Raw genomic sequence first — 115,343 nt, 5'->3', positions numbered from 1 at the left:
GGAACGTTTCTTCTCATGAGTGGACTGGCATATGGTGCCTTGTGGATGGATCCTATCGGCAGCTTGGCGGTACAGCAGCACAGCGACCGAACGGTGCTGCTGGCATACGCGGTCGTCGGGGTATTACTGGTAGCGGCCGGGCAGCAACTGGCGAAGGTGGCCAGACGCGCAGGAAGGGCCGAAGCAGCGACTCAGGAAGCCTCGCAGCGCCTCTTGAAAGTTGAGCGCGACGCGCGCAACCGCTTCGACATCGCGTTGAACAGCGCTGGCGTGCCGTTCTTTATCTTGACGCCAGTGGTGCACAATGGCCGCGTCGCGGAACTCCGTTGGGACTACCTTAACGAAGCGGCCGCTCAGTTATTCAACCAAGCCGCGGCGGTCGTGATTGGCAGCTCCACGTCTTATGTACGTCCGACGGGGTGGGATGCGGACGTCCTGCTTGGGCGCTTGGCGCCACTTGCCGAGCGTGCCGGGCATGACGCCTTCGACCTGCGCGTTGACGGTGACAACGGCGAGCAGTGGTTCCATGTCGTCGCTGCGTCGTTAGAAGACTCTGTCGTCGCGTGGTTTGGCGATGTAACGCCGCGGGTACGAGCCGAGAGGGCTCTTTCCGAAGCCGACCGCCGCAAGGACGAATTCCTTGCAACGCTCGCGCACGAGTTGCGCAATCCCCTTGCACCGATTCGACAAGTCGCCGAGATACTGGAGCAGCCACAACTGACTGATGAACGCAGGAAGTGGTGCATCACGGTACTGCGTCGGCAGTCGGCTGCCATGGCGCTGCTTTTGGACGACTTGCTCGATGTGTCGCGCATCACGCGCGGGGCGCTGACGCTTCGCAAAGAAGCCGTGGCGCTCAGAGACATAGTCGACGACGCGGTTGAGATCGCCCGGCCGATGCTTGAAAGCAAGGGCCATGAGCTTGTTGTTAAGCTGCCCACGCGGCCGGTGCACATCGAGGCGGACCATTTGCGACTCGCACAGGTTTTGGCCAACCTCCTGACGAACGCCGGGAAGTACACCCCGCCGGGCGGGTGCGTTAGGGTGACGGCGACGGCAGACGACGAAATCGTGCTGTCAGTCGCCGATAATGGGATCGGCATCGAGTCCGAAAAGCTATCGGCCATCTTCACCATGTTCTCGCAGGTGAACCCCGACCATCACCGCCAAGGCGGGCTGGGTATCGGACTTGCGCTATCCGAATCGCTGATCGAGATGCACGCAGGCCGAATCACGGCGTCCAGCGCGGGGAAAAACCAAGGAAGCTGCTTTTCCATCCACCTTCCGGCGCAATGCAGGGTGTTGCCGACGCCGGCCCAGTCGCGCGACGCGCTTCCCACTCATGTGACGGCGCAGAGGCATCGCATCCTTGTCGTCGACGACAACGTGGACGCGGCCGACGCACTGGCGACGCTTCTGGAGATGGAGGGACACGAGGTGAGAACGGTGTATTCGGGCGAGGAAGCTGTAGACATCCTGAGCCATTATAGCCCAGAGGTAATCCTCCTCGACCTCGGCTTACCGGGAATAAGCGGAATAGACGTCGCTCGGCGCCTTCGAGACACGCCGTCCACACGGGACATCACGCTCATCGCGATAACGGGATGGGGTCAGCCTCAAGACCGAGCGCGCACGGCAGACGCCGGATTTGACTTCCATTTCACGAAGCCCGTTGATGTTGTGCAACTTAGCCAAGCAATCGAGAGCGCGGTCACGGCTCCGTAGCGACACGGCAAACACCGCGCGGTTCCGGTGGGCTGTTTTCTAACGTTGACCACCATGCAGCTCAAAGCGTTGGAGACCACCGAAGTGCTTGTCTATCGTCAACACGTCGGCCCATGTGTTTCGTTACACCGGTTCGGCACACTCGCCGTTGCGTGCGACACGCTGGCCGATGGGCGATGATTTCGGCGGCGCCGGTGTCGGCGTTACCGACTCATTGCGCTTCTGTGATGCCCGCGCGAAAGCAAGGCCCGCGTTTGCGTAACGACTGGATGAGCGAGTAGCCACCTCTCGAGGCATGCCGATGTCCGAAAGATTGACGTCGACGACTCGGGGCTTCCGCGAATCGACGCGATCAATGGCTCGCGGCATCGTTCACTCCGCGGTGAACCCGCGCGGCGGCGGCCGAATGGCACTGACGACGCTTGCTCTAGCGGACTCCAGCACCGCTGTCATCGCGTCGCGTGCATCGCGCTCGTCAACCACCAGTAAAATTTCGAGGCCGTGAAGCGCGCCATCACGGGATCTTAAGAGGAAACTCAGCGGGTCGTTCTCGACTGTGGGCACCGCGCCGTGCAGCGGAACCTGCACAACGAAGGCACTGTCGCGTCCCTCATCAGATGAAGTAGCGGCCTCACGAAGAGCGATGGTCAGCTGCAGCCACTCGGGCGATCGGGTCGTAGTCGAGCCGCTCGACGGCAGCGCAGGCGAGAGTTTTGCGCATCCGTTCACTATGCAGAGGGAGGACGACGTGAGGCTGACCGAGATCGAGCCATTTCTGAACCAACTGGGCGACGAAGCGCGCGCTCTCGCGATGCAACACTTCCGTACAGAAATCGACGTCGAAACGAAGTCCGACGCGACGCCCGTCACGAAGGCGGATCGCGCCATCGAGCGACGGTTGCGGGAGATGATCGCATCGCGCTACCCGACCCATGTCCTCGTCGGCGAGGAGAAGGGCGGGCGCATTGCGGACGGCATATGCTGGGTGATCGATCCGATCGACGGTACCAAGAGCTTTGTGACAGGCTTGCCGTTGTTCGGAACGCTCGTCGCAATGCTTGAGGATCGACGGCCCGTCTGCGGAATGGTTGAGGCACCAGCCATGCGCGAGCGATGGATCGGGGTAGGCGATCGAACGTCGCGCAACGGCGCACCGTGCATGGTCAGTGCGTGCGCGCATCTACGCGACGCCCGGCTGTGCTCGACGGACCCGAGGATGTTTTCAGGCGAGGCTGCGCGGGCATTCGCGACGCTTGCGCGCGAAGTGCGCGTCACGCGGTTCGGCACGGATTGCTATGGCTATGCGATGCTCGCTTCAGGTCACGTCGATCTTGTCGTCGAAGACGGCCTGCAGGCTCACGACGTCATGGCGATCGTTCCGGTGATCGAGGGGGCGGGTGGCATCGTCACGACATGGGCTGGCAATGCTATCGACGAGGCCTTCCAAGGCGACATCATTGCGGCTGCGACCCAATCGCTGCACGATGAGGCGTGTCGGTGGCTTGGTCAGCCGCGAGGGTGAAGCAACAGCGCCGACCTTACTTGGGTTTTCGTCCGTTTGCGCAGCGTTCATTGACCTATTATGGAAACAGGTCTTATGCAGACGAGCGTACGGGTTGCATTGTAAATCTGAAAAAGGACGTTAAGCGGTGGACAGCTCCTTGGACCTCCGTGACCAGCAAATGAAAGACGCGAACGTCATCGTCGCGCTATTTTCGTCATATAGTGAAGCCGACGAAGCCCTGCGCGAGCTCCAGGCACGAGGCCTTCCATGCGACGATGGGCAACTGTATGCGCGGGCAACTCACCGCCGCACGGAAGCCAGGCGCCTTGGACCGCATCCCGAGATGCGCGCCCGCGATCGGGCAGAGTACGCGGGGCACGGTGAACACCTTGGAGTGGTGAGCGGGGCGCGACGTTTTAGCGGACCGAACTGGCAACTCGCCACTCCCGATTTTGCCGGGGGAGAACGACACGCCAAGCCTCGTGAGCGGACGTTGTTGGTCGCCAGGTTGACAGACACGATGCCGCACGATGTCGCGACCGCTGTGATGTGCGATCACGGTGCGCTCGCGGTACGAGACACCGCGGGTCGCTGGCGTGCTTCGCTCCACAAAGGCGACAGGGACGGCGAGGATTGCAGTTAAAATTCAACGTCTGGGACGCGCCCACGCCGGATAAGCTCGGCGCGATAGCGCTTCTTGATTTGCCGGACCATCGAGTCCACAAGCTCGTTCCCCTCGAAACACTTCGCCTTTTGATCGATCATCGCTTCGACCTGCTGGATCGCCGCCTGCACGCTTGCCCGATCGCCAGGCACAACCGTGACAGCGGCGAGTTCTCCGCCTAGTGATTGAAAGGCGCGCGACGCTTCCTCGAGTTGGCGCGTTAGCTTGTCCAGTCCTTCAAACTCGGTCATTCGTGCATCTTCTTTATATCGGGGTAGTGGGAAGTCGTAGCTTTTGAAGGCCTCGGTTCTGGCCAGTCCTGCCGCCGGTGCGCGCACGACGTTCCGTGGACCATCGCAGAGGCACGTCAGTTAGCCCGCGAGGGAATGAAGCTGGCGTGCGACCTCGTCATCGTCACCATCCCCTCGCATCGGTCTAACGCGAAACGAGCATGCCAACAATCAAGCCACCTAATCCGGCCAGAACGATGGCCTTCCATGGATTGTCGTGCACGAAATCATCTGTCGTGTCGCTCGCAGCCCGGTAATTCTTCACCATGGCATCCTTCATGTAAGCGAGCCTTTCTTTTGCGCTGGCGCGTGCGTCACCACCAGAAGATTTAGCGTCCCACGATTGGGATGCTTCCCGGAAGTCGCTTTCCCCGCCGGTTGCGGATGGCTTCGTCTCTGCTTGCGGGGCGTCCGAATTCGCGCTGGTGAGGGATTTGTTGGCCGTATCGGCCTTCTCCGTGACGAGGGAATTGACCGGTTCGGGACCGTCGGCGTTCGCCATGACATCCTCCAAAAGGGTGTTCGAGAATGGAGCCCACATCGTGCTGTGGCATCGATCCGCGAAGAGGGCTCAATTAAGCGCGGTCAGGCGCCGTAAGTACTGTGCGGGTGAAACCGCAAAGAAGGGGACGGCAGAGCATCCGTTTGTCCCCCACTTCGCTAATCTCAACGAGGCGGCTTATCGACGGGCCGAACAGCAGGGTTGTCGTCTGCTCCAGCCGTTCTTTCGACGTCAACTTCGGTGCTGCGTACCGTATCATTGACGATCTCGGATCGGGAAGATGCTTCCTTACCGACTACCACCTCTTCGACGACACGCGCAGTCTTGGTAATCACAGGTTCTTCAGCCGTCTCGCGAATCTCGACAGAGCCTTCCTTCAGGTCGGCTGCCGTCGCCGGGCGGTCCACGGCTCTGCGCTCAATGGTGGCGTGCTCTTCTCGCAAGCTGACGGATTCGCTGACCGGCGTTTCCGTCACACGCGAATAAACCCGAACGCCGCCCGTCTGCACCTCACGTTTGCCAACGTCGAGCGACTCTCGAACGACCGGAAATGCCTGGCGTTCCGCCGCGATCTCATCGGCCGTGTAGGCCGGCGCGTTGCGGTCATAGCCGGTATAGCCCGTGCTGCGCCACTGTGCGACACGTGAGTCGATGTCAACGGCGCCTTCGGCATACAGTGCATTCCGGACGCGTTCTACGGAGGTCTCATCGACGACTTCCACTGAGAGCAAAGCACCCCCACGTCGAACCGCCTCGTGATAGTGCCCAATCTCCTCGGGCTCATCGCTACTGCCAAACAATCTTTTGAAGAAGCGTTCAATGCCGCTGACCGGTCCGTCGTGAACGCGGCCTTCACCCGCGTCATTGGTTACGGACCGCGTCGTCGGATCCCCATTCACTGTGTTGGCGTCGCCAATCGTTGAGCTGTGAACCTCCATGTCCGCACGGGCGATGCCCTCTGACTCCAAGCGACTTTGAGCGCGCTCGGCATCCGCGAACGAGTCAAACACACCGATTATTGTCTGTGCCATTTCAGCTTCTCCCAATTTGAGTTGGACGGTTCAAAAGACTTCGTGAAACATCAGCCGGCGCTTGGATCCTTCTTCCACTCGCCGTGGGGTCCCTCGCGTCGCTCGACGACGAGTTCTTCCGAGTTCGTCAGCACGCGCCGGATCACGTCTTCTTCAATCTCGGTCGTCTTGACGTGCACTTCTTCCTTCAAGGTCAACTGCATGCGTACAACCGGGACGTATTCGTAGACTGGAATGATGAGCGTGTCGCCCTCTCGTCGCGGTTCGTCGCGCTCCTCGACAGGCCGATTGACCGGTATGCGCTGAACATCGACCTCCTGAGTCCGCAGGCGCACCGAGATAGGCTGCATTTCTTCATGGACGGCTTTGCGTACCCGCACGGCGCCGGTTTCTACCGTTGCGACTCCAACCGCGATCTCTTCCTTGACGGCCGACACACGCACTGCGTCATACGAATCGGGCGCTGGTGTCGCACCGGAAGTCTCTTCCTCACGCATTAGCTGCTCCTTGTCACTGCCGGAATTACAACCGCTGTCAGAAAGCCGCGCCCTCAGGGACGACCGCCCCCCGGCACCGCGCGGCCGCGCACCGGCGGCGTACCGACGCCAGTTGCCGTACCACCGCTTTCTTCGAATGGCGGCTGATGCCGAAACCCGGCGCCCCCCGAGACGATCGCGATGATGGCGCCCACGATGAGCGCGGCAAACGAGAACCAGCTCGCCCTGGCCACGCCTCGTGCGGCGGCATCCGCCGTTTCGCGCGCCGTCTGTTCGGCCTGAGGGCTCGAAGCGGCCGACGCCGCCGAGGCCACTGCCGCCTGGACCTGCTGCTTCGCCGTGTCAACGATCGACGGTGTCGTGCCGGATTGATTTGCGGCGGTCGCGCTGACCTGTGCGGTCGTCGCTGCGACGCTACCGGCTGTGCTGACCGCGCCGGTGATCATTGAGGTCATGCCGTACACGACGAGCAGCGTCATGACAGCCCAGGACAACAGACCGTGAAGCCAGCCGAGCACTGGTGCGCAGCGGCCTGCATAGTACGAACCGACGAAGACCGCTAGTACGGTGGTAACGATGACCCATACTCCGGACCCGAAACCGAACCCATGCAACGGATCGGGTTTCGACATCGGGGACAATAACGAGGCGCCAATCGCCATACCGAGCACGCTCATGATCAGGTAGACGATCATCGAAAGAATGACGCCGGCGATAATTGAGCCCCATGACAGACGGGGCAGACCATCTCGAGTCGTTAGAAGTCTCATGGAAGTCTCGGTAGGTAAATGACCGCATAAGGAGCACCAAGGCCGAACGCATTGGCAACCAACTATCGCAAGCGTTGTGCCTATCGCAATGCCACAGGCACTTGTTCCCTGATGGGTTCGCACTGCGAAGTAACGCCCGCTCCGATCGGGAGTTGATTCTCGTTTACAAATCACCGATCTTTTCAATCGCTTGGAGAAGCGGTGGCTCACTATAGGCGGCGCTTATCTCAGGGCATCCTTTTCGCGGGGCTATATGCGCTTGCGATCCCCAGGCGCATCAGGAGCATGGCCATGAACGAAGATCAGGTGAAGGGCGTCGGAGAGAAGGTGAAGGGAAAGATCAATGAGGGCGTTGGCAAGATGACGGACGATCCGGCCCAGGAGGCGAAGGGCGACGCACAGCAGATTGCCGGTAAAGCAAGGAAACAAGTCGGCAACGCCGAATAGGATGCGAAGGACGCAGCCGATGAGGCGGTGGAACGCGACCGTGATTCGGGTTCCGTCGCACCCTAATCGGTTTGGTTTAACACGAGGGAAGCCGTGCAGTCTTTGGAGATAGTCATGACTCGCATCTCAGCTCTATTAAGCGTCCTCCTAGTAGCGGCAAGCACGAGCGCGTTCGCGCAGACCATGCAGACGGCTCCGTCACCAACCACCCAGAACGGCGCCACGGCGAATCAAGCGGCCGATAGCGCTTCCAGCGGAGCAAACACCTCGGGCGGCCCGACACTGATGCAGCAACGCGAAAAGGGCATGTCGCCGGATGGCGCGTCGGGGGCGGACGCAAATGGAAAGACGACCGGAAAAATAAAACAGTAATGCTCCAATTTGCCCCTCGAGATGGGCTGATCCGAGGAGCCATTGCGTGTGTACACGTGTCCTGACTCGGCACTTCGCGCGGCGGAGGGCAGAAGAGCGAACCGTTCCTGTTATAACGGCGCGGCGCCGTCAACAATGATGCTGGCGGACTTACGTTGGCCGGCGCCCCTTAGATGGCCAGCGCCGGTCCGCCGCCATCGCGGACTAAACGTCGCTGAACGCTGGCCGTCGCATCAGTCGGATGTGGCTACCGCGGTGGCCTTCCAAGGGTTGTCATGCACGACATCGTATGGCTTCGAGCCGACCGGATCGCTGAACGTGTTCGCCCTGGCTTCCTCCAAGCGCACAAGTTACCGGAACCACCGGGAATATTCGCAGACGGGAAAGACGAGGGTATCGCCTTCGCGCAGTGGCTCCCCCTCGCTCTTCGACCAGCCGATTGATTGGTATGCGCTGGGCCTCGACTTTCTGCTGCGAAGGTCCAGCGGGACAGGATGCTCCTTTCCATGGACGACCTGCGCAAGCGAGTGGCGCCCGTTTCCAACGCCTCGATCTCGACCGCATGTCTTCTTGGACTGCCGCGATGCGCGCTGCCTGGATGAACAGGCGGTTGCATCGCGCCGGTATTGTCGTCCTCTCGCATCGATCTTCCTTAAGGCGCACGAGCGCCGAATTGCTCCGACAGTTGAAAAGCCGGTTCGTCAAAGACGACTAGCACATCGGGGCTGCGGACCGGTGTGCCGTCGTCGAGGTGACGTTTCCCGACGACGGCCGGAACGGGCCGGCGGCGTCCAGTTCAATGCTTCGCCCTTCACCGCAGAATGAGGCAATACGCCGTTGTACTTTCTACAGCGATGACTCGTTTTCGAAGTTGCCCAATCGTCTGCGGGCGACAGGGCCTGTCGAACGTCCACTTGGTGGCCGGCCCTAGTTGGCCAAGGCGGGGCCTAAGGAAATTGTGATTTTTCTGCTGCCATCAGCAAACCCACCGTCGCTCTGCGCGTCGCTTTGCATATTACGCGTCGTATGTTGAGCACTTCGAGATGAACGGCGAGCCGTTGCGGATGGACGTTTATCCGCTTCAAGGATGCTGGGATCGTGCGTCTTGCCGCCTGCACCGTGCTTGTTGGCCACGCAGCCGCCAGGTTCTCGACGTGAAGTTAAGTATCTTGCGAAAAGTTGATAGAAACACTTATGTCAACTTGGCTGTGCCGTTGCGGAGTGCTCTGCCGGTCAACGCGGTTGGCCCTGAGCGCTTCTCGCGATGTGCTCACGCCGGCGCGCGAGCCGAGTCTTCTCCTGACTGGTCCCATACTCGGCTTCGGCCGCGGTAACGACGCCAGCATTCGCACCGTTAAGGTCTACGCGAACCGTGCCTTCGATGAGACAGGTCCAGTAGCGTTGGCCGCGGCACCATAGCTTGACGCCATTGCGAGCGTCTCGCTCGCTCAGTCCGAGCGACGCCGCTCGGACAAGCACGTCCTTAAGAATCCCCACCTTGAGCGGCACCTTCGGGGCGATTCCGCGGAAAGGCGCGCGGGAAATGTCGTTGCAGCGTGGTCACCGCGCGCGCCGCTGCGTTAGCGGACGTTCGCGGAGGCTTCGGTGGCTGCTTGATTTCTCGTTTGACATTCACTTGCGATGACGTCGAGCGTGAAGCAACCGTTTTGCTGCTTTCGCCTCGGTTCAGTTGCGCTTGGAGCGCAGCGAGCTGTTCGAATCCCATCGTGCGTGCCTGTAATCAATCGGCCCATTTTACCAGTCGCCTTCATCACCGTCGTCAAGCCCAATCTGCATCGTTCGCCGCGGGAAGACCAAGCAAAGGCGACAAAATTGACAAACGCGACACAAGCGGTCAGTATGTTGGTATTGTGTCTCGCCTGAGGCCGAACCATGTCCAAGCCAATGCCCGCCATGGACTTCCCTGAAATCACGGCTGAAGACGCCCATCGTTTCGAACGCGCCGTACGGATCGATGACGAGGAAGCCTTCATCGCCGAACTGAACGCGTTGATCCGAGAGAAATTTGCGGAGGCCGCGCCCTCGCCGCTCCAGCTCACCACGGACCTGCGAGCGAAAGCACGCGCCCTTCGGGCAGATTCACCGTGGCAGCCGTCGGCGACTGATGTGCAACGCGGACGTGCAGCGTTGTTGCGCGAATATGATGCACCCGGGAACATTCCGCTGCCGGAGTTTGCTCGGTTCGCACACAAGTCGCGCCAACAGATCTATAAAGATCTGTCAGCACAGCCTCGGCGCCTTCTGTCATTAGACGTGGGTCGTCGGGGTCAGCGACTGCCCGACTGGCAGCTTGATCCACTGAAGCTGAAATTCACGCGCGAAGCGCTCACCCGAGCGGCGTCGGTCGACTCATGGACGCTCTATCGTGCGCTGTCGTCTCGAAATGATGCGCTCGGTGGTCACTCACCTATCGAAGCCGTGACGCTAGGCAACTTCGATCAACTTGTCGAGGTTGTGCTGAACGCGGTCGGTATTCACGGTGAGGAAGCGGTTTGACTTTGTCGATTCCAAGCTGCGTCATTCCGGCCGGAGAACTACTCCAACACATCAGCCGAGTCGAATACGCCGCTACGCCGCTCTATTTTGGTACGAGCTCCGCAAATCGATACGATGATCCGACAGGTGACTATGGAGTTCTGTACCTGGGCTTCGACCTTCCGACCGTATTGATGGAGTCGGTCTTTCATCAGCACCAATGGCACCGAAGCCGTTCGCGTACTATCCTTCGCGGAATAATTTCCCCGCGGCATGCATCGCTCTCTTCTACCGGGCACGAGCGAAAGTCGTGGTGGTCGACGATCTCCCGCTGGCGCAACACGTCGACTGGCCCGCTTTTGTAAATCAGTATCGCATTGGGGTGGCCAAAGTTTGAGGCGAGGGTCCGAGGTGCTTCCCCCTTTCCGCTCGAGACAATCCTTAATGTGAGGATAGCCGAAAGATTAACTTGCCTCACTTTTATCGTCGAATACATTTCGTATTGCGAACGATCATTCCTTTTATGTCAAATATGGTATGCAATTAAAGCGTGTTTTCGCCGGTCAACGCAGTCGACCATGGTTCGCAATCTGTTCTAGCCTGCGCGCGAGCCGACCCTTCTGCCGACTTGCGCCGTACTCCGATGAGTCAAATCAAAGGTAGGATCGGGCAAGTCGCCAGGACCACTCAAGAGTTCGCGGGCCGCACGGTGGACATTGTTCGAGATCAGACCGGCGAAAATCCGCTGGCCGTGCTGGGCATCGTTGCGGTCTCGAGCTTTTTGTTAGGTCTGTTGATCGGCAGTGCAGGCGCTTCGAAACAATTATTTCGGTGAGGGCTCTCGCTCACCCATTGATTGAGTCAAAGGGGTCGCGCGGCGCTCGCCGCGCGAGTACAGTCCGCATGCTCGCTGATTGAACTATCCATGCAACCGACCTACACCAGATCGCCCGCCGTGAGAAGATCGACGGCGACTTAACCGGCCTTGCTGTTCATCACGCAGTTACTGGAGCCCGAGGATCTCGCAAAGGTTCCGCTGCATCAGATCGAATTTCATCGGCGAGGGCTTAGGAAAGTCGCTCCAGTGCCGATATGATGGCATGGAACAACACCATCTGCCGCCCTCAGCCGCTTATGAACTGTTGCTGATCGACGCGGATCTTGAGCATCTGCACCGCGCCGTCGCATTGGAAGTCGCGGCCGCAAGACCGGTTCTGCCGCTTACTTACTGGCGGCGTCGTGTCATGCGAATTCTCGAAGCGCGGCACCTCTTACCGGCACAGTTGGCCGTCGCGTGCGCATTGATGGACTTGATCGAGTCAACCGACACGCGTAATCAGACAATCGCCAAGGCCTGCTGATTGACGGCCTCAGTACGGCTGGAAAGGCGATACTCGCGCTTTCATGCTTCATGAATGCAGCTGTGCACCGATGAATACGACTGCCTGTGCGGGTCCGTCCGCCGCCGCGACGGTGACGCCCTCCTCTTTCCGCGGTCCACGAACTACGGGAATCGCGGGTCCGTCGGCGTCGAAGCGCCGACCAAGACAAGCGATTGCGCCGCTGATCACCAAGACGAACAACGTCTGACCCGTTGCGGCAGTCAAAAGCGGAATGCGGATCTCGGCCCCTGCCGCCAGCGAAAGGTCGAGGATCGTCACCGGCGTTGGCGGAGTTACCGGCGAACGCACTCCGTCGAAATTGCCGACGGGAATCCTGATGGTCGCTCCCCCTCGCTGGACGACTGGAACGTCTTCAGGCTCGACGATCAACGCAAATGGATCGAGGCTCTTGTTCTCGTCCGACAGGTCGACGAAAATCTGCAGTGAGTGAACGGTCTTTCCCGACTCGGCCGGCACTTCCTCATGAACGATCCCTGAACCGGCAGTCATCCAGTGCATCCCGCCGGGCCTGATTAGGTTGCGTGTGCCGATTGAATCGCGGTTAAGAACACCGGTTTCCGAATCGGCAAAGAGATAGGAGACCGCGCACATTCCGGCGTGACGATGAGGCGGGAACGTCGGGCCACCCATCCACGCATGATCAACACCGAGAAACGGATTCAGAATGCGTTCCGAATCGCGCACGGAGAGCGCTCGGAAGTCATCGCCGTGCGTGAACGCTTCTAGTGGTGTAAGCGAGAACATAATTTTCCTTACGCAACCAACGTTTCGTTATGCGAAGGGTAGTCCGTGTACCCTACATCCGTTCCGCCGTAGTACGTGGCCGGGTCCGGCTTGTTCATCGGCACATTGAGCTTCAGCCGCTCGGGAAAGTCGGGGTTCGCCAGCACGAGTTGCCCGAAGGACTCGAGATCGGCCAGGCCCGATGCCACATCGCTTCCTGCCTCGGCCGGTGTGCGACCGGGCCGGTTCAGCATCAGTGGGTTCGACCACCGCTGTCGAAGCTCCGCCAGCAAGGCGTCGTTGTCCTTGATCGTAATGTGCAAATACGCTAGCCCGAGTTTATCGAGTTCGGAGACGAGATAGCGATACAAATCCGGTCCCTCGTCACCCTCGTCGATACCCCAGATCGACAGGCCCGGCGACAATCGAATAGCCGTTCTGTCAGCTCCAATCTCTTGCGCAACCGCGCGAGCGACTTCCAGTGCGAACCTGCTGCGGTTCTGGATCGACCCGCCATACTGATCCGTGCGTGTATTGGCGCTGTGCGCCAGAAATTGGTGGACAAGATACGCATTCGCACCGTGGATTTCGACGCCGTCCGCACCGGCCTCGATGGCGCGACGGGCCGCGATACGAAATTCCTCTACTACTCCGGCGATCTCTTCCGTCTGCAACGCTCGCGGCACCGGAATATCCTGCATACCGGTGGCGGTGAACATTCCGGTCCCCGGAGCAATGGCGGACGGGGCTACGCCTTGACGATGGTGGGGCGTATTATCAGGATGCGACATGCGACCGACGTGCATCAGTTGAATGAACATGCGGCTGCCTTTTGCATGTACAGCTTCGATGACAGTTCGCCAGCCTGCTACATGCCCATCGGTATAGATGCCGGGGGTCGCCAGATAGCCCTGACCGTCGTCGGACGGCTGAGTGCCCTCCGCCACGATCAGACCGACGCCCGCGCGCTGTGCGTAGTATTGCGCTGCAAGCGGGCCGGGCGTTCCATCGCCAAGCGCTCGCGAGCGCGTCATCGGTGCCATGACCATTCGATTCGACAGTTGATTCCGGCCGATGCGCACCGGGCAAAACAATTGATTCATGATGGGTACTCCAAGATTGCTTTAAGCGTCCGCGGACGATGCAGTGAGGCGTGCCGGTAAGACGGTTGTTTAGTGGTAGTTCAGAATGGCGACAAGCTGCTGGCCGACAGGAGTAGTCCAATCGACAGCAAGTTCAGCGATGATCTGGTCGACCGTCGTAATGACAGCGCCGGCCCTCTCCATGCGGCGCAGCGCGATCTCATTACCGAATTTGGTGTTCGATGCTGACGCGTCCGCCGACACCTGGACTTCATAGCCTTCATCGAGCATTTGAAGGACCGGAAAGTTGACACAGATGTCCGTCGTGACACCTGCGACAATTAGGTTCGTACGTCCAGTAGCCGCAACTGCTTCATTGAACCCGTCGTGGTGCATAGCGTTCACAATGCCCGGCCGCTTAATACGGGCAGCGAAGGCTTCCGGAAGTATCTCCTGTAGCTCAGGGAGCAAAGGCCCCTGAGCACGGTCTTCCATGCTTGATGTGAGCACCACAGGAATCTTGGCCGCTTTTGCGATCCGCGCCAGCTTGAAGGTATTTTCCCGCACCAGATTTAAGTCGTGCGAATGCGTCCAGGCAAGAGTTCCAACTTGGTGATCGATCAACAGAATTGCGGCGTTTTCCGGGGTAAAGGCTTTCTTATGCATGGCTAACTCCTATCCTTTGAGATTTTTGCCAAGGCGCTTCTCGCCTGGGCACGCTTCAAATTTAATCTTGATCGCGTTTTCGAAATAGCCGTAAAATGCCGTTCTTGTTGTTCAAAACTTTTGAATACGATGATCGTAGGCACGCCCACGTTCGACCAGCTTCGCGTCTTCATAACCGTGGTGGACGAGGGTAGTTTCGCTGCCGCGGGGCGGCGACTGAGCCGCGCTACCTCGGCAATTAGCTACTCGGTAGCGGCACTTGAAGAGCAACTTGGGATCGAACTGTTTGATCGAAGCAATTCAAGACGACTGACTCTGAGCCATAATGGGAAAATCGTGCTTGCACAGGCGCGCAATCTTGCAGGGGGACTCAACGACTTAAAAGCACGCGTCGCCGGCATTCTTGAAGGCTTAGAGCCCGAATTAACGCTGGTCGTTGATGTCATGCTCCCGGTTGAAAGGCTGATTGACGCCATCCGGGCCTTTGAAGAAGAATTCCCCACCGTCACGATAAGGCTCAATGTCGAGGCCTTAAGCGCGGTGTCGCGGCTAGTTCAGCAAGGGGTGGCGCGGTTAGGTATTGGAGGACTGCTGCATAGCGACGAAACTGATCTTGAGCGCGTGGCGATTGGCGCCGTCGAGATGATGCCGGTCGCCGTTCCATCTCATCCTTTAGCGGGGCCCGAACGAGGTGTTGTGGGCGCATCGAAGCATCATCGGCAAATACTACTTACCGTGCGGAGCGCCTTTGAAGACAAGACGACAATGGCTGTGTTCGCTCCGGAGACGTGGTCGCTTTCCGATCTCGGAGCGAAGCGAGCATTGTTGAACGCCGGCCTGGGGTGGGGTTATATGCCCGAACATTCGGTGCGCGACGACCTTGCATCAGGTCGTTTGGTTCGCCTCGACATTCCCGAGCTTCCCGGCGGCATGTATCCATTACAAATCATGTACCGGACGGATGCGCCGCCGGGACCGGCCGGTTCGTGGCTGATTAAGCGGCTCGCCGCGCAACAGTGATTTGCTCAGATCGATCGAGCCTACTAAGAAGTGACGCTTTGGCTGTCGACTGAGTGCGACATCTCTTTAAAGCGAGCGCTGCTGCTATCATCCTTACGACTGGCACGTCGGCATTGCGGGGGGAAATGTATATTCCGGCTACGCTTCAATAACCTTACTCCGCTGTTCGGAAACGCATGCGGCGCATTTGAGCGCCGTTGCTTATCGGGGAGTCACCAAGGCAGGGCGAGCCGGGGCGCAGCTCGTCGCTGTCTCGAAGAGATGCGTCTTGAGTAATGCCCGAGCGTCGCTAGGAAAGCCACGAAATTCAACGGCGATTGTACTAGTTGAGAACGACTCCTCATTCGCCGGTTACTTCTAAAACTGATATGTGGCGTCGTGTTTTTCGGGGTGGCGCGCGCCGGTTCCACACGAAGATGCCCGCGTGCGTTGCGTCTGCGAGTAGACGCTCATTGCTTTGACGTCCGTGCTGGCTGGTGTGTCTGAAGCCACGTACGCATGAAATTGAGCTGCGCCTGCTGCGAATACACCATGCTCTGAGCCAGCTTGCGTAGCTCCGGATCCTTTCCATACTGGAGCTCCACTTTTGCTACATCTACGGCTCCTTGGTAAAGCGGCGTCATTTGAGCCACGAAATCGTAGTCGGCATCTCCGGTGTATGGCAAATTCGTCTTGCCTTGAATCATGGCTTGGTTGGCAGTTCTGTAAGCGTCGGTCGATGGAACGTCCGATGCTCGCGCAGCAGGTCCTGGGTTGATCGGAGGCTGCTGCGCCCAACCATTTCCGGTTACTGCAGAGGCGAGAACTACTGCTGACAAGAGAAGCGCTCTGAAATTGGGCATTATGTCCTCAAAAAGTCTGCGCTGAGTGCCGGCGTGGGCTCGTGAACGAGGAAACCGACATTTCGCGGTGCATAGATCTTGGGTAAGAGCAAGAGATGCCTGCTCGCCTGGACCCACTTAGCGCAGACCAGGAGGTGCGTTCAACGCAGCTTCAACGTCCCTATGCGATTAGCAGCTGAACCGGTCACCGAATCGGCTCCCTTGTCACATTGAATTGCTCGTTATGGGTCTGCGCCCCTTTTCCGGTTGCTTCAATCTTCGCGCGGGCACTCTGAAGGTTCTCTGAAAAATGCATCCAGTCGGCTGGGTTATACCCAGCTTTTTCGTACTGAGCGAGCTCTGCGCGCACTTCAGCGCGGGTCCGTTCCCCCGCAGCTTGAGCCGAAGCACCGAGCGCGAAAGAGAAAAAAGAAACAGCTATAACGATTCGGGCGAGCGCCTTCATGAAACCTCCGTGATTCGAGTGGCAGCAATTCATCTTCTAAGTGCTGCCCCCGAATTCTATGAGCTAGTCTCATGAGGGTAAATACCGATTTGCGAGACAGTTTGTCGCTGGAAATGGGAGAATCGCTCGCCATGCCACGAGCGCTTCGGCACGGCGGGAGGGTGTAACCCGACGCTCGCGCCGCCTTACTCAAGCTTCGCTACGTATGCGCGACGGCCTCCCCATCCAACTCGGCCGTCACCGGCGCGCCGGTCAGTGCTGCGCAATCGCGAGGCTAGCGCACCCTGCACGCAACTCCTGATTGCGCTGCAACCTGAGCCTGCGGTGCGCGAACCGGTAGCCAAGGTAAAGATCGCCCAAACAATCGAGTAAGCAATCAGCGTCGTTCGGTTCCATCGTTCGAGCGATGCGATTCGAGCGGCACTTCGTGATGGTCCATCCAGTCCGACTGAAACGTGTCGGGGGACCAAGACCAGCGAAAGCGGTTCGAGCGCTCCGCACGTTCGTTCAACGTCGAGGCCAGTGAAGCCGCAGTATGAGAGCTGACATTCATTATGTATCTCCAAGTTTGGGTGGATTTCAACGATGGCGCTTGTCCGGGCTGGCAGCTCCGTCCTCGGAAGTCCGGACTCTCCCTTGCCCTCAGACTCGTGAGCGCCGGACGCCTGATCTTCAAAAGAGCTGTCGAAGCCCCATCATGACGCCGGTCTGATTCGCCCCGGGCGGCGGCGTCGTTCCCGGGCCACCGGCGCTCAGCGTATATCTCGCCCTCGCGCTATTGCCAAGAAAGCCAACCTGCGCGTAGACGGCCGTTCGTTTCGATAGTGAATAGATGCCGCGAATCGTACTGAGCGTCGCTCTCGTGTCGTGATCGTGATTAAGAATCCGGTAGACCGCTCCATCGACATAGAGAGAAGGCGTGATGACGTAGCTGGCGCCCAGATAGAAAATGTTCGACTTGACGCTCGCTGCTGCTTGCGCCGCCGGATCGACCCACCGTCCAAGCCATCCGCCCGAGATCGTCGCGCCGAAGAATTTGACGTACGCATTGGCCTGAGCCCGTGTGTCCTTGTCGCCGCTGCTGGGAATCGGTGTCGTCGCCACGCCATCAAAGAAGTTGGCGGCTGCGTTCGTTCCACCCCGTTGCTGGTCGTAGCTGACCACCGCGCCAAAATTGCGCGTGTCGTACTTGGCCATCACGGACCACTGGTGACATTGCTGGAAGTCGCCTGGCACCGATCCGGCGCACGTGCCCTGTCCGGGCGAATTGCCGGATCCTGCTGCGTCGCGCCCGAATGAATAGGTTGCGCCGAGCGTGAGGCCCGCGAATGTTCCCTTGTAGGCGATGGTGTTGTCGCTTCGGGCATTCGGAATGTAGCTGTCCAGCGATCCGAGACTGTAGATGGCCGGACCCATCACGTCGTTCTCGAGCAGCGCGTAGAACGTCATCGTGTACTGACGGCCGAACGTCAGCGTGCCGTATTCCGAACCGAGGCCTACCCAGGCTTGCCGTCCGAAAAGACGGCCGCCTTGACCCGCATCGCCCGCGCGCACGTTGAAGCCGTTCTCAAGAACAAATAGTGCGCGATATCCTCCGCCAAGATCCTCGCTGCCGCGAAGGCCCCATCGCGAAGGCAGTGAGCCGGTGATGGCGGGCATGCGAATAACGCGGTCGCCCGACGCATTCGCATGGGACACATATTCGAGCCCTGTGTCGATGATGCCGTAAAGCGTGACGGAGCTTTGCGCGTGTGCCGCTCCCGCAAGCAAGCAGACGGCTCCCGCCGCAACCAGGCAAGTCCTTTTCATGTGATTTCCAAACAAAGTGGTGAATCGATAAGCGAATTGCGCCGTTCTCGTATGGGAATTAGACGGCTTCGACTGCATCGGAATGACGCCAGTGCTTCTGTCGCTTCATGAAGAAGAAGATGGCCGCTACAGGGATAACTGCCAGCAGAAATGGCGCTGCGAACAGGTAGTAAAGGTGATGGACCTGCCAGCCGTGGTCGATCAGCATGCCGACGAGGAGCGGTGCCGCGATCGCGCCGAGTCTGCCCATGCCGACTGCCCAACCCACGCCGGTGGCGCGAGTTTTCGGCGGATAGAGAAGCGGCGTCAGCGAATAAAGGCCGCCGACGCATGCGGTAATCGCGGCGCCCAATGCGATCGCTGCCGGCATGGCGAACTGGAGTTGCGAAGCGTTCGCACCAAACATTAAGAGCAGCACGCCGCTGACCACCAGAGCCGAGGTCAGCAGCGTTCTAAGTTTCCCGCGGCCCGAGACCAGGCTGAACAACGTGCACCCGATAATGCCGCCCGCATTCAGCAGGACGCCGCCTGTCACGCCTTGCGAAGCGGACATGCCCGCCTGGACCAGAAGCCTCGGCGTCCAGCTCATGACGAAATAGAATCCGGCCATCACAAGCGAGAACGCAAGCCAGATCAGGAGCGTCCGCAACCCGATCAGCGACGGCGCCGTGGTCAGTTCGTCCGACCCGGCGCTTGCTTCCCGAGAGTCCTCGATGCGCGGCAGTTCATCGATCGTGTCCTGCTTCATGCGCCGCAAGATGGCGTTCACCTTGTCCAGCGCACGTTGTGGTCGCCGTGCAATCAGGAAATCCAGGGACTCGGGCAGGCCGTACCATGCAAGCGGAATCACCAGCGCCGTGCTGATGCCGCCAAACAGGAAGGCGCTTCGCCAGCCATAGCGTGCCAACAGCAGTGCGCTCACAGCGCCGCCCAGCGTCGCGCCGAGCGTATAGCCGGCCGACTGCATGCTGATCGCTGCGCTTCTCCACTTGTCGGACGCGTACTCCGAGGCGATGACCGCGACGCTCACCATCATGCCGCCGATGCCGAGTCCCGTCATGACGCGCAATGCCACAAGTTGTTCCAGCGTCTGAGCACATGCGGAAGCCAGCATGCCCGCGACGATCGCAAGCAGGCACAGCAGCACGAGCGGCCGGCGCCCGATGCGATCGGCGCACGGTGCAACGATGAAGCCTCCGGCCGCCATGCCGAACAGGCCGGCGCTGAGCAACGCGCCGAGCTGGCTACCATTGAGATGCCAGTCCGATGCCAAGTGCGATGCCGAAAACGCGACGGCCAGCACATCGAAGCCATCCAGCATGCTCAGCGCGACGCATACGACGAGCACCATCTTCTGGAACGAGCTCATTCGGCCCTCGTTCGTGGCCTTCGTCAGCTTGTGTTTCATTTGTCTTCCTCCAGTATTGCTGCCCCGACGGACTTCGTGGAGCAGTCGTCCTCTTGTGGGATGCCTGTTTTTGAGTCGGGTCGGTCTCTTCAATGGTGTTGTTCGTTACACGCTAGTTGCTGTCGAAGATGCAGGGCTCGAGCGCCCGCCACCACGGTTTGCCGGGCAGCGTCGCGCCCTGCTCCGGACCGGTCACATGAACGGCGCCTTGCCGCGCATCAGCAACGCCGGAGCCGTAATCCGGTCCGCGCACGACGTGACGACGCCGGAGCGTCTCGACCAGGATCGTTCCGCCGCCGGCACCCACCTGTGAGATGTCTCCGGGCTCATGACCGCGCCATCCGGATCGTCAAGTCGCCAAGGCCTTCGACGCGCGCCTTGACGACGTCGCCGGGCGTCACGGGGCCGACGCCCGCCGGCGTGCCTGTCATGATGACGTCGCCCGGATGCAGCGTGTACATCGCCGATGCGTATTCGATGAGCCGCTGAACGTTGTAGATCAGGTACTGCGTATTGGACTTCTGGCGCGGCGCGTCATTGACCGTAAGTTCCAGGTCGAGCGTGTTGGGATCCTCGATCTCGTCGACGGTCGTGATCCACGGACCGATCACCGCGAACGTATCCGCCGACTTGCGGAAGCCCGCGAACTCGGGACCGCGTACCGTCATGTCCAGCGCCACGCAATAACCGAACACGTAATCGAGCGCCTTCTCTCTCGAGACTTTCTTGGCCCGCCTGCCGATGACCACGCCGAGTTCCACCTCGTGATCGGTGCGGCGGTCCGGAAACGGAAACTCGACGATACCTTCGGGTCCGTTCAGCGACGTCGGTGCCTTGATGAACAAACCAAACTGTTCGAGCGTGGTGAAGGTCTTACCGTGTGCGATCTGCTGATCCGCATTGGCCTCGTCGATATGATCGCGGTAATTGATCGGCGCCCCGATGATCTTGCCCGGATTGGCGACCGGCGCGAGCAGCTTGGCCGCCGACAGCCGCACCGTATCCGCGTGGCGAAGAAACGTTTCGATCTGGTCCTCGATACGAGGAAAGTTTCCGATGATCCAGTCGTAAGGCGGATATGGCCAGCCCGGCTCACCCAGAGCGTGGAACAGCGGCGTGATGTCGTGAATCCTGTCCCCACGGACAACGCCAATACGGTTATCGTTAAAGCGGCAAATCTTCATGGCTTATCCTGCGTCAGGGTGAGTCAACCGCGCGTTTCGCGGTAAAGGCCGAGCTTCTCGTACACGGGACGATCAGAGTAGGTGAACATCACGGCGTCGCTGATGTCGCCGGCACTCATGCGCCAGCGGCTCCATCCCGGCACGATGAAGACGTCGTTCTCGGCGATATCGAAGCGCCCGGCACCTTCTATCTCGACGGCAGGCGAACCCTCGACGCCGACGATGACCGTACCCTCCACCGATCGGAAGAACTCCGTGGTAAGGCCACGCGGAATCAGGCGCATCGACGCGGCAATGGTCGGGATGGCCCAGCCGCCGGTGAGCGGGTTGGCGTAGCGAACGTTGACGCCGTGACAGGCATCGACGTCCGAGTAGCGCGCGAGCCGGTCGAGCACTTCGCGCGTGCGCGCATAGGGATAGTTGAAGATCGGCGATGTCGGCCCAGCGTGGCTGCTACCGATCGGCAGCAAAGCGTCGGAGTAACGTGTCAGCACCTGATCGGATTCGCCGGTGCGGGGAAACTGATTCGATTCCTCGTATTCCTCGCGAAATCCGGCCCGCAGGAAACTGACGAGCGGAACGTCGAGTCCGTCCAGCCAGACGACCGGTCCATCGCCGTCGTTGCCGTGGTCGTGCCAGGTCCACGCGGGCGTCACGATGAAATCGCCGCGCAGCATTTCAGTGCGAACGCCGTCAACCGACGTATAGCCGCCCGTGCCTTCGAGCACGAAGCGCAACGCAGACTGGCTATGACGATGTGCCCGCGCTATCTCACCCGGAAGAATCAGTTGGAGGCCGGCATAGATCGTATCGGTCGCATTAGGCAAACCTTCCAACCCGGGATTCATCAGCATCAGAACGCGCCGCTCCGCTTCTTCCGCGCTCACCACAGCGCCGGATTCGATTAGCCGGTCACGCATCACGGCCCACTTCCACGCATGCGGCCTGGCCTTCGGCCGCGGCTCATTAGGGACAAGCCCTTTCAAGACGTCCCACAGCGGCGCGACGTTGAGTGCTGCGAGTCGTTCCCGATATGAAACCGAACGGTCTGATTCCTGCGCTCTTACGGCGCTGTCTGCGTGCGCGCTCATGGCGAACTCCTTCTGTAACGTGGGGCGGCGATAGGTGAAAGGGCTTTCACTGTGACGATGGATGAAGCGCCGTGCCCCTTCCTATCGCGATATATTGGATAGGCATCCGAAAAAATAAATGGAATGTCCTGACACACTGCTCTTCCATTTTTCCCAAGCAAGGATCAGGCGTCTTCCAGTTCGATATAGACCTGGCCCTCCTCTATCCGCACGGGGTAGGTCCGGATATCCACGGAGAGCGGCGCGCACATGGCCTTGCCGTTGCGCACATCGAACCTTCCCTGATGCAGCGGACATTCGATCTCGTGGCCATCGAGAAAGCCGTCGCATAACCTTGCGTGGCCGTGCGTGCAGATATTGTCGGTCGCGTAGACCAAGCCGTCGACGCTATAAAGTGCAATCTCCCGGCCCTTTGAGATAACCGCGGTCACGTCATCGGCGGGCACTGCAGCAAGCTCGATCACTTTCGCCCAGGTCTTTGTCATCGAGCACCTCAAATCGGATAAATGAGCGAGTTCGCGACCATTTCGCTGTCGAACACGCAGGTTCGGCTTTTCAACCTGAGGCCTTGCGGCGTGCGCTGAATGACATCGATATAGCGGCCGACGTTGAATACGGTGGTCAACTCGTCCTGCTTCGTACGAAACACGGCGTAGTTCGCTTCCGACCGGATATGACGGCTGTCGACTTCCCGGACGATGGGTGCGCCGACGACATGCCTCTGGTAGTACGGGTCATGGAAGATCGTTTCTGTCATGCCATACACCCGGTCTTTCAACATGCCCTTGCTTTCGAAGGACATCGTTGCGAGCGGAAGGCCTCGATCGAAGTTCTCGCGAGGCTGAACGCGGTACAGGCACTCGTCGGTGAAGAATTCAGGCCAGCGATCCCAGTCGGCGCTGTCCAGCACGGCCGCATACTCGGCGTAAAGCCCGATAAGTTCCTGATAGGTCTCGAAATCGAGCATGTCAAATCTCCATCACCTTGCGCCAGTACTCGAACATGCCCCGAATCAGGGTCTCGCTGACGTTGTGATCGGCATCGGCGATATCCCGTCCGCCGAGTTGTGCGAGCGCCTGATAGAACGGCTTTTGTTCGACGCCTTCCTGCGAGAACTCGATGACCTCACCGTCGTCGGCCGACACGAATCCCGCCGGGCCGAAGAGATTCGCCTGGCGCAAACGCCGGCGCGTCATCTCCTCGCTGTCGTCCTCGAAGCCGAAGTGCGTCCAGACGAAATCGAACGATCCGACGCCGTTCGGCACGATCTGGCGCGTCGACACCGAATTGATCTGCTGCTGGATGATGAGGCTCGGGAAGATCGTCAGCATGGCGACGGTCAGATCGCCCCACCACGGTTCGTGAACGATGTCGAGAAAGCGGTCGTCGTTCAGTTTCATTTCTTCCTTGAAGCTCGACACGCCCTTGGTCACTTCGCTCTTTCCCTGTGCACCGCGCACGCCGATCATTGCAGCGTGGCGAAACTTCTCGTCCATCTTTAGCGCTGCCTTGCTGTCAGCGCGCCACAGTCCGAACGTGAGGAACCAGGTATGCAGCAAGCCCGCGTGATACGGATCCTTGATGTTCTCCTGCATGAACTTCCAATTTGCCGGAATTCGCTGCCGGTTGTAGCCTAGAATCTTCAGCTTCCGTCCGTCGAATACACGGTCAAATAGCGCAAGGATCGACGGTCCGAGGAATGCTTCGAGCGGCTCGACATCGTGGTCGAAGGAAGCGAAGATCACACCGTTGCGGGTCGCCACTTTCAGTTGCGTCAGACCATGCTGTTTCGGATCAAAGTCCGCAGGCATGCCGCCGTTGACCCTGCCGTCCGCCTTCACGCCTCGCCGGAACGGCACACCGATCAGATTGCCCTTAAGGTCATAGTTCCACTGGTGATATGGACACGTCAGGTCTTTTCGATTGCCGAACTTGTCCCGGCAGAAGCGCACGCCGCGATGCGCGCACACGTTTTCCACCACAGCTACTTCGCCATCCTGAGAGCGCGTCACGATCACCGAGCGCTCGCCGATGGACGTGCGCTTGAAGTCACCGGCGTTGGGAATCTCCGCTTCCAGACCCACGTAGCACCAGTGACCGGAATAGAAGAAACGATCGAGCTCCTTCCGGTAGACCGCTTCCTGGCTGTACGCCCAGAACGGAATCTGGCTGGTATCGTCCCCCTTCCAGACAGGCCGGATAAAGTCGATCGGGCTCTCATTCATGATGACGTCTCCTCTGGTGCGGCAACTGGGAACTGCTTGATCGAGACTCGCTTGCATGAAAAGCATCGGCGTAAATCCGGCCGGGGTCGACGCCCTTCCTGCGCAGCAGCGCGGACGAAGCGTCGACCATCGCCGGCGCGCCCGCCACATACGCGCGCCATCCGTCGAGCGTGTTCCAGTCCCCGTCGACAGCATCGGTCACCATGCCCGTGCGATACGGAACGCGCTGTTCGCCGGAAGCCAGCACGACATGGACACGCAGGCCGGGCAGGCTTTCGCGCAACGCGTCGAGCCAGTGGGTGCCATAGACGTCCGCTTTGGAACGCACGCCGAAGTACAGATGGATCGGCCGGCTTGTCTGCGACTCGGCCATGCCGCGAAGAATTGACAGGATCGGCGCCAGCCCGGTGCCACCGGCAATGCACAGAACCGGGTCATCCGACTTTCTGCGAAGGTAGGCGGTACCCAGAGGTCCGCTAATGCGAACTGCATCGCCCGGCTTGAGATCGGCCGCGACGAAGGACGTCACGTGCCCATTGGGCACCAGCCGTATATGAAACTCCACTTCCTGGCCGTTCGCCGTGCCCGCCATCGAGTAAGGACGAATGTGTTCCGGCGTGAACTGCACGTTCGCGTACTGACCGGGAGAGAAGTTGAATGGTTTGGACAACGCCAGCCGCACCCGTTTGATATCGTGCGTCAGGTCTTCTATGTCGATGACCGTCGCCTTGAGTATCTTCGGCGGATGAACCACGATCTCGTCGACCTCAGGAATCTCGATCACGCAATCCTCGATGAGCGTCGTGCAGCATGCGAGCACGGACTGGCCGCCCGTGACGCGCGAACCGCCTGCTTCGGTGCCGAGCGTCACGGCTGAGCCGGCGACCACGGTGCAACGACACGTGCCGCAACGGCCTGCCATGCAGCTGTACGAAATCGGGATCGCATGAGCGCGCAGTGCGTCAAGCAGATTGGCGCCGCTCGTCGCCTCGATATCGCGCTCTAGCGGCAGGACAGAAACCTTCATCACTTCCGTGTCTCCATGCTGTTCTGCGTTTGATGCATGATGCACGGAGCCGCGAAATCGATAAATAGAATCTCCTTGATACGCAAAATCACTCAGATTGATAATGCTTTTGCCAAAAGGGGCAGCCGATGGAACTTCACGATATCGATCTCAACCTGCTTGTCGTCTTTCAGGAGCTATTGCAGCAGCGACGTGTTTCGGCCGTCGCCACCGCGCTCGGCACGTCTCAGCCGGCCATCAGCAATGCGCTGGCGAGGCTGAGAAAGGTGCTTGGCGACGAACTGTTTCTGCGAACCTCGAAAGGCATGGTTCCGACGCCGTTCGCTGAGGCGCTGGCCGAGCCGATCGCCAATGCACTGGGCGCGATTCACCATACGTTGAACCAGATGTCGGTTTTCGATCCGGCATCGAGCACGCGAGCATTCACAGTCGCGATGACAGACATCGGCGAGATCTCGTTCCTGCCGGTCCTGATGCGCAAGCTCGCGTTGATCGCACCGGGTGTGACGATCAGCACGGTGCGCAACCAGTCCGACACACTTCGCGCGGACATGGAGCACGGCCAGGTAGACCTTGCCATCGGCTTTCTACCTGATCTGAAGGGGGGATTTTTCCAGCGCCGCTTGTTCCGTCAGCGTTACGTCTGTCTGTTTCGCGCCGATCATCCGCTGGCAGGCGCGGGCATGACGAGCAAGACGTTCTCGGACGCCGAGCATGTGTCGATCGTGGCCGAGGGGACCGGACACGGCATGGTCGATACCGTCATTCAGCGGGCCGGCATACGCCGTAACGTCCGCTTGCGCGTGCCGCATTTCGTTGCAGTTGGGCATATTCTGCAAACGACCGATCTGATCGCCGTGGTGCCGCACGCCTATGCGATGAGTACGCTCGCGCCTTTCGGACTCGTCAGCGCCCCGTGCCCGATCAAGATTCCCGACATCACCATCACCGTGCTATGGCACGGGCGAAACCATCGTGATCCGGGCAATCAATGGCTCAGGCAGACGATGTTTGAAACCTTCGCGCCCTGACGTCGTCGCCACGCGTACTGCACGTGCTCCGCGAGTTCAGCGCGAACCTGAACACGCGTCTCTCATGAGACAGATTCGAGGGCCGAGCTTCAAGAAGTTGAACTGCGGCCGTGCGCTCCTGTATCGGCCCGGAGCGTCTGCCTGACGCGCGCAGCGGCCTACCTGAGCCTCGCTACGTATTGGGCGACGGCCTGAACATCCGACTCGGTCAGAACTTCCGGGAAAAGCTTTGGCATGGCACCTGACGGATTGCGCACGAATGACTCGATGCCCGACACACCACGACGTTTCGCGACATCGACGAGCGACGGCCCGACCGCACCGCCTCCCGATGCGCCATGACAGGACGCGCATCGTGCGACATATACCTGCTGTCCGCGTTCGGAGTCGTCTTTAGACGACGATGCCGTAGAGGCTCCGCCGAGCAGTGCAATACTGTCCGCGTCCGGTGACGCCGGAACCGCCGCGAGATACGCTTGAATCTGCGCCAGATCGCGATCAGACAGGATTTTGCTGCTGTAGAGAGGCATTTGCCCCTTCGGCGAGCGGACGTAGGCCGTCATCGCCTCTACCGGCAACGGGGACGGTGCGAGGGCGGGCCCGGACATGATGCTGCCCTGCCCCACGGGACCATGGCATTCGTAACAGCCCTTTTTCATGTACAGCCCCTGTCCGGCATGAACGTCCGCCTGTACAGCCATCGCAGGCGGCGAGGTCATATCGATCAAGCAGGCAAGCGCACTTACGGCCAGCGCGATCATGCGTATCGGCTTCATGTGCGCTCCTAGCGAGGTTGCGTGAGGACGTCGAGAAAGGCCGGTTCGCCCGCCTTCACTCGCTGCATCGCGCGCGCGAGAGCCGGTCCGAGATCGGCCGGGTTCGAGATCGGTCCCTCGGCCCACATGCCCATGCTTCTGGCGAGCCCGGCATAGTCGATCGGCGGATCGTTGATGAGCGTGCCCGCCGTGCCGTTTTCAGGTTTTCGGTCGCGCCAGTTAGCCATGCGCTGAATGTGCATCGATTCCTGGTGGTAGGCGCGGTTGTTATGCATCACGGTGAGCAGGGGAATCTTGTGATGCGCAGCGGTCCACAACACACCGGGCAGCACCATTAGATCGCCGTCGGTCTGAATATTGACCGGAATGCGTCCCGCATCCCGATGCGCGATCGCCGCGCCAACTGCGGCCGGCGCGCCGTAACCGACGCCATAGCCGCCTTCGCCGCCGATGTACTGCCAGGTCTTGTCGAAATCCCACAACCGCTGCGGCCACTGGCTGATGAACAACGACGACGACACCAGCGCCCAATTTTCATGTCGGATCACGTTCCAGACTTCTTGCGAGAGTCTTGCCGTGCTGATCGGACTCGCATCCCAGGCGCGCGTCGCGTCGTGTCGCGCGGTCTCGCGCATCAGCGTATGAGCCTGACGCAGTGCGGGTGCACGCTTTCTCATCGTCTCACGCTGGGGAGCCGTGCACACCGCGTTCACCGCTTCGAGCAACGGCCCGAGCGAGGCCTGCGCATCTCCGCCGATTGCAAGCGTGGGCGCGATGAACCGCTCCGCGTCCTGCATGTTCGACTTCGAATAGAGATAGGACGTCGACACACTCACGAGATTGACATCGGGTTTCGTAAACTTTTTGGTCGGTCGCCCGATGACGTCCGCTACCGTTCCCGTCAACCCCCAAAGATCCGATACTTCGAGGGCAAGGATGACATCGGCGCGCGATATCAATTGGGTCTTGAGATAGGTTTGATTTAGGAAATGCCCGGTCGGGAAATTCAGCCGTCCGAGCAGGTCGACGACCGGCGCGTTCACCGCTTCCGCAAGCGCCACCAACGCATCCATGCCAGCCTGCGAACGGATCGCGCGGTCCGCGACGATGACCGGATTCGTCGCGCCGCAAAGCATGCGTGCGGTCTCTTCCAGCGCAGCTCGGCCCGCAACGGGCGGCGAGACCGGACGAAACGGCGGCACCGAAATCTCCCTCGGGTTCTCGATCGGGCGCTCCTGCAGCTCGCCGTCCGCGACAAGAAGCACCGGCTCCATCGGCGGCGTCATCGAAAGCGTGTAAGCGCGGACGAACGACTCCGCATAGTGCTGAAGCGACACAGGCGCGTCGTCGTACTTGGTGAAGTCGCGCACCAGCGCGCCAAGATCCAGCGCGGTGTGATACCACTCGACGCCGGGACGGCGCTTCGTCGCATCCGCGATGTTTCCCGCGATGACGATCATCGGCACGCGGTCGCACCAGGCGTTGAAGATCGCCATCGAGGCGTGCTGAAGCCCCACGGTGCTGTGGACGAGACAGGCCATCGGCTTGCCTGCGACCTTCGCATAGCCATGCGCGATCGCCGCCGACGCCTCTTCGTGCGTGCAGACGACGAGCGCCGGGTGCTGGTCTCCCGCATAACTCACGATCGACTCATGGATGCCGCGAAACGTGGAGCCCGGCATGGCGGCGACATAGTCGATGCCCGCCATGCGCAGCAGATCCACCATGAAGTCGGAGCCCGGATTGCCGATGTGTGCCGCGTCTGCTGAAGGCGCTTCCTGAAGCGACGGCACCTGCGTCTCGGCGGCAATCAGACGCGCGCCGGGCTTAGCGACCGACGGCGCCTTGTTGACAGGCTGCGCTACGCCTGCATTCGGCTTTAAGAGCGCGGTAGATGCTCCGGCGGCGATCGCTTCCTTGAGGAAGGTTCTTCGAGCCGTCATGGTGTCTCCTCCTGATCAGTCTCTGTTGTTGTGGCCGACGCCAAGGATGGATCGCGGGCCCCATGCGGAGCCAACGGTAAGGTTTTCAGTTCCGTTGATCAAGATTGATTGTTAGATCAACGCGCGATGCGCGATCCCACCGAACTGATGGACACGACGACGGCTTCGCCGTAGAGTTCTATTGATCAATATCGACAGCCAATCAACATGTCCGACGTCATCACGAACGGTCCCGCACGGCGGGCAACTAAAGACGAACACGCGGCGGCGAACTCCGACCACACGGACTACGTGACCGCTGCCGAAGCAATGAAGATCCTGAACGTCCGGCAACAGACGCTGTATGCCTACGTGAGCCGCGGTTTGATCCGCAGCATCGGACAAGCGGGACACAAGGGCCGCCTCTACTGGCGCGATGACCTCAGGCGTCTCGAATCGCGTTCGCTCGCGCGGCATGGGCACGGCGCGGTCGCGGCATCCGCTATGAATTTTGGCGAGCCGATCATCCCAACCTCGGTGACCGAGATCACGCCTGACGGACCACGCTATCGAGGCAGGCTCGCGACCGACCTTGCGCGTGCACGCCTTCCATTCGAGGCCGTCGCGCAGTTGCTATGGACCGGAATGCTCAACGACACTAACGTCGAACTCGAATGGCCGAAGCGCAAACCATGGCATGAACTGAACGCGCTCATTGAAGCATCGTGGCGCATGCAGCCCGGCAATTTGCTCGACGTTTTCTCCATCGTTACGCTGCACCTCGGCATGCAGCCGTCACAGCGCCGTGGAAGGACGGCGACGGCCGAGCCGGCCGACCTCGACATGGCGTCCGCCGGGATCGATATCATCCAGATGCTGGTCGGATGTTGCGGACTGATGTCGCCACGCAGCCACTTCAAGTCGATGGAGACCGGTCAGTCGGTGGCACAGGGCATCCTGTCCTCGCTTGCCGTCGAATCGACCGAAATTAATCGCGAGTCGATGGAAGCTTTGCTGATCCTGCTCGCCGATCACGAACTCTCGCCCGCGACGGTCGCCGCCCGCGTGTCGGCATCGACGGGCTGCACGCTGCATCGTTGTGTCGTATCCGGCATCGCTGCGAGCACTGGTTCGCTGACCGGCCAGTTGTACGACCGCGTCGAGGAATTCTTTGACAGCGCTAGCACGATGCAGGCATTGATGCGCCGCGCCAATACACTGCTTGAACGCGGCGTCGCGGTTCCCGGTTTCGGGCATCCAATCTATCCCAGGGGCGATCCGCGAGCCCGCTACATGCTCGATCTCGCACGCCGACGGAGCGACAACAGCCGCCAAATGAACGCGATCTATCAGTTCGTCGATCAAATAGCGAAGGAGCACGGCTTACTTCCGCGTCAGGAGCTTGGAACCGTGGTGCTCACGCGCGCCATAGGTCTGCCGCGACGCACGAGCGGCGCGATTTCCGCGCTCGCGCGCGTGGCCGGATGGCTCGCCCATGTGCAGGAACAACGCATGTATGGAAGCGTTCTCCGTCCGCGTGCGCAGTTCATCGGCTCATCTGCTGCCAAAGGCAAGTGAGCCGGCCGTGAACGTCTTGGTCAGAACAGGTGTCGAATACCGAACGACACTTCCACCTGGGACTTCGTGCTCGACGGCTGCATGAAGAAGATGGCAGCGTTGCTGGCCGAACCGACCGCACGTTGATAGATCGCGAAGGCATACAGGTCAGTGCGCTTCGATAGCAGATAGTCGATGCCCAGATCGACCTGATGCCACTTCGGTGACTGATTCAGTTCCTCATAGCGACCGAAAGTGAACATGTAGCCCAGGCCGGTGTAAAAATCCGGCGTGATGTGCCAGGTACCGTTCAATTCAGCATTGTCGAGCCGTAGATGGCTACCGTCGAAATAGCGGTATTTGGCGTGCGAGTACACGAGATTGTCCTGCGTCGGCCCGATGGCATACGACGCCGTCGCGGCGATCACCTGCTGCTCGTCCACCAGCGCGGTTCGCGGGCCCAGTGCGCTGGTCTTGAACAGACTGAACGGTGCGGGATAATCGCTGCCGGCGGCGCCGTTGGGATTGTCAGCCGCATTCGGATGGTTCATCTGCAGATAGCCGACCGCAAGCTTCAGACTGCCGTTGCGGTATGCCGCCGTCGCGCTGTAGGCGCGATTATTTGCGAAGTCGCCGGCAGCGTTGCTCATCGCGTACATGGCAGCGAAGCTAAAGCCGCCCCAGCTCGGGCTCGTGTACTTGACTGAGTTCTGGAAGCGCACGGTGCCGAACAGGTTGTCATTATCTGATACATGCGCGCCATTGCCACCGAAGAGTTTGGCCGCGCCCGTATCGGCCATGAAATCGTAATTGGTGTCGTACTGGCGACCCAGGGTCAGTGTCCCGTATTGTCTGGTCGCAAGACCCACGAACGCCTGCCGTCCGAACATGCGCCCGCCTTGCCCCAGCGCGCCAGTGTTGCCGTCAAAGCCATTCTCCAAGGTGAAGATGGCCGACATGCCTCCGCCAAGATCTTCGCGCCCCTTCAGACCGAAACGATTACCCTGAATGAGGCCGCTTGCGGATTCGAACAAATGACTGCCCTTTACGTTGTTCACATACGCGGGGCCTGTACCGATGAGGCCGTAGAGCGTCACGCTGCTGTCCGCGTGTGCGGCGCCGGCGCCGAGCGCGAGCATGCCGAGGAGAAGCCTGTTCTTCTTCATGATGTGTTGTTCGAGAAGTTGGAGACGAACTAAAGCAGCGTCCGGTGCGCCTCCAGCGAGGCGCACGACGCTCGTCCAATGGATACGTGAGAACTGAGGGGTTGCTAGACGGTGATGTCGTCGTGCCGCGTTTCGCGCACGCGCAGCACCACACACAGCGCGACGAAGGCGAGGCACAGATAGTAGAGACCGATACCGGAGGGGTCGCCGTGATTGCGCGCCGCGAGCGAGGCCGCGATCATAGGCGCGACTCCGCCGCCGAGCACCGTGCCGAACGCCTTGCCCATCGAGAAGCCGGTGAAGCGCACTCGCGTGGGAAACAGTTCGCCGTAGAAGCTGCCGAACATGGCGTACATCGGTGCATGAATCACGCCGACGGCGGCCACGACCGTCAGCACTACGACCATTGGCGAGCGGCCGTCGAGCATCGTAAAGAAGAAGTTCAGGTAGATCGCCGACGCCACGATGCCCAGCAAATACACGCCCTTGCGCCCGAGGCGGTCCGACAGCGCGCCGTAGAGCGGTACCGATACCAGGGCGAAAGCGTTCGCGCAGGCGATCGCGCCGATCGCGACGGAGCCGGGCATATGGAGCGTCTTCGTAACGTACGAGATAGAATAGACGCCCGTCAGATAGTAGAACGTGCTCTCCATGATGCTGACCACGAGCACGACGAAAACAGGCCACTTGTAGCTGCGCAAGGTCTCCCACGCCGGGATGCGGGTGAGGTCGTGCTGACTCTGCTGCTTGCGGAACGCGACTGTTTCCTCGACTCGCAGACGAATATACAGGCCGATTACCACCAGTACGGCGCTCACCAGGAACGGCACCCGCCAGCCCCAGGCAAGCAAGGCTTCGTGCGGCAGACGCGATACGACGAATACCGCGAGCGAGGCCAGCAGCACGCCCAGCGGTCCTGCCGCCTGAAGCGCTGCCCCCAGCAGGCCCCGGCGACGCTGCTGCGCGCTCTCCAGCACCATCAGGCTGGCAGCCGCCGACTCACCCCCGAGTGCAAAGCCCTGGACGAAACGCAGCGCGACGAGCAGACAGGTCGCGGTCATGCCGATTTGCGCGACGCTTGGCAAGAGCCCGATGGCCGCCGTACCGATACCCATCATCAGCAGGGTTACCAGCATCATCGACTTGCGGCCGATCTTGTCGCCGAAGTGACCGAACACAAGTCCGCCGAGAGGCCGACTCGCATAGCCGACGGCGAACGTCGCGTACACGGCAATAGTGCCGCTGAGCGCGTTCAACTTTGGGAAGAACAACTCTTCGAAGACGAGCGGCGCGATGAAGCCGTAGAGAAAAAAGTCGTACCACTCGACCATCGTGCCGAGAAAGCTGGCAAAGAATAGTCGTCGTGATCCCGATTCCGTTGCGCTCGCGCCGGGAGCTGATCCCGTGCTCGCGACTGCGTCGTGCCACTCCTGCGAGGTTTCAAAAGCTTTCACGCCTGTCTCCTTTTTCGGCATGGACGGTCAGCCGGACCCCGGTACCACCACGCTCTGATGTGCTCTGTCGATGTAAATGCAAAAGCCCGATGCCTCAGGCGCCTCTAATTATTCGCACCTCCATTCTTTGCCCCGCCGACCGTCCGCTGCAGAAGGCTTTTGAGACTTACGTCCTTCGCGGCGAGCGTCTCTCGATCGACACGCACGCCTTTCTGCCATATGCGGCGCAGTACCGGCATGTCTGCCGCAGCGTTGATGCAGACCGCCGCGACAATTCGCGCGGGTTCGTCGGTTGCGCACTCCTCCAGCCAGACCAGCGTCACCTTGCCGTCGCCTTCTCTCACGACCGGTGTGGCGGTCGCATGCGGGAACCCGAGGATCTGCACATTCACGTCGCCCTGATCGGACCAGAACCAGGGCAGCGAATGCGCCACCGCCTGCTTGCCGAGGATGGCCCTGGCACATGCCGCGCCCTGTTGCTCCGCGTTGTCCCACGATTCCAGGCGCCGCATTCCGACCGGTCCGAACGGATGCTCGAACGACGCCACATCCCCGCACGCGAAGACATATGGATCGACCGTGCGGCCTTCGACGTCGCACAGCACGCCGCCCGCGCAAGGGAGGCCTGCTTCAGCCGCGAGTTCATCGTTCGCTTCCATGCCCACGCCCGCGACCACGAGGTCGAATTCCTCGCGAACGCCCGATAGCGAAGCGGCATAACGTTCGCCGGGCAGCTTCGACAGTTGCTCGATGCCGGCACCCAGGCGCACGTCGACGCCAAGCGAGCGCTGAATCTCGAGCAGATGCTGACCCACGATCGACGGCACGGTCCGTTCGCATAACCGCTGCGCCGCTTCGACCAGGACCACGTCGACGCCGAGCTTTCGGGCGCTACATGCGGTTTCGAGTCCGATCCATCCACCTCCGATCACCAGCAGCCGCTTGCCTGCTATCAACCCGCGGCGGATATGCAAAGCGTCGTCGATGGTGCGCAGATAGGCGATATCGTCACTCGCGTCGCCAGGCACCGCGAGCCGCCGCGCGCGGCCCCCGGTTGCGATCACGAGGCGATCGAAGTGAATCTGCGTTCCATCGTCGACGTGCACGGTACGCGACGGACGGTCGATGCGGGTCACGTGCGTACCGGTGCGTAAATCGACGTCAAACTGCTCCGGTTGCGACCGATCAAGCAGAGCCGCAACTTCCGGCACGTTCTCGGCGCTCAGCCATGCTTTTGACAAGGGTGGCCGCTCGTACGGCCCTACGCGCTCCTCGCCTAGCATGATGATCCCGCCCTGATGTCCTTCCGCACGCAGTGTCCTAGCGACCGCCGCAGCGGCTTGCCCCGCTCCGACGATCACCACGCGCGAGTACAGCGGATCGGTTTGGTGGTTCGTCATATCGGCGACTCGTCATTGTTCGTTGAGGAAGCCACGCTTAGCGGCGAGCGCCGCCGCAGTCCTCAATGCCGCGGCCATGCTGCGATGCTGCGCCAGATTCTTTCCCGCGATATCCATGGCGGTCCCATGAGGGACGGTCGCGCGCACATAAGGAACCCCCAGATAGAGCGTGCACGCCCCTTCGAAAGCCGCCGACTTGAGCGCGATCTGCCCTTGATCGTGATACATGCTGACAACCACGTCATAGCGCCCGTCGAGTCCGTGGCGAAATACGGAGTCGGGCGAAACAGGACCCCGCACATCGATGCCCTGCGCTCTGGCCTGTTCGACCGCAGGGCTGATGATCCGCTCCTCCTCCTCAAACATGGCGTGCGGATTGAGTCCCGCAACCGCGATGCGCGGCGTCTCGATTCCCCAGTTCTTCAGACGCTCATTCACCAGCGTGACCAGGTTCAATACCGCATCGAAAGTCACCGTGGCGGGCACGTCGCGCAGCGGGATGTGCTCCGTCAGTGGCACCACGCGCAGTTTGCCGCTCATGCGAAACATGAAGGTATGGTCGGGCTGGAGATCGTCGATGCTCGCAACTTCGCCCGCGAGCTTGAGCGACATCGAATCGACTGGCCCCATGATCCATCCGCCGATCAGTCCGTTATGCGCGATCCGGTCGGCGAGCGTCATCCAGCGGACGACGGCTCGCCCCGCCGCGGCGGAAGGCTGGCCCGTTGCATACTCGTGCGGCGCAAGATCGAGCGGATCCAGCACGACGATGCGCCCCGACGCGAAGGCGCGCGCCTCGAACGACTGAATTACTTCCGTTTCGTCGCCAAGAGGCACCGCTCGCGCGGCAGCCCTGATCGACCCGATATCGCCGATCAGCATCGGCCGACACACCGCGCGCACCGACGCGTCCACCGCTGCCTTGACCGCCACCTCCGGACCGATACCTGCCGGGTCGCCGACCATCACCGCGATTATCGGCAGCGAAGTCCCAGGAGTTGTCGTCTCGTTCATTTCTGCGCCCTTTCAGTCATCGTCATTCGGCGAGTCGCGCGAGCACAACGCCCTCGCGCACCGTGGCCGCGTAACTGCGTATCGGTTTGCTGCACGGTGCCGCGCGGACTTCGCCCGTGCGAATATCGAACTCGCCTTGATGCAGGCCGCAAACGATCGAGAAACCGTCGAGCATGCCGGTCAGTACGAGTGATGCATCGCCATGCGTGCAGGTGTCGTCCGTGACGAAGGCGAGATCGTCCACACGCCATACCGCGAGCATCCTCTCGCCGATCTTTATCTGAAGACCGTCGCCATCTGTCACGTCGTCGAGCTGGCAGAGCGGCGTCAATTCGCTTGCATCGGTCGATGTTCCACTTTCCATCGCGTGTGCGTCCATGTCGGCCTCAAATCAGGAACGTGAGGTTGCTCATCGGCGTGTCGTTGTTCAGCAGAAAGACCTTTTTCTCGCGAATCAGCATCGCGCCTTCGTCGAGTGCCAACACATGGCGGCAGCGTCCGAACAGGGTCTCCTGACGATCGCTGCGTACCTCGCCGAGCACGAAGTTTGAATGCACGATCAACGCCTCCTTGCTCGCGCTTTCGATGGTCACGTTCGACACGACGCGCAGCAACCTCGAACGCGGACTCTGCGCGTGAGCATGACGGCCCTTGAGCCGATAGACGCGATCGTCGAGCTGCCGTCGGCTTTCGTAGATGAGCGAGATCGATTTGTCCGGTTCGAGATCTTCGGTATTGCACGGGACCCAATAGAAGCCGTCTGCGTGCCACAGTGCGAGCCACTCATCAAAGCGGTGCGCGTCCATCAAGGCGGCCTCGTGATAGAGGAACTGCGAAGCCTGCTCGATCGGCGAAACACCCGCCTCCGACGACAGCCATTGAGGATGAACGGCGTTATTCAAGTTCGGCTCCCTCGGTCATGAGTTCCAGCCAGTAGCGCATCTGGCCGCGTTGCGGTACTTCATCCGAGATGTGCCCGGTGATGGTTCCGTCGGGATGGGCCTGCTCGCGAGTCATGCCGCGGGAAATGTCGATCCACGGATTGACCTGCGCGTTCATCCCGCGCTGCGCCCGCTCGAAGATTTCAGCGTCGTCAGGCGAGCCTGCGCCCGCCGGGCCGTAGAAGGACTCGTGCTGCCGCAGGCGCATTGTGTTGATGGCGTCGTCCACGCCGTCGAACAGCACGGGGAACATCAGCACCTCGGTGCGTCCCGGTTCCAACGGCACCATGATGCGCACCTGGTTATTGATGATCTGCATGTTCGGAAACACGCCGATATGCGGATCGCCGGCGATCGCAACAAGCAGCTTCGATTGCTCGGCACCGTCGCGCGCTGCAAGCGCTTCGATATATTCCGCACCGCCCTGTACGCCCTTGAGGTACGTTTCATAGTCGGCGTAGTGCTCGACGCGGTGTTCGCGCATGTCGAGCATGGCGTGGCCGTGCCCCAGATCGCGCGTGTAGGTTTTCGCCTTGCCGTCGAACGGGTCGGCACGATGCGTGGCGCCGATGCCGCTGTCCGCCTGACGCTGCCACATCGACACGACCGACGCGTGCACGTAATGCGGGTGATACCCGTCCATGCCGACCATCTTCCAGTTGCCGTTGTAGACAGTCTTGTGGACGCCCGCCGACAGCTTGATACGGCGCGTCGGTGACGCGTCGACCAACAGGTCGATCATCTGCGCAGCAGGGCCGAGATACTCCGCAAGCGAGCCGACCTTAGGCGACAGCGACGCGAACACGAAGTCCCGATAAATCTCGACGCGCGGCGCGCTGGTAAGCGAATACTCTTCCATGCGGAAGTCGTCGCCATAGCCGGCCGGGTCCGTCACATTGATGAGCTTGCCGGTATTGTCGTAGGTCCAGCCGTGGAACCAGCAGCGAAAAAACTTTTCGCGTCCCGCTTCCTGCTCACACACTGCCGCGCCGCGATGCCGACAGCGGTTCATCAGCACACGTACGACGTCGTCATGACCGCGCACCATGATGACCGGCTGGCGTCCGAGACGGCGTACCCGATAGTCGCCTTTCTGCGGCACTTCGCTGGCGTGACCCACGTAGAGCCACGAACCATGAAAGATGCGCTCGATTTCCGCCTCGAAGATATCGGGCGAGGTATAGACGGCCGAGTGAACGCGACCGGGCTGCACCAGTTGGCGCAGCGTCGCGGCATCGACCGATTGCGCGTTACGCACGAAACGCACGGGGCTTCCGGCACTGCCGCCCTCGAAATGCGTACATCCTTGTTCCATGTTGCCTCCGGCTGATTCTTCAATCGGCGTTAATGTGTGCTCGCGTCGACGGCGGACTTCGACAGCAGATCGAGCGCTGCATCGACGATCATGTCCTCCTGACCACCGACCATGCGGCGCCGGCCCAACTCGACGAGAATGTCCACCGTCTTGAGGCCGTAGTGTTGCGCCGCGCGTTCCGCGTGCCGCAGGAAGCTCGAATAGACGCCTGCGTAACCGAGCGCTAGGGTCTCTCGATCCACGCGCACCGGCCGCTCCTGCAAAGGCCGCACGATGTCGTCGGCGGCATCCATCAGTTGATACAGGTCACAGTCATGCAGCCAGCCCAGCCGGTTCGCCGCTGCGATGAAGACTTCGAGCGGCGCGTTGCCCGCGCCAGCACCCATCCCCGCGAGACTGGCATCGACCCGGTTGCATCCCTCCTCGACGGCCACGATCGAGTTCGCGACACCGAGGCTCAGGTTGTGATGCGCGTGGATGCCGGTTTCGGTATTGGCGTGCAGCGCGTCCTTGAGCGCGCGAACGCGATCGCGCGTGTCGTTCATCGTCAGTGCGCCGCCAGAATCCACGACGTAGACGCAGGTTGCCCCGTAGCCTTCCATCAGGCGCGCCTGCTCCGCGAGTACCTGCGGCGACGCCATGTGGCTCATCATCAGAAAACCGACCGTATCCATGCCGAGGTTGCGCGCCGCCTCGATATGCTGTTTCGACACGTCCGCCTCCGTGCAATGCGTGGCGACGCGCACCACGCGCGCACCCGCATCGTAGGCCTCGCGTAAATCATGCACAGTGCCGATCCCTGGAAGCAGCAGGGTCGCCACACGCGCATGTTGGACGACTTCGGCGACAGCGGCGATCCATTCGGCATCGGTGTGCGCGCCGAAGCCATAGTTGAAGGACGAGCCTTGCAGGCCGTCGCCGTGAGCCACCTCAATCGAATCGACGCGTGCTTCGTCGAGCGCGCGCGCGATGCGCCGCACCTGATCCAGGCTGTAGCGATGTCTAATCGCGTGCGCGCCGTCGCGCAATGTGACATCCGAGATATAGAGCTTCTGCTTCATTGGATCCCCGCGAAGGTGTCGTCGAACGCGCCTTGCCCCGAAGCGGTCTGCCGCGCCGCGATGGCCTCGGCCGCCGCGAGCGCCGCCGACGTCATAATGTCCAGATTGCCCGCGTAGGCGGGGAGATAGTGGGCCGCGCCTTCCACCTCCAGAAATACCGAGGTCTTGAGCCCGCTGCGCAGACCGAGCCCCGGCACTTCGACCGGACGGCTAGAAGGAATCCGCTCGAACTGCACGCGTTGCTTGAGCCGGTAGCCGGGCACGTACGCACGAACGGACTCGACCATGTCCACGATCGCCGTTTCGACGGCGCTTTCGTCAGCGTCTTCGGAAAGCGTGAAGACCGTATCGCGCATGAGCAAGGGTGGCTCGGCGGGGTTGAGCACGATGATCGCCTTGCCGCGTGCAGCGCCGCCCACCGTTTCCAGCGCACGCGACGTGGTTTCGGTGAACTCGTCGATGTTAGCGCGCGTTCCAGGTCCCGCCGAACGGCTCGAAATCGACGCGACAATCTCCGCGTAATGAACACGCGTGACGCTCGACACCGCTGCGACGACCGGAATGGTCGCCTGACCGCCGCACGTCACCATGTTGAGGTTGTGGACGTCGCGATGCATGTCCAGGTTCACCACGGGCACACAGTACGGTCCAATGGCGGCGGGCGTGAGATCAATCAAGCGGATGCCAGGTTTTGCAGCGCGCAGTAACGCGTCGTTGCGTACGTGCGCCGCCGCGGACGTGGCATCGAACACCATGTCGATATGGGCAAACTCCGGCATCGACAACAAGCCGTCCACGCCACTGTCGCAAGTTTGCAGGCCAAGCCGCCGTGCTCTCGCAAGGCCATCAGAAGCTGCATCGATTCCGACCATGATCGCGGCTTCCACATTTCGCCCATGACGCAATATCTTCACCAGCAGATCGGTACCGATGTTCCCGGAACCGATGATCGCCGCCTTGAGTGGCCTATTTGCCTCTTTCGAATCCATTGTCGTTTCCTCTGGTCCTGTTTGATTCGAACGCGTGATGAGCACGCGTCATGCGAAAGCGACGTCGGCGTGACCCAGACCGTCGAACTCGACACGCATGTGGTCTCCCGCGCGCGCCGGCACCATCGCCGAAAGCGCACCGGACAAGATGATCTCGCCCGCCCGCAACGGCATCCCGAACTCGCCGAGCTGATTGGCGAGCCAGACGACCGCATTGATCGGATGACCCAGCGCGGCAGAACCTTGGCCGGTGCCGACGGTTTCGCCGTTGCGCGAGAATCTCATCGTGATTCCCGCGAGGTCGAGAGCGCGCGGATCTGCCCGCCCCTCGCCGATCACGAAGGCACCCGACGAGGCGTTGTCGGCGACCGTGTCCTGAATGCGGATCTTCCAGTCGCGGATGCGCGAGTCGACGATCTCGAAGCAAGGCATGACCAACTCCGTTGCGTCGAGCACGTCCTGCGCGGTGAGCCCCGGCCCACTCAAATCCTTTGCCAGCAGAAACGCAATTTCCCCTTCGGCGCGCGGCGCAATGAACTGCGACAGCGGAATCGTCGCGCCGTTGGCGAACTGCATGCCCGAGGTGAGCTGTCCGAAATCCGGCTCCCGAACATCGAGCATGTTCATTATGGCTTCGCTCGTGATTCCGATCTTCTTGCCGACGATGCGCTCGCCTCGCTTCGCGAGTCGCGTGGCGATCATGCGGCGTTGAATCTCGTAGGCATCGGCGATGGTCATGCCAGGCTCGGTCATCGTGAGCGGCGCGATCGGCTCACAACCCTCAAGGGCATCGAACAGCGCGTGCGCAACCGTGCCGATCTGCATCGACTCCATGTCTTCTCCTGATCTTGATTGTCGGTTAGGGCTGCGAACTGTCGAGCTCGAGGTCACCGGCGCTGAGATAGTCCCACATTCGCTCGATGACGCGTCCCGCTGTCGTCGCACGTCGCGCCGCGTCTTCCGCACTCATCGCGGACGCGTTTTCAAGGCGCATTGCACGAACAGCGCATTCGACCCGCGCAGCATCTTCGAGGAACCAAGTAAAGGCAACCGCCTCTTCCAGGGTGGCGCCCACGACGACTGCACCATTGCCGCGCATAACGACTGCCCGCGCGTGGCCAAGGGTTTGGGCCACGCCTTCGGCCTGCGGCGTGGAGCGAACCAGCTGCACGTCGTCCCAAAGCGGCGCAGACGGCGCGAAATAGGTGCCCGGCCCATGACGCGGAACCGGCGTGATGCCGGCGGTCGAGAGACTCATAACTGAAGGAGGCATGCTGCGCGCGACGGCGCCCACGTCATCCCTTCTCGCATAGATTTGTTGATGGATCCGGACTTCGCCCAGCACGCCATCGGGCAATTCGCCGCGGATCGGCACGACCACGCCGGCCTCGCGTTGGATTAATCCCGGCGGCATCGGCGCGCACACCAGCAGATAGTCGTGATTCAGACGTAGACTGCAGTGCCCGTAGGCATGGACCAGTCCCGCGCGCCCTAATGCGCGTGCCGCCATTCGCACGGTCGCCTGCTGCGCAGGAGACGCTTCGATCGCGCTCATGAGCCGAACTCCAGCACTTCGGGCTTCGAACCCCACATGCAGAAGGAACTTGGCTCGAACGGGAACTGTCGCGGAAGATGCGTGAGATGCTCTTCCTCGCTGAACACGCGAACGCCGCTCGAATACTCGTAGACCATGCCGTCGGGTCCCTCGAAGTACAGGAACATCGCGCCGGAGGTCGGATGTCGCCCCGGCCCGAAGCGAATTCGAATGTTCTTCTCCTTCAGGATGTACCAGGCCCGCATGATGTCGTCGATGCTCTCCACCTGGTGATTAATGTGCTGCACGCCTGCGTGCGGCGATGGCAACAGCGCGACCTTGTGATGCACAGGATCGATGCGCAGCAGGGCTGCATCGCCGATTCGATCGCTCACGCGGGCGCCGAGTACCTCGGTCCAGAACTTCTCGTCGCGCTTCGCGTCCGTGGTGCACAGGCCGATATGGCTGAAACCGGTGATACCCGCGTCGCGCGTACCATAGTAGCGCTGTCCACGATGATGTGGCGACACCACCAGATCAATATGGTTGCCACTGGGATCCGCAAAGCTGATGAAGTCACGCACGCAACGCTGCTCCGCCTCGGCCGCGCTGCCGCGCGTGAACGCGATACGCGCGTCGTCGAGCACTTTAGCCGCATGATCGAGCGCTTCAGGTGTTGGTACCTCGAAACCACTGACCTGTCGAGCCGGATCCCCTTCCGAGAACACCAGTGTGTGGTCCCGGTCATCCGAGCGCAGATAGACGTTCTTCTCTCCACGCCGTGCAATCTGAAGACCCAAGACCTCGGTCGCGTAACGGGTCGCGCTTTCAAGATCGCGCGTGCCAAGACGCACGTATGACACATCCTTCAATTCGATCACGATGTCTCCTGTCGTCGGCTTGCTCATGTCCCGGCCGCGGTCGCGGCGCGGAGCCGGTAATTTATAAGGGGTCACGAATCTTTCGATTCGTTGAAGAGAAACTCGACGACAAGCCGGTTGAAGCGCTCCGCCTGCTCGATCTGGGTCCAGTGACCGCAGCGGCCGAACATGTGCAGTTGCGAGTTTTCAATGTGCTCGTGTAACGCGAGGGAAGTGGCGGGCGGGATGACCTGATCGTCGCGGCCATGCACGATAAGCGTTTCATGTGGAAGCGCCTGGATGTCCGCAACGGGCGTCGCCATCGCTTCGACCCAGCGCTGGCGAGGGGCCGGGAACATCTGGGCGAAGGCTTCGCTGCAGCCGGGGCGAATGCTCGCCTCGTATCGCATGCTGGCGAGCGCCGGGGTGAGGCGGGACTGATCGAACGCGAAATACTGCATGATGCGTTGCATATTTTCGAGCGAAGGCGTGTAGCCCCAGACGGCGTCGAGACCTTCGGTGATCGGAAACGAGACACCAACGCTTCCCATGAGTACGAGCCGTTCGACCCGATTTGGCCGGCGCGCGGCCATGGCGAGCGCCAGCGCGCCGCCGAACGAATTGCCGATGACGCTGACCGACACTATGTCGAGTGCATCGAGGAAACCGAATACATGGTCGATCCATCGATCGAGTCCGTAAATGCCGTCGTCGAACCGATCGGTGTAGCCGAAGCCGGCCATGTCAGGCGCAAGCACCCGGCCATACTGGGCGAGCGCCGGGATGGTGCCTCGCCAGTTGGCCCACGCGGTGACGCCGGGTCCGGAGCCATGGATCAGCAGAACCGGTTTGCCGGTTCCAATGTCATGATAATTCGTCCGGATTTCTCGCGCGAGGATGGACTGTCCGATTTCAGGGTTGTCGCTCACGTTCTCGTCTCCACTGGCTTAGTCTTTTATAGTGCTGTTGAGACGACTATATGGCGCTTCTCGGCGTTGATCAATCTTGAATGTATGATCAACATGCGGCGCTGGGAGTGCGATATCTTGATGGTGAAGGACGCGCACGGATGACTATTTACGGTGGGAATGGACACCACATGCTCGTGACGCGTGCGTTCCACGCGGTCGCGCCGCGATTGACGGCGAGTTCGGCGGGGGGTCACTCATCGGCTCCATCGTTTGCGAGGTACATAGTGCCGAACGCATATCGCCAGACGTTCCCAAGCGACTGCTCGCCGTGCCTGCGATCTACAGGTCGTCCTTTCTGTTCTGTAATTCGATCGGGACCTGCTGCGCTGCCGGGATCATCGGGATAACGGCCCACAACAACGCGTCGGCACGAGTACGCGACTACATGCTCCGATAAGCCTTGCGCGCCCGTCGCGCCGTCAACGGCGTCCCGACACGTGCCTTCACGACCGAGCTCGTCGACGACGACGCTTTCAAGCGACGATCGCACGCCTCACGCTCAAAACGCCGAAACTGATGGCGGCGTTAAGTCTTTGAATTGACCTTTCGACGCTTCTTTTTCGGCGCCGGGTGCTTTCGATTTGCGTCGGCATATTCGCGGATCATGTCCGTCAATGCGCGCAAGCCCGCCGGCACATGACGACGGCCGGGATAGTAGAGGCATAGTCCGTCGAGCGGCGGCGTCCAGTCTTCGAGCACGCGCACGAGGGCGCCTGCTTCGAGATCCGCGGCGACATTCCATTCGGTCAGGTAAGCGAGACCGATCCCCGCGCGCGCGGCGGTCAGCATCATGCCGTTCGTCGAGCGTCAGCGCGCCGTCGCCATCGATGCGTATGGATTCGCCATGCCGCTCGAATTCCCATTGATAGATCGACCCGCTCGGCATGCGGCTGCGAATGCAGCGATGCGTCGCGAGGTCGGCAGGCGTGCGTGGCGGCTTGTGCTGTTCGAAGTACGCGGGACTGCCGACGACGGCGAAGCGCTGGCGATCGCCGAACGGCACCGCGATCATGTCTTGCGGTACGGTTTCCAGCAGACGAATGCCCGCATCGAAACCTTCGACGACGACATCGATGAGCCGGCCTTCGGTGACGATATCGAGCTTCATGTCCGGATAGCGCTTCAAGAACGCGATGAAAAGCGGCATCGCCTGATGCGCCGCGCCCACCGATGTATTGATACGCAACGTACCCGATGGCGTGTCGCGAAAGCTGCCGGCCTGTTCGAGCGCGTCGCGAATCGTCGAAAGCGCGGGCGCGATGTTCTGCACGAATTGCGCGCCGGCCTCGGAAAGCGACACGCTTCGGGTCGTGCGATTGAAGAGCCGCACGCCGATGCGAGCCTCCAGCGCGGCGATCGCATGACTCAGCGCGGACGTCGATACGCTCAGTTCATTCGCCGCCGCGCGAAAGCTGCGATGCCGCGCGACGGAAAGAACCGCTTCGAGTTCGGTGAGCCCCGATGTTTTCATTATGCTAAATCGTTCAATAGGTCATGCCGGATTGTACGTCTAGTCGAATCAATGCAAACGCCTTATCTTTTGCTCAATACATCGACCGAGCGAATTCATCATGCATGACATCGACCAGATTTATATCGGCGGCGCGTTTGTCACGCCGCACGGCAACGAGCTTTTCGAACTCTTCAATCCCGCGACAGAAAAAGTTATCGGCCGCGTGCGCCTCGCAGACAAGGACGATGCGCGCAATGCAATTGCGGCGGCGAAGCGCGCATTTCCCGCATTCTCGCGGACGGACAAGCGCGAACGTATCGACATGCTGAAGCGCATGCACGCCGCCGTCATCGCGAAAGAGGATGAGCTTTTCGAGGCCATCGTCGAAGAATACGGCGCACCGGTTTCGCGCGGCCGCTGGATGGCGCGACACGCGAGCAACGTGCTGCTGGAAGCGGCGAAGGTGCTCGAAGACTATGCGTTCCTGCGTGACGCGGGTACGGCAAAAGTGGTGATGCAACCGCTCGGCGTTGCCGGGCTGATCACGCCGTGGAATAGCAACGCCGGCTTTATCTGCGGCAAGCTGGCGGCGGCGCTCGCGGCGGGTTGCACGGCGGTCATCAAACCGAGCGAAATGAGCGCGATGCAAACGCGCGTCGTCACCGAAGCGCTGCATGAGGCGGGACTTCCGGCAGGCGTGTTCAACATCGTCACGGGCCGAGGCGATATTGTGGGCGCGGAGATCAGCGCGCATCCCGATGTCGCGAAGCTGTCGTTCACGGGATCGACGGTCGTCGGCAAGACGATCCTGCGCACAGCCGCCGATACGCTCAAGCGCGTGACGCTCGAACTCGGCGGCAAGTCGCCGACGATCGTGCTCGACGATGCGAACTTCGACGAAGCCGTGCCGCTCGCGCTCGATGCTGGCTTCATGAACAGCGGTCAGGCATGCATCGCGGGCACGCGCGTTCTGGTGCCGCGTGCGCGGCTCGCGGAGTTCGAAGAGAAAATCGTGAGCGCCATCGAGAAGATTCTCTCGGGCGATCCGCGCGATCCGCATACGAGCATCGGCCCGATGGTGAGCCGCAAGCAATGGGAGCGCGTGCAGCGTTATATCCGTATTGGCATCGATGAGGGCGCGCGACTGATCGCGGGTGGCGAGGGGCGTCCGGATCACGTCGGCGCGGGCTGGTTCGTGCGTCCGACGCTCTTCAGCGACGTGACCAACGACATGACCATTGCGCGAGAGGAAATCTTCGGGCCTGTGCTGTCGATCATCGCGTACGGCGATATCGAAGATGCCATCGCGATCGCCAACGATACGCCTTATGGTTTGCAGGCGTACATCGCTTCATCGGACGCCGCGCGAGCGAACGCAGTGGCGTCGCGCATCGACGCGGGGCGCGTGCTCGTCAACACGCTCGCGCATGAACCTGCTGCGCCGTTCGGCGGATTCAAGCAATCGGGCATCGGCCGCGAATACGGCACGTTCGGCATCGAAGCGTTCCTCGAACCGAAGGCACTGCTGGGCGTCCGTTAAGCCCGCGATTCAAGCCCACCCACATCTCCGTGCGATTTCGCCGGGCTGCGGTGGCCGGCCTGTTAGCGCGATGCAGACGAATATGTGATCAGCGTCGAAATGTATGCACTCAATGCAGCATAGAATCAAATTGTTTGCATTATTCTGCGAACGCAAGTAATGTAAGTATCAACCGGACGTTGATCGCCGCCGGTCTTCGGCCGCGGCTTGTCTGGACGATGCGTTCGCTGCAATCATCGAGCGAGCCAGGCGGCGTTGATTCGCTGAAAGCTTGGCTCCTCGGACTTCGGGTGGCACTTCCAGTCCTGGCCATCGTCGCCGACTGACGTTGTGGTTCGCAGGGAATCAATCCGGCTCTCGCCGGAATAGTCCGCAAGTGCCGATTGAAACATTGCTTCAGCTACTACGCGCTCGATGGTGACTACGACTGATCCTGTGTTGGTTGACCGTGCTGCCGCTTATGATTTTCTTTCGCCACACTTCGAATTGCCCGTCCTGATCAAGGAGGTTTCGTGGAGATCCATCGCAGCGTCGATGGATCACCGCGGCGATCGAATAAACATTGCTTACTGGAAAGACGAGACGCACGTCGAACGTCGGTATTCCGCCCCGACTCAGAGCTCGCACTACATCATTGAAGTGCTGCTGCGGGCAACCACCATTACGTGTTCCAAAAACGGAAGAAACCTGCGTAATGGCCCCGTTGCGTTTGGCGCCACGCAAGTAACCGCGCCGGAGGATCAGCTAGAGGCAAGCTTCACCCGGAGTGCCGAAGCTATTCACGTGTTTGTGCCTCGGTCGGTGGTTGCTTCGGTGCATCTCCAGTTGCACGGAAAGGCGGCTGCGCCGGATTATCGGCTTGTGGATCCGGGTTTTGCGGCCGATACGATGATGGGCAAGCTCGCGTGCATGCTGCTTGAGACCGAGGCTCTCAGGAACCCGTACGCACACGCTTTTTCTAACAGTCTCGCGATGGCCATTCTCACCCGCGCGATGGAGAATGGGTCGCAGCTTGACGACAAGCCGAGGCAAGCGCTGCCTCCGTGGTGGCTCGAACGGACGATCGCGTATATGGAGAGCCGATTAGGCGAGCGGGTGACGCTCAGTGACATCGCTGACCTCGCCGGCCTCAGCCGAATGCATTTCGCGTCGCAGTTCAAGCGCTTGACAGGACTAAGCCCTCACACATACCTCACTGTCATGCGACTGGAAACCGCCAAGGGCCTGCTGGCGGAAAATCGTATGCCCATCGCTCAAATCGCGATATCTGTCGGCTTCAATTCGCAAGCACACTTCACGACCGTGTTTCGGAAAGTGACCGGCATGACGCCGCAACGATGGCGACTGAGCGCCGCTTCCGCTGCCCAAGTCGAAGCACCGTGACCAGCCGGTCGGTCCCCTCGACTGATGTTCGGTTTGCCCACGATGTGAGAACGACGCTTGTAGATGTCCGCGGCCGCTCTTCTTTTTTTGAAATTCATGCCCCACGCAGCGCGCGGGATTGAAAGACCGACAGCTTTTGTGTGTGAAAACATGCGAGGAGCGGCTCCTATCAAACGCTGACCAGTCGCCACAGAGGGATGTCAGGAATGAATGATCGAGAAAACGACTTTCTTGTCTGGCAGGACACGCTCGAGCGGTTAAGACGGCTTCCCGAATGCGCGGGATTGAACGTGGTGACACCGCGCTATAAGTCACGGACCATTCAAGCGACAAGGCGGTGGAAAGAGGCGGTCGCGCCAACGGCCGAGAGTCAGGCGAGGAATGACTGCGTTCGAATCCGCATCGCCGAGCTCAGCGCCCGAACGGCGACCCTGTCGTGGCATGACTCTACCGCTTGTCATTACGAGGATCAGAAATGGCGCAGAGGCAAAGCGCGGCGCGCCGGAATATGCTCTCTGTCGGGCCAGTCCGTCACGCGCGGCGCGGATGTCTTCCGCCCATCTCGGAGGGGCGTTGGAGGCCCGATCAACTCCGACGCGATGATCTTGGCGAGCGCCCTCGCCGACCACGTTGAAGCAGGCGCATACAATGTCTTCGATTGGGCCGCCGCACCACGTGCCGGTCGGTGACTGCAACAGACCACCATGGATTGCGCACTTGTTGCCCCGAGCTGGCACTTGGCCGCATGGCATCGCTGTATTTGCTTTAGCGTCGAATGACTCTGTAACAGTGAAGCCTGCCCTATCCGCCTTTCGTCGGCCGTCCGCCGTTCTGAACGTTCGGCTCACAGGACGGATTAACGACTTCCGTATCAAGGAAGCGATCGGAATTTTTCTGACCGTACGGACGCATCCGGGCAACCACCGCCAGTCTCGGCGAACTTGGACTCTGACAAGATACGGCCAAAAAGTCCAAGCCACTTCAACGTTACTAGGAGCCTACGCACACAAGATCAAAAAGCATGGCGCATGAACGGACTGAAGCTCGGCGCGTCGGGCTTCAGTTGACCCAGCGCATCCCAGTCTTGCCAGCCGTTGAACCGAAGCGGCGTCATATGGTCGATCTTCGCAATATGCGCCCGCAAATCCGCCTTGTAGCGCTCGAGACGCGGCGCATCGGCTGATATACCCGCGTAGCGTATAGACGCTGAGATCCCGAAGGTCGCAAAAAATGGCAGCACTGTGTACCCCATGTAGTGCAATGTGAAGTGCAGCGGCCAGAGAATAAGATCGAGGTCGCCGTTGCGTCCGTTGTGGCTGAAGGTCGACTCCGGGCCGCCCGCGGTCACGGATACCAGCGCGCGGTGTCCGACAAAGAAGCCCTCGTCGTAGCGTCGCCTGCTCGTGAAAAGCCCATACACGAATACGCGATCCAGCCATCCCTTAAGCATCGCTGGCATCGAGAACCACCAGATCGGAAACTGGAAGACGACGAGGTCCGCTTCCAGCAGCTTGGCGATTTCCGCGCGTATGTCCTCACTCATCAGTTGCTCGTCGAAGGCATGGCGCTGTTCTGTCTGTACATCGAAGACATCAGGCCGCGCGCGATGCTCGAAATGTGTGGGTCCTTCGGCCGGATCGAAGCCCATCGCGTACAGATCGGAAACCTGAACGTCGGCTCCTTGTTCGCGAAGCGCCGCGACGATAGTTTCCTTAAGTTGCCCGTTGAACGATTGTGCTTCCGGGTGGGCGAAAACGACTAGTGCTTTCATCTGTTCCCCTCGATATCAATTCTCTTATGACGCTAGGCTGTCGCCCCGACGCCGCCGCCGCGATTTGCCGGAACGTCTGCCGCGGTATTCAGCGCGCGGCGCGAAGAGGAAGCAGTTGCGATTCGATATCATCGTCCGCTTCGGGCGTCGTCAGGTGCGCGCCGTGCGTCAGATCGAGCGGCATTGTCGGCGGAGCATTCTGCCGGTCATGCGCTAGTGCAACTCGATACACTCTCGAGCCATAGGTCGACAGATCGCGTGCCAGCGCTTGCGCGATGTCCACCTTGCTGTGGGTTCTCGGCGATACAAGGAAAATCCGCGTCGTGCAGACCATCAAAGACGCGGCCTCGAGACCTACATCCTCCAGCCAGGGAAGATCAATGCGCTCAGCGGTCGACAGAAGCAAGCGTTCGTAACGTTGCACCGCCTTGTCGAGATTGAGCACCTGAACCGAAACGCTGCGAATTCCTAGCGTGCCATTCGAATGAACACGACAGTCTCCCTCAGGGACGCGAAGGTGTCTCGCAGTCACATCGGCGCAGAGGAATGGAAGCGCCTCGTCTGTCGGCCAGCCAAGTAGCCAGTGCATCTCCGCGCCGTCCGCCTGAACGCGCGAGCCTGCAGAAGCGTTCTTGTAGAAGTCGTAGCGCCTGTCCGACCGTTGCGTTTCGATCGAGAAATCCGCAGGGCAGAGCGCGAAGTCGATGACGCCTTCGCCTCGTCTCGTCAGACGTTCGTACCATTTCTCGCCGTTCGCGGGGTTGACCCATTCGATCAACTCGATATAAGCGCCGTCGTGAAAATAAATGAGCGCATTGCGCGTCGGCGCATGGGTGTGCCGTCCACCGGCAGAAACGTTGAAGCCCAGTCGCCGATAGTCCAACACAGCCGCCTCTAAGGAATGCACTGCCACGACGAGGTGGTCAAACCGGAATGGCGTCTTCATTTACCTAACGATCCCTGGTCAAAAGAACTTACCATTGGATTAGTCCGTCCACGGTCTTATCGACGATCCCCGTACCCGACGAAAGCACCGAATTACGCCAGACATAGGACGTGGGAACAAATGAGTCGAGAAGGTCTGCGCGCACTTGTACGACCGCCTCTCGCGGATAGCGATCGCCGAACCGGCGTAGCCATAGGTCCTGCCGGATGGCCAGCTCGCCCGGCTCGCGGCCGCGCGTGCCCCACTCGATGACGCCGCCTGCCACTTCCGCATGCGGCAGAAGCTTCCGGATGCCGTCAAAAACCAGACCCTGGTAGCGGGGGCAGCTGCGTCCATGCGGACGCGCAGCAGGCAAGCCATCCTTCTCCCACCATTGCGTGGTTCGCCGGTATGCATCGGATTCGGCGTCAGCGAACGGCAGGAAAAATGCCTCGCCGTAATCGCCGATGCCGGTGTGCCAGTCGATTACCGCCACCTTCTCCGCCGGTAGAAGATGCGCCTGCACAATTCTTTGCAGCGTATGGTTTTCCCATGTCCGCCGCGTGCCTCCGAAGAACACGCCGTCCGGGTGCGCGTACTGGCCGCGTGCGATCGCGTCAAAAAGCGCGTCCTCTCCGAGACGGTTGCGCGCGGCGCTGAGCCCTGCTTCGGCGTGCGAACACCGATCCGCGTCGGCAATGTCCGCGTTCAGGAAGCGATGCACTTCGTCGTAGATCCGGTTTTCCGGCCTGCCCCTCGAGAAGTCCACGAAATTACGATTGAGGTCGATGCCGTCTTCGTTGGTCCGAACGCCATACGAGAAGCCATAGGGATTAAGTGCGTGGACGAGAATCACGCCAATGTGGTCGAGCTCTCGCCGCGAGGCACAGAGCCGAAGCCACGCGGTCTGGAGCGCGGAGCCGGCGTAGCCTTCAGTTCCATGCGTTCCGCTGATGACCACAAGTTTGTGCCGGCTCGTTGCGCTTCCTAAACACGCGACGTCGATGCTCAGACGCTCCTCCTCGATCCCGGGCGAGCGATCGTAATCGTAGACGTGTAGATCCGCCCCCGCGCCGCTTGCCGCGGCGCGAAACTTATCGCGTGCGACAGCATATGTCGGAGAAAAGTAGTCGGTGTTTGCGAAGAACATGAGTGCGCCCCGTCCGCCTTAATGAGCCGCGTCGATCAGCGGTGGGCTACTGATCTCGCGAAGGTGCGTAACTGCCGTCATCGCGATGCGTTTCATCACCGACGAGAGGCGGATTGAAAACGCAGACCAAACGAAGATCGCCTTTGACAGCGCGCACTTTATGACGGTCGTGCTTATCGAGGACGTAGATGGATCCGGCCTGAATGGTGTGCGTGTCGCCGGTGGCGAGGTTGACGACTTCTCCTACTCCTGCGAAACAGTAGTTAGCCTCGATGTGATGCTTGTACTCCAATTCCAGCTCAGTTCCTTCGAGGACCGTGGTGTCATGAACCGAAAATCCCACGTCATCGCTCGCGACGATGAGCCGCTTGCTCTCCCACCCTTTTCCGGAGGCGTGCCGTGCCGTTCCAACGATCGATGCAACGTCTCTGACAATCATTTCTGTTTCCTCTTCGATGGATCTCGCATTAAGGTTTCGACAGCGCCGCCTCGACTCGGCGCGCCACGGAGAGCAGATCGATGTCGCGATGGCGGCGTCCAGTGAGCATCAGCCCGAACGGTCGCGGCCTGGCCGGATCGAACTGCATGGCGATGCTCGGCGCGTCAAGGCGATTCGCCAGCTCGGTGAGACTGAAAGATAGCGCGTTCACACGCAGATACTCGATCTCGTCCGCGGTCACGTCTGCGATCCGAGGCGGAACAATGGGCACTGTCGGGGTCAACAGAGCATCGTAGCGCGCCATTTCTGCGTCAAACACATTGGCTTCGTGCTTGAGCGCTGCCGCGCCCTTCAGGTATCGATAAGCCGGAATCGATTCACCGCGCAATATCCTGGGCCCGACGAGCGGGTCGTAACGCGCCAGTCGCGTACGAATCCACGGTTCGTGCCATGCGAAGGCGTCCGCCACAATGATCCCGCTTTCGGCGGCAATACGCGACGGCGCTCTAAGGTCCATGAAGTCGGTCTCAACGATCGAAGCACCAAGGCTGGCAAGGCGATTGACACACGCTTCAAACGCTGCGACGACAGTCGGATCGCAACCAGTCAGTGCGAAATCCACGGGCAGAGCCAGCCGGATCCCTTCAAGCTGCCTCGTCGGCCGAACCCGCACGACGGGTGTCCTGTAAAGTTTCAACGCCTCTACCACCCTGACAATGGTGCTTACATCGCGGGCAATGAAGCCTGGCGCATCGAAGGTGGTCGACAGCGGAATGCACCCTTGCGTCGAGATAACATTCGTCGAAGGCTTGAAGCCTACGATCCCGCAAAACGCCGCCGGAATCCTGATCGAACCGCTCGTGTCGGTACCGAGCGCAATGTCCGCAAAACCTCTTGCAACTGCAACGGCGCCGCCGGAAGTCGATCCGCCGGCAACCCGTTCTCCATGCGCATCGAGCGGAGTAACGGGCGTGCCCGTGGTGTTGTTGATGCCAAGAGCGCCGAAGGCGAATTCGGTCATGTTAGTGTGCGCCACCAGTGTTGCACCGGCGGCGCGCAGCCCAGCAACGACCGGAGCATCGCGCGTCGCTTCGGGCTGGTCCGATAGAACGGCCGAAGCCGCGTCGGTGACCCATCCGGCGACATCGAAGCACGCCTTCACGGCCAGAATCAGTCCGTTCAGCGGGAGGCTTGCGCCGGATGCGACTGCCTGGTCAGTCGCGATGGCATCGGCTACAGCGGCATCGAATCGCGTGCGCAGGAACACTTTGTCCAGCCCACTGAATGCCAACGAAACCGCTCGGCTTTGCTCGACCCTCGATTCGCCCGACATCTGTCTCAGCCCTCCCGCGTGCGAGACCTTACTTCGCTTGCCAACGCATTAAGCCTGCATGTCATTGCTTCGCCCGGATCACGTCGATGTCGCGCCAGTCTTTTCCTTCTAGCTTGTAGAGCGTGTATGGAGCGCTGGCCAGATCGCCGCGTGCATCGAATGCGATAGGTCCGGTGGCGCCTTTGATGCTGCTGTCGGCGACAGCAGCCAGCACTTTGGCCGGATCCTTCGACTGAGCCTTAAGCACCGCTTCGATGATCACCGACGCGGCGTCGTAGGCATACGGCCCCTGGAAGCCTTTCAGACTCGTACCGAAGCGCGTGCGATAACGATTGACGAAGTCCGTTCCGGGCATCTGCGAAAACGGTATACCGGGCTGAACGGCCAGCGAACCCTCTCCCTCGCCTTTGGCAAGGTCAAGAAAGATCTCGTTGTTGAACCCCTCGCCGACGAGCGTCGCCGTCAGACCCAAACTGCGCATCCGTCTTACCACCTGAGCCGCCTGCGCGTCGAAGCCGCCGAAGACAATGACATCGGGGTTCTTGGCGCGCAGCTTAGTGAGCACGGCGCTAAAGTCGATGGTCTTATCGGTCACATATTCATGCGCCACAACGTTCGCGTGGCGCTCGCGCAGGGTCGCCTCGACCCGGTCGGCGAGGCCTCGCCCGAAGTCAGTCTGATCGTCGATGATCGCGATTCGCTTGGCCTTCAGCTGATCGACCAGATAGTTGCCGAGCGTCGCGCCGGCTACGGCATCGTGACCCACCACCCTGAAGGTCGTCTTGTAGCCCTGCTGCGTATAGGACGCGCTAGTCGAACTTGGACTGACCTGGGCAATGTTGGCTGCCGAATACGTTCTCGCAGCGGCGATGCTACAGGTGGAATTGAAGTGCCCTACAACGCCCGACACTCCGATGTCGGCGAATCGCTGGGCAATCTGCGAAGCGATGCGAGGATCGCCTTGATCGTCTTGCGGTTCGAGTTCGAATCGAACCGCCTTTCCCTTGAGCGTCGGATGGCGTGAATTCGCATCTTCGACCGCCAGCCGCGCGGCGTTTTCCATTTCCTTGCCGTCGGCCGCGGACGGCCCGGTAAGCGGCGCCGCAAAGCCGATCTTGACGATCGCATCGTCTGCCCGCCCCGCAATCGGCGCGAGCGCCAGCGTCAGCGACAACGCACCGCCAATAAAACCCGTTATAGCCCTCATTGCTCGCTCCCATCCATCCAGCGTCGGTTGTTTGGTTAACTGGTCAATTGTACGCATACAAAGATACATACAATGGCATGACGTGATGATGCTGGCAAAGCTTCGGCTAGGCAACCAGTTTCATAATAATTAGAAAGCACACCCGGCGATATGGACCAGGACGCCTGTCTCTTTCAGATTGCGAGATGCAGACATTAAATCGATTGTATGCAGCCACGCTGGCGAACGAACGCTATGAGAAACATGTTCGCAGAATCTTGGGATCGGTGTACCGGGCGCTCCTCCGGATATGCGTCTTAGATTCATTAGGTCGCATCGCCCATGATGAGTGCAATCGTGCAATCCGCTGAGGGATAGCAATCCTTCCAAGGGTGCGGGCCAGTGGTCACAAACACTGAGGGCGGTCGGCTTTAAACTAAAGTGAGAAGACGTCCATTGCCGTCACAGCATGCAACGGGTCGGAACTGGACCGGGGGGCGATACGGCGGCAGTGTCGGCCGTATCGCAGCGGGTCGAACAAAGGGGTATCGGTCTCGCTGCGACCGCTCGGCATCTTCGTCCCAGTAAAAGGACGACTGCAGCCGAACTGCTTCGGTAACGACTGGCGCATCCGGCGAGGCCGGCGTACTCGCAGCACGCCGAGCTCACACGATCACGCTGGGCTCAGATAGGTCAGAGCGGAGCAGCGATGCGATCTTTTCGAGCCCGAACTTCAGGTCGCCGATGGTGGGCGGCCCACCCAATGAGAGGCGCACGGCCTCCTCTGCTACGCCGACGCAAAAAGCATCGCTCAAGGCGAGGTTGATGCCGTCGGCTCGAAGCCGCTCGGCAAAAGCCGCTCGGGTCCAGATTTTCGGCAGTACCAACCAGGTGTGAAACGCTCGCAGGTCCGTGTGTTTCGTCCGTTCGGGCAAAATGTCCCGCGCCAACGACTGCCGCGCTGCGACCTCTTGGCATATTGCGGCAAGTAAGGTTGACGCGGTGCCATCTTCGATCCATCGGGTTGCTAACGCAGCGCTCAGAGGTGACGCCATCGACGCGGTCGCGCGCAAAATGACAGCAGCACGCTCGGCGAAAGACTTTTCCGGCGTCGCCAGATAGGCAATTCGCAGCGCCGGCGTGAGACATTTGGAGAGCCCCGAAAGATAGAAAGACTGGTCGGGCAAGAAACTCGAAAGCGGCGGCAACTCGTTGCCACGCTCAGCGAGAAGCGGCCAATAGTTGTCATCCTCGATCAGCGAAACGCGATGGCGTGACAGCACGCTGGCAATCGCCATCCTGCGTTTCAGCGACATGCTCCGCGTGGTGGGATTGTGCAAGGTCGGCATACAATAGAACGCCTTCACCCGATGTTCCTTGCACACCTTGTCCAGAGATTCCGGAATAGCGCCCTGATCGTCCATTTCGACACCTACCAGGCGGATCCCAAGATAGCGCGCGATGAGAATGATGCCAGGATAAGTGAGGTTTTCGACGCACAGGACGTCGTCCTTTGCAGCAAGCATCATGATGACCACGAGCAATGCGGATTGCGTTCCTGGACAGACAAGCACCTGCTCCGCCGAGACCGCGCTCAGGCGCTGGCGCAGCCATTGCGCGCCCACGTCGCGGTCGTGGATCGTTCCCGCCGGTGGCTGATACCGCATGAATGCCTTGGCATCGAGTGCGACCGTTGCCCTTGACACCTCGTTCCAGAGAGTATTACCCGCCTCGCCCTCGAAAACATTGGGCGGCGAGTTCACCATGAAATCCGTCGATGCATTGGACGACGGCGTGGGCGCTCGGTCGCGCAAATGACGGACAAATGTGCCCCTGCCGACTCGCGCATCGATAAGGCCGCGCCGCTGCGCCTCCGCATAGGCGCGGCTGATGGTCGAAAAATCGACGCCGATCGCCGCGGCCAGAGCACGTTGAGGTGGAAGCCGGTCGCCCCGATTTAGAGTTCCATGCGAGATGTCGGCGGCCATCGCATCGGCAATGCGCTGATAGATTGGACCCTTACGCGCTTTGATATCCGGAACCCACCGCTTGATCATCATCGCTCTCGATACATACATTCGGAAGATTGTATGCGAAAAGCAGTTTGCTTAAAGCATTTGTTAATCGTCGGCGTTCGAGTCCGCCTGACACCTTCGTCGCATTGTCGCCAAACGTCGAACCAACCGCCGGAAGATGCAAGACCGTCACTCGGTAATAGGACGTTTGCTCCGCTTGACCCGCTTCCCAGCGGCACGCTCGGCATCGCTTTGCAGCACCGATAAAGCCACGAAAGCCCGTGTCGCCGCGCTCCTGTACCCACTCTTGCGAAGCAGCAGCGCGGCCGTCCGCTGCGGCAGTGCCGGCTCAAGCTGGACGCTGCACAGCTCGCGATGCTCACGCGTGATTGCGGCTGGAAGCAGCGTCGCAAGTGCACTGCGGCTGACGACTTCAATCGCGGCGCTGATCGAATTGACTTCCATTGCAAGCCGCGGCGCCACGCCGTTCTCGCGGAAATAACGGTCGATGTATCGGCGCGTCGCGAATTCTCCGTTCAACAAGATCAGCGGCTCCTCCTTGAGTTCGTTGAGCGTCATGCCAAGCTGCCCTCTTGCTCGGGGATGCGCCTTGCCGATCATCAGCGCCAGTTCCTCGACGAAAAGTACCTGCGGCTCGATTTCCTCATTCGAGACCGTGTCGAATGCGATTCCGACGTCCAGCGCGTCGTCGGACAGCAAGGCCTCCATCCGATCTTGCGGCATCTCCGTGAAGCTCAGCATGATTTTCGGATGCAGACGGTTAAATGCCTCAATCAACGGTCCGACGAAGTAAGCGGTGAACGTTGGGGTTGCCGCGATGCGCAGAACGCCGCGGCTGAGGTCCTGAACATCGGAAATGGCGCGCTTGCCGGACTCGAGTTGCTGCAGCGCACGCCGCGCGTGGCTGACATAGGCCTCCCCTGCGTCGGTCAGGCGAATAGAACGCCCAGTCCGATCCAGCAAGAGAGCGCCGAGGGCTTCTTCGAGTTGTCGGATCTGCTGCGAGAGCGTGGGCTGAGATACGTGCAGGGCCTGCGCGGCGCGCGTGAAATTGCGATGCTCCGCTACGGCCAGCAGATACCGGATATGTCGTAGCAGCATGGTTGCGACTCCTTCGGTATTGGTCTTCCCTATAGATCGGATAAGAAACCGGTCTTGGACACTATAGCCGAAACCGTCGAGCATTCACCTCATCGAGTCACCGTTCACAATCGCGGAGTGAAAGATCGAGACATCATCGACGGATTTCTCAGGTTTCAGCGGGAAGCCTTCCCGCAGCGCACGAAACTCTTTAAGAGGCTTGCAACGAGCCAAAATCCCCGCGCGCTGTTTATCTCGTGTTCAGACAGCCGGCTCGTGCCCGAACTCGTGACGCAGCGTGAACCGGGCGACCTGTTCGTCATCCGTAATGCCGGCAACATCGTTCCTTCTCATGGTCCGGAACCGGGCGGCGTGACCGCGACCGTCGAATATGCCGTCGCGGGACTCGGCGTGACCGACATCGTCATTTGCGGCCATTCGGACTGCGGCGCCATGACTGCAATCGCGACATGTGCCTGCATGGATCACATGCCGTCGGTCCGGAGCTGGCTCAAGTATGCGGACTCAGCGCGGGTCGTGAACGAAGCACGCAAGCATTCGAGCGAACGCGACCGCATCGACTCGATGATTCGCGAAAACGTCATCGCCCAGCTTGCCAACATCAAGACTCATCCCTCCGTGCGGCTCGCGATCGAGCAAGGCGTCCTCGCGATCCATGGCTGGGTCTATGACATTGAAACGGGATCCGTCGACGCGCTCGATGGTGCCACCCATCGTTTCGTCTCACTTTCGAAGCATCCGAACGCGTGTGCAGAACCGGCCCGTGCGAGCCTTGCCGCCTGACCAGCACCTTAACTTCCCATCCGGAGATTCATCATGAGTCAGTCCCAGTACCGTCAGAACGCGCGTGCAACGCTGTCCGACGCAATCATCGACGCCAAGATCGCGAAGAACCTAACCTTCAAGCAACTCACGGAAGGCACCGGACTCAGCATCGCCTTCGTGACCGCCGCGCTTCTCGGACAGCATCCCCTGCCGGCGGATGTGGCAAGAGTCGTGGCCGACAGGCTCGGTCTCGACTCGGAAGCGGCGCGCGCCCTGCAGACGATTCCGATGCGTGGCAGCATTCCGGGCGGCGTACCCACCGACCCGACGATCTACCGCTTCTACGAAATGGTGCAGGTCTATGGCTCGACGCTAAAGGCTCTGGTACATGAAGAATTCGGCGACGGCATCATCAGTGCGATCAACTTCAAGCTCGACATCAAGAAGGTCGACGATCCGGAAGGCGGCCATCGGGCGGTGATCACACTGGACGGGAAATATCTTCCCACGAAGCCGTTCTGAGCTCACGAATGCTTGGCCACGAAGCGCGAGCTAGCCGCACGCCGTTTGCGATATCGGGTTCGACATAATGCGGCCGAGAACGTGAGGCTTTTAGGAATGCGTTGGATCTCTCGAATTTCATCAACGTCTTGCTGATGGTCATACTCAGACTGCCGACGATTGTGCCTTCGTTGTGCAGCATCGGTGCGGCACGTCCGTTTCAGCCTCCTTAAGCCTTCGCTCGCCGTCCAGCGCGCCTGCCGCATCGGGGCGAGTGGCGGGCACGTCGACGATCGTGCTGCCGAGGCAAGCGCTCAAGACGTCTCGTCGTGTTAGGCATAAAGGCGCGGGGCGGCGCGCGGCAGCATGTGAACCAAGATGATCCGCTTATAGGGATAGTCGATCGCATACATGACACGGTCCGTGCCACTCATACCGTGGGTGGCTTTGATGGCCGTTTGATCTGCCACACGGTCGACGAACTCAACAAGCTCGACGGCGTGTCAATCACGGCGGGTAACAAGAAGCGCTTCTATCAGACCACCGCCACGGCCCGTTGGATGAAGTCGACGGCCGCCCGCAGCGAATGCGGGCGGATTGCCGACAGATGACACGAGACTGCGCCGTCCAGCAAGACGCCCGCTCGCTGCCCGTCCAGAGCAGCTCCTCAGCGCGGCGCCGCCGCCGCATGACTCTTCTCAAACGACCGGCACATTCAGCGGATCGTTCAGTTACAGCCGCTTGAATGCGGACGCGGCGACGTCCCGTTCGTTAAAGGCGTCGCGCATCTTGTCCCGATAGAAGATGTGATACCGCGAGTCAGCACCGCGGCGATTTTCGATCTTCGATCGCCATCGCCGCTTCGGACCGCACACCGGATCGCAGGGCTACATCCGTAAGAAGGATGCGACGTGCGGCACATCACCATGCAGTAGTACCGCCGTCGATAGCGAAGTCGGCGCCCGTGACCCAGCCGGCTTCGTCGCTGGCGAGGTACAGCGCGCAATACGCGACGTCCTCGGGCGTTCCGACACGTCCATTCAACATCAGCTTGCGTTTCATGGGCTCGAACCATGCAGGGTTTTCCATGAGTGCAGCGGTAGCCGCGGTTCTCACGAGCCCAGGTGAAATACTGTTTACCCGAATGCCATGTTTGCCGCCTTCCATGGCCAGGTGACGCGTCATTGCGATGACCCCGCCCTTGCCCGCGGAGTGCGCAAGTGCGGGAAGCACCTCATAGGCCATTTTCCCGGATACCGATCCACAATTGATGATCGACCCGCCCCGCTCCTTGAGGTGTCCCCACGCGGCCTTGCACACGTTGAACACTATATCGAGTTCGCCCTTCATCGTGCCACGCCACATCTCGATAGTCATCTCTTCGATGGGCGCGAAGTGCACCTTTGCAGCGTTGTTGTAGACGATGTCGATGGCACCATAACTTGCCACGGCGGAGTCAATCAGCGCCTGAGCCTGATCCGCTTCGGAAGGGTCGCAGGGAGCAAGCGCCACAGCGATCCCGCCAGCTTCGCGAATCGAATCGATCGTCGCGCTGCCGCTCTCCTCGTCGATGTCGCATCCCACCACTTTCGCCCCTTCTGCAGCGAATAGAATCGCCGCAGCGCGTCCCATGCCGCTGCCAATTCCGGTTATGACAGCCACCTTCCTTTCGAGTCGTCGCGCCATCTCAATCTCCTCCGTGTGTATCTGCTATCACACGGCGTGTGCCGCCGCGTGATACTGAAAACGCAGCACCGATCACTCTTCTAGCTCAAGGAACGGTGTCCTAATAAATGAAAAAAGCTCAAGGGCATGCGCCTTCCGACATGTTTTCGAACCTCCGGAAACTATCTCGGACCGCCATAATTCTGTTGACGGCAGCCTCATCAAAAATTTAGCATACGTCTGTCATTCTAGGAAGCCAAACATGAGATTGATTAGCTTTGAACACCAGGGTACGGCGTCATGGGGCTTGCTCGATGGCGCGCGCGTCATCGATCCGGACCGCTCGCATCGCGATTCGGCGCGACTTTGAAAGAAGCGCTGCAGAAGGACACGTTGTCCGACCTGGGTGGTTGGGCTGCAACCGCCGACGCTGCGCTTCAGCTTGCAAATGTCAACCTCCTGCCGGTGATTCCGGACCCGCAAAAGATCCTATGCGTAGGGATCAACTATCTGTCGCACGTGCAGGAGACAGGGCGCGAAGTCCCAAAGCATCCTATGATCTTCACGCGGTGGGCCGACTCCCAAACCGGTCACGAGGGGCACATCGTGCGCCCTAACGTCTCGGAGAAGCTCGACTTCGAAGGCGAGCTGGCCGTCGTCATCGGGAAGCGGGCGCGGCATGTAAAGCAGGCCGACGCCCTGCAACACGTTGCAGGATATGCCTGCTACAACGACGGCACCGTGCGCGACTGGCAGAAACATACGATCCAGTTCACGCCGGGCAAGAACTTCCCCGCCACGGGCGGCTTCGGGCCTTGCCTTGTCACGCCCGACGAAGTGGGCGACCCGTCGTCCCTCAAGCTCATCACCCGCCTGAACGGCGCGATCGTCCAGGAAGCGTTCACGAATGACCTAATTTTCGACGTCGCACGGCTGATCGAGTACTGCTCGGTATTCACCGAGCTCTTGCCGGGCGACGTGATCATCACAGGCACGACCGGCGGCGTCGGAGCGTTTCGCGATCCGCCGCTGTGGATGAAGCCGGGCGATGTTGTGGAGGTCGAGATCTCGCGCGTCGGCACGCTGAGAAACATCGTCGTCGACGAACTGCTATGACCGACAGATCGGCTTGGAACGCTTCAGGGACATAAACAGGAGGGTCATTTGACTTTTTCGCTTCAGCAAAGCACGCCCGCGCGCCTGCATCACCCCCACGTCGTGTCGGACAACCCCGGGCGGCTCGCCGAGTTCTATACATCGCAGATGCAGATGACCTCTGTGGGTGGAACAGGCCATGATCGGGTTGTCCTGGTCGGTCGGGACCGCGCGATGGAGATCACCGCGCGTTCGAGCGGGCAGGGGCCGCATTTCGGCTACGCGATGCGAAATCAGGAGGAACTCAACGCGCTGCGTAAGCGACTGCAGAATCATGGGCTAGCCTGCCAGGCTCTGACCGCCTCGCTGTTTCAACCCGGCGCATTCGTGATTGGCGATCCGCAAGGTCGCCGGATGGCGTTCGGACTTGAGATGTCCGACGCGGCATCGGTCGCTAGTCGCGACGGTCTTCCGGCCCGCCTGCAGCACACCGTTTTTCAAACGACCGAACTCGAACGCGTTGTGACCTTCTACACCGATATCGTCGGTTTCTCTATTTCCGACGAAGTAGTGGATGATAACGGCCGTGTCGCAGTGGTATTCCTCCGCTCGGACGACGAGCATCACAGCCTCGCGTTCTTCCAGGGCTCGCGAAACGAATGGGATCACCATTGCTACGAAACCGATAAATGGAACGACATCCGCGATTGGGGCGACCGGTTCGCGGCAATTGATGTGCCGATCTTCTTCGGGCCGGGACGTCATGGACCGGGTAACAACCTCTTCTTCATGGTCACCGACCCCGATGGAAACCGACTCGAATTTTCGGCGGAACTCGCACGCGTCGCGGTCGGCGCCAAGCCCGGTGTTTGGCCTCACGGCGAACGCACGCTAAATAGCTGGGGCCGCGCTTGGATGAGAAGTTGAGGCTACCGTTGGCAACTCCCTCGCGCGCGGCCGACGACTCAGTATCGTCGGCGCCGCAGGCCACCGTTCCCTCCGTCGGGGAATAACTGGATGCCCCAATTTAGCGTATGGCGGGGTCCCCCACTTCTGCGACGAAACGAAAAGTTGCTCAGCCCCCGCATGGGAGTTTGCGAACAGGCGTCGAGCTGACCTTTGGTGCCCCGGGCTCAATAGACTTCCTGTCCGAATCGTAAATTCCATTCAAGCCACACAAAAAAAGCCGACGCCGGAGCGTCGGAAAAAGGCTCCGAGCGGAGCCCCTGAGAGACGCTTACGACGGTCGACTATTTCGTCCGGCTCGCTATGTACAATTGGCTTGCGCACGACCCTGGTAAGTCGGTTACTCCTGAACGAACTAGAGTCACGGCTTCACGTTATGGCGGAATTGCTCGCTTGCGCCCTCACCCCACTGCGTGACCATGCCTTCCTTGGCCTCCCATACTCCGGTGGTTGCAGTCGCCGAAAGACGGTCCGAGTCGGCCCAATGCTCGTGTGCATAGCCTAGCGGGTCGTTCCAGTAATCGAAGAGTTGGCTTCCAAGCAAGTGGCGACCAATACCCCACAGGTGCTCATAGCCCATCGACTTCAGATAATGGTGGTCGGCCATCACGGCATCGATATCCTGCGCTTCGAACGAAACGTGCTGGAAGCCGGCGGTATCCGAACGCATCGGCAGAAACGCGTGATGATCGACATGCTCGGCGCCTTTATCGACGCGCAAGAACGACGCAATCTGTTCACCGCCGGCCGTGCGAAAGACTTCGTCCGAGGGCAGCATGCCGAGCGTTTCGCGAAACCATGCGGCGGTTTCTTCGACGAGCGGCGTCCCCAGGACGACATGCGCGATCCGCTTGACCGGCGTTGCCTGGCCGCGAGGCAAGCGCAGCGGTTCGTCGGCACGAAGCGTCGGCTCGCGGCCGGTGTTGACGGCCTGACGCTCGACGTTGATCGGCGCGGGCACGGCGATGCCGTAGACGATATCCACGTCATAGCCATTCGGCTCTTTCAGGCGCACTCGCAGACCACCGCCCGGCTCGGCGATCTCTTCAACGTCACGGCCGGTGCCCGCCGCGAGCGTTCTTAGATCCGCCTCACATTTGGCCAAGAAGGCGAATCCCAACAGGCGGGCCGAACCCTGTTCTAGGATATAGCAGTGGTGAACGGGATCGGTGGCGCGCAAGTACACGGATTCGCCCTGCTTTGCGCAGGTGATAAGACCGAAGCGATTGAGGAATGTCTCGACTTGCGTGACGTCCGGCACGCTGCGCCGGATGTAGAGCAGCTCGTTACATTTGATGATACTCATGCTATTGGATCCATGAAAAAATGATGCCGTTAGAGCGACAGCCTTCCACCGTTCACGTGCAGGGTCTGTCCAGTGACGAACCGAGAACCCGCCCCCAGGAGAAAGAGCATCGGCGCGACAACGTCGTCCGGAACGGCAATCCGCTTCAGCGGAATGGTCTCCAAGATCGCGCGAGCCCGCTCGGGTCCGAACCAGTCCTCGACGGTTCCATCGACAGCCTTGCCTTGCCCGCTCCCACCGCCCAGGAAGGCGGTATTGACGAGGCCTGGAGCGACGGAATTTACACGTACCGGCGCCCACTCTTTTGCAAGCGTTTTCGCAAGCGCAAGCAGGCCCGCCTTGGACGCGCTGTAGGCGGCGAAACCGGGATCCGCCTGAACCGCAAGACCCGACGAGACGAAAACAACCGAAGCGTCAGGCTTCAGCAATGGCCGTGCGCTTACCGCAGTCAGAAATGCACCGCGGAGGTTCACCTCCATCGTCTTGTCCCACTGCCCGATCTGATGATCCACCGCAGGCGTAGGCGGAATGCCGATCCCGGTGACATAGGCAAGCCCATCGATCCGACCATGCAACTCGCCGACCTGTTTAAAGGCCGCCGCGATCGACACTTCGTCGCGCACGTCCACGGCGATGGCTGGTCCAGCCAACGCGGCCGGCTTGTCGCGGATCGCCTGTTCCGTATCCAGTCCCACGACCTGCATGCCGTTTGCCTCGGCGGCTCGGCACAGCGCCGAACCGATGCCGCCGTGACTGCCCACGACAACGAGCCTGTACCCGTCGGCCGGGGCGAGCGCAGGAAATTCGAGGTTCGCGAGGCCGTGTTCCTTTTCCAATGACATCAGCGGTTCTCCGTGAAGTTGACGATGCCCGCCGACTGACGATAGCGCGTCATCGTCCTTAGGGCGATGACGGACGAAGCGAGCGCGGCAACGGCACTGACGAGTGCAATTGATTGACCGATCGCATTGGGACCGCCCCCGAATACGTGACCGGCAACCCAGGCGACGATGACCGAGGCTCCGCCCAGGCCAACGAGATTCATGACGAGGAACAAAATGCCCGAGTTGATCGCGCGAATCCGGTTCGGCGTGACGGACTGGGCCGACGCGGTTATTGCGCCAAAGTACGAGTTCTGCACGAGGTAGTACAGAAAGGCTGCGAACAGGGCTGCATAACGGTTGTCCAGAAGCGGCCCCATCACAGGCACGATGATGACAAGCGAAGCGATGAGCACCGTGCGCATATGTGCGTCATGATGACCGCGGCGCAGCAGCATGCCAGTAAGCGACGGGCCGAAATATGCGCCGATCACGCATCCGGCCATGAGTGCGATCCCCAGGCCCATCCCGGTCTGGCTGGCCGTCATGTGGAAGACGCGGATGAAGTGCGTCGGCAGCCAGCCGAGATTCGCGAACATGACGATCGACAACAAGGTCGCGCATGTGTAGAGCGGCACCAGATGACCGCGCAGGGCCCACAGTTGACCGCAGGCTTCACGGATGGAGGGAACCGGCGTGTCGTCCAGACGCTTCGGCTCCTTCACGAGCGCGAGCAACACGCCTGTGAGCAGGATCCCGGGCAGACCAACCGCGATGAACACCAGTTGCCATGCCTGGAACTGCCCGCCGAACGACACTCCCGCGAACTTCGCCGCGTAGTCGAGCGCCGTACCCCCGACCACGAGCGCAAGGCCGCCACCCAGCATCGCGCCCATCGAGAATAGCGCGTTGGCGCGGATCAGCCGCTTCGGCGGGAACAGATCGGCGAGTAGGGAATAGGCGGCCGGCGCGAGCGCAGCTTCGCCGATGCCGACGCACATGCGCGCGACGAACAATTCCGTGAAGCTGTGCGCGAAGGCGCAAGCGATCGTTGCGGCACTCCAAAACGCCATCCCTGCGGCGATCAGAATGCGCCGGCTGCTGCGATCTGCAATCCGCCCGAGTGGCAGACCCAGGATGCAGTAAAAAAGCGCAAACGAAAATCCCTGGAGAAGACCGATCTCAACATCGTTGATATGAAGGGTCTGCTTGATCGGCGCGACCATCAACGACATGACCTGGCGGTCGACCAGCGAAATGATGTACGCGACGATGAGAACCGCGAGCGTGGTGTAACCCCTGGACAGCGGCGGCATCGATGCCGCGGCTTTCAATTCCGTCGACGCCGCGCGATGTGCCATGCCGTTCTCTTCGTTCGAAGCCGCTGCTTCTAAACCTTCCCTGGATGCATCCTGACCGCTGATCGGCCTGACTTGCTGCCCCCACCGCGGGCTGTCGCTCGTTGCCATGCTGTCTTCCTCCGGTTCATTGTGAAATCATTTTGTGCACAAAGATCATTTTGTGCAAGTAGAGATGTTCCCTTATAACGACCGAGAGCCGCGGAATAGAGCTGAATCGGGGTCGTCCGACTAGGCTATCGAAGACTTTGTGCACAAAAAAGGAAGAAGCGAGCCGCTTGCTGGAGCGCTCGGTCTACAAACGAAAGAATTGATGGCGCGCGAGTGGCGCGATGGCGAGGGCGGCCGTGATGCCGCGGCGTTCCTGATGAACGCAGGGAGTCAAACGCGTGCATCCTAGACGCTTACGCGTCCTGGACGCTCTTGATCAGCATGACATTTCGGGCGGTCTGCGCGATATGGTCCCGAAGGATCGCGCAGGCGAGCTCCGACTTCCGGTCAAGAACCGCTTCCATCATACGGCGATGCTCTTCGTCCGTATTGCGCGGCTCTGTCCGGTTCATGACCGAAAAACGCCGATAGCGTTCCGACTGATCGAATAGGCTCGAACACAGCGCGAGCAGGCGCGGCGACTCCGCAGCTGAGAGCATGGCCATATGGAAGAGCTTGTGACGCTCGGTCCATTCTTCGTCGGGCCAGTCGCCTCCTGAAGCCACACGCTTGCGCAGGCGCTCGAGCTGATGGAACTCTGCGACGATGCGCCCCTCCCACTCGCCGTCTCCGTTGGCGATGGATTGCGCCAGCGCGGCGGGCTCAACCAGCAGCCTGAAATTGGTGATGTCCTTGAGGTCTTCGGCGGACACGGCGGCCGCGCGGAATCCCTTGTTGTCGTCCGCCGTCACAAGTCCTTCCGCTACGAGCCGGTTCAGGGCTTCGCGAAGCGGGCTGCTCGACAGCGAATGCTCCTGTTGCAAAACCTCGATGCGTAACTTGGTACCCGGCGCGATTTCGCCGCGCAGGATGCGGCGCCGCAGCGTGTTGAATGCCTGCTCTGAAAGCGGCCGGCTCTTGCCGCCAGCATGCGGCAAGGCTGACTGGATGGTGATGGGCTCGTCGCGTTTCATGATGTCGATATTATGGCGCACTAGCTCGATAGAGGAACTTCTATATGCTGCGGCAGCAGTACGATTTTTCCAGCGATTCGCCCCTCTTCCAAGTCCTCATGCGCCCGGGCGGCGCTCGACAGCGGAAACGTGTCGGCGATCTCGGCTTGAAGAAGTCCATCCGCCGCCAGCGACAGGGCCCGGTCGAGGTCGCCGCTCGTCTGTCCTGTCGATCCATACAGCGTGAGTTGCTTCTGATACAGCTCCGTCACGTTGAGCATGACCTTTCCGCCGCCATGAGAGCCTGCGGTGACCAGACGCCCGCCCCGCGCAAGACTCGACACCGCTTGCGGAAACAGATCGGGATCGCCGATGTTCTCGAACACGACATCCACGCCGCGTCCCCCCGTCAGCACCATGACCTTCTGCACCAGGTCGGAGCGCCGGTAGTCGATGCCGTAATCCGCACCTGCGGCGACCGCACGCGCGACGCGTTCGGGTGCACCGGCCCCGGCGATGACCGTTGCGCCCAGTGATTTCGCCACCTGCACGCCCACGGAACCCAGTCCTCCGCTCGCACCCATCACGAGAACCGTCTCGCCAGGGCACACTCTCGCTTTTGTCTCCAGCAGATGCAACGCAAGAGGAGCGTGACGTGCGACGACGGCTGCATCTGCAAAATCCAGTTTCGGAGGAACGAGATGCGTGATGCGCGCCGGAACCGCGACGAATTCGGCATAGCCGCCCCATGCTGAAACGCCGAGCAGCACCGGAGGCGCGGATCCGGTCGCGGCCTTGACGAACGGCGAGGTCGCCACACGATCGCCGACCTTACGATCGACCACGTCATCGCCGATTTCGACGATCTCGCCGACCGGGTCGGCGCCGAGCACATGCGGAAGGGTTACTGGCCGGCCGTATCGCCCGGCTCTCACAGCGAGATCGAGCGTTCGATTCACTGTGACCGCGTGCACCCGAATCAGGACTTCGTCCGCTTGCGGCACGGGGCGCGGCACCTCGGCCAGTTCCAACGTTTCGGGGCCGCCGAAACGGCGCATCACGACGGCTTTCATGGTGCTTTTCATGGTGCAATCGCCTAGGTCAAGCAGAAATTTTCACGCGCAGGACGCCGAGTCCGGAGACCGCCGCATCCACCACATCGCCATTACGCAAGAATTCGCCGCGGCTGCTGCCCACGCCTGCCGGCGTGCCGGTCAGTACGAGGTCGCCAGGCCAAAGCGTGATGCGCGTCGACAAATCGCGGATCTGTTCAGCAAGCGAGAAGATCATTTTCCCGGTGTTCGAGTTCTGCTTTACGACCTCGTTGACCGACAACTGCAGGCCGAGGTCCTGAGGATCCGGCACGCGGGAGGCGGGAACGAGCCAAGGCCCGATCGGGCAAGCGCCGTCGAAACTCTTGTGCGAGAGCCAGTCCATACGGAAGGGGGAACGCTCCGACAGATCGGTGCGGCGGCTCCAGTCTCGCGCCGAAAAGTCGATAGCGACGGTGTACGCGGCGACGTGATTCAGGGCATCTTCCAGCGCGATGTTCTTGCCTTGACGTCCGATTACCGCCGCCAGCTCCACTTCCCAATCAATTGATGTTGCGCCCTCCGGCAGTCTCACGGTCGCTTCCGGACCGACGATCGAATGCGAACTCTTAAGAAAGTGCCATGAGCGATCACCGCGGGCCGCCGGCGTGCCAGAGCCCGTGATTCTGGCCATCTCTTCGGCATGGTCGGTGTAGTTCGCACCCGCGCCGTAGATGCCGCCGGGGTTTGCAATCGGCGGCAGCAACCGGACAGAACTTTGAGCCAGCGACTCGCCTGCCCGCGCGGCGTCGAAGCTGGCAAGCCACGGCTCAACGTCGGCCCAGCTTTCGAGCACCTCCTTCATCTCGGCGTATTCCTCTTTGCCGGACGCGCCCGCAAGGTCGTGAATCCGGTCGTTCACCAGCACGCCGGTTCGCGCGCCACGGCTCGACTCATACGAGACGAGCACCGGATACGCAGGAACGTTTGCGAAAGTATCTCTGTTCATCGTCGGGTCTTGTGATCAGATCTCACCGGCCTGCACGCGGCGGCGCGTCTCCGCGATGGTTGCCGAAATCGCTTCGACATAACTCTCGCGCACTTCTTCACCCTTGCGCTTTTCTTCCTCCGACCCGGCCGCGATGCCGTCGAACACCAGCGCGAATGTGAACGTCAGCGCGAGACCGCGCTCAGAATCGCTCAGGACATTCGTGATCCAGCCGTTGTCTGCCGATTCGATGCGCTGAAAGTGCACCTGCACCTCGGGCGTGAACGTGATGCGCTCGCGGACCGTCTTGCCGCGCAGCGAGATCTGGCGAATGAACCCGTCCTCGAACCTCTCGATGACCTCGCACTCCTTCATCGCGGGCACGAACGGAACCGCGTATTCGGCCTTCTGAACCAGGCCCTTCCACATCTGGGCGCGTGTTAGTTGAACGGGCTCGTTGGCCGGATTGACTTCGAAAGCTGCAGAAATGGCGTACATCGGCTGATTCTCCTTTAACGATTGAAGATGGCGGGACTCAGGATTTATCGGACGAGGCGGCGCGGGCAGCCCGGCGCCGCTCGACTTCCTTCATGGTCAGACTCTGACCGCCTACCGACCACAGTCCGTCCGCAACTTCGGTAATCGTGACGATCGTTGCGGGGCGGATGCCCTCGCCGCCCTGTCGCACGACGGCCGCAACGATGTCTTCCATGATTGCCAGTTGTTGCTCTCGGGTGAACGCACCCGCCAGATGCTGGACATTTACGAACGGCACGGTTGTCTCCTCGATAATGACTTGATCAAAGTATGCATGTTTATATGCATTCTGCAAACAAAGGGTTTGTCCCTAGCTGGGCTACTAAACCTGCTAAGACCCTTGTATGTAGCCGTCTGGCGCATTTTATTGGAATGGCAGCCATCGGTCCGGGATTAGCCTTACTTGCACAAAACAAGTTTTATGCACAAACTGGGTTGGCGTTGACGATAGGGCGATCGGTGCGGGTGCTGCGTCTGCCATACCTCCTCGCGAAGTTGCCACCGTCACATAAGAAAACCCGTTCGAAATCAGGAAACCTTCGCGCCGTCGTTTCGCTGCCAAGCGCGCATCCAAAATAGGAATACGAAATGGAGACGAAGCACTTGTTTTGCGCCGCCCTGATCGCTTGCGCCTCGCAAGCCCATGCACAGAGCGTCACGCTTTATGGTTTGCTGGACAACAGCATAGAAGTAGCAAACACTGGTGGTGGGACGACTGCGCGCATGGATCCGGGCATGTATCTAGGATCGCGATTCGGCATGCTCGGCAAGGAAGATATTGGCGGCGGCTACTCCATTAATTTTGTCTTGGAGCAAGGCATCCTCACCACGACGGGCGCGGCAAGTGTTCCGAACTCGGCCTTCGGCCGCCAAGCTTGGGTCGGACTCGGCAGTCCCTATGGCGAGCTTCGCTTCGGCAGACAGAACTCGCCTGTGTATATTCCGGTCTCCGGCGCGCTCGACGCGTTCAACGGCCTGACAATCGGTTCCGGTCTAATCAGTTTTCTTGCAATCGTCCCCCGCGTGAGCAATGCCATCTCCTACCAGTCGCCCGAGATAGCTGGTACCAAGGCGCAGTTGATGATCAGTCTTCGCGACGCGAGCAATTCGTCGCAAAACGGAATAGCTAGTTATCACATCGGCATCGAATACGCAAAAGGGCCGGTAGGTGCGGTAGTCGGCTATCAGCGCGTCGAAGACCCGGTGGGAGTTGTGTGGCCAGGTTCAAGTGCCGGCACAGTCTTGAAAGCGCTTTATGCCGGCGCCTCGTACAATTTTGGCAATATCACCTTCTATCTCGGCTACAACAACAACCGGCAATCGGACACGCCGCTAAACCGTGACGTGTTCACGGCATCGGTGCGCTACATGTTCGATCCGGCGACGTTCTTCTCCTTCGGAGCGGCACATTTGCACGACAAGTCGAACCTAGACAGTAACGCTGATCAGGTCGGCGTGATGCTTAACTATTTCCTCTCCAAGCGAACCAACGTGTACGCTGCCGCATCTTGGATCGAGAACCACAACCGCGCTACCTTCGCCATGAACGGCGCGACGACCGCGGGCATTCCCGTCGCCTATCCGGGCGCCCCCGCACGCGGAGTGCAACTTGGGATGGTGCATACGTTCTGACATGCCGATTCACGAATCGAGGTTGAGGCCACCGCGTGGATCAGGGAGATTCCCTTTGCTGACCGACCAATGAAAAAAGGCAGATCCAGTCATGGATCTGCCCTAAACCATTCTTCCACGAGCTTCCGTCAGGGCACGAAATCCGGCTGACGCGCCGGCGCCGCGCGTACGAACGCCGGATGATCCGCGGCAAATTCATACACCGCTAGGCTCCGCGTGTAGGGACGGAGGTCGCAGTCCATCCGCAAGGCGTTAGAAATTTGCGGCACGAGGCACACATCCGCGAGCGTCGGCTGCTTGCCGAAGCACCACGGTCCGGAATTATCGCGAGCGAGCATTCGCTCCACACTTTCCATGCCCTCCGCGATCCAGTGACGGTACCAGTCGCTCTTTTGCTGCGCCGTCACGCCCAGTTCCGTCTCCAGATACCGCAGCACTCGGAGGTTGTTCACCGGATGAATGTCGCAGGCAATCAGCGCAGCGAACTCAAGCACGCGGGCGCGGCTGTGCGTTTCCAACGGAATCAACCGTGGCTCAGGATGAACCTGGTCGAGATAGTCGATGATCGCGATGGACTGGCCCAGTGTGAAGCCGTCGTCGATAATAGCCGGCACCGCGGCGGATGGGTTTATGTTCGCGACGTAATCGACGGCGCGGTGCTCGCCCTTGCGTATGTTGACCGGCAGCGTATCAAAAGCGACACCCTTGAGCGCCAGCGCGATGCGCACGCGATATGACGTCGAGCTGTTGAAGAAGCTATGTAATTGCACGGCGGATCCCATGGTCGATGGACGAATGTCGCGCTACACGACGTGTACGGTCAGTTCGCCGAGGCGTTCCACGCCGACTTTCATCGTGTTGCCCGGCTTGACGGGGCCGACACCTTCCGGCGTGCCGGTGAAGATCACGTCGCCCGGTTCCAGTCGGAAGAATTTCGACAGATACGCGACCGTCTCCGCGACCGACCAGATCAGATGCGACACATCGCTCTTCTGCTTAGTAACGCCGTCGACATCGAGCCAGAGTCCGGCTTGTTCGAAGTGGCCGACGTCGCTTACCGGATGAATCGGGCCGAGCGGCGCAGAACGGTCAAACGCCTTGCCAATTTCCCAGGGACGGCCCATCTCTCGCATCTTCATTTGTAGGTCGCGGCGGGTCATGTCGAGACCGACCGCGTAGCCCCATACGTGACTCAACGAGTTCTCGAGCGTGATGTCTGAGCCGCCCTTGCCGATCACTGCAACCAGTTCGGCTTCGTAGTGATAGTTCTGGGTTTCCGACGGGTACGCAAGTTCGAGGGTCTCGTCATAGCCGACGGGCACGATGGCGTCGGCGGGCTTGCAGAAGAAGAACGGCGGCTCGCGATCGGGATCGAAACCCATTTCGCGCGCATGCGCGGCATAGTTGCGGCCCACGCAGTAAACGCGGCGTACGGCAAAGTGGGCATCGCGGCCCGCGACAGGAACCGCGACCGGTGCTTCGGGAGGGAAAACGAATGCCATGATGGTATCGACTCGAAATGGAGAAAATTGGAAGCGCAGTACGCTCGTGAATATGAATTTAGTGACGCTCTTCGCGAAGGAGATTGAGTGCGGACAGCACCGGGCGATCCGAGTAGCTAAACACCACGCTCTCCGCGGACGCATTCAACCGAACCGGTGCCCACGACGGTGCCACGAACACGTCATGCGGTGCGAAGCTGAACACGCGCTCGCCGATGGCCACCTCGCCGTTGCCTTCGACGACGCAATACACCGTAGCGTCGGTACTGCGGTAGGTGCGTCCGTTGAAGCCCGCCGGCAGGTACTGCATGAACGTGGCGATCGTCGGCATCGGCCAGCCGCCGGTCGTCGGATTCACATAGCGCAGCTTCACGCCGTCCCACTCGTCGACTGCTCCGTTGCGATACAGAGTGTCCAGCGCTTCGCGGCTGCGTGCGTAGGGGTAACTAAAGATCGGCGAGGTCGGATCGCTTACGCGATGCCGCACCGGGGCCATGTTGTGCCCGAAGCGCGCAAAGCTCTCGCCTTCCGCGCGTGACACAGGCTGCGTCTTCTCCGGATAATTCTCGGCGAAGCCTGCGTCAATCTGCGCTAGCAAGGGAATGTCCAGACCGTCAAGCCAAACGACTGGCTCGCCGCCCTCGTCGACTGAAGGATTGCCGTGGTCGTGCCAGGTCCATGACGGCGTGATGATGAAGTCGCCTGGATGCATCGTGGTGCGCTCACCATCAACCGCCGTCCACGCCCCCTTGCCCTCGACGATGAATCGCAGCGCCGACTGCGTATGGCGATGACTCGGTGCAATCTCGCCGGGTAAAATCAGTTGCAGCCCGGCGTATAGATTCGGCGTCATGCTCGACTTTCCCGGCAGCCCTGGGTTTTCGAGCACCAGCACGCGCCGCACGGCTTCCTCGGCGCTGATGACGTCGCCCGCCTGCATGACGAGCTCGCGCACTTGCGCATACTTCCAGATGGCCGGCTCGGCCTTCGGCTGCGGTGACTTCGGCACCAAGTTATGCAGCGATTCCCACAGCGGTGCCATGCGTTGCTGTGAAATCTTTGTGTAGTACGCCGCGCGCGATGCGCGGATCTGTTCCGTGGACATTGCATGTCTCCTTCTGACGTTGGTCGATCGAGTGCGACGCGTAGGAACGCCCTATGCTGCGTCTTGCTCCGCGATGAATCCGCGACGTTCATTAGCCGGCATCAGGCGCTGCCTTGCTCCAGCGCTGTGACCGCGTTGTCCGCTACCCGGCGCGCGTGGAGTGCCCATGCGGCGCCAGCGGACACGAGCGCGGGAACGCAGCCGAGCATGAACAGATGCGCGGGATCCCATCGCATCTCGAGCAAGGCGCCGCCAATGAGCGGCCCCATGATGGAGCCGATGCGCCCGACACCGAATGCCCAGCCGACACCAGTCGCGCGAATCGCAGTCGGATAGCTGCGCGCGACCAGGGCGTTCGCGGCAATTTGACCACCGACGATGCAGAAGCCCGCCGCAAGGATGGCGCAGACCATCACCGAAAAAGCGCCGTGCACATTCAAGCCGAGCAGCAGCACGGCGGCCGACGCCCCCGCATAGACAAGCGACAGCAGCGCGAACGGCCAGCGACGGTCAATAAAGCGCCCGAGCAGCAAGGTGCCCGCCACGCCTCCAACTTGGAATAGGCTGCTGGTCGTCACCGCGCGATCGACAGACAGCCCGCTTTCGCTGAGCAAAATAGGCAGCCAACTCGAAAACAGATACACCTCGAGCAGACTCATGAAGAAGATCAGCCAAAACAGCACTGTCGTGCGCGCGCGATCCTTCGAGAACAACTCGGCCACCGATGACCGGGCCGCATCACGCGCATGGCGGATGAACCGGTCGTCGGGATCGATGTCGACGGTTGGCGCGATGCGCGCCAACGCCACTACGATCCGCTCCCGCGCCATGCCCTTCGCCACCATGTAGTCGAGCGATTCCGGTAGATAGCGCATTAGCACGGGTGTAAGCAACAACGGTGCGATTCCCCCGGCTATCAGCACGCTGCGCCATCCGAAATGGCCGATCAGCGATGCCGCCACCACGCCACCCAGCGCCGCGCCCAGCGAGAACCCGCAGAACATGACCATCACGACCGTGCTGCGAATTCGTGCTGGGGCGTATTCGGACGTCAGCGCGATCGCGTTCGGCATCACGCCGCCAAGACCTAGGCCAGTCAGGAATCGCATGACGAGAAGCGCGCCGACCGAATCGACGCTTGCGGTCAGAAGTGAAAACACGCCGAACACGACCACGCTCAGGATTAGTCCGATTTTGCGGCCACGCCTGTCGGACAGCGAACCGAACAATAGAGCCCCGACCATCAGACCGGCGAGGCTCGCGGCGAACACAGGGCCGAAGGCCGACTTGCTCACATGCCATTCCGCCGCGAGCGCCGGCGCGATGTACGCGATGGCTTGGGTGTCGAAGCCATCGCAGAACACAGCTAGACAGCACAGCAGTGCCACGAGAAAGCGTGTCTTGCCGAATGGGCCTTCGTCGACGAGCCGGGTGATATCGATATGTTGCATACAGTCTCCTGCTCCGCCACGAGCATTGTTTTGACGAGGTGTCGCGACGGCCCGCATCGACTCTTCGACAGCACGCTCTCGCAATCACGAAGCGATAGTCACATTTCGGCAGACGTCTGTCAATATAGGAATGCGACGATGCATGACTGCATGCTTCGTCGCAGACCGATTGAACCGGGGCTTCAGACTGAGTGAGTTATGCGTCGGTGGATCCGACGATACTCACGCGCGTATTCTCGTTATGGTGCGTCACAAACTTCTCGAGCAATCGGAGAAAAGTGGACGCTTCTTCCGCGCTGAACGGCGCAAGCAGCGACTTACGCTCCCGTTCGGCGAACTTTGCGGCCTGGCGCAGCGCGTGCTTGCCGTCCGCCGTAATCAGTATTTCGACCTTGCGCGCGTCGAGCGGACTGGGCGATTTCATCGTTAAGCCGCGTTCGGTGAGCAGCTTGATGACGAGCGCAGTGGTTGACCGGTCAAGACCGATCAGACGTGCGACGCCGATCTGACTCATCGGCCCGGCTACGTTGAGAATATAGAGCACGCCATACTGACTTGGCGTCAGATCGATCGGCGCGCACGCCTCGATGAACATGTCCATCGCAATCTGGTGCGCCCGGCGAATCAAAAAGCCCGGGCGCCGATAGAGTTCATCGAGCGCCGGGTCGGAAGTGGGCGATTGGGCGGTTCTCTTTGTCATTCCGCGTAAGGGTTATAAGGTCTGTGCCGAGCAAGTTTAACCTAGCGCTTGCAGCAAGCTCGTCTAGTCTTCCGAACGTTGTTGACACGGCGCACGGCTCTCACTAATATTCGGCAGACGTCTGTCAATTATCGCCGATGCCAAGAACTGGTGTCGTTCGTGAATCGCACGATTGTGCACGGAGGAGATATGTCAAAGGAATGTGAAGTCGCGGTGATCGGTGCGGGCATCGGCGGATTGACGCTCGCGCTTGCACTGCACGATGCAGGAATCAGTTGCCGCGTATATGAAGCGGTGCCAGAGCTTCGTCCGCTTGGCGTGGGCATTAACGTGTTGCCGCATGCCACGAAGGTGTTGGGGCGTCTCGGCCTTAACGAACGGCTGGCTCAAGTCGCAGTGGCAACGAAGGAAGCTGCCTTCTTTAACAGACACGGCCAACTGATTTATCGTGAGCCGTCGGGCGTTGCTGCCGGCTATGCGACACCACAGTTCTCGATTCATCGCGGAGATCTCCAAACCACGCTCTTGGAAGCGGTACGCGAACGCCTCGGTGACGATGCCGTCGTGCTCGATCGTAAGTGCGTTGGTGCATCGAGTTCGGATGACGAAGCCATCGTCAACTTCGTGGATTCGAACGATCGCGCGTACGCCGTTAGAGCTTCGGTTGCCGTCGCATGTGACGGCTTGCATTCGGCGCTGCGCAAGCAGTTCTATCCGGATGAAGGGGCGCCGCGTTACTCGGGCGTGAACATGTGGCGCGGCGCGGTTCACTGGAAGCCCTTTCTCAGCGGCGCTACGATGGTGCGCGCCGGCGCGCTGGTGCCAGGCGTCGGCAAGATGGTCATTTACCCGATTCGCGACAATGTCGACGAACAGGGCCGTCAGCTCGTGAACTGGGTGGCGGAAATCAATGCGCCACAGCCTGCGCGTCGCGACTGGAATGGTGCCGGACGCCTTGAGGATTTCTTCCCAGCGTTCGCTGACTGGCACTTCGACTGGCTCGACGTGGCGGCCATGATCGAATCAACGGAAGGCATTTTGCAGTTCCCGATGGTGGATCAAGACCCGCTGCCGCGGTGGACGTTCGGTCGGCTCACGCTGCTTGGCGACGCGGCTCATCCGATGGTGCCGCGTGGTTCCAACGGCGCGGGTCAAGCGATCGTCGATGCCGATGTGCTCAGCGCATATCTCGTCGACATCGGCGTCGGTCCGGAGGCACTTATGGCTTACGACAGGGAACGCGTGAAGGCGACGGGCGAGGTGGTGCTTACCAATCGCAAGGCGCCGCCCGACAAGATCCTGCAAGTGGTGCATGAAAGGACGAATGGGCAGCCGTTCACGTCGCTTGCAGGAATTATCGACGAGGCCGAGCTTCAGAGTATTACTGCGAGTTACAAGCAAGTTGCCGGTTATACAGTGAAAGGACTGGAGGCTTCGTCCGGCGCCTAAGGTAAAGCACGACAGGTCCCTCGCTATACGCGAGGGACGCTGCCTTCACTGCCCAGCTGCCTTTACTCGTAGTGCGTTATTGACCGCCTCCACGCCGGGTGTATCACGCGCGGCAGCGACGACGAGCTCTATCTGACCGGCCTCCGGTACCGAACCTCCAAGCGTGATCGTACCGTTTTTCGCGACCACAACGATATTGAGCACGTCGATGCCCTTCACCTTCGCGAGTCGGCTTCGCACCGTTTTCGCGAGCCGTCGATTGGCAAGTCTTGCTTCTCTTGCCGACGGGACCGCGCTGGACGGGGCAACATCCGACGCAACCGCTTCATTACCCTGAGCGCTCACGCCCCCGATTCCCGCCAGCGAAAGCAGGACAGCCAAGCCGGCGCTCATGTGCTTTCTGTTCATGCGTTATCTCCCGCCAAATTAAAACATGTGCCGAACGCCGATTGCGCCGCCCACCGAGGTACCGGCTCCCTCTTTCAGCGCGCCATTGACGGACAGCCCGGTAGTCATCGCGCCGTGATTGTTGACGACGGCTACCTGACCGTACAAGGTGGTGGCCTTTGACAAGTAGTAGTTAATCCCCGCGGATCCGAGCAATGAATGGTTGGCCGTGTTATTGCGGTCGCTGGCGTACCAGACGCCAGCGTTCACATCGATTTCAGGAGTAGCCAGAAAATCGGCGCCTCCGCCCCAGACGTTATTGCTCATTGCGCCAGCGACCTTGTAGCTCGTGTAGGAAGCTTTGACCGTCAGTTTCCCGAAGCGATAGCCTCCGCCGATCATCCGGCCGGCGAATTCAACGGTCGTAGGCACAGGAGTCGAGGCCGCAGTGCCGCCTGCATTACCGTTGTAAATCGAAGCGGCGAGCAGCAGGCTTCCGTTGTCGTATTTCACGCTGGCTGAGTACTGCTGGCCGGCTTGGAAATCGCCTGGCGAGCCACCAAATGCATACATGACGCTCGCCTGTAGACCAGCCATGACCGGGGTGGTGTAAGAGATCGCGTTGGCGTTGGCCAGGCCTGTCCCCACCACGTTGTCAATGTAATGCACGACGCTGGTGCCGAACGGTGCGAGGCCACGTGGATCAAGATCATAGAGAGTCAGAAAGAAGGGGGAGAATTGCAGACCCATCTTCAAGTTGCCGATATCGCTGCGCAACTGCATCCAGGCTTGCCGACCAAAAAAATTGCCATTGGAGCTGTTGTACCCCCCGTTGGTCATGTTAATGCCGCTTTCCAGATCGAAATCGAGCTTTAATCCCCCGCCAAGATCCTCGGTGCCCTTCAAGCCGAATTGCGAAGGGGAAAGACCGCTATCAATCAATGCAAATTTCTTTCCTGTTCTATTCCCCGATGAATCAATCGATTTACTAGAGTAGAAAAATCCGCTATCCACAATCCCATACAGCGTGACATTGCTTTGTGCTTCAGCATGCGTACTGCACACGCAAACACCTAAGGCGGTCGCCACGTGCGCCGCCGATTTCCTCTTTAACATCGACCGTCTCCTCCTGTATATGCGTTACAAGATTGGTCTTATCTTTTTCACTTGATCAAGGCAGGCTTGAATGATTTCCGAAGTGGATGGATGGCTTGCTCCACCTGTCCAGAGAGACAGACGGCGATTCGATTCTATGGGTGTGCGCTTTGATAAACCATTCGCTACGCTCTAAGGTTCGATACAAATCCGGTCTATATCGCGAGCCTTCGAAGGCCAAAAAAAACGCTTCCGGGACTCACGTTGCAACGTGAGCCAGGAAGCGTCGAAGGGTGACCGGACTGCGAATGTTTATTGGCTACAGCGCGAGATATCCGCCGTCGACGGCGATTTCCGCCCCAGTAACGAATGAAGACTGATCGGAGAGCAACCAAACCACGGCGTCTCCGACCTCGTGGGGCGACCCGAGACGGCCGATTGGATGTCGCGACTCGAGCTGAGGCAAAAGGTCCGAGAACTGCGGCTGACTAATGAGCGACTCAATCATCGGCGTGCGGATAATGCCCGGTAAGACCGCGTTCACACGAATACCGCGAGCACCGTATTCGACCGCCGCGCTTTTTGTGACGCCGAGAACCGCAGCCTTGGATGCGCAGTATTCCGCCGCGTTCGGAATCGCCACACGGCCGAGACCCGACGACGTATTGACGATTGCGCCGCCGCCCGACTTCAGCATCGCAGCGATCTCATGCTTGAGGCAGAGGAAGACGCCCTTCAGGTTAACGTCCATCACGACGTCCCACTGCTCCTCGGTCATCTCATGCAGCGCCGCATTACGCTGTTCGACGCCCGCGTTGTTGAACGCCCCGTGAATGCGTCCGAACTTCGTCACGGCACGCTCGACCAGCGCCGCAACGTCGGGTTCCCGCGCCACGTTCGTCTTGACGGCCATTACCTGCACGCCAGAGCGCTTCAGGTACTCCGCGGTTTCCTGCAGGCCCTCTTCATCGAGATCGGCCAGCGCGAGTGAAGCGCCCGCCTCGCCCAATGCGTACGCCGCCGCACGCCCGATCCCACGCGCGGCGCCCGTGACGATGATCGCCTTGCCATCCAATGGATGTTGCATTTCATCCTCCGGGTTAACGGGCTAGTGCATCTGAGGAGCAAAGACAGGGGAGAGGTCGGTATAAATGCGGTAATCGTCGATGCGGCCGTCCTCGGCATGATGCAGGATCACGGAGCACGGCACTTCGATAGCACCGCCATCGTGCCGGGTGTAGACCGTTCTGAAGCGCAATACGGTCGTTTCATCGATTTCCCATTTGCCCGTCATTTCGTGATTCAGTCCGGCAATGCTCGCGTAGAAGCCGCTGACACCCTCCTCCACCTCACGCTTTCCCTTCAACGGCGTGGCATTGGCGAACTGGAATACCACGTCATCTGCGAGATTCGAGAGGAAGCCTTGCACGTTCTTCGCGTCGATATCGGTGAACATTGCTTCGATATTGCAGCGCATATCTGTCTCCTTTCTTGTAATTGCTTGCCGCGGTCGGGCGATCGTTCAAACCTGCGTTGTAGCATCCTCGCGAATGCGTCGCAGCGTGGTGCGAACGGCGTCTAGGTAGGCTTGCTCCATGCCTGCTGCGAATTCCGCTTCCTTCTTACTACCCGGCTCCTCGCCCTCGAGCACAATATCGAACGTGAAGCGCAGCGATAGCGTGCCGTCGGCATCTTCCTCAATGATGTTCTTGATCTGTCCTTTCGCATGTCCCGAGAGGCGCACGAACTCGACACGCTCCTGCGGGAAGAACAGGATCAGCTCGCGCAGGGTTTCCCCATGGAGCACGACTTCACGAATTAAACGGTCCGGCTTCTGTTCGACGATGTCGCACTTCTCGATGGCTTCAACGTATGGCACGGCGTTCTCCGCCTTGCGGACCAGACCTTCCCACACTTGCTGACGATTGAGACGAACCTTTTCGGAACCGTCTGCAGGATTGACTTCCAGCTTGCGGCTGACGCTGATCATTACTGTCTCCTTTGAGTGAAATATGGTTCTGCAGCGATGGACACGTTCCATGCACTGGATTTGATTCTAGGTGGGCCATGCTGGAACAACCATTGGCGCGGCCAATATTCAGCTATCGATCACATTTATTCGCGACTTCTGTGGTTATTCGGCTCTACGGCACCATCCCGGCTTGCATCTTCGGCTCGTATAAACGGCATCGAACGTGCGCTATCAACCTCGTTATATGGACTCGTCAATCAAGCGCTTCGACAATCATTACATCGCCGCATCGCAAGACTGCTACTTCGAGTGCGACCGGCCGATACAGACATAGAACGAAATAGATCAAGAGACACATCATCAAAGTGAAGCTGGAAAAGAAAGCTCAGCCACTTCGCTTCTGAAACAGGAGAACACATGTCAGCGTCCCAATCCGGGCAGCTGAAGACGGTTGCGATCACCGGCGCCGCGTCCGGTATCGGTGCGCACACCGCTCGTCTGCTTATCGCACAGGATATCGAGGTCATTGCACTCGATCGTCACGCACCCGACTTCGACGTCACCCGTTTCATCCAGATCGATCTTGCCGACCCGCTGTCGATCGACGCCGCCGCCGCTCAATTGCCTGGCACGCTCGACGGGTTGTGTAACGTCGCGGGCGTTCCCGGCAATGCGGGAGGCGACATCGTTGCCCGTGTGAACTATCTCGGCCTGCGCCGGCTCACTGAAGCCGTATTGCCGAAGCTCCGCGCAGACGGCTCCATCGTCAATGTGGCTTCTACGGCCGGCCAAAACTGGCAGGCGCGGCGCGCGCTTCACGTCGAGCTCGCGGCCACCCGCGACTTCACGGAAGGTCTGCAGTGGCTCGAACAGCATCCGGTCCCGGACGCGGGCGCCTACGCGTACTTCAAGGAAGCGCTGATCGTCTGGACCATGGCGCGCGCCACGACCCTGCGCAGTGCCGCTGGCATCCGCATGAACTGCATCAGCCCGGGGCCGACCGACACGCCGATCCTGAAGGACTTCCGTGCATCACTCGGTGCCGCGAACGTCGACGACGCGATTCGCCGTGCAGGCGGGGTCGGCACGCCGGAAGCGATGGCGCCCGCAATTGTCTTCCTGCTGCAAGCGCAAAGCGCCTGGATCAATGGCGTGAATCTGCCGGTCGACGGGGGCTTGGTCGCCGCCCGCATTCTCGACCCCGTCTGAGGTTGCTCCCTCCTGTCGCCTAATCACTCTAATCAAGGTTGAAAAGAATGTTCCTCAAGAATTCATGGTATGTGGCTGGCTGGAGCAACGAGATCCAGCGCTCTCTGACGCAACGCTGGATTATCGGCGAGCCGCTCGTGCTGTATCGCACCCAGGCAGGCAAGGTTGTCGCGTTGACGGACCGCTGCCCGCACCGGCGCGCGGCGCTCTCCAAGGGCAATCTGATTGGCGATACCGTGCAATGCGGCTATCACGGCGTCACGCTCGATTGCAGCGGCGCGTGCGTGGCCATTCCGGGCCAGCAGCAGATTCCTCCTTCCATGAAGGTCCGCACTTATCCGGTGGTCGAAAAGTGGCAATGGATCTGGGTCTGGATGGGCGATCCCGAGGCCGCAGATGAATCGCTGATTCCTGATTTCCGCTACAACAGCGAGCCGGGCTGGGTTTCGACCGGCGGTTGCATCGACGTGAAGGCGAACTATCAGCTTCTCACCGACAACCTGCTGGACCTCACCCACGAGACGTATGTGCATACGCGGACCATCGGTACCAACGAGATCGTCGAAACGCCGATGACACAGCGTGTCGAGGGCAACGAAGTGCATGTGCAACGAATCATCAAGAACGCCCCGCCGCCGCCCCTGTTCTCGCGCGTTCGCAAGCTCGAGGGCAACATCGACCGCTGGCAGGTCATTCGCTTCCAGCCGCCGGCGAGCGTGACCATCGATGCGCGCGCCTATCCGGCAGGCACCGACGATCTCGAACGCGGCTTGCGCTGGTTCTCCGTCAACACGATCACGCCCGTCGACGCGCGCACGAGCAAGTACTACTGGACCATTACGCGCTGCTTCGCCCAGGACGACGCGGAGGTCACGAAGACGATTCATGACTCGATCTACACCACGTTCATGGAAGACGTCGAGGTTCTGGAAGCTCAGCAGATCATGATCGACACCGACGATTCGATGAAGGCCGAAGTTGGCGTGCGCGCGGACGGCGGCTCGGTTGCGGCACGCCGGATCGTCGAGAAGCTGGTGAAGCAGCAATCGACCGCGCTGGCGTCGTGAGCGGGCCGCGTCAGTCAGGCGGCGGTTAGGTGATACCCGGGAGTAAAGCGTATGAAAGACAGTCAACAGCTAGTCGTCTCCGAAGTGCTGCAGGCGACGGCTCGCATCCGCCGCTTTGTTCTGCGCCATCCGCAGGGCGATGCGTTGCCAGCCTTCGAGGCAGGCGCGCATCTCGACGTATCGATTCCCCTCGCGACCGGCGAGCTGGCGGTGCGATCGTATTCCATCGCGAGTTCGCCCGCGGACCGCAGCCACTATCTGCTTGGCGTCTTACGCGAGGACGCGGGAAAGGGCGGGTCCGCTGCGATGCACGGACGCGTGCAGGCCGGGCAGCTGTTGACGTGCAGCCTTCCGAAGAATCACTTTCCGCTCGTGCCGGAATCGCCCCATCATCTTTTGGTAGCAGGTGGCATAGGCATTACGCCGATCCTTTCAATGGTGCATGTCCTTGCCGCCCAGGCGCGCACGTTCAGCATCCACTATTGCGTGCGCAGCGCAGATGACGCGGCGTTTGTCGACGAATTGAAGGCCCTTGCCGGCGACAAGCTGACACTCCATTGCGACGGCGGTGACCCCACCCGTGGCGTGGACCTTGACCTCCTGCTGCGCAATGCGCCTGCGGGCGCGGACGTCTATGTATGCGGTCCCCGCGGACTGAACGAAGCCGTAATCGGCGCGGCACGGCGTGCGCATTGGCCGGACGAACGAATCCACTTCGAGTTCTTCGGCGCAGCGGCCCCCGCCGACGGTGACGCCGCCTTTCGAGTCGTGCTTCAGCAAAGCGGGCAGACGGTCGAGGTAGCAAGCGACGAGTCGATTCTCGATGCGCTAATCCGCCAGGGGGTCGAACCGATTTACGACTGCAAGCGCGGCGAGTGCGGCCTATGCGCGACTACGGTGATCGAAGGCGAGGTCGACCATCGCGATTACGTGCTTTCTCCCGATGACAAAACCAGCCGCAAGCAAATGTGCGTGTGCGTGTCCCGGGCACGGTGCGGCGACCTGACACTGGACTTGTAATCAAGGAAACAATGAAATCGAACCATCAAACCCTGTTGCACGACCGCGCTTATGTTGGTGGCGAATGGGTCGCTGCCCTGAGCGGCGAGACATTCGAGGTCCGCAACCCAGCCACCGGCGAACTCGTCGGCACCGTGCCACACATGTCGGCCGAGGATGTCGAGCACGCCATCACGAGCGCGCAACGTGCATTCGACGAGTGGAGCGAGCGCACGGCCACAGAGCGTGCCGGGCCGCTTAAAAAGTGGGCGCGTCTCATTGTTGACCATGCGGACGAACTCGCAGCAATCCTGACGAGCGAACAGGGCAAGCCGTTGTCGGATGCGAAGAACGAGGTGATTTTCGCAGCGTCCTTCGTCGAATGGTTCGCGGAAGAAGCGCGTCGGACCTACGGCGACACTATTCCTGCTGCGCGCCGCAACATGAGTTTCACGACGGTGAAGGAGCCGATCGGCGTGACCGCGGGCATCACGCCGTGGAACCTGCCCTCTGCGATGGTTACCCGCAAGGCCGCGCCCGCGCTCGCCGCTGGCTGCACGATGGTGCTCAAACCCGCCGAGCACACGCCGCTGTCCGCACTCGCGCTGTGCGCACTCGCTGAACGCGCGGGGATTCCGCCAGGCGTGCTCAACGTCGTCACTGCTGACCGCAGCGCGGCCGAGGCGATCGGACGGACGCTGACCTCCAGCGAGGCAGTTGGCAAATTGAGCTTCACGGGATCGACCTCAGTTGGCAAGATCCTCTCCGCGCAATGCGCGGCGACGATGAAACGGGTATCGCTCGAACTCGGCGGCAATTCGCCGTTCATCGTTTTTGCCGATGCCGACCTCGACGTCGCCGTGTCCAGCGCACTGTTCGCCAAGTTCCGCAATGCTGGCCAGACGTGCATCGCGCCGAATCGCTTTCTGGTCGAGGCTTCTGTGCACGACGAGTTCGTCGCGCGCATGCTCAAGGCGATGGAATCGCTCAAACTTGGCGACGGCACGGAGGCTGGCGTTACGCTCGGCCCGGTCATCAGCGAGGAGGCGCTTCGCAAGATCGAGCGGCATGTCGAAAACGCGCTGGAACTCGGTGCATCTCTTCTTGCCGGCGGCAAGCGTGCTCAGCGCAAGGGCCACTTCTTCGAGCCCACCCTGATGAGCGGCATCACCGAGTCCATGGCGATGTCGTGCGAGGAGACCTTCGGGCCAGTGCTGGCACTCGCCACTTTCAGCGACGAGCGCGAATTGATCGCACGCGCCAATGCCACGCGCATGGGCCTCGCATCCTACCTGTTCAGCCGTGACGCTTCGCGCATCCACCGCGTGTCCCGTGCATTGCACGCGGGCATCGTCGGCATCAATACTGGCATGATCGCAACCGAAGTCGCACCGTTCGGCGGTTACAAGGAATCAGGGGTTGGCCGGGAAGGTGCGCGTGAAGGCATCGACGAGTTCATGGAGACAAAGTTCCTCTGCCAAGCATTCTCCGCGTGACGCCATTCGATAGCCCGCAGCAAGACGCATCGCTAAGCACTTCTAGCTCGTTGAACAACCATGCCACGGGTGCACTGCACCCATGGCTTAGGCCTGGTAGCGAGGTTCGTCACCCATGTCTGACGGCTGGAAGGGCTTGGCAAGAACTTCGAGGTCGCGGTCGCCTGACATCTCTCGGCCACCTGACATCGGTTTTGAGATTTCCTTGCGAAAGAGGTCGACAATTAACGACCGGAACCAGCGATTTGCTGGGTCGTGATGGTAACGGTCGTGCCAGTACAGCGCGATCTCGAACGCTTCGAGCCCGAGAGGCTCGGGCCGGTACGTCAATGGAAAATGACGGCTCAACGTGGCGGCGAGGATCTCGGGCGCTACCCAGATGAGATCCGAACTCAGTAGGCAATGTGGCGCGGCAAGGTACTGCGGGATGCGCACTTTTATGCGGTTCTTGGCCCCTGCTTCGAATAATGCCCGTTCGAGCAACAGATGCCCGCTGCCGCCGTATTCGACCAGCAAATGATCGAGCTGACCGAATGCATGCGCATCCAGCGTTCCGTGTGCGAGCGGATGACCTTTTCGCATCACGCAGACATAACGTTGCTTGAAAAGCGGTTTGCGGTGAATGTCCTGCTCAAGCGTCGGCAGATAACCCACCGCCACATCGATCCGCCCGTTACCGAGCGCTGGAATCGTGTCTTCGATGCGCGTGAACATCGTATGCAGTTTGATGTCGGGCGCTGTACGTTGGAGCTCTCGATATAGCATCGGCAATAGGACGACCTCGCCGATGTCGCGTGTCCTAATGGTGAACGTTCGATCTGATTTCTCGGGCCGAAAGGGCTGTGGCACGCCTGTCGTGCCGCGCACAAGGTTGAGCGATTCGATCAATGGCCCGGCTAGCTCCAGCGCCACTGCGGTCGGCTCCATCCGCCTTCCGACAAGCACAAAAAGCTTGTCTCCGTACGTTTCCCGTAACCGTTTGAGCGACGCACTGACGGCGGCCTGCGTCAGCCCGAGATTCTCGGCCGCTGCCGTGACGGACCGATCACGCCACATGGCCTCGAAAACGTAAAGCAAATTGAGGTCTTTCATTTCTGCCAGCTGTCTCTCACTTGAAATGCTCGACTCGTTGCAGCTATTAATCCAGTTTATAGACGACCGGTGGCAGGCATGCACTGGGGTTTACACGTCTGCGCCGAAGTTCCCGTTCAGAACGGCCCTCGGCGGGCTATAAATCACATTTATCCATTTGAATAAGCGCCACTTCCTCGACGGCGTTCAACCTCACGATCAGAATTTCGTCAAACACATCAGATCGATAAAGAAGGAGACAGCGGCATGAAGACAGTGGGAATGATCGGCCTAGGGCAACTCGGCCTCCCCGTTGCGTCCAATCTGGTCCAGGCCGGAGCGCGTGTGCTGGGCGTTGCACGTGGCAGCATGGAGGAATTCCGCAATATAGGCGGCGTTGCCGTTGCAGATCCTGCGACGCTTCTGCGCGACGCAGACATCGTGCTGCTCTGTCTGCCTGGCGAGGAGGCGCAGCTTGAGGTACTCGGCGGCGAGCACGGACTCCTGGAAGCGGGCGTGCGAGGCAAGATTGTCGTCGAGCTCGGCACGTACAGCCTTGCATTCAAGCTCGAGATGCAACAGCGCCTGCGGGACGCCGGCCTTGATTTGCTCGAATGCGAAGTGAGCGGCTCACCGCCGATGGTGCTGCAGAAGAAGGCGGCACTCTTCGTCGGCGGATCACAGGAACTCTACGCCCGCTGCAAGGACGTGCTCGATCTGATCGCGCCGACCCAGTTCCACCTCGGACCGATCGGCGCCGCGCTGAGCATGAAGCTGATCGCGAATGCGCTCCTCGCAGTGCATACCCTCGCGGCCGCTGAAGCGATGAATCTCGGCGTGCGCGCGGGCATCGATCCGCATGTGCTGGTGGAGGCGATCGGCAAAAGCGCGGGCGCCTCGACCATGTTCAACATCCGCGCTCCGATGATGGCGGACCGGCGCTTTGAGCCCGCGCCAGGCCCCTTCACGGCGTTGGAGAAGTATTTACATCTTGCCTCTGAAATGGCGGGCGAGACCGGCAGCGCCATGCCGCTCTTTTCAGCCGCTGCACCGTACTTTCGCCGTGCCGTCGATCAGGGCATCGGGCAGAAGGACATCTCAGCGGTCATCACATTACTCGAGCAAGAGTCCAGAAACGCGTGAGGATATTTCATGATCATCGAGCAACGAACCTACACCCTTAAGCCCGGAACCGTGCAACCGTTCCTCGCGCTCTATCAGTCCGACGGACTTGACGTGCAAGCCCAAGCGCTCGGCAACCTGGTCGGGTATTTCGTCACAGAGACCGGCGAGCTTAACCGTGTCGTACAGCTGTGGGGCTTCGAGACCTTCGAGGACCGCCTTCAACGCCGCCGGGCGCTGTCGCAGTCCGAGGCGTGGCGGGCTTTTCTCACAAAAGCCGGGTCATATGTAATCGAACAGCGCAGCGAACTGCTGATGCCTGCGCCCTTCTCTCCTATCCGCTGAGGCCGACATGATCCACAGCCTGAACCACATAGGACTGATCGTTCCTTCGCTCGAAATCGGTCGAGCTTTCTATGAATGCGCCGGCCTCGAGACCCGCATGTCCGAAGGCCATCTGGTTTGTCGTTGCGAAGGTCGCGACCAGGACCAAGTCCGTCTCATTCAAGGTCCGAAGAAGCGCCTCGCTTATGTATCGTTCGGCACGCCAAAGTGTGGCCTTGCCGAACTCCGCGCGCGGCTCGAAGCGGCTGACGTTCAACTGCACGATGCGCCTTTTGCCGTGCCCTTCGACGGCATCTGGTTCAAGGATCCGGACGGCGACTGGATCAACGTGCAGGAGGCCGACGATGTGCCCTCGACGTTGCCCGCCCCGGTAGAAGTGAATTCACCGCAGCGCTACCGTCGTCTCGGCGTGCGGGCATGTGATGCAACGTCGTCGCAAAAGCGCACGCGTCCGCGCCGTCTCGGGCACCTCATCAAGTTCTCGCCGGACGTCGACCGTGCCGTACGTTTCTATACCGACGTGCTCGGCCTGCTGATTTCCGACCGTGCTTTGGACATCATCGCGTTCATGCGCTCGCCATTCGGTGGGGATCATCATATGCTCGGCATCGCCAAATCGTCGCATACCGGCTTACATCACATGAGCTTCGAGGTGAGCGACATCGACGAGATCGAAATGGGCGCTCAGCACTTGCTCGCCTCCGGATACCGCGACGGATATGGCCTCGGACGGCACGGCGCCGGATCGAACTACTTTCACTACATTCGCGACCCGTGGAACAGCATGATCGAATACTTTTGGGATATCGACGTGATTCCCGAAGGCGCGGACTGGACACCGATGGGTTCGACGGAGAATGAAGTACGGGCCGTACTCGAAGCAGTCTGGTCGGGCATGCCGGCGCCCAAGGAATTCATCATGAACTTTGAAGAACCCGATTGATCGCGCTGTCTTGCGTCCCCCACGACTGTCACCTGAATCTTCGAAGCGACCATGAGCGACCTTCAGACCGTTCTGCGAAACATGCTCAACAAGACGTTCTACGTTGCGTTGCGCAAGCCACTCGATCTTAAGCGCGTGGCCGATGTGCTACCGCGCCATATCGAGTGGATGCTTGAGGCCGAGCGTACCGGCGAAGTCTTCCTCTCGGGGCCGTTCACCGGCGACGGCCCGCCCGGTTCGCAAGGGGGCATGAGCATACTGCGCGCGCCGTCGATCGAGGAAGCGCAGCGCCTTATTGCACAAGATCCCTTCATCGCCGAAGGCGTGTTCGAAGCGGAGTTGAGGCCGTGGCTTTTGATGGAAGGAAGCCTCAACTGCACGATCACCCTGTCAAACCAGAGAGCCAGCATCGACTGAGAGCATGTGATGACTTATCAGCTTTTCACCTACATCGACTCGTCAGGCGCCACCTGTCCGGGTCTCCTGCATCGCGGACAACACTTCAGCCTCCGGGCCCTCAACTCTGCATGGGCGGGTCCTGCGCTCTTTGATCGCTCGGACGCCGGTATCGATGAACTGATCGGAAACTGGGCGGGCGCTCACGCGCAACTGGAGGCCCTGGTCCAGGCGTTGGACAACGCCGCCTTTGACAGTGCGCCCGCGCGGCTTCAGGCGGACGCCCTCTCGTTCGACGCACCGGTCACCCGCCCCGGTGTCATTTACGCATGCGGCGCAAACTATCGGGACCACGTGGAGGCCATGGCGCGCGCATTCAACATGCGCATCACGCTCGACCCACGCGGGGACGGCATTCCGCCCTGGCATTTCATCAAAGCCGGACGCGGCACGCTAGCGGGTCACCGCCAGAAAGTCAGGTATCCGGGCCACACGCAGTTGCTGGACTGGGAAGCGGAGCTCGCAGTGATCATCGGCAAGCGCGCGGACAACGTCGCGGTCGAAAACGCCCTAGACTACGTGGCGGGCTACAGCATCGCGAACGATCTATCGGCGCGGGATAACCTTAAGCGCGACAAGGTGGACGAATCGTCGCCGTTCCGTTTCGACTGGATCGGCCACAAGTGCTTTACCGGCGCATGTCCTCTCGGACCTTACTTCACGCCAGCCCAGTTCGTGGCATCGCCGGAAAAGCTCGGCATCAAGCTCTGGCTCAACGATGCGATCAAGCAGGACTCGAATACGTCAAATCATCTCTACTCCGTGGCCGACCAGATTGCTTACCTGAGCCAGCGGATGACGTTGTTTCCCGGCGATATTCTGTTGACCGGCACCCCGGCCGGCGTTGGCATGGAAACTGGGACGTTCCTCAAGCGCGGCGACGTCATGAAGGTATGGATCGAGGCGCTCGGCGAACTCGAGACGACAATCGTCTGATAATACTACGCGGACTGCGTCAATCTGGCGCCTCCGCATTTATGTGGCCGACATTTCGTGCCTGCGCCGTAAATCGAACATCCGATCCGTGCGGCGAACCTCGCATCACGCTAGCGGCAGCTGCCGCGATATGGAGAGATCGATGAACGACTGGAAACATTCCCTGCGAAAGACAGTTGAGTATTGGCTTTCGCCGTCCCCTGCTGCGCTCGTGCGCATACTGCGGTTTAAGAATCGTGGACGCACGAACGAGTGCTTCGTGAAGGTCATAACCTCGGAAAGCGGCAGGGCTGCGGAAATGTACTTCTTTCGGCACGATGACGGCACCTGGCGCGTCTTCCCACCGCGCCGCTCATTCCCATCTCTGACCTATCCCAGATTCGCGTAGCGCCGGACCCGCGGACGCCTCACCCGGTACAGCATGCTCGTTTTACAGGGATTCCATATGGATTTCCTGGTCAAGCCGACCACAGTCGATTTGGCCGCTTCATGTTGTACCCCGCTTTTCTTTGAGGTCTGGTGTGTAGAGCGCTATAACCGCCTGCGACTCTTGGTCTGAAGGAGCCGGAGCGTCGATGTGAGCGCGGTCGAATCAATACTGTATCGTCGCGGGTCGTTACGGGCTTCCATCCGGGCGCCGATATTTGGGTGCGCAATCGGAAGTCGATAACTCATCGAGGCCTTTCCGCCGTAGCAGCCTTTCCACCGCTTGCGTCTGTTCGCCTTTCAGAGTTGAACAGGCTCAATGAGACCGCTGCGGCGACGAGTTCACAGGCGGCGAAGAGGCCCAAGGCCATCTCAAATCCATGGGCGAGGATCACGCCGAAGAGCAGACTACCGAGGCCGAATCCGACGAACAACGTGAAGACGTTGAGCCCCATTGCTTGTCCCGGGCGTTGACCGCCAAGAGAAGTAACAATGCCGCCGAAAAGCGGCTGCGTCATGTCATATCCGAGCGAAAGGATCATCGCGACGAGCGGAATTGCCTGCACTGGCACGCTCATGCAAAGGGCAGCCGCTCCCAGCGCGCTCAGGGCCAGACCGAGCGGAACGATGCGCGCGCGGCCATACCGGTCCGCCAGCCGTCCGATAAACGGCCCCAGCAGGAAACCGGGAACCCCGTATCCGAGCAAGGCGAGGCCGACATGCACGGCATCAAGTCGATAGCGCTGTTCCAGATATACCGCGAGCCAAGTAAAGACGCCGGAGTGAAACATCGAGTTCACCAGCACATAGCCGTAGGTGCGTCGAGCGCGAGCATTGCGGAGCAGCTGCCTGTATCCAGAAAAAACGTCGGGAAGCTTTATGGTTTGTGGTGGTGTCGCCGCTGCAAGGAATCTGCGATAAGGAAGCAGCACAAGCAGAAGCATGGCGCCGAGAAGTCCCACCATGACGAACAGTCCGCGCCAGCCAATGAGCGGCATGAGCAAGGCACCGCAGGGGGAACCGAACGCCATGCCACCTGCCATCGCGCCAAAAAGCCAGCCTAGCGGCCGCCCACGCTGTTCGTAGGGAAAGGCGCGGCCGACTAGGACGAGTGCAAGAGGCACGACGCCGCCTGCGCCGAGGCCCGTCGCGATTCGCCAGGCCGCAAGCTGATCGACACTCGTTGCGCTCGCGCTCAGGAGCGTGAGTCCTGCGAACGCGGCGAGCGACCCGTACAACACGCGATGGATGCCGGCCCAATCCGCAACCAAGCCGTAGATCAACGTCGCGACACCGTACGGAATAAGATAGGCCGGCACGATGTGAGCGACAGCTGTTTGTGGTGCCGCGAAGATGTGCGAAAGCGCTGGCACGATAGGGGCAACCATGTAAGCCTGGAAGAAGATCACGAACGTGACACCGGCCAGCCTTCGTAGCAAAGCTTCACGTTCGACGGGAGATCCTACATAGGAGGCAGTGTTCATGACGATGAGACTCCTGCATGGTTGCGGCGGGGGCAGGCTCTTACAGACCCAGATCGCTCAGTCCGGGGTGGTCGTCGGGTCTGCGCCCTAGCGGCCAGAAGAACTTCCGTTCACTCTCCTTGATGGGCAGGTCGTTAATGCAGGCATAGCGGTGATGCATAAGCCCGTCGGCGCCGAATTCCCAGTTTTCGTTGCCGTAAGAGCGATACCAGTTCTGCGCGTCGTCGTGCCACTCGTATGCAAAGCGAACGGCAATGCGTGCGCCCTCATATGCCCACAATTCCTTGATAAGACGGTAGTCGAGCTCGCGTTGCCATTTGCGCGTAAGCAGTGCCACGATCGCAGTGCGACCCGTAGCGAACTCTGCTCGATTGCGCCACACGCTGTCCGCGCTGTACGCAAACGATACCTTCTCAGGATTGCGCGAATTCCATCCGTCCTCTGCAAGACGCACCTTCTCAATGGCGGTTTCCAGCGAAAAGGGCGGAAACGGCGGCCGCGCTGCGTCGACATCTTTCATGATCAATTCCTTTCTAAGGGTGAGGACTTGAGGCTAGTCGCTAAGGGACGAGCAGTATTGTCAAACGTCGAGCAGCAGACGATCCCCACCGCCCGAGCTGGGATGTGCAGGCACGGCGCAGCAGATCAACGCCTCGTCCTCCGGCACCTTGAATTCTGGACTTGCAGTGTAGGCCACTGCGCCTTCAACAATGCGCGTCCGGCAGCTTCCGCAACTGCCGCTCCGGCAACCATAGTCTGGTGCCAAGCCACGTGCTTCGGCCAGTTCAAGCAGAGATCCGGAATCCGGCTGCCAGCGCGCTTCCTTTCCTGTCCTCACGAACGCGACGGGCGTCGGCTTATCTGCCGGTGCGCGCAAGGAAACGCTCAACGTCGCATCGGTGCGCCGTTTAACGCCGGACGGACCGAAGGCTTCCACGTGGATGCGGGCGTCTGCGACGTTGAGATCGCGCAGCCCGTCATAAATCGACCGCATGAAACCCGCTGGCCCGCACAGATAAAAGTCGTAGTCGTCAAAGGGAAGCGTCGCACGCAGCAAATTCATATCAACACGTCCCGCAACGTCAAAGTCTTCGCCCTCGCGCGCGTCGCTCGGGTCTGACAGCGCGCGCACGACCTTCACTGCACCATCGGCGGAAGCCACTAGACGGCTGATCTCCTCGCTGAACGCACGGTCCTTGATTGAACGCGCCGAGTGTATGAACCACGTCTTGCGAATTCCGCGCTTGCGTAGGCCTTCGTAGACGATGTGACGTAACATGGCGAGCATCGGCGTTACACCAACACCGGCGGCAAGCAACACTGCGGGCCGGCGTTCGAGTGCATCGACCGTGAATTGGCCCTCCGGGGCACGCGCCTCAATCACGTCGCCATTGCGCAAGGTGTCGTGCAGATATGATGAGACGCTTCCTTCTCGCTTCACGCTTATTCGGTAAAAGCCGTCCGACGGCGCACTCGACAATGTGTAATTGCGCGGAATCGGCGTGCCATCGCTCACGATACTGACACGAATCGGCAGATGCTGACCCGCAAGGTGCGGAATCAGCCCAGCACCGTCGATCGGTTCCAAATGAAAGGACCGGATCACTGCGCTTTCGTCGACGATCTTCGCAACCCTGAAAGGGCGCCATGAACGCGCGAGGTCTGAGGCCCTTAGTCGGCTCGCTGCATCATCCCAACTCCCTGTCATAAGCGAGTTGGGCGACCAACCGCTCGTCTGAAACTTCCAGCGCAACGGCAACGCGCCGCGGCGGTGAATCACTCTGCGCGGCTTGAAGCGCCACAGCCTTTCGGCGCCCTGAAAAGCAGCGATCTCTGGCGACTCGAGATCGACCTCTGCGTCGCCTGCCATTTGCAGGACATCGCCGGTTTCGAAGTCGGTGAATAGCAAGCCGGCGCGGGGATTGACCAGAAAATTGCCAAGCGTCGCGAAGAACAGATTGCCAGCGAAGTCGGGAATCGTCAGCACACCGTCATCGCCGATGCGCACAAACCCCGCCTTCCCGCCTCGATGCGAAACATCGACCTGGCGCGCGTCGCCATCGCCTTGATACGAGGCGACAAACAACGTGTCGGCGCTTGTTATCATCTCGTGGGCGCGGTCGTCGAAGCGATCGTATTCTATCGGCGCCGTCTCCGAGAAGACATCCGGATCCCGCACGAACTCAAAGTCGCGCAACTGGATGTATTGCGGACAATTGCCGAAACTTTGCACGACTTCAAGATCGAATGCGCGCGCGGCCCGCTGGCGGATCATGCCATTCAGCCGATTGCGTCGGCGAGTGTGCAGCTCGATACCGAGCAGCCCGAGCGCCGCGCCGTCACCGATGCCACCGGCGGCTGGATCATTAGGATCGAACGCGGCATCGATAGAGAGGATCCGATCGGTAGGCGAACGCATGAAGCCCGGTCGCCCGCACCCGTAGGACGCCCACACGTCACCATCGTTTGCTACTGCGCCAACGACGATGAATGGAAGTTGGGAAAAGAAGCTTCGGTGCTGTTCGGGCATGTGATCCCGGACGAAACGCCGGCCCACGCTGTCCATCTTCTGCATTACACCGACCTTCTCTTGTAGTTGTAGTTCGCCCGGATGCCAGGGCGAGCCGATTTGGCTCGATACAGAACTCACGATCTATCTCCTCGATCGAAAATGCGCGTTCGATGTTGCAAGAACCCGTCTCCGCGGCGGGAGCAGTCATGCAGCGGCGGCAAGTCCGACCGGCGTCTTGGCAAATTCGACGAAGCCCGGCAGTGCTTCGATGCGTCGAAGCCACGCATTGACGTTTGGATAGCTGGACAGGTCCACGTTGCCCTCGGGCGCACGCGCGATGTACCCATACAACGCGACGTCAGCGATAGTCGGTTTGGACGTGACGAGGAAGTCACGACCGCTGAGTTCTTCATCGATCAATTTGAGGATACGATGCGCGCGCGCGATGACCTCGTCGGCATTGAATTTGGCACCAAACACGGTGATGAGCCGCGCGGCCGCCGGCCCAAAAGCGATTTCGCCCGCTGCTACCGACAGCCAGCGCTGTACGGCGGCTTCTTCGACCGGATTCTGCGGAAGGAAATCAGTCCTGCCGGACTTGCGCGCGAGATACACCAGAATCGCGTTCGAATCGGCGATCGCCACGTCTCCGTCGACGAGCACCGGAACTTGACCGAAACGGTTCAACTTCAAGAAGTCCGGGGACTTGTGTGCGCCGGCGGCAAGATCGACTTCGACGAGTTCATGGGTAATAGCAAGGAGCGAAATCAGCAGTCGGGCACGGTGAGAATGACCGGACAGCGGATGAACGTACAGTTTCATGGTCGTTTCCTTGAGTTGGCCGCAGTGGGCAGGTGAGCACCGTATCGCGCGTAGTAAAAGCCCCGCGTGAGATAGGCAGAGTGAATCTTTGCCGGTCGCACGGAGCGCCCGGGTCCAATGGCTGTTGCTTGGTAGCCGCCGAGGCATAGAACCGCTTTACACGCGGACCTGTACGCAGATGCGACACGTCGAGTGCTCTGACTTAGTGCCTCGACTCTCTCTTCCCTTTTTGCATCGGAAACCGCTTGGGTGAAAGGAGGCTATGCTCAATCACCTGTGCTTTTCGGCCGTCTGTTCGCGTCCAGGTCCTCAATCGTTGGGGTGCAAGAAGCCAGTCTTTTGCTTCTTCGGTAGGCGCGCGTCGCGCCATGACATAAACACGATCGCTTGATCTCAGAGCATCAGAGTCGACAACATTTGAATTCATGCACATCAACGAAGGCGCCGGCGGCCGATCCATTTTGTGCAGGAGCACCCCGCCCGCGCTCGGTGACCGCGAAACCGATATTGAGATAACACATCCCCCCGCTCTTCGGATGAAAAAACGCGGATTATTTAGGCTCGTGAGTCTGCTGAATTTTGTGCCCAACCTCAGCGATAGTCTTTCAAGAACGCACGCTAAACGAGGGGTCGGATTTCAGAATCCCTCTGGACTACGCCGAGCTTGTGAGCGGAGCGCGTTGAGGTAGACCCCTCCCCGTGCGGAATCTCAAGTCGCGGAGTGACGTGAGCTCGATCTCGCGATGCGCAAGCCCCTTGCGCGTCGCCACCTTGAGGGGGACGATCTCAGCACCGCTCGCATCCGAGTGTCAAGGTGCGGACGCTTCATTCGTTCCTTGATCGTCAGGTACATCGACAACATCAAAAGTACGTGCCAGGTGTCGTTCCTCCGTTCGCAGACGTCGGTGTTAGGCACCGGAATGCAAGTGACGGCGCAGGGCCAGTGCAGTCAGCCGACCCTGCCATCGTCGTGCCGGAGCTTCAGCACGTTTCTGCATCGCTCTCGGCTCGGCAAGACACTCGCTGATTCCAGGCGAAGCCAGCGACCTGTTCCCCGACCGCACGAAGCAGTTTTTCCTGCTCCGTCAAGGGGTCGCGTACTTCGCTGCCCGGCGGAATGATCGTGTTGATTCCTACGCCGAGCGGCGTCGGCCATCCGCGCAACGCATGCACGATCGATCGCAGAGAAGTAAGAGTCAATCCGACTCCTTGCCAACCGCCCGCGCAAACGATGCATCCAACTGGCCGCGCGTCGAGATAGGGACGGCTGTCGTCTCGCAAGTCTTCGAGATAGTCCAGCGCATTCTTCACCAGTCCAGAAAGTCCGCCATGATAAGACGGTGTCGAGACGATGATTCCGTCGCATCGACGGATGAGTTCGACGAGGCGCCGCGCACCGTGATGTGTGGCCGTTACGCCGGGCGCATACATTGGTAATACGAGGTTGTCGCCTGACACCACCTCGACTTCACAGTCTCTGGACCGGGCTTCGTCGACGCTGATTCGCAAGGCTCTCTCCGAGGTAGAGCCGTCACGCAGAGTTCCACCAATACCCAAAATAAAAGGACGTGCCATTTTGAACTCCGTTTTTTCACTGTCTACAGGTTTCGAATTTAATTACAGCCGTCAAACTCCAACACATGCCTGTGCTCGTTTCCCCTTTCTGTGCGGTTCTTTAGCGCACGATTCGATCTTCTGAAAGATTCGTCGCGGAGACAATCAGGGGTATGGAAAGCACGTCAGAATCTGTGGGCGATCATCGCTCTGATGGCTAGCTGCGTAGCGTTGCTGGAAGCCGTCAGACCAGTAATGTTCGCCACTGCTTTCTGTCCCGTCGAATCGATCCCTTCAGCGCGTTGCCACACGCCGACCAAAGTGAGATCGGTTCTCTTCGACAGCGAATAGATCGCGCCGAGATCGACCTGGTGATATCGCGCCGTGTCCGCATCGGTAAAATCGTACGATCCGGCCAACGCCAGCGATGGCGTCAGTCGATACAACGAGTTGATTTCGTAGCTGTTGATCCGTACCTGCGGTTCCCGATACGGGATACCGGCGATCGGACGGATATCGACGAAGCGGGTGTTCGTGTAGACAAGTCCGACCTTTCCGTCACCTATCTTGTATGTGAATGCAGCGCCGAAGATCTGCAAGGATGCAGCTGACGCATAGCCTCGGTAAACCGGACTCGTTACCGGTGAGCTGTAACCAGGCGAGCCGGGAGACACGCTGCCGTCGAACGCGGTGACCGACGGATTGTTCAAATTGGCGAAGGCAACCGCCGCTTTAACCGGGCCTGTTTGATAGTCGACTCCGAAGCTGTACACGCGGTTGTTGCCAAAGTTTCCTGGCGTTCCGCCGGGAGCAAACACGCCTTCGACCGCGACGCCGCCCAACCGGGGACTTGCGTACTTTATTGCGTTGTTTATCCGGGCTGTGGCGTTCATGTTGTCGAAGTCGCCGGGATGCGATCCAAAGAATCCCCACTGCGCCGTCGCACTCGATAGCCCGATATACTCGAACACCGGCTCGTACTGACGGCCGAGCGTCAATCCACCGAAGGGCCCAGTCAAGCCAACATAAGCCTGACGACCGAACATTCGCCCCCCTTGAGAGAGCTTCCCGTTGTTCGGGTCAAATCCATTCTCCAGCGTGAAGACAGCCTTGATTCCTGCACCGAGTTCCTCCTCACCGCGCAAGCCCCATCGGCTGGGATTCGTCAACGCCGTAGCGGTTTGAAATACCGACGATCCCTTCTGATTACTCGTATAGACAAAGCCCTCGAAGACCAGACCGTACAAAGTTACGGCGCTTTGTGCATGTGCCGAGCTTGCCAACAAGGAACACGTTATCAGGGTTAGGGCTTTCCTCACCGACTGTCTCCATATTTTCTGTAGCGAGTCGCTCGTAAGGGACTTGTCTTGAGTACCCTTCGATGCCCAGCTGTTTGAATTCACGATAGAAGAAACGTCAGCACCCTTTCGTTGAACACGTCGGGCACGTCGATTTGCGGGCAATGTCCGCCGTCGAGCATCAGGAGCTCGGAACCGCCGATTTGCTTCTGCAACTGCCGCGCGTAGCCGGGCTCACGAAGCGTGTCCTGATGTCCCGCGACGATCAGCGTCGGAACATCGATGCGAGAATAGTCTGGATGCTTGTCCACCAGAGGCCGCGCCGCGCGCACTGGCGCCTTGAATCGAGCGGCCGCCACGCACTCCCAGGCGCCCTTCTCGATTGACAAGGCGTGACGCCGCTTGATATATCCGAGGTCGTTGCGCAGCGAAGGACGCTTGATGAGCACGTCGACCATGCGGTGCATTGCTTCCTCCGAACCGTCATAGTCGGTCAGCACTTTGCGATCGTCGTTCTCCGGGACGTGCCCTCCGCCGCTGACCAGGATCATGCGATCGATCGGCCAACGCTTGTCATCGCTCGCGGCAACATTGACGAGGACAGTGCCGCCCATGGAATTGCCCATGAAATGAGCGCGCTCTACCCCGATCTGCCGAAGAAAGGCGCTCATGTGGTTCACCCTGGCGTTCCACATGTCTTCGAAGAAAAATACCTTTTCGCTTTGACCAAAGCCGAGCCAATCGGGCGCGATCACGCGGAAATGTTCTGCCAGCCTGTCGAAGTTCCATTCCCAGCTCAACGCGCCACAGGCACCGAACTCCCCGCTATGAAGAAGAACCAAGGCCGGTCCCTTGCCCCCTTCGAGGTAGTGCGTCTTGAGCCCATTGACCGTCTCGAACCGGCTTTGGGCACTTTGCATTGGAGACATGTATTGCAAATCCGTAGATTGGTAAGAAGCGACCATGAACAGTTCTAGACGAGCGGCGGCGAACCATTGAGCCGGCACTCGGACCCGACAGGTTCACCACCAACACCGTTGCTGCTTACGTGCCTGCCTGTTCGAGCTCACGAGAGACAGTGATGCGCGACGCCGAGCGCTGCTTGAGGCGAGGCAATACTTCCTTGCCAAACAGAGTCAGGTTGTCCACCGTGTCGGCATGTGAGAGCGACGCGGCATGGCCCATCATGAGAAGGTTGCCGAGGCCGCCTACGTCGTCATCGAAAGCGGCGATCTGCTCATACACCTCATCCGGCGTGCCGACGAACATCGCACCGGCATCGATGAGTTCTTCGATCGAGCCGCTATGAACATCGACCGCTTTGCCGGATGCTGACTTCGCGGTGCGCTTTCCATTCGCCCGCATCATGCGCGCACTGTCGGCCGCTGACATATAACCGGGCGGATTGTCGAATGGCTCGGCAACCAGCGCCGAGGTTCGCAGGTAATTCACGAGGATCCGTGCGCGCTGCATGGCTTTGTCATGCGTATCAGCGACGGCGACGATCCCGAGGTAGGCGAAGCGATCCGCAGAAGGCGTGGCATGTCCGAGCTCGGCCGCAACCTCCCGGTAGTAGTCGAACATGCCTGCCGTCTGCTTTCCGCTCAGGAACGTGGCGAAGACGTGTCCGCGCGACGCAATATCGCGGATGTTGCTTCGGCTTCGTCCGGAGATCCAGACCGGCGGGTGCGGATCCTGGTAAGGTCGAGGCCAGACGTTGACATTGCGCGCCTGGAAATGCTTTCCCTGCCAGTTGAAGGGGCCGTCCCGCGTGCTCAGCGCCTTCAAGATCAAGTCGTGCGCTTCCCAGAAACGGTCGGTCATGCCGACAGCGGATTTCTGCGTGACACCGAGTTCGTAAGGGACACCTCTGACGAAGCCCATTTCCAGCCGGCCGCGGGAGATCACGTCGATCATCGCGAGTTCCTCCGCGATTCGTACCGGATCCAGCCGATTGGCGATCGGATAACCGAGCGTGAGCAGGCGGGCGCGTTTCGTTTGTCTTGCTAGAATCGATAACGTGACGCCAGCGACGGATGACAAGCAGGTGGCCGTGGCGTGATGCTCGTTGACCATAAGGTCGAAGCCGAGTTCATCCGCGAGCATCCATTCGTCGAAGTAGCGAGCATATAAGTCGGCCATCACCGAAGGATCGCACTCGCTATTCGGCAGCGTCACACGCAGCGACGTTGCCTCGGGATTCCAAGCATCGGGGTAAGGCTGCTCGGTGAAATAGAAGACATTCATTATTAACCTCCTTGACGTTTCACTGCTCGATCGACACGGCTGCTTCATGTTGCGACGCGACTCGCTGGACGAAGCTGACGATCTCCCGCGCAACCACGGCAGGCTGTTCGATATGTGGAAAGTGGCCCGCGTCGACGATCTCGCGGTACTCGGCGCACGGCAGCGCTGCAGCAAGCTCACGACCATATGAAGGCGCGGTTATTGCATCATTCGCACCTTGGATAACCAACGTAGGTCTGTCCGCGCGACCCAGTCGCTGCCTGAGTTTAGGGTTGTAAAGGCACGGTAGCCATGCGAATCGCGCGGAAGCCTCGCGGTTCGTGGCAACGGTCAACAGCTCCTCGTCAGTGAGCCGATCCCTCGGCGGAGGCGCGAAGCGAAGATCGAAATAGGCATGTTCGGCGAAGGCCGCTTCCGACATCGAAAACACGTCGGCAATGTCGTTATCTGTCGGGTGTCCGAACTTGACACCTACTGAGTCGATCAAAACGACCTGACCGATGCGCTCGACGGACTTCACCGCCATCTCCAACGCGACCCAGCCTCCGAATGAGCTTCCGACCAAAACGACATCTTTTAGATCGAGCTCCCCCAACAGATCGAGATAGAAGTACGCGAGGTCGTCGACCGAATCGAAATCGTCATTGATGGACGACTGATCAAAGCCTGGATGGGACGGTGCGATTACATCGAATGACTCGCTTAGAGCAGTCAGCACGTCCACTGAACTGGCGCGCCCGAGATGCGGATGCAGAAAGAGCAGCGCACGGCCATGACCGGCGCGAAGGACATCGATATCAAGTTTGTTGACGGTAAGCCTGCTAGTAGCCATATCTCTCCCTGACAGTATGTGAAATACATTTCACTTAATTCAGAATATGAGCTGCCTGGGATCGACGTCAATGCTCCAAATCCTTAGATTTTGGTCACCAAGCGTCCAATCGCAGGCATCGCCACGGCCCTGTCCAATGAGGCGGAAGAGATTAGTTGACAACGGACGCCACCACACCCTAGGATGAATATATGTGAAATGACATTTCACATAGTGTTTGTTCGCAACGTAGATCTCACCTCGCACTGCGAACCCGCCAGCGGCATGACACACCCCCCATGCCACTTCAAGCGCGGTGATCGATGAGGGTTCCTATATGAAAACAAGGAGACGATTGTGACGGGACGCACCTTATGTATCGAAGATTTAATCGATGAAGGGAAGATGGGAAAGCGGCATTACCTCATCATTCTTCTCTGCGGTCTTGTCCTCTTCGTCGATGGTTTCGACACGCAGTGCATCAGTTATGCGGTTCCTCACATAGCCGCCCAATGGCAGCTCAAGCGCGCGGAACTCGGTCCGTTATTTTCCGCCGCGCTGATCGGACTGATGGTGGGATTTCTCGTCGTATCGCCACTTTCCCCGCGCATCGGTCACAAGCGACTGATGATCGCCTCTTGGGTCGTGTTCTCGCTGTTCACGCTTGCGACAGCCTTCGCCACCAACGTGTCGGAGGTCATCGCGTTCCGGTTTCTGGCAGGCATCGGCCTAGGTGGTGCCATTCCGAGCGCGATCGCATTAACTTCGGAATACAGTCCGAAAAGGTTTCGTGCCACGGCGGTGATGTTGATTTACTGCTGCTATTCGCTCGGTTTTGTCGCGTCAGGATTCGTTGCTGGCGCCTTGCTGTCGCGCTACCACTGGGGGTCGGTGTTTCTCGTTGGCGGAGTAACACCGCTCGCCCTGACGTATCTTCTTTGGAAATTTCTGCCGGAATCGATCTACTTTGCACTGCGCAAAGGGCGAACCGACACAGTCGAAAAACTTCTGCGCCGTCACTACCCCACCCTGCCCAATATTCGAGGCGCGCGCTTCGTCAACTCGACGACCGAATGTGATCGTATCGGCGTGCTGGGCTTGCTTGGATCGGCCGAGCGCAGAGGCACCATCTGTCTCTGGATACTCGTTTTCCTGAATCTGGGCGTGTTCTACTTCATTCAAAGTTGGCTGCCGACTATGCTTCACTCTTTGAAGTACGCGACAGATTCCATCGTATGGGTAACGACCTTGACTACGATAGGCGGCTTCTGTGCCGCGTTTGTCATCGGGCCGTTGATGGATCGGACCGGGCCCTACCTGACACTCGCCGCGCTTTATCTCGGCGGCGCTGCGTCAATGTTATGGATGGCATCGTCTATCTCGGCAGAACCAAAGGTACTGATGTGCGCAGCGTTTGCAGTTGGCTTTTGCGTAAGCGGCGGACAAAAGGGAACAATCGCGCTCGCGATCCACTTTTATCCCACGGGCTTAAGAGCGACCGGAACAGGCTGGGCCCTTGGCATGGGGCGGCTGGGCGGAATTCTCGGGCCCTTGCTCGCTGGCGTGCTATACAGCGCCCAACTGTCAATCGACGAGATCTTTCGAATCGCGGCGGCTCCAGTGCTCCTCGGCGCTGCGGTGACGTTCGTGATGCGTTGGATTTACAGCGAGAGCAAGCGTACAGAGGCCGCGGTAACGTAATCGCAGTCTATCGACACAGACGATGAATAATCCTGCGCCGTTCGAGGCGCAACCCACTCAAGGTGATAAGCGAATGCCGGTCAGTCAGGTCAGTCATCTGGATCGATCGGCACGCGACTACAGCACTGGCTACCGGACTTGCGTAACCGGCAAGCTGATAGTGTCGGGATCGATGTGAGCATACGGATTCTCGAACAATGCCGGCTGGTCCGCGATTCTGGTCTCAATCGACGTCACGATCTGACGCCAGTCGCGGATCTTCGCATCGTCGGCACGCTGATTCTGAGAATCAAGCACAGGGCCTTCGATGGCGAGGACGCCTAGCGTGCGGCTACTCAAGCGGATTGGCAGCGCAATCGATGCTCGTCCTTCCGCAAACTTGAATGCCTCGCATCCATATCCGTTGGAGCGTATGGCGTCCAGCTCGCGAGGCAGATCGTTCTTGAGCGTTACTCCTTCCTTCCTAGCCCATGCGACAAAGCGCTGATATTCTAGTCCGTCCAACGAAGCCAAGAGTACTTTCGATGGAAGGTCACGCGATAATTCGCCGATGGAACCCACCGCAGAGGCCGTCCTGATTGGATTGGTCCCTGCAACGGTCGCAACCGTGACACCATACCAACCGACAGGCATAGTCAGCGTCACCGACTCTCCAGTCGCAAACGCAATCTGTCTCATGTACGGCAGAGCGACATCGCGAAGAAAAAAACGCGCGAATCCCGTCTGACGCAATCGTTTTGTCGTATCACCGGCAACGAAGTCAGTGGAAGACTGGAACCGAGCGACATAACCTAGGCGCTCAAGCGCATCTAGACTGCGAAATACTGTCGCAACAGAAAGGCCAAGCTGATTGGCGAGAGCCGTGACGCCGATCGGCGCTTCAGCGGTGCATATGATCTCAAGGAGCGTCAGAGCTCGAAGCGCGGAACTGCTCATGAGTGTTCACGTGTCACAAAGATCGGCGATGCCGGTATCAATCGGGCTCGCTCTTGAAGCGGGCGCAGGATCGTCCGTATTTGCGGAAGTAATTCTTCTGCCCGCGCTTGACTGAACCTTTCACGCGGACCGCCAATGGTGATAGCCGCGTGAGGACGGTTGGCCCGGTCAAGTAATGGGAATGCGAGGTAAAGCGCGCCAAACTGTTCTGCGCCGTGCCACATGATTGATCCGTCTCTTCGAACGGTTTGGATGTCTTTCCAGACGTCATCCACGGTTTCGTACTTGGACGCGGTGGAGAAATCGACATATTGATCGATTGGCGCAGCAGCGCGCAAGAAGTCTTCAATGTCTTGGTCATCGAGAAATGCAAGCAGCGTCCTGGACGTCTTGCCGACATGCAAAGGCACGGAAAGCCCTCGCTGACTATGCGCGACGCGCGGCCCCTTCGCTTCGATCACCTCGACCGGCACTCGGTTGTCCCCGGCAATAATCGAGAGAAAGACGCTCTCGCCGGTAAGTTCGTGCAAGGCAATGAGATACGGATGGCAAAGTGCCCGTATGTCGAAGTCGTCGACCTTGCCGTTGCTCAGTCCAAGAACGCGGTAACCCAACGAAACCGTTTTCTTGTCACCGGAGGAGATCACGAAGCCCGCTGACTCTAGCGTATCCAAGGCCCTGGAAATGATAATGCGGCTGAGTGACAGCTCGGCTTCCAACCGCGAGACACTCGTGCTGCCCTCTTCGTCGATCAGGAAGCTCAGAACCGACAGGACTCGTTGCGCCGCTTGATTGCGATACGCGACTTCTTCTGTCGACTTCTCTGAATTCATCTCCGCCGCCCCCCGTAAGTACGCTCAGTTTACCATTTCACCAAGCTCGCTCAGCCTGTCGGACGAAGGCAGGACCGGGCCATCGGACTCTGACGTTGGATCGCTCGATAAACCGTCACGCCTCGATGCAACCTAAACACCCGGGCCGATCATAGCCATCCCATGAAGGCTAGCTCCCGATTTTCACAAGAATCTTCCCTACCACCGTCCCGCTCTCCTGCGCGAGATGCGCATCCACGACTTTTTCGAGCGGGAACTGCTGCCCTATCGTCGGCGAGTATGCCCTGGCGCTGATGCACGCTGATATATCCCGCACTGCGTCTTGAATCGACCTCTCGGACATCGAATAAAGGTACACGAATCGAAAAACATGACCGCCAAACATCGCTGGACGGAAGGGTATTTCAAGCGTCGCATCTGAACGACTACTGGAATAAGCAGTCACGACGCCGTCCGTTGCAAGACAGGCAAGATCGATGTGCACATTCGCGACTATGTCGACGTCAACGATACGGTCGACGCCTACACCCCCTGTGGCCGTCAGGACACGCTGCGCAACATCCTCTGAATGGCGAAAAATTACGACATCGGCACCTGCGTTTCTGGCCGCATCGGCCTGGGTCTCGTTACTCACCGTCGCGGCGACCCATGCGCCTGCCCACTTCGCAAGGAGAATCGCGGCCGTACCTACTCCGCCGCCGCCACCATGCACTAGCACACGCCCTCCACGCAAATCGCCATCGGCGAACAGGCAGCGGTGAGCGGTAATCGCTGGAATCCCAATAGATGCCCCCGTCTCGAACGATGCATCGTTGCCGAGCGGGACCGCCAGGCGGGACGGGAGGACTACATATTCTGCCGCAGTGCCGAAAGGCCGTTCTGTTTGTGCCTTGAACACCCATACCCTTTCTCCGATCCGTTCCTCTGATACACCGGAGCCGACCGCGTCAATGGTTCCACTGCCATCCTGGTGGGGAATCACCCGTGGGAAACGCATCGGAGCACCTGTGAAGCCGGTACGGGCCTTGATGTCGGACGGATTCAGACCGGAGACCGCGATCTTGACCCGTACTTCGCCACGCGCCGGTAATGGGTCAGGGAAGTCGCCGATCCTGAGGACATCGACGGCATCGCCTTGTCTTTCGTAGAACGCGGCTTTCATGAATGATCTTTTCGAAAAATTGTTGGATTCGCCCCGCTTCCGTCGGGTCGTGGGAATTGCTCAGCATTATAGATGTCAGCGCGGACAATCGCAGACGTCTGCTCATTTAGAGCTTTCAAAGCCGGATGGCGTATGGATTTGTGGTTAAGCTGTATAAGTCGGAAGGCAAAACGGTACGGATACGAACGACAGGGTCGCATTGTTGAGCCGTGCGCTCGACCACATGCCAGGGAACACAAAGGTAGTGCAAGTTCTTCGTTGTGCTGGGGCGTAGACCAGAATTTTTTGGGGCGAATCGACCATTCTTAGAGCACAGTTTCGAGCACGTCGGTCTGGACGAAGGCGTCACAGAAAAACTCATCTTCCAGCAGGCCCGCACGGATGAACTCCGTACGTGCAGCACGCGTCATCGCCGGGTTACCGCATGCGTAGACCTGATACGCAGTGAGCGACGGATGATCCGAAAGTACCGCGCGATGCACAAGACCTGTGCGGCCAGCCCATATTGCGTCAGGATGCGACAACACAGGCACGAGTTCGACGTGCCCTTCGACGTGCCACTTACGCGCAAGATCCAAAAAATAAAGGTCACTCTCGTTGCGAGCGCCCCAATACAACTTCAACGGACGCGCAAACTTGCGCTTGAGCGCATCTTCAATGATGGACTTCACCGGCGCGAAACCCGTTCCCGTTGCAACGAGGATTACCGGCTTTGTAGACCCGTCGCGAAAGAAGAACTCGCCGTAGGGCAACTCTATCCGCAACTTGCTTCCCACTGCGAGTTCTTTCAGCACCCCGTCCGAGAAACGGCCTCCTGGCACGCGGCGCACGTGTAGATGCACGCTGTCATTCTGGTGCGGCGGGTTGGCCATCGAATAGTTCCGAACCGTGTTGTCGTCGAGATGAACCTGCAGGTACTGGCCGGCTCTGAACTTTGCGCGCACTCCAATCGGCAGGCGAAGTTGTAGGACTGTCACATCCGGCGCAGGCTGCGTGATTCGAAAAACCGAGGCATCAACTTTCTTGCGCGCGATGCGCTCCCGCTTCTCGATCTTGCGAGGCACGATGGTCAAGTCCGTCGTCGGACGCGTGCAGCAAAAGAGCGCCTTCTCCGTCCCTTCCGCATTGAGTACCTCTCCGACACACTCGGCGCACACACCCTTGCGACATGAATACGGGAGTGCAAAGCCGGCCCGCTCGGCGGCATCAAGAACGGTCTCGCCGTCGTTGCACTGGAAGCTGATGTCGCTCGCGGCGACGTTGATATGATGAGCCACATTCACTCCTTATGAACATTGACGGCGACGAGTGACCTGCACGCTTACATTGCTCGCGGACACTCATCGCTAACCGGTCCGTACTAGCTTTCGTATCGATTCCGGCGTGATGTCATGAAGGCTGCGCACACCCCGCGCAACCATGGACGCAATACCTTCTACAACGGCAACGCGAGCAGAGTATCAATGCGCGAGCTATCACACACGGCAACGCGTTCACGCAATCGCACGCTGTTCCCATTACGCACGTAAGCATCAAGATAGCGCCCTGTGACGAAGAGGCTCTTCGTTCCGTCGCGCATGATGCGCACGACCATAAACGAAGTCTCGCTGCGGACGACGTCGAGGTCCTCCGACACGATGTAGGGCTGTCCGAGTAGATGTCGATACGCATGACGCTCGTAAATGTTCGCATCCCGCAGCGACGCGACCCGGTCCATTAGCATGCCGCGCGACGCCGCATAGATCAGACTTGCCTCGAGACCTCGCTTGTGATTCTCAGCCGTAGTCACTTTGTAGATGCATTCGTCGACGAAGAAGTCTGGCCATCCGGCGAGATCTCCATCGTCTATGCAGCGCACATACTCAGCCTGCGCTCGCGCAATCAACTGAAAAACGTCTTGCATGATGGGGTTCCCTGCGATCAATAGTTCATAGCGTGGCGATACGCCTTCCAAAAGCCTCGAATGGAGGCTTCTGTTACACGGCTCTCGCTGCTATCGGCTGTGTCGCCACCCATTTCAAGTACCGAGCAGGATCCTTCCGCGCCTTCGATACCACGCTGAACGAAGCCTCCGACGCAGCCATCTTCCATCGAGACATATCCCGCGGGGCCAACCAGGTTAGCTTGCCGCAAGCGCATTTCCCGCAGCTCCGGCGTGTCATTGTCGAATCCGAGATATATCCAGTTCAGCTCGGTTTCCTCGATGCCTCTCGGCAAGATCTGACGCACGGCGATGGCGTTTTGAATCTGCTGTAGCACGAAGCCTGGAAACACGGACAGGATCTGCAGCGTAATGCCATCACCGAACTCGTCGTTGCCTTTGAGGATGGACACGTCCTCTAAACGATGTCCGCTCTCCGAGCGAATGTTCTGCTTCGAATAGTCGCTTCCCGCGTCATCCTTCGTATGGTCCACCGCGGAGAAACTGACGTGATGCGCTCCGCTTGGGTCAACAATGATTCCACCGCGCTGCGAAAGTTTGTTCAACTGGAACGTAGTAAAAAATAGATGCAGGATACTCGCGTGATAGGAATCTTTGACGTTCTCAACGTAAAGCTTCCAGTTGTTTGGAAGCGTTTGAGTAAATCGGCCTAGCACCACCGGAACCCGACCATCCAAAATGCGTGCGACGCGTGACACGATCTCTTCGCCGAGGTAATCCTCCAGCGGCGCCACATCGTCCGAAAAGCTACCAAACACAAGCCCGTGCAGCGTTTCGATACGTAGCTTGCGTAGCCCGTGATCTTCCATACAGAAATCAGGCTTCATGCCCCCCTTGCCGTTGATACCGTCCTTGAAGGCGACACCTTTCAAGTCCCCCTGCAAGTTATAGGTCCAGGCGTGATACACACAACTGAAATCCTTGGTATTGCCCTGATCCTCCAGGCACACCATCGCGCCGCGGTGGGCACAACGATTCTCAAAGGCATAAATTTCGCCATCTTCATCACGTGTGACTACGACCGGCGTGTCACCAACGAACGTCGAGCGGAAGTCGCCTGGGTTCGGTACTTCTACTTCGAGGCATAGGAAATTCCAATTCGCAGCTCGAAAGATTTTCTCCTGCTCGTCCGCATAAACCGCTTTACTTTGGAACACCGTATAGGGCACACGCGTTAATCCTTCCTCAGGCCAACGGACGTCTGCACGAGGCGCCGAATTGATAGGGATGAAGTTCAAGTGGTTCTCCTTGCTCGGGTTTTGATGCGTCGGGCGACTCGAATCTGATCTGCTCGACATTTGACACGGCTGGGTTATTGTGTTCGAATACCGTACATTGTTCGGATATAGAACTATCATGACATCCCCCAAGAAAGCAGTCAACGCTTACGACGCCGCCGGCGCGCCAGGCTGCGAGCAAGAATCTGAAATGGAAGATGATTCCGGGTCCCGTTTACGCGAGGGAATGGGTGGACTGGCGAAGGGTTTGGCCATCATCGAGGCTTTTAGTCCAGCGTCCCCACGGATGACCGTCGCCGAGGCTGCCCGGTTAGCTAACGTCACGCGTCCGGCCGCCCGACGCTGCTTGCTTACACTTGTGGACTTGGGGTACTTGTCCCACGACGGTAAGTTTTTTTCACCGCTGCCTCGCATGCTGAGGTTGGGAGGCGCGTACCTAAGTACGTCGTCGCTTGCACAGATTGCGCAGCCGCTGCTTGCGGCTGCGCGCGACGAGCTCCAGGAGTCGGTATCTCTTGCCGTGCTCGACGATGGCCAATCAGTGTTTGTCGGACGCGCCGAGGCAATCCGCATCGTATCGACGGGGGCTAAGCTTGGTGGCCGCCTCCCTGCTTATTGTTCTGCGACAGGTCGCGTATTGCTCTCCCAGAAAACGAACGCAGAGATTGAGCGGGTTATCTTGGCGTTGCCTATGACAAAGCTCACTTCGCGGACGATCACTGAGCCCGAGCAGGTGCTCGATGCGATCCGCCGCGTCAATTCAGACGGCTACGCCCTCAGCGACGAGGAACTCGAATTGGGAATGCGAGCGATCGCCGTGCCGGTTCGGAATCGACAAGGCAGCATCGAGGCAGCTTTGAGTGTGAGCGTGTCGTCAGCGCGCGTAAGCGTAAATGAATTGATAGGCCGTTTCCTAACGGTCTTAATACGCGTAGCTGAAAGGATTGAGAGAGCGCTGTGATCAGAATCAACGCCATGACTCAGCGGTCCATGGAGTTCAGGTGATCTGTCATGGAAATGCAACCGCGCCGAATTGTCATCAGCGGTGATCCGATGCCTTGTGTCCGGCGATCCGCCACAAGGCACTGCACGCAACACAACGCCTCTTCCGGATCGCTTTCGCTCGGAGTGCCGCCTGCGCCAGCACCGGACGAAAAGAGCTAAAGACAACAATGTTGCATCGTTGGCGCTTGAGCACATCTCCCTGGATACCGTGCACGTGCTAGTCAGTTTCACGGGCTAGGCCAGAACGGCAACGTGAAGGCATCTTCGGAGCGGGGTTCACTCTACCGATTTCGTCGGGGACTACGATCAGTATCGATTGATCCACTTCATTCTGGAACTTTACCGGAGGGGGCCATCAAGACTCAACTATTGAGATAACTCTCATTCTCCTAATAGCTGCATTTCTGGCGCTAAACTGGCGCGCATAAAACCGGGTCCGCGCGCGCAGGATCCCGCCTTGCGTGATGGTCCCGATCGGCACGATGTTTCTAATTTTTCGAGCGTCGACATACTCAGGGCCATGCCCGCGTGGTGCGCCGGTCTCTCTTCACGTGAAGCAATTCGACGCATGCTGCCACATGAATCGACGACGAACCCATCCCGCGGCGCGCTCCGCAGCATTCTCGACCAACTCGCCGACCGAGCGTATGACGTCCCAGTGTGCCGACCTCGCAGATGTGCTTCGTCTCGCTCGGGGGTGAACTGATGTCGCGATGCTGGCGCTTCCGACGTACTGCCGGATCTTGCTGACGGCGAGCTTGTGCGTATGCTGCCCAAATGCCATGCAGACGCGGGCACGAATACGCTTTACTACGCTTCGCGGTGGCTTCTGCCGGGGAAGACGCGCGTATTCATCGACTTCGTGATTGAGAGCTTTCGGCAGCTCGGTTACGCGCAAAGATTCGATGCGACGAAGGACGAGCGCCCAATAACACGCACGCGCTAGGTCGCATGATCCCGCACCAGACGTCCCAAGGCGCGGGAGACGGATAAATGTCCTGCAAAGAGCCGACGAACGCTTTTACCGCCGACTTGCTGCGGCGGCTTTCCGGCCACACCGCATGCGGATGGAATCGGTAATAAGCGAACTCGTGAAGTACAGGTACGAGTTCGCGCCGTCGAACATAAGGCGCGGCGATGTACGTCGTCGATATTCCGATTCTGGCACCCGCGGCCAACGTCGCGGCAATCGCGTTGCTGACGTCCGTAATTAAAGCCAACACAGGCGCGAACTCGACGAGTTTGCCTCACACGTCGAACGCCCAAGGCGCCTCCTGGCCAGTCGACTGATATCTGAAGTTCACGCAATCGTGCCGCAATAGATCGTTCGGATGCTGCGGCACGCCTCGCTCCCGCAGATATTCGGGCGATGCGAACGCGCAAATCCGATGCGGAGCAAGACGGCGCGCGATCAACCGCGTGTCGCCGGGATTACCGACTCGAATGGCGACTTCCACGCCCTCCTCGATCAGGTCGACGTAGCGTTCGCTCAGGGCACCTCGACGGTCCCTTTCGGATGCTGTCGGCAAAACGCCGGCAATGCGGGCGCGAGGACGTTTACGCCGACGGACAACGGCGCGGTCACCTTGAGCGTTCCGGCCGGCTCCGCGCGTGCAGCGGCGACGCCTTGCTCGATACCTTCCGCCTCGCGCAACAACCGCGGCGTGCGCTCCATAAGATCCCGCCCCTCCGGCGTCAGCATCAGCGAGCGCGTAGTCCGGCTGAACAGCCTGAGTCCGAAGTGCTGCTCCAGCCGCTGGATGCTCTACTGCATGGAGCGCGCGGCGATTCCCTTCGCTTCGTTGCTGCTCGAATCGATCGACAGCGCAGTGTTGGCATTTTGCCAAGCACACATGGCACGCTCCTGCACGACGCAACTGCGTGCCGCCTGCAAGGCCGCATTGCGAGCCCTCTCCCGCGACAGCAAATCCTGCTTGAGCCGAAGGGCCTCGGGACTGTCCGGCTGCAACGAAAGCGCCCAAGAAATGCCGGACCGCGCCAGTTGCAGGTTGTTTTTTTGGAGACCGTCGTGCGCTCTCGCGAGGGCAAGCGACATCAACTTCTGATTTTTGTCAGCGGATGCCTTGTCACTCGGCAGCGGCGCTTCCGAGCTTGGGGCAATCGTCGGAACCTGCGGCATGGTCGGGGCCTGCGCGGACTGATTCAAGTCGTTCGACGTCACCATGCCTCGCGCGGCGATCGATCTCGTCGGCTCTTCCTGCGCGTCATGATTCTGAATCCAGTACAAGAGCCCCGATCCGCCGATGAGCACGAAGGCCACCGCAAGCGTCAGCACTGCCCCCTTTCTCATGCCCCGACGACCGGTATCGCGGCGCGGTGGCGGACGGACCTCGTCGTCGGGATATACGGCGTCGTTCGATGCGAACAAGGATGCATTTTGCCGCGGCCACGGCGGGTTAGGCGGAAAATCAACACGCCCGTTCGGTGTGCCGTGCCCTGCCGCTCCGGGCTTCCTCGCGGCGGGTACACGATCGCCGGACACAAACCGCGCAGGCGCACCGCAATGAGGACAGGACGAAATCGGCCACGGCACCTTGCCTCCGCAGCGTGCGCATGTTCCCGTGACAATCGGGGCGCGAACGCCTTGTTCGTCCATCTAAACTCTCCTCCTCGTGAAGTTCGAACGATACGTCAGCCCTGAGAAGTGCTTGATGCGACGGGCACGGGTGGCCGCTCGTTCGATATGGAAGGGCTCTCTTTCCTCGCAGTGACGAGGCCAGACTAGGGCTGTTAGTCTAACATCTGGCCGCTTGCGCGGCGTCACGCCATCGACATGGAACGTTAGCGATAACGCGACTGCGCGCCTTAATGTCGGTATCCCTATTATTTACCGAGGGGCCGAGGAAGGTCCTTGGTTGGCAGCCAAACCAAGCATCGAAGTAGAGGTCGAATGAACGCAGGACCGATTCGGCGATCAGCCGAGCGATGCCCGCGTGGTTGTTGCTCACGCAAGCGTCGTCCAGCGAATCGCAATAGGCTGCGCGATCCTCATTGCGGATAACAGCCGGGGATAGCTCGATTTCATTAATTCGATATTCAGAAGCAGGCGACCTGTTCTGCCGTTTCCGTCCACGAACGGATGGATCCTGACCAACCGCAGCGTGGCAGCGGGTGTGAACTGGCGTTTGAACGAACGTCAATATGGAACAGATTTAGAAATGATGGAGGTGGCGGTGGTTGATGGATAGCCGAAGCCTGCCTCGTCTGCAGCGCGGACACTTTGGGTCGCGGATGCGCTTGAGCGTAGCGCGTTCTGCGTCAGCGTGACGGTGCGTTGGCGGGTGTGTGGGATCGTGCAGGTGGACAAGCGATTCTGGGATCGGTGAATTCGCCGTATCGACGGTCAAATGTCTCTTGGACTTCCAGGCCGTCAAGAGTGAGTTTCGCGCGGCGTCGGACGGTCGGCTTCCGCGGGATCTCTGCCGCTCCTCTTAAGGTTTGTTCGACGCCTGCCCATGCCGCGTGCCCGCAAGCGCGAGACAGCGTATGCGGGCAGGCGTTGGACAAACCTGAAGGGAGGAAACCGCGGAGTGCTCCGATGCAATAGGAGTTTTCGGGTCTATGGCGATTGATAGTCCAGGAGAACCTGCGGAACTACGGGATGCGCGGTCCGGCGGCGTGCCGAGTGAACGCTAATGATGTGCCGACGGGGTGCAGTCGTGCAATCGTGATGTCGGATCGAAGGTGTGAGGGAATGCGGGGAGCGGCAGGCGCGAACGTCCGCTCGCGGGCCGCGTTGCCGCAGAGCCGACGATGGGGTTGCTCGTCCTGGAACAGTTGCGTTCATGTCTTGCCCCGACGCGTGGGTGGTGCGCGGATCGGTGCGGTGCGCGCAAGGATATCGATGACGATCATCGGTGCGCCGCAGTGTCGGCAGATGAAGGCAGGTCGCGTTTCGATGACGGTTTCGTGGGGTGATGGGTCGACTCCGGGCGTGACGTCCAGCAGTTCACGCACCTTCGCGAGACTGGCGCGGCGCACCGGGTTGGCAAGCAATCCGTAGTGACGGATACGATGGAAGCCGCTGGGCAACACATGGAGGAGGAAGCGGCGCATGAACTCGCCGGCTTCGAGAGTCATGGTCTTGTAGCGAGTGCGTCCCGTTGCACGGTAGTCCTTCCAGCGGAAGGTGACGCCGCGTTCATCGAATGCGAGCAGGCGCTGATTGGAGATCGCCACGCGGTGCGTATAACGCGATAGATACGCCAGCACCGCTTCGGGGCCTGCAAAGGGGCGCTTAGCGTAGACAACCCATTCGCAGGCACGCAGCGGCGCAAGCCAGGCGTCAAAGACAGCTGGGTCGGCTAGTTCAGCATACTGGCTGAAGAACTGCAGGTGGCCATGCCGGTGTGCGTCCGTGAGCGCTTCGAGGAAGCGCCTGCGGAACAAGCGCGAGAGCACACGCACCGGCAGGAAGAAGCCGGGCCGGCAGGCGATCCACCGCTGACCATCGGGCGACAGCCCACCGCCGGGGACGATACCGTGCACGTGGGGATGATGCGTGAGCGCCGAGCCCCAGGTGTGCAGCACGAGCGTGGCGCCGATATTGGCACCCAGATGCTTCGGATCAGCGGCGATGGTGCGTAGCGTCTCGGCGGCGATATCGAACAGCAGCCCGTAGATGACGGCCTTGTTGTACCAGGCGATGGCACTGATGGGCGCAGGCAGCGTGAAGACGACGTGGTAGTACTCCACCGGCAGCAGGTCGGCCTGACGCGCGTCGAGCCAGCGGCGCGCGGCACTCGCC

113 protein-coding genes and 2 pseudogenes (2 of these 115 cut by a window edge) are annotated in these 115,343 nt (G+C 60.0%); 32 read left to right on the top strand and 83 right to left on the bottom strand.

Going from position 1 to position 115,343, the window contains the following annotated elements; all coding sequences use genetic code 11:
* Both NCT32_RS30230 and NCT32_RS30225 read left to right on the top strand, forming a co-directional pair.
* Positions 1–1,725: the 3' portion of an ATP-binding protein gene (locus tag NCT32_RS30230; RefSeq protein ID WP_250490949.1), read on the top strand. It extends 177 nt beyond the left edge of the window; 1,725 of the gene's 1,902 nt are visible here — the last part of the coding sequence; its start codon lies beyond the left edge, outside the window; the stop codon is at positions 1,723–1,725.
* 556 nt (positions 1,726–2,281) lie between these two features.
* On the top strand, positions 2,282–3,247 hold the full coding sequence (locus tag NCT32_RS30225; protein WP_250490948.1) for an inositol monophosphatase family protein: 966 nt from the start codon (positions 2,282–2,284) through the stop codon (positions 3,245–3,247).
* Positions 3,248–3,868: 621 nt separating this feature from the next.
* On the opposite strand, the gene NCT32_RS30220 is transcribed toward NCT32_RS30225, so the two are convergent.
* From NCT32_RS30220 to NCT32_RS30200, 5 genes are all read right to left on the bottom strand, one after another.
* A complete protein-coding gene (locus NCT32_RS30220; protein ID WP_250490947.1) occupies positions 3,869–4,144 on the bottom strand; it encodes a hypothetical protein in 276 nt (91 codons plus the stop codon).
* A 184-nt stretch (positions 4,145–4,328) separates the two neighbouring features.
* Complete coding sequence (locus tag NCT32_RS30215) at positions 4,329–4,685, bottom strand: YqjD family protein (RefSeq protein ID WP_250490946.1); 357 nt, start codon at positions 4,683–4,685, stop codon at positions 4,329–4,331.
* Positions 4,686–4,849: 164 nt separating this feature from the next.
* Positions 4,850–5,716: a YsnF/AvaK domain-containing protein gene (locus tag NCT32_RS30210; RefSeq protein ID WP_250490945.1), complete on the bottom strand. Its 867-nt coding sequence runs from the start codon at positions 5,714–5,716 to the stop codon at positions 4,850–4,852.
* 50 nt (positions 5,717–5,766) lie between these two features.
* Complete coding sequence (locus NCT32_RS30205; protein WP_250490944.1) at positions 5,767–6,213, bottom strand: YsnF/AvaK domain-containing protein; 447 nt, start codon at positions 6,211–6,213, stop codon at positions 5,767–5,769.
* A gap of 53 nt (positions 6,214–6,266) precedes the next feature.
* Positions 6,267–6,983 carry a YrzE family protein gene (locus NCT32_RS30200; RefSeq protein WP_250490943.1) on the bottom strand — a complete coding sequence of 239 codons (717 nt, stop codon included), beginning with the start codon at positions 6,981–6,983 and terminating at the stop codon, positions 6,267–6,269.
* 291 nt (positions 6,984–7,274) lie between these two features.
* Here NCT32_RS30200 and NCT32_RS30195 point away from each other — a divergent pair, with 291 nt between their 5' ends.
* Positions 7,275–7,430, top strand: a complete 156-nt coding sequence (locus NCT32_RS30195) for a CsbD family protein (protein WP_250490942.1) — start codon at positions 7,275–7,277, stop codon at positions 7,428–7,430.
* A 114-nt stretch (positions 7,431–7,544) separates the two neighbouring features.
* Positions 7,545–7,802 (top strand): hypothetical protein, encoded by a 258-nt coding sequence (locus tag NCT32_RS30190; RefSeq protein ID WP_250490941.1) that lies wholly within the window; start codon positions 7,545–7,547, stop codon positions 7,800–7,802.
* A 1,233-nt stretch (positions 7,803–9,035) separates the two neighbouring features.
* Here the strand turns inward: NCT32_RS30190 and NCT32_RS30185 are convergent.
* Positions 9,036–9,311 (bottom strand): ProQ/FinO family protein, encoded by a 276-nt coding sequence (locus NCT32_RS30185; RefSeq protein ID WP_409241552.1) that lies wholly within the window; start codon positions 9,309–9,311, stop codon positions 9,036–9,038.
* Between the two features lie 384 nt (positions 9,312–9,695).
* Here NCT32_RS30185 and NCT32_RS30180 point away from each other — a divergent pair, with 384 nt between their 5' ends.
* The 4 genes and pseudogenes from NCT32_RS30180 to NCT32_RS30165 all read left to right on the top strand — a co-directional run bounded on the left by NCT32_RS30180 (position 9,696) and on the right by NCT32_RS30165 (position 11,659).
* Complete coding sequence (locus tag NCT32_RS30180) at positions 9,696–10,319, top strand: integrase (RefSeq protein ID WP_250490940.1); 624 nt, start codon at positions 9,696–9,698, stop codon at positions 10,317–10,319.
* Positions 10,316–10,522 (top strand): annotated as a pseudogene (locus tag NCT32_RS37705) (RES domain-containing protein); the annotation flags it as partial. The gene NCT32_RS30180 and the pseudogene NCT32_RS37705, both read left to right, overlap by 4 nt.
* A gap of 419 nt (positions 10,523–10,941) precedes the next feature.
* Complete coding sequence (locus tag NCT32_RS30170) at positions 10,942–11,133, top strand: hypothetical protein (RefSeq protein WP_250490939.1); 192 nt, start codon at positions 10,942–10,944, stop codon at positions 11,131–11,133.
* A gap of 265 nt (positions 11,134–11,398) precedes the next feature.
* The gene (locus tag NCT32_RS30165) at positions 11,399–11,659 is read left to right on the top strand and encodes a hypothetical protein (RefSeq protein WP_250478203.1); all 261 of its coding nucleotides are present in this window, start codon (positions 11,399–11,401) and stop codon (positions 11,657–11,659) included.
* Positions 11,660–11,707: 48 nt separating this feature from the next.
* Here the strand turns inward: NCT32_RS30165 and NCT32_RS30160 are convergent, their stop codons facing one another.
* The 3 genes from NCT32_RS30160 to NCT32_RS30150 all read right to left on the bottom strand — a co-directional run bounded on the left by NCT32_RS30160 (position 11,708) and on the right by NCT32_RS30150 (position 14,172).
* Positions 11,708–12,445, bottom strand: coding sequence for a pirin family protein (locus NCT32_RS30160; RefSeq protein WP_250478202.1), 738 nt, complete (start codon positions 12,443–12,445; stop codon positions 11,708–11,710).
* A gap of 8 nt (positions 12,446–12,453) precedes the next feature.
* Positions 12,454–13,527, bottom strand: a complete 1,074-nt coding sequence (locus tag NCT32_RS30155; RefSeq protein ID WP_250478201.1) for an alkene reductase — start codon at positions 13,525–13,527, stop codon at positions 12,454–12,456.
* A 69-nt stretch (positions 13,528–13,596) separates the two neighbouring features.
* Positions 13,597–14,172, bottom strand: a complete 576-nt coding sequence (locus NCT32_RS30150; RefSeq protein ID WP_053572555.1) for an isochorismatase family protein — start codon at positions 14,170–14,172, stop codon at positions 13,597–13,599.
* Positions 14,173–14,301: 129 nt separating this feature from the next.
* Here NCT32_RS30150 and NCT32_RS30145 point away from each other — a divergent pair, with 129 nt between their 5' ends.
* Entirely contained in the window at positions 14,302–15,192 is an 891-nt protein-coding gene (locus NCT32_RS30145; protein ID WP_250478200.1) for a LysR family transcriptional regulator, read from the top strand.
* A gap of 449 nt (positions 15,193–15,641) precedes the next feature.
* On the opposite strand, the gene NCT32_RS30140 is transcribed toward NCT32_RS30145, so the two are convergent.
* The 10 genes from NCT32_RS30140 to NCT32_RS30095 all read right to left on the bottom strand — a co-directional run bounded on the left by NCT32_RS30140 (position 15,642) and on the right by NCT32_RS30095 (position 25,223).
* Positions 15,642–16,034, bottom strand: coding sequence for a DUF305 domain-containing protein (locus NCT32_RS30140; protein ID WP_250478199.1), 393 nt, complete (start codon positions 16,032–16,034; stop codon positions 15,642–15,644).
* Between the two features lie 184 nt (positions 16,035–16,218).
* Positions 16,219–16,479: a DUF4148 domain-containing protein gene (locus tag NCT32_RS30135; RefSeq protein WP_053572552.1), complete on the bottom strand. Its 261-nt coding sequence runs from the start codon at positions 16,477–16,479 to the stop codon at positions 16,219–16,221.
* A gap of 672 nt (positions 16,480–17,151) precedes the next feature.
* Positions 17,152–18,288, bottom strand: coding sequence for a porin (locus tag NCT32_RS30130; RefSeq protein WP_250478215.1), 1,137 nt, complete (start codon positions 18,286–18,288; stop codon positions 17,152–17,154).
* Between the two features lie 58 nt (positions 18,289–18,346).
* Positions 18,347–19,639, bottom strand: coding sequence for an MFS transporter (locus tag NCT32_RS30125; RefSeq protein WP_250478198.1), 1,293 nt, complete (start codon positions 19,637–19,639; stop codon positions 18,347–18,349).
* A gap of 383 nt (positions 19,640–20,022) precedes the next feature.
* Positions 20,023–20,880 carry a fumarylacetoacetate hydrolase family protein gene (locus NCT32_RS30120; RefSeq protein ID WP_053572549.1) on the bottom strand — a complete coding sequence of 286 codons (858 nt, stop codon included), beginning with the start codon at positions 20,878–20,880 and terminating at the stop codon, positions 20,023–20,025.
* A 23-nt stretch (positions 20,881–20,903) separates the two neighbouring features.
* Positions 20,904–21,971, bottom strand: coding sequence for a cupin domain-containing protein (locus tag NCT32_RS30115; RefSeq protein ID WP_061119803.1), 1,068 nt, complete (start codon positions 21,969–21,971; stop codon positions 20,904–20,906).
* Between the two features lie 164 nt (positions 21,972–22,135).
* Complete coding sequence (locus NCT32_RS30110) at positions 22,136–22,456, bottom strand: non-heme iron oxygenase ferredoxin subunit (RefSeq protein WP_061119802.1); 321 nt, start codon at positions 22,454–22,456, stop codon at positions 22,136–22,138.
* A gap of 8 nt (positions 22,457–22,464) precedes the next feature.
* Positions 22,465–22,938, bottom strand: coding sequence for an aromatic-ring-hydroxylating dioxygenase subunit beta (locus NCT32_RS30105; protein ID WP_053572546.1), 474 nt, complete (start codon positions 22,936–22,938; stop codon positions 22,465–22,467).
* Position 22,939: 1 nt separating this feature from the next.
* Positions 22,940–24,196: an aromatic ring-hydroxylating dioxygenase subunit alpha gene (locus tag NCT32_RS30100; RefSeq protein ID WP_250490938.1), complete on the bottom strand. Its 1,257-nt coding sequence runs from the start codon at positions 24,194–24,196 to the stop codon at positions 22,940–22,942.
* Positions 24,189–25,223, bottom strand: coding sequence for an FAD-binding oxidoreductase (locus NCT32_RS30095; protein WP_061119800.1), 1,035 nt, complete (start codon positions 25,221–25,223; stop codon positions 24,189–24,191). Before NCT32_RS30095 ends, NCT32_RS30100 begins: the two co-directional genes overlap by 8 nt.
* A gap of 128 nt (positions 25,224–25,351) precedes the next feature.
* Between NCT32_RS30095 and NCT32_RS30090 the strand changes: the two genes are divergently transcribed.
* Positions 25,352–26,254 carry a LysR family transcriptional regulator gene (locus tag NCT32_RS30090; protein ID WP_061119799.1) on the top strand — a complete coding sequence of 301 codons (903 nt, stop codon included), beginning with the start codon at positions 25,352–25,354 and terminating at the stop codon, positions 26,252–26,254.
* A gap of 158 nt (positions 26,255–26,412) precedes the next feature.
* Here the strand turns inward: NCT32_RS30090 and NCT32_RS30085 are convergent, their stop codons facing one another.
* Both NCT32_RS30085 and NCT32_RS30080 read right to left on the bottom strand, forming a co-directional pair.
* The gene (locus NCT32_RS30085; RefSeq protein WP_061119798.1) at positions 26,413–27,030 is read right to left on the bottom strand and encodes a cytochrome c; all 618 of its coding nucleotides are present in this window, start codon (positions 27,028–27,030) and stop codon (positions 26,413–26,415) included.
* Positions 27,031–27,038: 8 nt separating this feature from the next.
* Positions 27,039–28,973, bottom strand: coding sequence for a thiamine pyrophosphate-binding protein (locus NCT32_RS30080; protein WP_250490937.1), 1,935 nt, complete (start codon positions 28,971–28,973; stop codon positions 27,039–27,041).
* 207 nt (positions 28,974–29,180) lie between these two features.
* On the opposite strand from NCT32_RS30080, the gene NCT32_RS30075 reads away from it, so the two are divergent.
* The gene (locus NCT32_RS30075) at positions 29,181–30,530 is read left to right on the top strand and encodes a citrate synthase (protein WP_250478193.1); all 1,350 of its coding nucleotides are present in this window, start codon (positions 29,181–29,183) and stop codon (positions 30,528–30,530) included.
* A gap of 20 nt (positions 30,531–30,550) precedes the next feature.
* On the opposite strand, the gene NCT32_RS30070 is transcribed toward NCT32_RS30075, so the two are convergent.
* From NCT32_RS30070 to NCT32_RS30005, 14 genes and pseudogenes are all read right to left on the bottom strand, one after another.
* Positions 30,551–31,675: a porin gene (locus NCT32_RS30070; protein WP_061119795.1), complete on the bottom strand. Its 1,125-nt coding sequence runs from the start codon at positions 31,673–31,675 to the stop codon at positions 30,551–30,553.
* A 104-nt stretch (positions 31,676–31,779) separates the two neighbouring features.
* Entirely contained in the window at positions 31,780–33,129 is a 1,350-nt protein-coding gene (locus NCT32_RS30065) for an MHS family MFS transporter (protein WP_061119852.1), read from the bottom strand.
* A gap of 104 nt (positions 33,130–33,233) precedes the next feature.
* The gene (locus tag NCT32_RS30060) at positions 33,234–34,529 is read right to left on the bottom strand and encodes an NAD(P)/FAD-dependent oxidoreductase (protein WP_250490936.1); all 1,296 of its coding nucleotides are present in this window, start codon (positions 34,527–34,529) and stop codon (positions 33,234–33,236) included.
* 12 nt (positions 34,530–34,541) lie between these two features.
* A complete protein-coding gene (locus tag NCT32_RS30055) occupies positions 34,542–35,411 on the bottom strand; it encodes a PdxA family protein (RefSeq protein ID WP_250490935.1) in 870 nt (289 codons plus the stop codon).
* A gap of 154 nt (positions 35,412–35,565) precedes the next feature.
* The gene (locus tag NCT32_RS30050; RefSeq protein ID WP_250478190.1) at positions 35,566–35,922 is read right to left on the bottom strand and encodes a Rieske 2Fe-2S domain-containing protein; all 357 of its coding nucleotides are present in this window, start codon (positions 35,920–35,922) and stop codon (positions 35,566–35,568) included.
* A 7-nt stretch (positions 35,923–35,929) separates the two neighbouring features.
* A complete protein-coding gene (locus tag NCT32_RS30045; RefSeq protein WP_061119792.1) occupies positions 35,930–36,445 on the bottom strand; it encodes an aromatic-ring-hydroxylating dioxygenase subunit beta in 516 nt (171 codons plus the stop codon).
* Positions 36,438–37,799 (bottom strand): aromatic ring-hydroxylating dioxygenase subunit alpha, encoded by a 1,362-nt coding sequence (locus NCT32_RS30040; RefSeq protein WP_250478189.1) that lies wholly within the window; start codon positions 37,797–37,799, stop codon positions 36,438–36,440. Before NCT32_RS30040 ends, NCT32_RS30045 begins: the two co-directional genes overlap by 8 nt.
* A gap of 29 nt (positions 37,800–37,828) precedes the next feature.
* Positions 37,829–38,860: a 4-hydroxy-2-oxovalerate aldolase gene (gene dmpG, locus NCT32_RS30035; RefSeq protein ID WP_061119790.1), complete on the bottom strand. Its 1,032-nt coding sequence runs from the start codon at positions 38,858–38,860 to the stop codon at positions 37,829–37,831.
* Complete coding sequence (locus NCT32_RS30030) at positions 38,857–39,849, bottom strand: acetaldehyde dehydrogenase (acetylating) (RefSeq protein ID WP_061119789.1); 993 nt, start codon at positions 39,847–39,849, stop codon at positions 38,857–38,859. The genes dmpG and NCT32_RS30030 overlap by 4 nt, the downstream gene beginning before the upstream one ends.
* Before the next feature lie 48 nt (positions 39,850–39,897).
* Positions 39,898–40,683, bottom strand: a complete 786-nt coding sequence (locus NCT32_RS30025; protein ID WP_250490934.1) for a fumarylacetoacetate hydrolase family protein — start codon at positions 40,681–40,683, stop codon at positions 39,898–39,900.
* Between the two features lie 25 nt (positions 40,684–40,708).
* Positions 40,709–41,404 (bottom strand): class II aldolase/adducin family protein, encoded by a 696-nt coding sequence (locus NCT32_RS30020; RefSeq protein ID WP_061119787.1) that lies wholly within the window; start codon positions 41,402–41,404, stop codon positions 40,709–40,711.
* Positions 41,401–42,291 (bottom strand): VOC family protein, encoded by an 891-nt coding sequence (locus tag NCT32_RS30015; protein WP_250478186.1) that lies wholly within the window; start codon positions 42,289–42,291, stop codon positions 41,401–41,403. The genes NCT32_RS30020 and NCT32_RS30015 overlap by 4 nt, the downstream gene beginning before the upstream one ends.
* Positions 42,292–42,335: 44 nt before the next feature.
* Positions 42,336–43,172, bottom strand: coding sequence for an alpha/beta fold hydrolase (locus NCT32_RS30010; RefSeq protein WP_061119786.1), 837 nt, complete (start codon positions 43,170–43,172; stop codon positions 42,336–42,338).
* A 567-nt stretch (positions 43,173–43,739) separates the two neighbouring features.
* Positions 43,740–44,685, bottom strand: a pseudogene (locus tag NCT32_RS30005) (LysR family transcriptional regulator).
* 100 nt (positions 44,686–44,785) lie between these two features.
* On the opposite strand from NCT32_RS30005, the gene NCT32_RS30000 reads away from it, so the two are divergent.
* From NCT32_RS30000 to NCT32_RS29990, 3 genes are all read left to right on the top strand, one after another.
* Positions 44,786–46,207, top strand: coding sequence for an aldehyde dehydrogenase family protein (locus NCT32_RS30000; protein WP_250490933.1), 1,422 nt, complete (start codon positions 44,786–44,788; stop codon positions 46,205–46,207).
* A 414-nt stretch (positions 46,208–46,621) separates the two neighbouring features.
* Entirely contained in the window at positions 46,622–47,590 is a 969-nt protein-coding gene (locus NCT32_RS29995; protein WP_250490932.1) for an AraC family transcriptional regulator, read from the top strand.
* A gap of 197 nt (positions 47,591–47,787) precedes the next feature.
* A complete protein-coding gene (locus NCT32_RS29990; RefSeq protein ID WP_311768201.1) occupies positions 47,788–48,279 on the top strand; it encodes a DUF3331 domain-containing protein in 492 nt (163 codons plus the stop codon).
* A 323-nt stretch (positions 48,280–48,602) separates the two neighbouring features.
* Here the strand turns inward: NCT32_RS29990 and NCT32_RS29985 are convergent, their stop codons facing one another.
* From NCT32_RS29985 to cynR, 8 genes are all read right to left on the bottom strand, one after another.
* Positions 48,603–49,361, bottom strand: coding sequence for an NAD(P)H-dependent oxidoreductase (locus NCT32_RS29985; protein ID WP_250490930.1), 759 nt, complete (start codon positions 49,359–49,361; stop codon positions 48,603–48,605).
* Positions 49,362–49,449: 88 nt separating this feature from the next.
* A complete protein-coding gene (locus NCT32_RS29980) occupies positions 49,450–50,307 on the bottom strand; it encodes a VOC family protein (RefSeq protein WP_086961325.1) in 858 nt (285 codons plus the stop codon).
* A gap of 28 nt (positions 50,308–50,335) precedes the next feature.
* Positions 50,336–51,436 carry a DUF2817 domain-containing protein gene (locus tag NCT32_RS29975; protein ID WP_250490929.1) on the bottom strand — a complete coding sequence of 367 codons (1,101 nt, stop codon included), beginning with the start codon at positions 51,434–51,436 and terminating at the stop codon, positions 50,336–50,338.
* Between the two features lie 46 nt (positions 51,437–51,482).
* Positions 51,483–51,875: an ectoine synthase gene (locus tag NCT32_RS29970; protein WP_061119778.1), complete on the bottom strand. Its 393-nt coding sequence runs from the start codon at positions 51,873–51,875 to the stop codon at positions 51,483–51,485.
* Positions 51,876–51,903: 28 nt separating this feature from the next.
* Positions 51,904–53,208, bottom strand: coding sequence for an amidase family protein (locus NCT32_RS29965; protein ID WP_250490928.1), 1,305 nt, complete (start codon positions 53,206–53,208; stop codon positions 51,904–51,906).
* Between the two features lie 61 nt (positions 53,209–53,269).
* Positions 53,270–54,472 (bottom strand): branched-chain amino acid ABC transporter substrate-binding protein, encoded by a 1,203-nt coding sequence (locus NCT32_RS29960; protein WP_250490927.1) that lies wholly within the window; start codon positions 54,470–54,472, stop codon positions 53,270–53,272.
* Between the two features lie 587 nt (positions 54,473–55,059).
* The gene (locus tag NCT32_RS29955) at positions 55,060–56,454 is read right to left on the bottom strand and encodes a PLP-dependent aminotransferase family protein (RefSeq protein WP_061119775.1); all 1,395 of its coding nucleotides are present in this window, start codon (positions 56,452–56,454) and stop codon (positions 55,060–55,062) included.
* Positions 56,455–56,598: 144 nt separating this feature from the next.
* Positions 56,599–57,531, bottom strand: coding sequence for a transcriptional regulator CynR (cynR, locus tag NCT32_RS29950; protein ID WP_250490926.1), 933 nt, complete (start codon positions 57,529–57,531; stop codon positions 56,599–56,601).
* 117 nt (positions 57,532–57,648) lie between these two features.
* Between cynR and NCT32_RS29945 the strand changes: the two genes are divergently transcribed.
* The 3 genes from NCT32_RS29945 to NCT32_RS29935 all read left to right on the top strand — a co-directional run bounded on the left by NCT32_RS29945 (position 57,649) and on the right by NCT32_RS29935 (position 59,408).
* The gene (locus NCT32_RS29945) at positions 57,649–58,314 is read left to right on the top strand and encodes a carbonic anhydrase (protein ID WP_250490962.1); all 666 of its coding nucleotides are present in this window, start codon (positions 57,649–57,651) and stop codon (positions 58,312–58,314) included.
* Positions 58,315–58,347: 33 nt separating this feature from the next.
* Positions 58,348–58,818, top strand: coding sequence for a cyanase (gene cynS / locus NCT32_RS29940; RefSeq protein ID WP_250490925.1), 471 nt, complete (start codon positions 58,348–58,350; stop codon positions 58,816–58,818).
* A gap of 308 nt (positions 58,819–59,126) precedes the next feature.
* Positions 59,127–59,408, top strand: a complete 282-nt coding sequence (locus tag NCT32_RS29935; protein ID WP_250490924.1) for a hypothetical protein — start codon at positions 59,127–59,129, stop codon at positions 59,406–59,408.
* Positions 59,409–59,718: 310 nt separating this feature from the next.
* Here the strand turns inward: NCT32_RS29935 and NCT32_RS29930 are convergent, their stop codons facing one another.
* Entirely contained in the window at positions 59,719–60,483 is a 765-nt protein-coding gene (locus NCT32_RS29930; protein ID WP_250490923.1) for an SDR family NAD(P)-dependent oxidoreductase, read from the bottom strand.
* A gap of 345 nt (positions 60,484–60,828) precedes the next feature.
* Here NCT32_RS29930 and NCT32_RS29925 point away from each other — a divergent pair, with 345 nt between their 5' ends.
* Positions 60,829–61,578 carry a fumarylacetoacetate hydrolase family protein gene (locus NCT32_RS29925; protein WP_409241551.1) on the top strand — a complete coding sequence of 250 codons (750 nt, stop codon included), beginning with the start codon at positions 60,829–60,831 and terminating at the stop codon, positions 61,576–61,578.
* A 48-nt stretch (positions 61,579–61,626) separates the two neighbouring features.
* On the top strand, positions 61,627–62,484 hold the full coding sequence (locus tag NCT32_RS29920; protein WP_250490922.1) for a VOC family protein: 858 nt from the start codon (positions 61,627–61,629) through the stop codon (positions 62,482–62,484).
* A 400-nt stretch (positions 62,485–62,884) separates the two neighbouring features.
* Here the strand turns inward: NCT32_RS29920 and NCT32_RS29915 are convergent, their stop codons facing one another.
* The 8 genes from NCT32_RS29915 to NCT32_RS29880 form a co-directional block, all read right to left on the bottom strand.
* Positions 62,885–63,784 (bottom strand): VOC family protein, encoded by a 900-nt coding sequence (locus tag NCT32_RS29915; RefSeq protein ID WP_250490921.1) that lies wholly within the window; start codon positions 63,782–63,784, stop codon positions 62,885–62,887.
* Positions 63,785–63,858: 74 nt separating this feature from the next.
* Positions 63,859–64,671, bottom strand: a complete 813-nt coding sequence (locus tag NCT32_RS29910; protein WP_061119769.1) for an SDR family NAD(P)-dependent oxidoreductase — start codon at positions 64,669–64,671, stop codon at positions 63,859–63,861.
* A complete protein-coding gene (locus NCT32_RS29905) occupies positions 64,671–66,119 on the bottom strand; it encodes an MFS transporter (RefSeq protein WP_250490920.1) in 1,449 nt (482 codons plus the stop codon). Before NCT32_RS29905 ends, NCT32_RS29910 begins: the two co-directional genes overlap by 1 nt.
* A gap of 293 nt (positions 66,120–66,412) precedes the next feature.
* On the bottom strand, positions 66,413–67,132 hold the full coding sequence (locus NCT32_RS29900; protein WP_250490919.1) for a GntR family transcriptional regulator: 720 nt from the start codon (positions 67,130–67,132) through the stop codon (positions 66,413–66,415).
* Between the two features lie 20 nt (positions 67,133–67,152).
* On the bottom strand, positions 67,153–68,196 hold the full coding sequence (locus NCT32_RS29895; protein WP_250490918.1) for a zinc-binding dehydrogenase: 1,044 nt from the start codon (positions 68,194–68,196) through the stop codon (positions 67,153–67,155).
* A 16-nt stretch (positions 68,197–68,212) separates the two neighbouring features.
* Positions 68,213–69,151, bottom strand: coding sequence for a fumarylacetoacetate hydrolase family protein (locus NCT32_RS29890; protein ID WP_250490917.1), 939 nt, complete (start codon positions 69,149–69,151; stop codon positions 68,213–68,215).
* A 15-nt stretch (positions 69,152–69,166) separates the two neighbouring features.
* Positions 69,167–69,628, bottom strand: a complete 462-nt coding sequence (locus NCT32_RS29885) for an SRPBCC family protein (RefSeq protein WP_250490916.1) — start codon at positions 69,626–69,628, stop codon at positions 69,167–69,169.
* Positions 69,629–69,665: 37 nt separating this feature from the next.
* Positions 69,666–69,905 carry a tautomerase family protein gene (locus tag NCT32_RS29880; RefSeq protein WP_061119765.1) on the bottom strand — a complete coding sequence of 80 codons (240 nt, stop codon included), beginning with the start codon at positions 69,903–69,905 and terminating at the stop codon, positions 69,666–69,668.
* A gap of 350 nt (positions 69,906–70,255) precedes the next feature.
* On the opposite strand from NCT32_RS29880, the gene NCT32_RS29875 reads away from it, so the two are divergent.
* Positions 70,256–71,299 (top strand): porin, encoded by a 1,044-nt coding sequence (locus NCT32_RS29875; RefSeq protein WP_250490915.1) that lies wholly within the window; start codon positions 70,256–70,258, stop codon positions 71,297–71,299.
* A gap of 128 nt (positions 71,300–71,427) precedes the next feature.
* On the opposite strand, the gene maiA is transcribed toward NCT32_RS29875, so the two are convergent.
* From maiA to NCT32_RS29850, 5 genes are all read right to left on the bottom strand, one after another.
* Positions 71,428–72,069 carry a maleylacetoacetate isomerase gene (maiA, locus tag NCT32_RS29870; protein ID WP_250490961.1) on the bottom strand — a complete coding sequence of 214 codons (642 nt, stop codon included), beginning with the start codon at positions 72,067–72,069 and terminating at the stop codon, positions 71,428–71,430.
* A 33-nt stretch (positions 72,070–72,102) separates the two neighbouring features.
* Positions 72,103–72,801: a fumarylacetoacetate hydrolase family protein gene (locus NCT32_RS29865; RefSeq protein WP_250490914.1), complete on the bottom strand. Its 699-nt coding sequence runs from the start codon at positions 72,799–72,801 to the stop codon at positions 72,103–72,105.
* A gap of 58 nt (positions 72,802–72,859) precedes the next feature.
* A complete protein-coding gene (gene gtdA, locus NCT32_RS29860) occupies positions 72,860–73,906 on the bottom strand; it encodes a gentisate 1,2-dioxygenase (RefSeq protein ID WP_061119762.1) in 1,047 nt (348 codons plus the stop codon).
* 101 nt (positions 73,907–74,007) lie between these two features.
* Positions 74,008–75,357, bottom strand: coding sequence for an MFS transporter (locus NCT32_RS29855; RefSeq protein ID WP_250490913.1), 1,350 nt, complete (start codon positions 75,355–75,357; stop codon positions 74,008–74,010).
* Between the two features lie 196 nt (positions 75,358–75,553).
* Positions 75,554–75,952 carry a MarR family winged helix-turn-helix transcriptional regulator gene (locus NCT32_RS29850; RefSeq protein ID WP_250490912.1) on the bottom strand — a complete coding sequence of 133 codons (399 nt, stop codon included), beginning with the start codon at positions 75,950–75,952 and terminating at the stop codon, positions 75,554–75,556.
* 294 nt (positions 75,953–76,246) lie between these two features.
* On the opposite strand from NCT32_RS29850, the gene NCT32_RS29845 reads away from it, so the two are divergent.
* On the top strand, positions 76,247–77,506 hold the full coding sequence (locus NCT32_RS29845; protein ID WP_061119845.1) for a flavin-dependent oxidoreductase: 1,260 nt from the start codon (positions 76,247–76,249) through the stop codon (positions 77,504–77,506).
* Between the two features lie 45 nt (positions 77,507–77,551).
* Here NCT32_RS29845 and NCT32_RS29840 read toward each other — a convergent pair whose 3' ends face one another.
* From NCT32_RS29840 to NCT32_RS29820, 5 genes are all read right to left on the bottom strand, one after another.
* Positions 77,552–77,914: a BON domain-containing protein gene (locus NCT32_RS29840; RefSeq protein WP_061119759.1), complete on the bottom strand. Its 363-nt coding sequence runs from the start codon at positions 77,912–77,914 to the stop codon at positions 77,552–77,554.
* Positions 77,915–77,932: 18 nt separating this feature from the next.
* Positions 77,933–79,009 (bottom strand): porin, encoded by a 1,077-nt coding sequence (locus NCT32_RS29835; protein ID WP_061119758.1) that lies wholly within the window; start codon positions 79,007–79,009, stop codon positions 77,933–77,935.
* 298 nt (positions 79,010–79,307) lie between these two features.
* On the bottom strand, positions 79,308–80,063 hold the full coding sequence (locus NCT32_RS29830; RefSeq protein WP_250478161.1) for an SDR family NAD(P)-dependent oxidoreductase: 756 nt from the start codon (positions 80,061–80,063) through the stop codon (positions 79,308–79,310).
* A 33-nt stretch (positions 80,064–80,096) separates the two neighbouring features.
* Positions 80,097–80,465, bottom strand: coding sequence for a nuclear transport factor 2 family protein (locus tag NCT32_RS29825; protein WP_061119756.1), 369 nt, complete (start codon positions 80,463–80,465; stop codon positions 80,097–80,099).
* Positions 80,466–80,510: 45 nt separating this feature from the next.
* Positions 80,511–80,978, bottom strand: a complete 468-nt coding sequence (locus tag NCT32_RS29820; RefSeq protein WP_053572497.1) for an SRPBCC family protein — start codon at positions 80,976–80,978, stop codon at positions 80,511–80,513.
* A gap of 399 nt (positions 80,979–81,377) precedes the next feature.
* On the opposite strand from NCT32_RS29820, the gene NCT32_RS29815 reads away from it, so the two are divergent.
* The 4 genes from NCT32_RS29815 (at position 81,378) to NCT32_RS29800 (ending at position 85,731) form a co-directional block, all read left to right on the top strand.
* Positions 81,378–82,169, top strand: a complete 792-nt coding sequence (locus NCT32_RS29815; RefSeq protein ID WP_250490911.1) for a coniferyl-alcohol dehydrogenase — start codon at positions 81,378–81,380, stop codon at positions 82,167–82,169.
* Positions 82,170–82,216: 47 nt separating this feature from the next.
* Complete coding sequence (locus tag NCT32_RS29810) at positions 82,217–83,236, top strand: aromatic ring-hydroxylating dioxygenase subunit alpha (RefSeq protein ID WP_053572495.1); 1,020 nt, start codon at positions 82,217–82,219, stop codon at positions 83,234–83,236.
* Between the two features lie 84 nt (positions 83,237–83,320).
* A complete protein-coding gene (locus NCT32_RS29805; RefSeq protein ID WP_250490910.1) occupies positions 83,321–84,256 on the top strand; it encodes a PDR/VanB family oxidoreductase in 936 nt (311 codons plus the stop codon).
* 11 nt (positions 84,257–84,267) lie between these two features.
* Positions 84,268–85,731 carry an NAD-dependent succinate-semialdehyde dehydrogenase gene (locus NCT32_RS29800; RefSeq protein ID WP_250490909.1) on the top strand — a complete coding sequence of 488 codons (1,464 nt, stop codon included), beginning with the start codon at positions 84,268–84,270 and terminating at the stop codon, positions 85,729–85,731.
* A gap of 87 nt (positions 85,732–85,818) precedes the next feature.
* On the opposite strand, the gene NCT32_RS29795 is transcribed toward NCT32_RS29800, so the two are convergent.
* Entirely contained in the window at positions 85,819–86,823 is a 1,005-nt protein-coding gene (locus NCT32_RS29795; RefSeq protein ID WP_061119752.1) for a LysR family transcriptional regulator, read from the bottom strand.
* Between the two features lie 246 nt (positions 86,824–87,069).
* Between NCT32_RS29795 and NCT32_RS29790 the strand changes: the two genes are divergently transcribed.
* From NCT32_RS29790 to NCT32_RS29770, 5 genes are all read left to right on the top strand, one after another.
* Positions 87,070–87,945 (top strand): NAD(P)-dependent oxidoreductase, encoded by an 876-nt coding sequence (locus NCT32_RS29790; protein WP_061119751.1) that lies wholly within the window; start codon positions 87,070–87,072, stop codon positions 87,943–87,945.
* A 9-nt stretch (positions 87,946–87,954) separates the two neighbouring features.
* Entirely contained in the window at positions 87,955–88,269 is a 315-nt protein-coding gene (locus NCT32_RS29785) for an NIPSNAP family protein (protein WP_061119750.1), read from the top strand.
* Positions 88,270–88,366: 97 nt separating this feature from the next.
* Positions 88,367–89,212 carry a VOC family protein gene (locus NCT32_RS29780; RefSeq protein ID WP_250490908.1) on the top strand — a complete coding sequence of 282 codons (846 nt, stop codon included), beginning with the start codon at positions 88,367–88,369 and terminating at the stop codon, positions 89,210–89,212.
* Positions 89,213–89,263: 51 nt separating this feature from the next.
* Positions 89,264–89,629, top strand: a complete 366-nt coding sequence (locus NCT32_RS29775) for a YciI family protein (protein ID WP_053572488.1) — start codon at positions 89,264–89,266, stop codon at positions 89,627–89,629.
* Between the two features lie 9 nt (positions 89,630–89,638).
* On the top strand, positions 89,639–90,604 hold the full coding sequence (locus tag NCT32_RS29770; RefSeq protein WP_061119747.1) for a fumarylacetoacetate hydrolase family protein: 966 nt from the start codon (positions 89,639–89,641) through the stop codon (positions 90,602–90,604).
* A gap of 671 nt (positions 90,605–91,275) precedes the next feature.
* Here NCT32_RS29770 and NCT32_RS29765 read toward each other — a convergent pair.
* The 9 genes from NCT32_RS29765 to NCT32_RS29725 form a co-directional block, all read right to left on the bottom strand.
* A complete protein-coding gene (locus NCT32_RS29765; protein WP_250490907.1) occupies positions 91,276–92,514 on the bottom strand; it encodes an MFS transporter in 1,239 nt (412 codons plus the stop codon).
* A 40-nt stretch (positions 92,515–92,554) separates the two neighbouring features.
* Entirely contained in the window at positions 92,555–93,034 is a 480-nt protein-coding gene (locus NCT32_RS29760) for a nuclear transport factor 2 family protein (RefSeq protein WP_061119745.1), read from the bottom strand.
* 60 nt (positions 93,035–93,094) lie between these two features.
* Positions 93,095–95,164, bottom strand: coding sequence for a pyridoxamine 5'-phosphate oxidase family protein (locus NCT32_RS29755; RefSeq protein WP_250490906.1), 2,070 nt, complete (start codon positions 95,162–95,164; stop codon positions 93,095–93,097).
* A gap of 66 nt (positions 95,165–95,230) precedes the next feature.
* Entirely contained in the window at positions 95,231–95,848 is a 618-nt protein-coding gene (locus NCT32_RS29750) for a glutathione S-transferase family protein (protein ID WP_053572482.1), read from the bottom strand.
* Between the two features lie 981 nt (positions 95,849–96,829).
* Positions 96,830–97,423, bottom strand: coding sequence for an NADPH-dependent FMN reductase (locus NCT32_RS29745; protein WP_250478154.1), 594 nt, complete (start codon positions 97,421–97,423; stop codon positions 96,830–96,832).
* 164 nt (positions 97,424–97,587) lie between these two features.
* Positions 97,588–98,721, bottom strand: a complete 1,134-nt coding sequence (locus tag NCT32_RS29740; RefSeq protein ID WP_061119844.1) for a porin — start codon at positions 98,719–98,721, stop codon at positions 97,588–97,590.
* Between the two features lie 80 nt (positions 98,722–98,801).
* On the bottom strand, positions 98,802–99,629 hold the full coding sequence (locus tag NCT32_RS29735) for an alpha/beta fold hydrolase (protein ID WP_250490905.1): 828 nt from the start codon (positions 99,627–99,629) through the stop codon (positions 98,802–98,804).
* Positions 99,630–99,744: 115 nt separating this feature from the next.
* A complete protein-coding gene (locus NCT32_RS29730; protein WP_250490904.1) occupies positions 99,745–100,947 on the bottom strand; it encodes an LLM class flavin-dependent oxidoreductase in 1,203 nt (400 codons plus the stop codon).
* Between the two features lie 19 nt (positions 100,948–100,966).
* Positions 100,967–101,779, bottom strand: coding sequence for an alpha/beta fold hydrolase (locus NCT32_RS29725; protein ID WP_061119740.1), 813 nt, complete (start codon positions 101,777–101,779; stop codon positions 100,967–100,969).
* Positions 101,780–102,115: 336 nt separating this feature from the next.
* Between NCT32_RS29725 and NCT32_RS29720 the strand changes: the two genes are divergently transcribed.
* The gene (locus tag NCT32_RS29720) at positions 102,116–103,459 is read left to right on the top strand and encodes an MFS transporter (RefSeq protein WP_250490903.1); all 1,344 of its coding nucleotides are present in this window, start codon (positions 102,116–102,118) and stop codon (positions 103,457–103,459) included.
* A 129-nt stretch (positions 103,460–103,588) separates the two neighbouring features.
* On the opposite strand, the gene NCT32_RS29715 is transcribed toward NCT32_RS29720, so the two are convergent.
* The 6 genes from NCT32_RS29715 to NCT32_RS29690 form a co-directional block, all read right to left on the bottom strand.
* Positions 103,589–104,395: an IclR family transcriptional regulator gene (locus NCT32_RS29715; RefSeq protein WP_250490902.1), complete on the bottom strand. Its 807-nt coding sequence runs from the start codon at positions 104,393–104,395 to the stop codon at positions 103,589–103,591.
* The gene (locus NCT32_RS29710; RefSeq protein ID WP_061119737.1) at positions 104,392–105,228 is read right to left on the bottom strand and encodes an IclR family transcriptional regulator; all 837 of its coding nucleotides are present in this window, start codon (positions 105,226–105,228) and stop codon (positions 104,392–104,394) included. Before NCT32_RS29710 ends, NCT32_RS29715 begins: the two co-directional genes overlap by 4 nt.
* A gap of 169 nt (positions 105,229–105,397) precedes the next feature.
* The gene (locus tag NCT32_RS29705) at positions 105,398–106,390 is read right to left on the bottom strand and encodes an NADPH:quinone reductase (RefSeq protein ID WP_061119736.1); all 993 of its coding nucleotides are present in this window, start codon (positions 106,388–106,390) and stop codon (positions 105,398–105,400) included.
* 305 nt (positions 106,391–106,695) lie between these two features.
* The gene (locus tag NCT32_RS37490) at positions 106,696–107,667 is read right to left on the bottom strand and encodes an FAD-binding oxidoreductase (protein WP_061119735.1); all 972 of its coding nucleotides are present in this window, start codon (positions 107,665–107,667) and stop codon (positions 106,696–106,698) included.
* Between the two features lie 158 nt (positions 107,668–107,825).
* Positions 107,826–108,296, bottom strand: a complete 471-nt coding sequence (locus tag NCT32_RS29695; RefSeq protein ID WP_061119843.1) for an aromatic-ring-hydroxylating dioxygenase subunit beta — start codon at positions 108,294–108,296, stop codon at positions 107,826–107,828.
* A 14-nt stretch (positions 108,297–108,310) separates the two neighbouring features.
* On the bottom strand, positions 108,311–109,570 hold the full coding sequence (locus tag NCT32_RS29690; RefSeq protein WP_250490900.1) for an aromatic ring-hydroxylating dioxygenase subunit alpha: 1,260 nt from the start codon (positions 109,568–109,570) through the stop codon (positions 108,311–108,313).
* 118 nt (positions 109,571–109,688) lie between these two features.
* On the opposite strand from NCT32_RS29690, the gene NCT32_RS29685 reads away from it, so the two are divergent.
* On the top strand, positions 109,689–110,531 hold the full coding sequence (locus NCT32_RS29685) for an IclR family transcriptional regulator C-terminal domain-containing protein (protein ID WP_250490899.1): 843 nt from the start codon (positions 109,689–109,691) through the stop codon (positions 110,529–110,531).
* Between the two features lie 1,291 nt (positions 110,532–111,822).
* On the opposite strand, the gene NCT32_RS29680 is transcribed toward NCT32_RS29685, so the two are convergent.
* From NCT32_RS29680 to NCT32_RS29660, 5 genes are all read right to left on the bottom strand, one after another.
* Positions 111,823–112,032 carry a LysR substrate-binding domain-containing protein gene (locus NCT32_RS29680; protein ID WP_250490898.1) on the bottom strand — a complete coding sequence of 70 codons (210 nt, stop codon included), beginning with the start codon at positions 112,030–112,032 and terminating at the stop codon, positions 111,823–111,825.
* A gap of 32 nt (positions 112,033–112,064) precedes the next feature.
* Positions 112,065–112,277 carry a hypothetical protein gene (locus NCT32_RS29675; RefSeq protein WP_250490897.1) on the bottom strand — a complete coding sequence of 71 codons (213 nt, stop codon included), beginning with the start codon at positions 112,275–112,277 and terminating at the stop codon, positions 112,065–112,067.
* Between the two features lie 63 nt (positions 112,278–112,340).
* A complete protein-coding gene (locus tag NCT32_RS29670; protein ID WP_250490896.1) occupies positions 112,341–112,871 on the bottom strand; it encodes a hypothetical protein in 531 nt (176 codons plus the stop codon).
* 669 nt (positions 112,872–113,540) lie between these two features.
* Positions 113,541–113,669: a hypothetical protein gene (locus NCT32_RS29665; protein ID WP_250490895.1), complete on the bottom strand. Its 129-nt coding sequence runs from the start codon at positions 113,667–113,669 to the stop codon at positions 113,541–113,543.
* A gap of 710 nt (positions 113,670–114,379) precedes the next feature.
* Positions 114,380–115,343, bottom strand: partial view of an IS91 family transposase gene (locus NCT32_RS29660; RefSeq protein ID WP_250490894.1) — the 3' portion only. It continues 206 nt past the right edge of the window; the window shows 964 of its 1,170 coding nt (coding positions 207–1,170); the start codon falls outside the window, past its right edge — the gene reads right to left on this strand; its stop codon occupies positions 114,380–114,382.

It is taken from the genome of Caballeronia sp. INML2, from assembly GCF_023631365.1.
In the GTDB taxonomy this organism is placed as follows: Bacteria; Pseudomonadota; Gammaproteobacteria; order Burkholderiales; family Burkholderiaceae; genus Caballeronia; species Caballeronia turbans.
This window is presented reverse-complemented; position numbering and strand designations above follow the sequence as displayed.

Bases quoted from the DNA above. Each gene is read 5' to 3' on its own strand.
- NCT32_RS30135 (WP_053572552.1), bottom strand. From the start codon at position 16,479: ATGAAGGCGCTCGCCCGAATCGTTATAGCTGTTTCTTTTTTCTCTTTC.
- NCT32_RS30215 (WP_250490946.1), bottom strand. From the start codon at position 4,685: ATGGCGAACGCCGACGGTCCCGAACCGGTCAATTCCCTCGTCACGGAG.
- NCT32_RS29970 (WP_061119778.1), bottom strand. From the start codon at position 51,875: ATGATTGTCAGAGACGTTGCATCGATCGTTGGAACGGCACGGCACGCC.
- NCT32_RS29795 (WP_061119752.1), bottom strand. From the start codon at position 86,823: ATGAAAGACCTCAATTTGCTTTACGTTTTCGAGGCCATGTGGCGTGAT.
- cynS (WP_250490925.1), top strand. From the start codon at position 58,348: ATGAGTCAGTCCCAGTACCGTCAGAACGCGCGTGCAACGCTGTCCGAC.
- NCT32_RS29790 (WP_061119751.1), top strand. From the start codon at position 87,070: ATGAAGACAGTGGGAATGATCGGCCTAGGGCAACTCGGCCTCCCCGTT.
- NCT32_RS29710 (WP_061119737.1), bottom strand. From the start codon at position 105,228: ATGAATTCAGAGAAGTCGACAGAAGAAGTCGCGTATCGCAATCAAGCG.
- NCT32_RS29845 (WP_061119845.1), top strand. From the start codon at position 76,247: ATGTCAAAGGAATGTGAAGTCGCGGTGATCGGTGCGGGCATCGGCGGA.
- NCT32_RS30165 (WP_250478203.1), top strand. From the start codon at position 11,399: ATGGAACAACACCATCTGCCGCCCTCAGCCGCTTATGAACTGTTGCTG.
- NCT32_RS29825 (WP_061119756.1), bottom strand. From the start codon at position 80,465: ATGCGCTGCAATATCGAAGCAATGTTCACCGATATCGACGCGAAGAAC.
- NCT32_RS29875 (WP_250490915.1), top strand. From the start codon at position 70,256: ATGGAGACGAAGCACTTGTTTTGCGCCGCCCTGATCGCTTGCGCCTCG.
- NCT32_RS29775 (WP_053572488.1), top strand. From the start codon at position 89,264: ATGAGCGACCTTCAGACCGTTCTGCGAAACATGCTCAACAAGACGTTC.
- NCT32_RS29905 (WP_250490920.1), bottom strand. From the start codon at position 66,119: ATGGCAACGAGCGACAGCCCGCGGTGGGGGCAGCAAGTCAGGCCGATC.
- NCT32_RS30110 (WP_061119802.1), bottom strand. From the start codon at position 22,456: ATGACAAAGACCTGGGCGAAAGTGATCGAGCTTGCTGCAGTGCCCGCC.
- NCT32_RS29675 (WP_250490897.1), bottom strand. From the start codon at position 112,277: ATGCTGACGCCGGAGGGGCGGGATCTTATGGAGCGCACGCCGCGGTTG.
- NCT32_RS30095 (WP_061119800.1), bottom strand. From the start codon at position 25,223: ATGAAGGTTTCTGTCCTGCCGCTAGAGCGCGATATCGAGGCGACGAGC.
- NCT32_RS29750 (WP_053572482.1), bottom strand. From the start codon at position 95,848: ATGAAACTGTACGTTCATCCGCTGTCCGGTCATTCTCACCGTGCCCGA.
- NCT32_RS30040 (WP_250478189.1), bottom strand. From the start codon at position 37,799: ATGGAACAAGGATGTACGCATTTCGAGGGCGGCAGTGCCGGAAGCCCC.
- NCT32_RS30180 (WP_250490940.1), top strand. From the start codon at position 9,696: ATGTCCAAGCCAATGCCCGCCATGGACTTCCCTGAAATCACGGCTGAA.
- NCT32_RS30020 (WP_061119787.1), bottom strand. From the start codon at position 41,404: ATGAGCGCGATCGAAGCGTCTCCTGCGCAGCAGGCGACCGTGCGAATG.
- NCT32_RS29815 (WP_250490911.1), top strand. From the start codon at position 81,378: ATGTCAGCGTCCCAATCCGGGCAGCTGAAGACGGTTGCGATCACCGGC.
- NCT32_RS30190 (WP_250490941.1), top strand. From the start codon at position 7,545: ATGACTCGCATCTCAGCTCTATTAAGCGTCCTCCTAGTAGCGGCAAGC.
- NCT32_RS29760 (WP_061119745.1), bottom strand. From the start codon at position 93,034: ATGAAAGATGTCGACGCAGCGCGGCCGCCGTTTCCGCCCTTTTCGCTG.
- NCT32_RS29890 (WP_250490917.1), bottom strand. From the start codon at position 69,151: ATGAACAGAGATACTTTCGCAAACGTTCCTGCGTATCCGGTGCTCGTC.
- NCT32_RS30060 (WP_250490936.1), bottom strand. From the start codon at position 34,529: ATGACGAACCACCAAACCGATCCGCTGTACTCGCGCGTGGTGATCGTC.
- cynR (WP_250490926.1), bottom strand. From the start codon at position 57,531: ATGCTGCTACGACATATCCGGTATCTGCTGGCCGTAGCGGAGCATCGC.
- NCT32_RS29910 (WP_061119769.1), bottom strand. From the start codon at position 64,671: ATGTCATTGGAAAAGGAACACGGCCTCGCGAACCTCGAATTTCCTGCG.
- NCT32_RS30120 (WP_053572549.1), bottom strand. From the start codon at position 20,880: ATGAAGATTTGCCGCTTTAACGATAACCGTATTGGCGTTGTCCGTGGG.
- NCT32_RS29930 (WP_250490923.1), bottom strand. From the start codon at position 60,483: ATGGCGCGACGACTCGAAAGGAAGGTGGCTGTCATAACCGGAATTGGC.
- NCT32_RS30105 (WP_053572546.1), bottom strand. From the start codon at position 22,938: ATGCTCGATTTCGAGACCTATCAGGAACTTATCGGGCTTTACGCCGAG.
- NCT32_RS29785 (WP_061119750.1), top strand. From the start codon at position 87,955: ATGATCATCGAGCAACGAACCTACACCCTTAAGCCCGGAACCGTGCAA.
- NCT32_RS30030 (WP_061119789.1), bottom strand. From the start codon at position 39,849: ATGGATTCGAAAGAGGCAAATAGGCCACTCAAGGCGGCGATCATCGGT.
- NCT32_RS30220 (WP_250490947.1), bottom strand. From the start codon at position 4,144: ATGACCGAGTTTGAAGGACTGGACAAGCTAACGCGCCAACTCGAGGAA.
- NCT32_RS30210 (WP_250490945.1), bottom strand. From the start codon at position 5,716: ATGGCACAGACAATAATCGGTGTGTTTGACTCGTTCGCGGATGCCGAG.
- NCT32_RS29770 (WP_061119747.1), top strand. From the start codon at position 89,639: ATGACTTATCAGCTTTTCACCTACATCGACTCGTCAGGCGCCACCTGT.
- NCT32_RS29990 (WP_311768201.1), top strand. From the start codon at position 47,788: ATGTCAGGAATGAATGATCGAGAAAACGACTTTCTTGTCTGGCAGGAC.
- NCT32_RS30000 (WP_250490933.1), top strand. From the start codon at position 44,786: ATGCATGACATCGACCAGATTTATATCGGCGGCGCGTTTGTCACGCCG.
- NCT32_RS29885 (WP_250490916.1), bottom strand. From the start codon at position 69,628: ATGTACGCCATTTCTGCAGCTTTCGAAGTCAATCCGGCCAACGAGCCC.
- NCT32_RS29730 (WP_250490904.1), bottom strand. From the start codon at position 100,947: ATGAATGTCTTCTATTTCACCGAGCAGCCTTACCCCGATGCTTGGAAT.
- NCT32_RS29975 (WP_250490929.1), bottom strand. From the start codon at position 51,436: ATGTTCTTCGCAAACACCGACTACTTTTCTCCGACATATGCTGTCGCA.
- NCT32_RS29735 (WP_250490905.1), bottom strand. From the start codon at position 99,629: ATGTCTCCAATGCAAAGTGCCCAAAGCCGGTTCGAGACGGTCAATGGG.
- NCT32_RS29965 (WP_250490928.1), bottom strand. From the start codon at position 53,208: ATGTCGGGCGAATCGAGGGTCGAGCAAAGCCGAGCGGTTTCGTTGGCA.
- NCT32_RS29780 (WP_250490908.1), top strand. From the start codon at position 88,367: ATGTCCGAAGGCCATCTGGTTTGTCGTTGCGAAGGTCGCGACCAGGAC.
- NCT32_RS29995 (WP_250490932.1), top strand. From the start codon at position 46,622: ATGGTGACTACGACTGATCCTGTGTTGGTTGACCGTGCTGCCGCTTAT.
- NCT32_RS30100 (WP_250490938.1), bottom strand. From the start codon at position 24,196: ATGAATGAGAGCCCGATCGACTTTATCCGGCCTGTCTGGAAGGGGGAC.
- NCT32_RS29820 (WP_053572497.1), bottom strand. From the start codon at position 80,978: ATGATCAGCGTCAGCCGCAAGCTGGAAGTCAATCCTGCAGACGGTTCC.
- NCT32_RS29705 (WP_061119736.1), bottom strand. From the start codon at position 106,390: ATGAAAGCCGCGTTCTACGAAAGACAAGGCGATGCCGTCGATGTCCTC.
- NCT32_RS30130 (WP_250478215.1), bottom strand. From the start codon at position 18,288: ATGAAAAGGACTTGCCTGGTTGCGGCGGGAGCCGTCTGCTTGCTTGCG.
- NCT32_RS30205 (WP_250490944.1), bottom strand. From the start codon at position 6,213: ATGCGTGAGGAAGAGACTTCCGGTGCGACACCAGCGCCCGATTCGTAT.
- NCT32_RS30085 (WP_061119798.1), bottom strand. From the start codon at position 27,030: ATGAAGCCGATACGCATGATCGCGCTGGCCGTAAGTGCGCTTGCCTGC.
- gtdA (WP_061119762.1), bottom strand. From the start codon at position 73,906: ATGTCCACGGAACAGATCCGCGCATCGCGCGCGGCGTACTACACAAAG.
- NCT32_RS29835 (WP_061119758.1), bottom strand. From the start codon at position 79,009: ATGTTAAAGAGGAAATCGGCGGCGCACGTGGCGACCGCCTTAGGTGTT.
- NCT32_RS29840 (WP_061119759.1), bottom strand. From the start codon at position 77,914: ATGAACAGAAAGCACATGAGCGCCGGCTTGGCTGTCCTGCTTTCGCTG.
- NCT32_RS29850 (WP_250490912.1), bottom strand. From the start codon at position 75,952: ATGTTCATCGAGGCGTGCGCGCCGATCGATCTGACGCCAAGTCAGTAT.
- NCT32_RS29765 (WP_250490907.1), bottom strand. From the start codon at position 92,514: ATGAACACTGCCTCCTATGTAGGATCTCCCGTCGAACGTGAAGCTTTG.
- NCT32_RS30070 (WP_061119795.1), bottom strand. From the start codon at position 31,675: ATGAAGAAGAACAGGCTTCTCCTCGGCATGCTCGCGCTCGGCGCCGGC.
- NCT32_RS29855 (WP_250490913.1), bottom strand. From the start codon at position 75,357: ATGCAACATATCGATATCACCCGGCTCGTCGACGAAGGCCCATTCGGC.
- NCT32_RS29800 (WP_250490909.1), top strand. From the start codon at position 84,268: ATGAAATCGAACCATCAAACCCTGTTGCACGACCGCGCTTATGTTGGT.
- NCT32_RS29900 (WP_250490919.1), bottom strand. From the start codon at position 67,132: ATGAAACGCGACGAGCCCATCACCATCCAGTCAGCCTTGCCGCATGCT.
- NCT32_RS29985 (WP_250490930.1), bottom strand. From the start codon at position 49,361: ATGAAAGCACTAGTCGTTTTCGCCCACCCGGAAGCACAATCGTTCAAC.
- NCT32_RS30140 (WP_250478199.1), bottom strand. From the start codon at position 16,034: ATGCCCAATTTCAGAGCGCTTCTCTTGTCAGCAGTAGTTCTCGCCTCT.
- NCT32_RS29895 (WP_250490918.1), bottom strand. From the start codon at position 68,196: ATGAAAAGCACCATGAAAGCCGTCGTGATGCGCCGTTTCGGCGGCCCC.
- NCT32_RS30160 (WP_250478202.1), bottom strand. From the start codon at position 12,445: ATGTTCTCGCTTACACCACTAGAAGCGTTCACGCACGGCGATGACTTC.
- NCT32_RS29960 (WP_250490927.1), bottom strand. From the start codon at position 54,472: ATGCGTACAATTGACCAGTTAACCAAACAACCGACGCTGGATGGATGG.
- NCT32_RS30080 (WP_250490937.1), bottom strand. From the start codon at position 28,973: ATGACGGCTCGAAGAACCTTCCTCAAGGAAGCGATCGCCGCCGGAGCA.
- NCT32_RS29685 (WP_250490899.1), top strand. From the start codon at position 109,689: ATGACATCCCCCAAGAAAGCAGTCAACGCTTACGACGCCGCCGGCGCG.
- NCT32_RS30055 (WP_250490935.1), bottom strand. From the start codon at position 35,411: ATGCTGATCGGCGATATCGGGTCGATCAGGGCTGCCGCGCGAGCGGTG.
- dmpG (WP_061119790.1), bottom strand. From the start codon at position 38,860: ATGAAGCAGAAGCTCTATATCTCGGATGTCACATTGCGCGACGGCGCG.
- NCT32_RS29715 (WP_250490902.1), bottom strand. From the start codon at position 104,395: ATGAGCAGTTCCGCGCTTCGAGCTCTGACGCTCCTTGAGATCATATGC.
- NCT32_RS29955 (WP_061119775.1), bottom strand. From the start codon at position 56,454: ATGATGATCAAGCGGTGGGTTCCGGATATCAAAGCGCGTAAGGGTCCA.
- NCT32_RS30015 (WP_250478186.1), bottom strand. From the start codon at position 42,291: ATGAGCAAGCCGACGACAGGAGACATCGTGATCGAATTGAAGGATGTG.
- NCT32_RS29745 (WP_250478154.1), bottom strand. From the start codon at position 97,423: ATGGCACGTCCTTTTATTTTGGGTATTGGTGGAACTCTGCGTGACGGC.
- NCT32_RS30050 (WP_250478190.1), bottom strand. From the start codon at position 35,922: ATGGACGCACACGCGATGGAAAGTGGAACATCGACCGATGCAAGCGAA.
- NCT32_RS30195 (WP_250490942.1), top strand. From the start codon at position 7,275: ATGAACGAAGATCAGGTGAAGGGCGTCGGAGAGAAGGTGAAGGGAAAG.
- NCT32_RS30090 (WP_061119799.1), top strand. From the start codon at position 25,352: ATGGAACTTCACGATATCGATCTCAACCTGCTTGTCGTCTTTCAGGAG.
- NCT32_RS30150 (WP_053572555.1), bottom strand. From the start codon at position 14,172: ATGCATAAGAAAGCCTTTACCCCGGAAAACGCCGCAATTCTGTTGATC.
- NCT32_RS29725 (WP_061119740.1), bottom strand. From the start codon at position 101,779: ATGGCTACTAGCAGGCTTACCGTCAACAAACTTGATATCGATGTCCTT.
- NCT32_RS29865 (WP_250490914.1), bottom strand. From the start codon at position 72,801: ATGGCATTCGTTTTCCCTCCCGAAGCACCGGTCGCGGTTCCTGTCGCG.
- NCT32_RS30145 (WP_250478200.1), top strand. From the start codon at position 14,302: ATGATCGTAGGCACGCCCACGTTCGACCAGCTTCGCGTCTTCATAACC.
- NCT32_RS30125 (WP_250478198.1), bottom strand. From the start codon at position 19,639: ATGGTGCTCGTCGTATGCGTCGCGCTGAGCATGCTGGATGGCTTCGAT.
- NCT32_RS29980 (WP_086961325.1), bottom strand. From the start codon at position 50,307: ATGAAGACGCCATTCCGGTTTGACCACCTCGTCGTGGCAGTGCATTCC.
- NCT32_RS30155 (WP_250478201.1), bottom strand. From the start codon at position 13,527: ATGAATCAATTGTTTTGCCCGGTGCGCATCGGCCGGAATCAACTGTCG.
- NCT32_RS30200 (WP_250490943.1), bottom strand. From the start codon at position 6,983: ATGAGACTTCTAACGACTCGAGATGGTCTGCCCCGTCTGTCATGGGGC.
- NCT32_RS30170 (WP_250490939.1), top strand. From the start codon at position 10,942: ATGAGTCAAATCAAAGGTAGGATCGGGCAAGTCGCCAGGACCACTCAA.
- NCT32_RS30075 (WP_250478193.1), top strand. From the start codon at position 29,181: ATGTCCGACGTCATCACGAACGGTCCCGCACGGCGGGCAACTAAAGAC.
- NCT32_RS30025 (WP_250490934.1), bottom strand. From the start codon at position 40,683: ATGGAGTCGATGCAGATCGGCACGGTTGCGCACGCGCTGTTCGATGCC.
- NCT32_RS29810 (WP_053572495.1), top strand. From the start codon at position 82,217: ATGTTCCTCAAGAATTCATGGTATGTGGCTGGCTGGAGCAACGAGATC.
- NCT32_RS30115 (WP_061119803.1), bottom strand. From the start codon at position 21,971: ATGAGCGCGCACGCAGACAGCGCCGTAAGAGCGCAGGAATCAGACCGT.